This window comes from Micromonospora sp. H33, from assembly GCF_052068455.1.
Taxonomy (GTDB): domain Bacteria; phylum Actinomycetota; class Actinomycetes; order Mycobacteriales; family Micromonosporaceae; genus Micromonospora.
The window spans coordinates 847,620-960,094 of record NZ_JBQHDE010000001.1 but is presented as its reverse complement, the minus strand read 5'-3'; the positions used below and the strand labels follow the sequence as shown (position 1 = coordinate 960,094).

General features: G+C 72.8%; 102 protein-coding genes and 2 tRNA genes (2 of these 104 cut by a window edge). 64 read left to right on the top strand and 40 right to left on the bottom strand.

Going from position 1 to position 112,475, the window contains the following annotated elements; translation table 11 throughout:
• A protein-coding gene (locus tag ACTMS0_RS04560) for an MFS transporter (protein WP_441153789.1) crosses the window boundary here: on the bottom strand, positions 1 to 1,123 show its 5' portion. The gene continues 272 nt to the left of window position 1, outside the view; the window shows 1,123 of its 1,395 coding nt (coding positions 1–1,123); its start codon is at positions 1,121 to 1,123; its stop codon lies beyond the left edge, outside the window.
• 106 nt (positions 1,124 to 1,229) lie between these two features.
• Here ACTMS0_RS04560 and ACTMS0_RS04555 point away from each other — a divergent pair, with 106 nt between their 5' ends.
• The 6 genes from ACTMS0_RS04555 to ACTMS0_RS04530 all read left to right on the top strand — a co-directional run bounded on the left by ACTMS0_RS04555 (position 1,230) and on the right by ACTMS0_RS04530 (position 10,145).
• Positions 1,230 to 1,853, top strand: coding sequence for a TetR/AcrR family transcriptional regulator (locus tag ACTMS0_RS04555; protein ID WP_441153788.1), 624 nt, complete (start codon positions 1,230 to 1,232; stop codon positions 1,851 to 1,853).
• Positions 1,854 to 1,950: 97 nt separating this feature from the next.
• Positions 1,951 to 3,288 carry an acetyl-CoA carboxylase biotin carboxylase subunit gene (locus ACTMS0_RS04550; protein ID WP_441153787.1) on the top strand — a complete coding sequence of 446 codons (1,338 nt, stop codon included), beginning with the start codon at positions 1,951 to 1,953 and terminating at the stop codon, positions 3,286 to 3,288.
• Positions 3,289 to 3,472: 184 nt separating this feature from the next.
• Entirely contained in the window at positions 3,473 to 4,384 is a 912-nt protein-coding gene (locus tag ACTMS0_RS04545) for a hydroxymethylglutaryl-CoA lyase (RefSeq protein ID WP_441153786.1), read from the top strand.
• 226 nt (positions 4,385 to 4,610) lie between these two features.
• Entirely contained in the window at positions 4,611 to 6,143 is a 1,533-nt protein-coding gene (locus ACTMS0_RS04540; protein ID WP_441153785.1) for an acyl-CoA carboxylase subunit beta, read from the top strand.
• 68 nt (positions 6,144 to 6,211) lie between these two features.
• Positions 6,212 to 7,366, top strand: a complete 1,155-nt coding sequence (locus ACTMS0_RS04535; protein ID WP_441153784.1) for an acyl-CoA dehydrogenase family protein — start codon at positions 6,212 to 6,214, stop codon at positions 7,364 to 7,366.
• 139 nt (positions 7,367 to 7,505) lie between these two features.
• Positions 7,506 to 10,145 carry an ATP-binding protein gene (locus ACTMS0_RS04530; protein WP_441153783.1) on the top strand — a complete coding sequence of 880 codons (2,640 nt, stop codon included), beginning with the start codon at positions 7,506 to 7,508 and terminating at the stop codon, positions 10,143 to 10,145.
• Positions 10,146 to 10,411: 266 nt separating this feature from the next.
• Here the strand turns inward: ACTMS0_RS04530 and ACTMS0_RS04525 are convergent, their stop codons facing one another.
• Positions 10,412 to 10,924 carry a MarR family winged helix-turn-helix transcriptional regulator gene (locus tag ACTMS0_RS04525; protein WP_441153782.1) on the bottom strand — a complete coding sequence of 171 codons (513 nt, stop codon included), beginning with the start codon at positions 10,922 to 10,924 and terminating at the stop codon, positions 10,412 to 10,414.
• Positions 10,925 to 11,026: 102 nt separating this feature from the next.
• Here ACTMS0_RS04525 and ACTMS0_RS04520 point away from each other — a divergent pair, with 102 nt between their 5' ends.
• Together ACTMS0_RS04520 and ACTMS0_RS04515 are read left to right on the top strand one after the other, a co-directional pair.
• Complete coding sequence (locus tag ACTMS0_RS04520; RefSeq protein WP_441153781.1) at positions 11,027 to 11,608, top strand: YceI family protein; 582 nt, start codon at positions 11,027 to 11,029, stop codon at positions 11,606 to 11,608.
• Between the two features lie 283 nt (positions 11,609 to 11,891).
• Entirely contained in the window at positions 11,892 to 13,370 is a 1,479-nt protein-coding gene (locus ACTMS0_RS04515) for a glutamate--cysteine ligase (protein ID WP_441153780.1), read from the top strand.
• A gap of 28 nt (positions 13,371 to 13,398) precedes the next feature.
• Here ACTMS0_RS04515 and ACTMS0_RS04510 read toward each other — a convergent pair whose 3' ends face one another.
• Positions 13,399 to 14,949, bottom strand: a complete 1,551-nt coding sequence (locus tag ACTMS0_RS04510; RefSeq protein ID WP_441153779.1) for a hypothetical protein — start codon at positions 14,947 to 14,949, stop codon at positions 13,399 to 13,401.
• A 140-nt stretch (positions 14,950 to 15,089) separates the two neighbouring features.
• Here ACTMS0_RS04510 and ACTMS0_RS04505 point away from each other — a divergent pair, with 140 nt between their 5' ends.
• Positions 15,090 to 15,722: a PASTA domain-containing protein gene (locus ACTMS0_RS04505; RefSeq protein WP_441153778.1), complete on the top strand. Its 633-nt coding sequence runs from the start codon at positions 15,090 to 15,092 to the stop codon at positions 15,720 to 15,722.
• Positions 15,723 to 15,957: 235 nt separating this feature from the next.
• On the top strand, positions 15,958 to 16,581 hold the full coding sequence (locus ACTMS0_RS04500) for a PASTA domain-containing protein (RefSeq protein WP_441154006.1): 624 nt from the start codon (positions 15,958 to 15,960) through the stop codon (positions 16,579 to 16,581).
• An 11-nt stretch (positions 16,582 to 16,592) separates the two neighbouring features.
• Here ACTMS0_RS04500 and ACTMS0_RS04495 read toward each other — a convergent pair whose 3' ends face one another.
• Complete coding sequence (locus ACTMS0_RS04495) at positions 16,593 to 17,009, bottom strand: hypothetical protein (RefSeq protein WP_441153777.1); 417 nt, start codon at positions 17,007 to 17,009, stop codon at positions 16,593 to 16,595.
• A 101-nt stretch (positions 17,010 to 17,110) separates the two neighbouring features.
• Positions 17,111 to 17,398 (bottom strand): hypothetical protein, encoded by a 288-nt coding sequence (locus tag ACTMS0_RS04490; RefSeq protein WP_441153776.1) that lies wholly within the window; start codon positions 17,396 to 17,398, stop codon positions 17,111 to 17,113.
• Positions 17,399 to 18,104: 706 nt separating this feature from the next.
• Between ACTMS0_RS04490 and ACTMS0_RS04485 the strand changes: the two genes are divergently transcribed.
• The 3 genes from ACTMS0_RS04485 to ACTMS0_RS04475 all read left to right on the top strand — a co-directional run bounded on the left by ACTMS0_RS04485 (position 18,105) and on the right by ACTMS0_RS04475 (position 19,779).
• On the top strand, positions 18,105 to 18,986 hold the full coding sequence (locus tag ACTMS0_RS04485; RefSeq protein ID WP_441153775.1) for a helix-turn-helix domain-containing protein: 882 nt from the start codon (positions 18,105 to 18,107) through the stop codon (positions 18,984 to 18,986).
• Complete coding sequence (locus ACTMS0_RS04480) at positions 18,956 to 19,177, top strand: DUF397 domain-containing protein (RefSeq protein ID WP_441153774.1); 222 nt, start codon at positions 18,956 to 18,958, stop codon at positions 19,175 to 19,177. Before ACTMS0_RS04485 ends, ACTMS0_RS04480 begins: the two co-directional genes overlap by 31 nt.
• Positions 19,178 to 19,377: 200 nt before the next feature.
• The gene (locus tag ACTMS0_RS04475; RefSeq protein WP_441153773.1) at positions 19,378 to 19,779 is read left to right on the top strand and encodes a hypothetical protein; all 402 of its coding nucleotides are present in this window, start codon (positions 19,378 to 19,380) and stop codon (positions 19,777 to 19,779) included.
• Here the strand turns inward: ACTMS0_RS04475 and ACTMS0_RS04470 are convergent.
• On the bottom strand, positions 19,747 to 20,349 hold the full coding sequence (locus tag ACTMS0_RS04470; RefSeq protein WP_441153772.1) for a hypothetical protein: 603 nt from the start codon (positions 20,347 to 20,349) through the stop codon (positions 19,747 to 19,749). The genes ACTMS0_RS04475 and ACTMS0_RS04470 overlap by 33 nt on opposite strands.
• Positions 20,350 to 20,568: 219 nt before the next feature.
• Between ACTMS0_RS04470 and ACTMS0_RS04465 the strand changes: the two genes are divergently transcribed.
• A complete protein-coding gene (locus ACTMS0_RS04465) occupies positions 20,569 to 22,440 on the top strand; it encodes a S8 family peptidase (protein WP_441153771.1) in 1,872 nt (623 codons plus the stop codon).
• A 71-nt stretch (positions 22,441 to 22,511) separates the two neighbouring features.
• On the opposite strand, the gene ACTMS0_RS04460 is transcribed toward ACTMS0_RS04465, so the two are convergent.
• From ACTMS0_RS04460 to ACTMS0_RS04450, 3 genes are all read right to left on the bottom strand, one after another.
• Positions 22,512 to 23,318: a WecB/TagA/CpsF family glycosyltransferase gene (locus ACTMS0_RS04460; protein WP_441153770.1), complete on the bottom strand. Its 807-nt coding sequence runs from the start codon at positions 23,316 to 23,318 to the stop codon at positions 22,512 to 22,514.
• Positions 23,315 to 24,388 (bottom strand): NAD-dependent epimerase/dehydratase family protein, encoded by a 1,074-nt coding sequence (locus ACTMS0_RS04455; RefSeq protein ID WP_441153769.1) that lies wholly within the window; start codon positions 24,386 to 24,388, stop codon positions 23,315 to 23,317. The genes ACTMS0_RS04460 and ACTMS0_RS04455 overlap by 4 nt, the downstream gene beginning before the upstream one ends.
• A 105-nt stretch (positions 24,389 to 24,493) precedes the next feature.
• A tRNA-Leu gene (locus ACTMS0_RS04450) sits at positions 24,494 to 24,579 on the bottom strand.
• Positions 24,580 to 24,802: 223 nt separating this feature from the next.
• Here ACTMS0_RS04450 and ACTMS0_RS04445 point away from each other — a divergent pair.
• From ACTMS0_RS04445 to pknB, 7 genes are read left to right on the top strand one after another with little or no spacing between them, the layout of a single operon-like run.
• Positions 24,803 to 25,591 (top strand): FhaA domain-containing protein, encoded by a 789-nt coding sequence (locus ACTMS0_RS04445; protein ID WP_088996759.1) that lies wholly within the window; start codon positions 24,803 to 24,805, stop codon positions 25,589 to 25,591.
• 6 nt (positions 25,592 to 25,597) lie between these two features.
• A complete protein-coding gene (locus tag ACTMS0_RS04440) occupies positions 25,598 to 26,083 on the top strand; it encodes an FHA domain-containing protein FhaB/FipA (protein ID WP_111134465.1) in 486 nt (161 codons plus the stop codon).
• Entirely contained in the window at positions 26,080 to 27,516 is a 1,437-nt protein-coding gene (locus ACTMS0_RS04435; protein ID WP_441153768.1) for a PP2C family protein-serine/threonine phosphatase, read from the top strand. Before ACTMS0_RS04440 ends, ACTMS0_RS04435 begins: the two co-directional genes overlap by 4 nt.
• Positions 27,517 to 27,544: 28 nt before the next feature.
• Positions 27,545 to 29,035: an FtsW/RodA/SpoVE family cell cycle protein gene (locus ACTMS0_RS04430; RefSeq protein ID WP_441153767.1), complete on the top strand. Its 1,491-nt coding sequence runs from the start codon at positions 27,545 to 27,547 to the stop codon at positions 29,033 to 29,035.
• A complete protein-coding gene (locus tag ACTMS0_RS04425; RefSeq protein WP_441153766.1) occupies positions 29,032 to 30,537 on the top strand; it encodes a peptidoglycan D,D-transpeptidase FtsI family protein in 1,506 nt (501 codons plus the stop codon). The genes ACTMS0_RS04430 and ACTMS0_RS04425 overlap by 4 nt, the downstream gene beginning before the upstream one ends.
• A 1-nt stretch (position 30,538) precedes the next feature.
• Positions 30,539 to 31,918: a protein kinase domain-containing protein gene (locus ACTMS0_RS04420; protein WP_441153765.1), complete on the top strand. Its 1,380-nt coding sequence runs from the start codon at positions 30,539 to 30,541 to the stop codon at positions 31,916 to 31,918.
• The gene (pknB, locus tag ACTMS0_RS04415) at positions 31,915 to 33,723 is read left to right on the top strand and encodes a Stk1 family PASTA domain-containing Ser/Thr kinase (RefSeq protein WP_441153764.1); all 1,809 of its coding nucleotides are present in this window, start codon (positions 31,915 to 31,917) and stop codon (positions 33,721 to 33,723) included. Before ACTMS0_RS04420 ends, pknB begins: the two co-directional genes overlap by 4 nt.
• Positions 33,724 to 33,737: 14 nt before the next feature.
• Here the strand turns inward: pknB and ACTMS0_RS04410 are convergent, their stop codons facing one another.
• From ACTMS0_RS04410 to ACTMS0_RS04395, 4 genes are read right to left on the bottom strand one after another with little or no spacing between them, the layout of a single operon-like run.
• Positions 33,738 to 34,388 carry an aminodeoxychorismate/anthranilate synthase component II gene (locus tag ACTMS0_RS04410; protein WP_441153763.1) on the bottom strand — a complete coding sequence of 217 codons (651 nt, stop codon included), beginning with the start codon at positions 34,386 to 34,388 and terminating at the stop codon, positions 33,738 to 33,740.
• Between the two features lie 3 nt (positions 34,389 to 34,391).
• Complete coding sequence (locus tag ACTMS0_RS04405) at positions 34,392 to 34,667, bottom strand: hypothetical protein (protein WP_441153762.1); 276 nt, start codon at positions 34,665 to 34,667, stop codon at positions 34,392 to 34,394.
• A gap of 5 nt (positions 34,668 to 34,672) precedes the next feature.
• Positions 34,673 to 36,565 (bottom strand): class E sortase, encoded by a 1,893-nt coding sequence (locus tag ACTMS0_RS04400; RefSeq protein ID WP_441153761.1) that lies wholly within the window; start codon positions 36,563 to 36,565, stop codon positions 34,673 to 34,675.
• Positions 36,562 to 37,365 (bottom strand): DUF881 domain-containing protein, encoded by an 804-nt coding sequence (locus ACTMS0_RS04395; RefSeq protein ID WP_441153760.1) that lies wholly within the window; start codon positions 37,363 to 37,365, stop codon positions 36,562 to 36,564. Before ACTMS0_RS04395 ends, ACTMS0_RS04400 begins: the two co-directional genes overlap by 4 nt.
• Positions 37,366 to 37,590: 225 nt before the next feature.
• Here ACTMS0_RS04395 and ACTMS0_RS04390 point away from each other — a divergent pair, with 225 nt between their 5' ends.
• Positions 37,591 to 37,854 (top strand): cell division protein CrgA, encoded by a 264-nt coding sequence (locus ACTMS0_RS04390; RefSeq protein ID WP_441153759.1) that lies wholly within the window; start codon positions 37,591 to 37,593, stop codon positions 37,852 to 37,854.
• A gap of 298 nt (positions 37,855 to 38,152) precedes the next feature.
• The gene (locus ACTMS0_RS04385; protein ID WP_441153758.1) at positions 38,153 to 40,348 is read left to right on the top strand and encodes a (Fe-S)-binding protein; all 2,196 of its coding nucleotides are present in this window, start codon (positions 38,153 to 38,155) and stop codon (positions 40,346 to 40,348) included.
• A gap of 59 nt (positions 40,349 to 40,407) precedes the next feature.
• On the opposite strand, the gene ACTMS0_RS04380 is transcribed toward ACTMS0_RS04385, so the two are convergent.
• Positions 40,408 to 41,085: a GOLPH3/VPS74 family protein gene (locus ACTMS0_RS04380; protein ID WP_441153757.1), complete on the bottom strand. Its 678-nt coding sequence runs from the start codon at positions 41,083 to 41,085 to the stop codon at positions 40,408 to 40,410.
• Positions 41,086 to 41,313: 228 nt separating this feature from the next.
• Here ACTMS0_RS04380 and ACTMS0_RS04375 point away from each other — a divergent pair, with 228 nt between their 5' ends.
• Complete coding sequence (locus tag ACTMS0_RS04375; protein WP_441153756.1) at positions 41,314 to 42,327, top strand: C40 family peptidase; 1,014 nt, start codon at positions 41,314 to 41,316, stop codon at positions 42,325 to 42,327.
• Positions 42,328 to 42,396: 69 nt separating this feature from the next.
• Here the strand turns inward: ACTMS0_RS04375 and dcd are convergent, their stop codons facing one another.
• On the bottom strand, positions 42,397 to 42,975 hold the full coding sequence (dcd, locus tag ACTMS0_RS04370) for a dCTP deaminase (RefSeq protein ID WP_167999085.1): 579 nt from the start codon (positions 42,973 to 42,975) through the stop codon (positions 42,397 to 42,399).
• A 77-nt stretch (positions 42,976 to 43,052) separates the two neighbouring features.
• On the opposite strand from dcd, the gene ACTMS0_RS04365 reads away from it, so the two are divergent.
• Positions 43,053 to 43,556 (top strand): pyridoxamine 5'-phosphate oxidase family protein, encoded by a 504-nt coding sequence (locus tag ACTMS0_RS04365; RefSeq protein WP_441153755.1) that lies wholly within the window; start codon positions 43,053 to 43,055, stop codon positions 43,554 to 43,556.
• A gap of 78 nt (positions 43,557 to 43,634) precedes the next feature.
• Here the strand turns inward: ACTMS0_RS04365 and ACTMS0_RS04360 are convergent, their stop codons facing one another.
• Positions 43,635 to 44,636, bottom strand: a complete 1,002-nt coding sequence (locus tag ACTMS0_RS04360; RefSeq protein ID WP_441153754.1) for a zinc metalloprotease — start codon at positions 44,634 to 44,636, stop codon at positions 43,635 to 43,637.
• Between the two features lie 270 nt (positions 44,637 to 44,906).
• On the opposite strand from ACTMS0_RS04360, the gene ACTMS0_RS04355 reads away from it, so the two are divergent.
• Positions 44,907 to 44,980 (top strand) — tRNA-Gly (locus tag ACTMS0_RS04355).
• Positions 44,981 to 45,547: 567 nt separating this feature from the next.
• On the opposite strand, the gene ACTMS0_RS04350 is transcribed toward ACTMS0_RS04355, so the two are convergent.
• Positions 45,548 to 46,126, bottom strand: coding sequence for a hypothetical protein (locus ACTMS0_RS04350; protein WP_441153753.1), 579 nt, complete (start codon positions 46,124 to 46,126; stop codon positions 45,548 to 45,550).
• Between the two features lie 479 nt (positions 46,127 to 46,605).
• On the opposite strand from ACTMS0_RS04350, the gene ACTMS0_RS04345 reads away from it, so the two are divergent.
• A complete protein-coding gene (locus ACTMS0_RS04345) occupies positions 46,606 to 48,405 on the top strand; it encodes a cell wall-binding repeat-containing protein (protein ID WP_441153752.1) in 1,800 nt (599 codons plus the stop codon).
• Between the two features lie 141 nt (positions 48,406 to 48,546).
• Here ACTMS0_RS04345 and ACTMS0_RS04340 read toward each other — a convergent pair whose 3' ends face one another.
• Complete coding sequence (locus tag ACTMS0_RS04340) at positions 48,547 to 50,532, bottom strand: cell wall-binding repeat-containing protein (RefSeq protein WP_441153751.1); 1,986 nt, start codon at positions 50,530 to 50,532, stop codon at positions 48,547 to 48,549.
• 416 nt (positions 50,533 to 50,948) lie between these two features.
• Between ACTMS0_RS04340 and ACTMS0_RS04335 the strand changes: the two genes are divergently transcribed.
• From ACTMS0_RS04335 to ACTMS0_RS04325, 3 genes are all read left to right on the top strand, one after another.
• Positions 50,949 to 52,901: a cell wall-binding repeat-containing protein gene (locus ACTMS0_RS04335; protein ID WP_441153750.1), complete on the top strand. Its 1,953-nt coding sequence runs from the start codon at positions 50,949 to 50,951 to the stop codon at positions 52,899 to 52,901.
• 145 nt (positions 52,902 to 53,046) lie between these two features.
• Entirely contained in the window at positions 53,047 to 54,687 is a 1,641-nt protein-coding gene (locus tag ACTMS0_RS04330; protein ID WP_441153749.1) for a D-glucuronyl C5-epimerase family protein, read from the top strand.
• Between the two features lie 120 nt (positions 54,688 to 54,807).
• Positions 54,808 to 55,689 (top strand): LLM class flavin-dependent oxidoreductase, encoded by an 882-nt coding sequence (locus tag ACTMS0_RS04325; protein WP_441153748.1) that lies wholly within the window; start codon positions 54,808 to 54,810, stop codon positions 55,687 to 55,689.
• 15 nt (positions 55,690 to 55,704) lie between these two features.
• Here ACTMS0_RS04325 and ACTMS0_RS04320 read toward each other — a convergent pair whose 3' ends face one another.
• Together ACTMS0_RS04320 and ACTMS0_RS04315 are read right to left on the bottom strand one after the other, a co-directional pair.
• A complete protein-coding gene (locus ACTMS0_RS04320) occupies positions 55,705 to 56,136 on the bottom strand; it encodes an ASCH domain-containing protein (protein WP_441153747.1) in 432 nt (143 codons plus the stop codon).
• A gap of 70 nt (positions 56,137 to 56,206) precedes the next feature.
• Positions 56,207 to 56,758, bottom strand: coding sequence for a phosphoribosyltransferase family protein (locus ACTMS0_RS04315; RefSeq protein ID WP_441153746.1), 552 nt, complete (start codon positions 56,756 to 56,758; stop codon positions 56,207 to 56,209).
• A gap of 188 nt (positions 56,759 to 56,946) precedes the next feature.
• Here ACTMS0_RS04315 and ACTMS0_RS04310 point away from each other — a divergent pair, with 188 nt between their 5' ends.
• From ACTMS0_RS04310 to ACTMS0_RS04295, 4 genes are all read left to right on the top strand, one after another.
• A complete protein-coding gene (locus tag ACTMS0_RS04310; protein ID WP_441153745.1) occupies positions 56,947 to 57,564 on the top strand; it encodes a septal ring lytic transglycosylase RlpA family protein in 618 nt (205 codons plus the stop codon).
• 100 nt (positions 57,565 to 57,664) lie between these two features.
• Positions 57,665 to 58,792 carry a PP2C family protein-serine/threonine phosphatase gene (locus tag ACTMS0_RS04305; RefSeq protein ID WP_441153744.1) on the top strand — a complete coding sequence of 376 codons (1,128 nt, stop codon included), beginning with the start codon at positions 57,665 to 57,667 and terminating at the stop codon, positions 58,790 to 58,792.
• A 165-nt stretch (positions 58,793 to 58,957) separates the two neighbouring features.
• Positions 58,958 to 60,814, top strand: a complete 1,857-nt coding sequence (locus ACTMS0_RS04300) for an acyl-CoA dehydrogenase (RefSeq protein WP_441153743.1) — start codon at positions 58,958 to 58,960, stop codon at positions 60,812 to 60,814.
• A gap of 252 nt (positions 60,815 to 61,066) precedes the next feature.
• Positions 61,067 to 61,336, top strand: a complete 270-nt coding sequence (locus tag ACTMS0_RS04295) for a DUF6458 family protein (RefSeq protein ID WP_155329506.1) — start codon at positions 61,067 to 61,069, stop codon at positions 61,334 to 61,336.
• Between the two features lie 81 nt (positions 61,337 to 61,417).
• Here the strand turns inward: ACTMS0_RS04295 and ACTMS0_RS04290 are convergent, their stop codons facing one another.
• Positions 61,418 to 61,954, bottom strand: a complete 537-nt coding sequence (locus ACTMS0_RS04290) for a SixA phosphatase family protein (protein ID WP_441153742.1) — start codon at positions 61,952 to 61,954, stop codon at positions 61,418 to 61,420.
• A 114-nt stretch (positions 61,955 to 62,068) separates the two neighbouring features.
• Here ACTMS0_RS04290 and ACTMS0_RS04285 point away from each other — a divergent pair, with 114 nt between their 5' ends.
• Positions 62,069 to 62,353, top strand: a complete 285-nt coding sequence (locus tag ACTMS0_RS04285) for a DUF6458 family protein (protein WP_441153741.1) — start codon at positions 62,069 to 62,071, stop codon at positions 62,351 to 62,353.
• Positions 62,354 to 62,422: 69 nt separating this feature from the next.
• Here ACTMS0_RS04285 and trhA read toward each other — a convergent pair whose 3' ends face one another.
• Positions 62,423 to 63,100: a PAQR family membrane homeostasis protein TrhA gene (gene trhA / locus ACTMS0_RS04280; protein WP_441153740.1), complete on the bottom strand. Its 678-nt coding sequence runs from the start codon at positions 63,098 to 63,100 to the stop codon at positions 62,423 to 62,425.
• Positions 63,101 to 63,209: 109 nt separating this feature from the next.
• On the opposite strand from trhA, the gene ACTMS0_RS04275 reads away from it, so the two are divergent.
• Genes ACTMS0_RS04275 through ACTMS0_RS04265 form a run of 3 tightly spaced genes read left to right on the top strand, consistent with a single transcriptional unit; the run spans position 63,210 to position 65,504 of the window.
• Positions 63,210 to 63,896 carry a 5-oxoprolinase subunit B family protein gene (locus tag ACTMS0_RS04275; RefSeq protein WP_441153739.1) on the top strand — a complete coding sequence of 229 codons (687 nt, stop codon included), beginning with the start codon at positions 63,210 to 63,212 and terminating at the stop codon, positions 63,894 to 63,896.
• Positions 63,893 to 64,771, top strand: coding sequence for a biotin-dependent carboxyltransferase family protein (locus ACTMS0_RS04270; protein ID WP_441153738.1), 879 nt, complete (start codon positions 63,893 to 63,895; stop codon positions 64,769 to 64,771). Before ACTMS0_RS04275 ends, ACTMS0_RS04270 begins: the two co-directional genes overlap by 4 nt.
• Entirely contained in the window at positions 64,755 to 65,504 is a 750-nt protein-coding gene (locus tag ACTMS0_RS04265; RefSeq protein WP_441153737.1) for a LamB/YcsF family protein, read from the top strand. Before ACTMS0_RS04270 ends, ACTMS0_RS04265 begins: the two co-directional genes overlap by 17 nt.
• Before the next feature lie 56 nt (positions 65,505 to 65,560).
• Here the strand turns inward: ACTMS0_RS04265 and ACTMS0_RS04260 are convergent, their stop codons facing one another.
• The 6 genes from ACTMS0_RS04260 to pdhA all read right to left on the bottom strand — a co-directional run bounded on the left by ACTMS0_RS04260 (position 65,561) and on the right by pdhA (position 74,616).
• Positions 65,561 to 67,393 (bottom strand): NHL domain-containing thioredoxin family protein, encoded by a 1,833-nt coding sequence (locus ACTMS0_RS04260; protein WP_441153736.1) that lies wholly within the window; start codon positions 67,391 to 67,393, stop codon positions 65,561 to 65,563.
• A 160-nt stretch (positions 67,394 to 67,553) separates the two neighbouring features.
• Positions 67,554 to 70,238, bottom strand: a complete 2,685-nt coding sequence (locus ACTMS0_RS04255) for an LppU/SCO3897 family protein (protein WP_441153735.1) — start codon at positions 70,236 to 70,238, stop codon at positions 67,554 to 67,556.
• A gap of 364 nt (positions 70,239 to 70,602) precedes the next feature.
• Positions 70,603 to 70,740, bottom strand: a complete 138-nt coding sequence (locus tag ACTMS0_RS04250) for a hypothetical protein (RefSeq protein ID WP_167999123.1) — start codon at positions 70,738 to 70,740, stop codon at positions 70,603 to 70,605.
• Positions 70,741 to 70,964: 224 nt separating this feature from the next.
• Positions 70,965 to 72,455, bottom strand: a complete 1,491-nt coding sequence (locus tag ACTMS0_RS04245; protein WP_441153734.1) for a dihydrolipoamide acetyltransferase family protein — start codon at positions 72,453 to 72,455, stop codon at positions 70,965 to 70,967.
• Positions 72,452 to 73,441 carry an alpha-ketoacid dehydrogenase subunit beta gene (locus ACTMS0_RS04240; protein ID WP_441153733.1) on the bottom strand — a complete coding sequence of 330 codons (990 nt, stop codon included), beginning with the start codon at positions 73,439 to 73,441 and terminating at the stop codon, positions 72,452 to 72,454. The genes ACTMS0_RS04245 and ACTMS0_RS04240 overlap by 4 nt, the downstream gene beginning before the upstream one ends.
• Positions 73,441 to 74,616: a pyruvate dehydrogenase (acetyl-transferring) E1 component subunit alpha gene (pdhA, locus tag ACTMS0_RS04235; RefSeq protein ID WP_441153732.1), complete on the bottom strand. Its 1,176-nt coding sequence runs from the start codon at positions 74,614 to 74,616 to the stop codon at positions 73,441 to 73,443. Before pdhA ends, ACTMS0_RS04240 begins: the two co-directional genes overlap by 1 nt.
• Before the next feature lie 511 nt (positions 74,617 to 75,127).
• Between pdhA and ACTMS0_RS04230 the strand changes: the two genes are divergently transcribed.
• On the top strand, positions 75,128 to 76,009 hold the full coding sequence (locus ACTMS0_RS04230; RefSeq protein WP_441153731.1) for a hypothetical protein: 882 nt from the start codon (positions 75,128 to 75,130) through the stop codon (positions 76,007 to 76,009).
• A 101-nt stretch (positions 76,010 to 76,110) separates the two neighbouring features.
• Positions 76,111 to 76,677, top strand: a complete 567-nt coding sequence (locus ACTMS0_RS04225) for a phosphoesterase PA-phosphatase (protein WP_441154005.1) — start codon at positions 76,111 to 76,113, stop codon at positions 76,675 to 76,677.
• Positions 76,678 to 76,766: 89 nt separating this feature from the next.
• Here the strand turns inward: ACTMS0_RS04225 and ACTMS0_RS04220 are convergent, their stop codons facing one another.
• The 3 genes from ACTMS0_RS04220 to ACTMS0_RS04210 form a co-directional block, all read right to left on the bottom strand.
• Positions 76,767 to 77,987 (bottom strand): hypothetical protein, encoded by a 1,221-nt coding sequence (locus ACTMS0_RS04220; protein ID WP_441153730.1) that lies wholly within the window; start codon positions 77,985 to 77,987, stop codon positions 76,767 to 76,769.
• 151 nt (positions 77,988 to 78,138) lie between these two features.
• Positions 78,139 to 79,800 (bottom strand): GTPase, encoded by a 1,662-nt coding sequence (locus ACTMS0_RS04215; RefSeq protein ID WP_441154004.1) that lies wholly within the window; start codon positions 79,798 to 79,800, stop codon positions 78,139 to 78,141.
• 17 nt (positions 79,801 to 79,817) lie between these two features.
• A complete protein-coding gene (locus ACTMS0_RS04210) occupies positions 79,818 to 81,644 on the bottom strand; it encodes an ABC transporter (RefSeq protein WP_441153729.1) in 1,827 nt (608 codons plus the stop codon).
• A 196-nt stretch (positions 81,645 to 81,840) separates the two neighbouring features.
• Here ACTMS0_RS04210 and dnaK point away from each other — a divergent pair, with 196 nt between their 5' ends.
• From dnaK to ACTMS0_RS04185, 5 genes are all read left to right on the top strand, one after another.
• Positions 81,841 to 83,697 carry a molecular chaperone DnaK gene (gene dnaK / locus ACTMS0_RS04205; protein WP_441153728.1) on the top strand — a complete coding sequence of 619 codons (1,857 nt, stop codon included), beginning with the start codon at positions 81,841 to 81,843 and terminating at the stop codon, positions 83,695 to 83,697.
• Between the two features lie 47 nt (positions 83,698 to 83,744).
• On the top strand, positions 83,745 to 84,503 hold the full coding sequence (gene grpE / locus ACTMS0_RS04200; protein WP_441153727.1) for a nucleotide exchange factor GrpE: 759 nt from the start codon (positions 83,745 to 83,747) through the stop codon (positions 84,501 to 84,503).
• Between the two features lie 83 nt (positions 84,504 to 84,586).
• On the top strand, positions 84,587 to 85,762 hold the full coding sequence (dnaJ, locus tag ACTMS0_RS04195) for a molecular chaperone DnaJ (RefSeq protein ID WP_441153726.1): 1,176 nt from the start codon (positions 84,587 to 84,589) through the stop codon (positions 85,760 to 85,762).
• A 48-nt stretch (positions 85,763 to 85,810) separates the two neighbouring features.
• Entirely contained in the window at positions 85,811 to 86,251 is a 441-nt protein-coding gene (locus tag ACTMS0_RS04190; RefSeq protein WP_441153725.1) for a heat shock protein transcriptional repressor HspR, read from the top strand.
• 158 nt (positions 86,252 to 86,409) lie between these two features.
• Positions 86,410 to 86,607, top strand: coding sequence for a hypothetical protein (locus ACTMS0_RS04185; protein WP_441153724.1), 198 nt, complete (start codon positions 86,410 to 86,412; stop codon positions 86,605 to 86,607).
• Between the two features lie 158 nt (positions 86,608 to 86,765).
• Here ACTMS0_RS04185 and ACTMS0_RS04180 read toward each other — a convergent pair whose 3' ends face one another.
• The 3 genes from ACTMS0_RS04180 to ACTMS0_RS04170 form a co-directional block, all read right to left on the bottom strand.
• On the bottom strand, positions 86,766 to 87,197 hold the full coding sequence (locus tag ACTMS0_RS04180; RefSeq protein WP_441153723.1) for a hypothetical protein: 432 nt from the start codon (positions 87,195 to 87,197) through the stop codon (positions 86,766 to 86,768).
• 182 nt (positions 87,198 to 87,379) lie between these two features.
• Entirely contained in the window at positions 87,380 to 88,585 is a 1,206-nt protein-coding gene (locus ACTMS0_RS04175; RefSeq protein WP_441153722.1) for a cation:proton antiporter, read from the bottom strand.
• Between the two features lie 5 nt (positions 88,586 to 88,590).
• A complete protein-coding gene (locus ACTMS0_RS04170; RefSeq protein WP_441153721.1) occupies positions 88,591 to 89,091 on the bottom strand; it encodes a cation:proton antiporter regulatory subunit in 501 nt (166 codons plus the stop codon).
• A gap of 17 nt (positions 89,092 to 89,108) precedes the next feature.
• On the opposite strand from ACTMS0_RS04170, the gene ACTMS0_RS04165 reads away from it, so the two are divergent.
• Positions 89,109 to 90,230, top strand: a complete 1,122-nt coding sequence (locus ACTMS0_RS04165) for a hypothetical protein (RefSeq protein ID WP_441153720.1) — start codon at positions 89,109 to 89,111, stop codon at positions 90,228 to 90,230.
• A 112-nt stretch (positions 90,231 to 90,342) separates the two neighbouring features.
• Entirely contained in the window at positions 90,343 to 91,308 is a 966-nt protein-coding gene (locus ACTMS0_RS04160; protein ID WP_441153719.1) for a DUF559 domain-containing protein, read from the top strand.
• A gap of 56 nt (positions 91,309 to 91,364) precedes the next feature.
• On the opposite strand, the gene ACTMS0_RS04155 is transcribed toward ACTMS0_RS04160, so the two are convergent.
• Positions 91,365 to 91,613 (bottom strand): winged helix-turn-helix domain-containing protein, encoded by a 249-nt coding sequence (locus ACTMS0_RS04155; RefSeq protein ID WP_441153718.1) that lies wholly within the window; start codon positions 91,611 to 91,613, stop codon positions 91,365 to 91,367.
• A 334-nt stretch (positions 91,614 to 91,947) separates the two neighbouring features.
• Here ACTMS0_RS04155 and ACTMS0_RS04150 point away from each other — a divergent pair, with 334 nt between their 5' ends.
• The gene (locus tag ACTMS0_RS04150) at positions 91,948 to 92,199 is read left to right on the top strand and encodes a hypothetical protein (protein WP_441153717.1); all 252 of its coding nucleotides are present in this window, start codon (positions 91,948 to 91,950) and stop codon (positions 92,197 to 92,199) included.
• A gap of 43 nt (positions 92,200 to 92,242) precedes the next feature.
• On the opposite strand, the gene ACTMS0_RS04145 is transcribed toward ACTMS0_RS04150, so the two are convergent.
• Positions 92,243 to 92,770, bottom strand: a complete 528-nt coding sequence (locus ACTMS0_RS04145) for a hypothetical protein (protein ID WP_441153716.1) — start codon at positions 92,768 to 92,770, stop codon at positions 92,243 to 92,245.
• 88 nt (positions 92,771 to 92,858) lie between these two features.
• Here ACTMS0_RS04145 and ACTMS0_RS04140 point away from each other — a divergent pair, with 88 nt between their 5' ends.
• The 16 genes from ACTMS0_RS04140 (at position 92,859) to ACTMS0_RS04065 (ending at position 106,819) form a co-directional block, all read left to right on the top strand.
• Positions 92,859 to 93,491 (top strand): CGNR zinc finger domain-containing protein, encoded by a 633-nt coding sequence (locus ACTMS0_RS04140; RefSeq protein ID WP_441153715.1) that lies wholly within the window; start codon positions 92,859 to 92,861, stop codon positions 93,489 to 93,491.
• Positions 93,492 to 93,661: 170 nt separating this feature from the next.
• Entirely contained in the window at positions 93,662 to 94,750 is a 1,089-nt protein-coding gene (locus ACTMS0_RS04135; protein WP_441153714.1) for a hypothetical protein, read from the top strand.
• A gap of 86 nt (positions 94,751 to 94,836) precedes the next feature.
• Positions 94,837 to 97,428: an ATP-dependent chaperone ClpB gene (clpB, locus tag ACTMS0_RS04130; RefSeq protein ID WP_441153713.1), complete on the top strand. Its 2,592-nt coding sequence runs from the start codon at positions 94,837 to 94,839 to the stop codon at positions 97,426 to 97,428.
• Between the two features lie 122 nt (positions 97,429 to 97,550).
• On the top strand, positions 97,551 to 97,931 hold the full coding sequence (locus ACTMS0_RS04125) for a hypothetical protein (RefSeq protein ID WP_441153712.1): 381 nt from the start codon (positions 97,551 to 97,553) through the stop codon (positions 97,929 to 97,931).
• 69 nt (positions 97,932 to 98,000) lie between these two features.
• Positions 98,001 to 98,855, top strand: a complete 855-nt coding sequence (locus tag ACTMS0_RS04120; RefSeq protein WP_441153711.1) for a hypothetical protein — start codon at positions 98,001 to 98,003, stop codon at positions 98,853 to 98,855.
• Positions 98,856 to 98,991: 136 nt separating this feature from the next.
• Positions 98,992 to 99,615, top strand: coding sequence for a DUF4178 domain-containing protein (locus ACTMS0_RS04115; RefSeq protein ID WP_441153710.1), 624 nt, complete (start codon positions 98,992 to 98,994; stop codon positions 99,613 to 99,615).
• Positions 99,616 to 100,122 carry a DUF2617 family protein gene (locus ACTMS0_RS04110; RefSeq protein WP_441153709.1) on the top strand — a complete coding sequence of 169 codons (507 nt, stop codon included), beginning with the start codon at positions 99,616 to 99,618 and terminating at the stop codon, positions 100,120 to 100,122.
• A complete protein-coding gene (locus ACTMS0_RS04105) occupies positions 100,119 to 100,544 on the top strand; it encodes a DUF4247 domain-containing protein (RefSeq protein ID WP_441153708.1) in 426 nt (141 codons plus the stop codon). Before ACTMS0_RS04110 ends, ACTMS0_RS04105 begins: the two co-directional genes overlap by 4 nt.
• 41 nt (positions 100,545 to 100,585) lie before the next feature.
• Positions 100,586 to 101,008, top strand: coding sequence for a DUF350 domain-containing protein (locus ACTMS0_RS04100; protein ID WP_441153707.1), 423 nt, complete (start codon positions 100,586 to 100,588; stop codon positions 101,006 to 101,008).
• Positions 101,008 to 101,811, top strand: coding sequence for a hypothetical protein (locus ACTMS0_RS04095; protein WP_441153706.1), 804 nt, complete (start codon positions 101,008 to 101,010; stop codon positions 101,809 to 101,811). The genes ACTMS0_RS04100 and ACTMS0_RS04095 overlap by 1 nt, the downstream gene beginning before the upstream one ends.
• A complete protein-coding gene (locus ACTMS0_RS04090; protein WP_441153705.1) occupies positions 101,808 to 103,370 on the top strand; it encodes a polyamine aminopropyltransferase in 1,563 nt (520 codons plus the stop codon). Before ACTMS0_RS04095 ends, ACTMS0_RS04090 begins: the two co-directional genes overlap by 4 nt.
• Positions 103,371 to 103,440: 70 nt before the next feature.
• Positions 103,441 to 104,181 (top strand): hypothetical protein, encoded by a 741-nt coding sequence (locus ACTMS0_RS04085; protein ID WP_441153704.1) that lies wholly within the window; start codon positions 103,441 to 103,443, stop codon positions 104,179 to 104,181.
• A gap of 91 nt (positions 104,182 to 104,272) precedes the next feature.
• Positions 104,273 to 104,881, top strand: a complete 609-nt coding sequence (locus ACTMS0_RS04080) for a hypothetical protein (protein WP_441153703.1) — start codon at positions 104,273 to 104,275, stop codon at positions 104,879 to 104,881.
• Positions 104,882 to 104,890: 9 nt separating this feature from the next.
• Positions 104,891 to 105,700 (top strand): SDR family NAD(P)-dependent oxidoreductase, encoded by an 810-nt coding sequence (locus ACTMS0_RS04075; protein WP_441153702.1) that lies wholly within the window; start codon positions 104,891 to 104,893, stop codon positions 105,698 to 105,700.
• 144 nt (positions 105,701 to 105,844) lie between these two features.
• Entirely contained in the window at positions 105,845 to 106,384 is a 540-nt protein-coding gene (gene pyrE, locus ACTMS0_RS04070; protein WP_167999149.1) for an orotate phosphoribosyltransferase, read from the top strand.
• 57 nt (positions 106,385 to 106,441) lie between these two features.
• Positions 106,442 to 106,819, top strand: coding sequence for an ArsR/SmtB family transcription factor (locus ACTMS0_RS04065; RefSeq protein ID WP_007454255.1), 378 nt, complete (start codon positions 106,442 to 106,444; stop codon positions 106,817 to 106,819).
• Between the two features lie 144 nt (positions 106,820 to 106,963).
• Here the strand turns inward: ACTMS0_RS04065 and ACTMS0_RS04060 are convergent, their stop codons facing one another.
• The 4 genes from ACTMS0_RS04060 to ACTMS0_RS04045 all read right to left on the bottom strand — a co-directional run.
• Positions 106,964 to 107,677: a DedA family protein gene (locus ACTMS0_RS04060; protein WP_441153701.1), complete on the bottom strand. Its 714-nt coding sequence runs from the start codon at positions 107,675 to 107,677 to the stop codon at positions 106,964 to 106,966.
• 132 nt (positions 107,678 to 107,809) lie between these two features.
• Positions 107,810 to 110,329, bottom strand: coding sequence for a polynucleotide kinase-phosphatase (locus ACTMS0_RS04055; RefSeq protein ID WP_441153700.1), 2,520 nt, complete (start codon positions 110,327 to 110,329; stop codon positions 107,810 to 107,812).
• Positions 110,326 to 111,765, bottom strand: coding sequence for a 3' terminal RNA ribose 2'-O-methyltransferase Hen1 (locus ACTMS0_RS04050; protein ID WP_441153699.1), 1,440 nt, complete (start codon positions 111,763 to 111,765; stop codon positions 110,326 to 110,328). Before ACTMS0_RS04050 ends, ACTMS0_RS04055 begins: the two co-directional genes overlap by 4 nt.
• Before the next feature lie 114 nt (positions 111,766 to 111,879).
• Positions 111,880 to 112,475, bottom strand: the end of a protein-coding gene (locus ACTMS0_RS04045; RefSeq protein WP_441153698.1) for an LPXTG cell wall anchor domain-containing protein. 958 nt of this gene lie beyond the right edge of the window; 596 of the gene's 1,554 nt are visible here — the last part of the coding sequence; its start codon lies off the right edge, out of view — the gene reads right to left on this strand; its stop codon occupies positions 111,880 to 111,882.

Sequence of the window (112,475 nt, the reverse complement as noted above, 5' to 3'; positions counted from 1 at the left end):
CGTACGCCGCCCAGAGGCTGTTCCACACCGTCGTGCCGGCGGCGAAGACGGCCAGCGCGAGCCCAGCCGGAACCGGGTGCCGGGTCAACGCGAACGCGGCCAGTGCGACCGTCTGGGCGGCGAGCACGACCCGCAGCGCTGGTGCCGTGCCGAGCCGGGCGGCCAGCCGCCCCGCCCCCAGCGCGCCGGCCACCCCACCGAGGACCGCTGCCGCGGTGAACAGCCCGTACCCGGCGGGCGGCACCCGCAGCACGTCGAGTGCGTAGAGCACCAGCACCGCCATGAGGGCGCTGATCGCGAGGTTGGTCGCGGCGGTCAGCGTGGTGATCCGCCACATCGTGCGGTCGGCCCGCAGCCACCGGACGCCCTCCGCGGCCTCCCGCCACACCGATCTCCCGCGCCCGCGCCGGCTGGGCGGGCGCGGCGCCGACCGGTCCGGACGGGCACCGGCCGGTGACGCGGGTGGGGTGGCGCGCGTGGACGGGGTGCGCGTGGACGGGGTGGCTCGGGCGGGCGACCCGGCCGGACCGTTGCCGGACGGCCGCGTCGCCGGGGCGGGGCGGAGGGCGAGGGTGAGCAGGGCGGCCGCGACGAAGGTGAGGGCGTCAAGGGCGAACGGCAGCGGTGCGGCGACGGTGAACAGGACGCCGGCCGCGGGCGCGCCGAGGAAGCCACCGGCCACCGCCGCACCGGCCTGCAGGCGGCCGTTCGCCCGGGGCAGCGCGTCCGGCGGCACCAGCGCCGGGAGCAGCGCGAAGGCGACCGCGTCGGAGAGCGTGCCCAGCGTGGCGAGCAGGAACGCCGCCACCAGCAGCGTGGCGACCCCGGCCCGCCCGGTGGCGACCGCCACGGCGAGTGCACCTACCACGACGGCCCGCAGCCCGTCCGCCACCGCCATCGTCCGGCGCCGGTCCCACCGGTCCGCGTACACGCCGCCGAGCAGGCCGAACAGCAACGGCGGCAGTTGGGCGGCGACGGTCACCGCGGCGATCACGCGTGGGTCGCGGGTCAGCGTGGCGGCCAGCAGCGCCAGTGCGGGGATACGCAGGGTGTCGCCGAACCGGGAGGCGATGGCGGCGGACCAGAGCAGGCGGAAGTCACGGCCGAGCGGGGGTGCGGTCATGCCGCCGACCCTCGGCCCTCGAGCGGGTCGAGGGTCAAGCCGCGGTGAGTCAACTGGCCGGTAACCGAGCCTCCACGCGGTGCGGCGCGCGGTCTACGCTTGCCCGGTGACGGTGGAGCAGCAGGCGCGGGGCACGACGAACGGCGGCACGGGCCCGGGTCGGCGCCGGTCCCGCAAGGACGAGATCCTGGAGATCGCGGTCGGGCTCTTCGCCGCCCGTGGGTACCACGGCGTCTCCATGGACGACATCGGCGCGGCCGCCGGGGTCACCGGTCCGGCGCTCTACCACCACTTCGCCGGCAAGGAGGCGATGCTGGTCGCCGCGCTGATCCCGGTCAGCGAGGGGCTGCTCGCCGGCGGCCGGGAGCGCTCGGCCGGCCACCCGGACGACCCGCGCGCCGTGCTCGAGTCGCTGATCGACTTCCACGTCGACTTCGCGCTGGCCAACCCGGCCGTGATCGCCCTGCACCTGCACGAGCTGGACCGGCTGCCGGACGAGCCGCGCCGCCGGATCCGCCGGCTCCAGCGGCTGTACGTCGAGGAGTGGGTGACCGTGCTGACCGCGCTGCACCCGGGCATGCCCGACGGCGAGGCGCGGGTGCTCGCCCACGCGGCGTTCGGTCTGATGAACTCCACGCCGTTCCTCGGTGGCGAGGTGGACCGGCAGCGCCGGGCGGAGCTGCTGCGGGGCGCGACGCTGGCCGCCCTGCTCGCCCCCACCGAGTCCTGACCACGGGGTTCGCCCGCCGAGGGCGGCGGCCGACTCGTGAGTAACCGGGCCGGCATGATTCCCTAGCTGCGTTCGACCCCCGGACGCTGGAGGAAACATGATCGAGTCGCTGCTGGTCGCCAATCGGGGCGAGATCGCCCGCCGGATCATCCGTACCGCGAAGCGGCTCGGCGTCCGTGTGATCGCGGTGCACTCGGAGGCCGACGCCGGCCTGCCGTTCGTGACCGAGGCCGACGAGGCGGTCTGCGTGGGCCCCGCCAATCCGGCCCAGAGCTACCGCAACACCGAGGCGATCCTCGCCGCCGCCAAGTCCACCGGAGCGCAGGCGATCCACCCCGGCTACGGCTTCCTCTCCGAGAACGCCGACTTCGCCCGTACCGTCGAGGCGAGCGGCCTGATCTGGGTCGGGCCCGGCGCGGACGCGATCAGCGCGATGGGCGACAAGATCAACGCGCGGAACCTGATGGCGGCGGCCGGGGTGCCGGTCGCCCCGGGCACCACGGACCCGGCGGCCGACCTGGACGCGGCGGTCGTCGCGGCGGCGGAGATCGGCTACCCGGTGATGGTCAAGGCCGCGGCCGGCGGTGGTGGCATGGGCATGGGCGTGGCCGTCGACGAGTCCGCGTTGCGGACCGAGTACGACAAGGTGCGCTCGTTCGCCGAGCGGATGTTCGGCGACGGCTCGGTGCTGATCGAGCGGTACTTCCCCCGGGTGCGCCACGTGGAGGTGCAGATCCTCGGCCTGGCCGATGGCCGGGTGGTGGCCCTGGGCGAGCGCGAGTGCTCGGTGCAGCGGCGCAACCAGAAGCTGGTCGAGGAGTCGCCCTCGCCTGCGGTCTCCCCGGAGCTGCGCGAGCGCTTCCTGGCCGCCGCGGTGCGGGCCGGCGAGGCGGTCGGGTACCGCAACGCGGGCACGGTCGAGTGCCTGCTCGACCCCACCACCGGGGAGTTCTTCTTCCTGGAGATGAACACGCGCCTCCAGGTCGAGCACCCGGTGACCGAGCTGGTCTACGGCGTCGACCTGGTCGAGGAGCAGCTGCGGGTGGCGGCCGGCCTGGCGCCGACGTTCGACCCGGACGCGCTCACGCCGCGCGGCCACGCGATCGAGCTGCGGATCAACGCCGAGGACCCGAAGCGCTTCCTGCCCGGCCCGGGCGCGATCACGGCCTGGGTCGAGCCGACCGGCGAGGGGGTGCGGGTGGACTCGGGGTACGTCGACGGCAACACCGTCACCCCGTTCTACGACAGCCTGATGGCCAAGCTGATCGTGAGCGGGGCGACCCGCGCCGAGGCGATCGACCGCGCGAAGGCCGCGGTGGCGGCCTTCGAGCTGTCCGGCCCGAAGAACAACCTCCCCTTCTTCGCCGAGTTGCTGGAGAACCCGGAGTTCCTCTCCGGCGACTACGACACCGGCATCGTCAGCCGCATGCGCTAACCCCCCGGCTTCTCCCCACCCCACCCCCTTGTCCGCGTTGATCATGAGGTTAGCGGCACAAGACGCGGCTTTTGTCGCCGCTAACCTCATGATCAACAGGGTCGGTGTCCGGCCGGGCCGGTGAGGTGGCAGGGTGGGAGGTGTTCAGTAGCCGCGTCACAGTGAGGTGACCCTTATGGCGGGAATGTCGGACTTTGTGTCCATTCGGGAGGTCGGGCCGCGGGACGGGTTGCAGAACGAGGAGCCCATTCCGACCGACGCCAAGGTGCGGCTGCTCGACGCCCTCTCCCGGACCGGCGTGAAGCGGATCGAGGCCGTCTCGTTCGTGCATCCGAAGGCCATTCCGCAGATGGCCGACGCCGACGAGGTGTGGCAGCGGGCCAGGAAGGCCGACGGGGTGCGCTACTCGGCGCTGGTCCCGAACACGCGGGGCGCCCAGCGCGCCCTGGCCGCCGGCTTCACCGAGATCGAGGTGGTCGTCTCGGCGAGCGACACGCACAACCGGCGCAACGTCAACCGCACCACCGAGGAGTCCCTCGATGACATCGCGGAGCTGATCGACCTGCTGCACGGTGCCGGCGCGCGGGCCGAGGTCATCATCGCGACGAGCTTCGGCTGCCCGTACGAGGGGGACGTCGACCCGGCCCGGGTGGCGGGCATCGTGGACCGGGTGGTCCGCGACGGCGCCGACCGGGTGGCGTTCGGGGACACCACCGGCATGGGAACGCCGCGCCGGGTCCGCGAGCTGTTGACGGCGGTACGCGACCGCAACGCCCACATTCCGCTGCTGCTCCACTTCCACAACACCCGCGGCACCGCCCTGGCCAACCTGCTGACCGCTCTCGAACTGGGCGTCACCGAGTTCGACGCCAGCGTCGGCGGCCTGGGTGGCTGCCCGTACGCGCCGGGGGCCAGCGGCAACCTCGCCACCGAGGAGGCCGTGCACATGCTGCACGACATGGGCATCGACACCGGCATCGACCTGGACGCCCTCATCGAGGCCGCCGAGTTGGCCGAACACCTGACCGGGAAGCGTCTCCCCTCCGGCGTCCTCCGCGCCGGTCCCCGCACCCGCCTAACCCCCCTCCCGTCCTGACCCTCCCGCCCCTGCCCGGTCCTGACCCCGCCCCTTCTCCGCGATCTTGCAGTTTGTGCCCGGTCAAAAGTGGCTGAGCCGGGCATATGGGGGACCGAAAGTGCAAGATCGCGGAGGCGGGCGGTGGAGGCTCGTCGTTCCGCGCGCCCGTGCGCTAACCTAACGATCGTTCAGGTCGGTTGGCGCGCTCACGAGGCGCGGGTGGCGGCGGCAAGGGGGAGCGGGCGTGACGCTCGACGGTGAGGCACTGGAGCAGCTGCGCAAGCGCGCCAAGGCCGGCGGCGCGGACAAGTACCACGCGGCCAACGCGGCCAAGGGCAAGCTCTTCGCGCGCGAGCGGGTCGCGCTCCTGGTCGACGAGGGATCGTTCGTCGAGGACGGCCTCTACGCCAACGCGATGGCCGAGGGCCTGCCCGCCGACGGCGTGGTCACCGGCACCGCCACCATCGACGGTCGCCCGGTCTGCCTGATGGCCAACGACTCCACGGTCAAGGCCGGCAGCTGGGGCGCGCGGACCGTCGAGAAGATCATCCGGATCATCGAGCGGGCCTACACGACGGGCGTGCCGATGGTCTACCTGGTCGACTCGGCCGGCGCCCGGATCACGGACCAGGTCGAGCTGTTCCCCGGCCGGCGTGGCGCCGGGAAGATCTTCTGGAACCAGGTCCGCGCCTCCGGCTCGATCCCGCAGGTGTGCGCGCTGTTCGGGCCGAGCGCCGCGGGTGGGGCGTACATCCCGGCGTTCTGCGATGTGGTCGCCATGGTCGACGGCAACGCCAGCATGTACCTGGGCTCCGACCGGATGGTCGAGATGGTGACCGGCGAGAAGACCACCCTGGAGGCGATGGGCGGGGCCAAGGTGCACTGCGCCGAGTCCGGCGTCGGTCACTTCCTCTGCAAGAGCGAGACCGAGGCGCTCGACGTGGTCAAGCGCTACCTGTCGTACCTGCCGGCGAACTGGCAGCAGGCGCCGCCGGCCGTCGAGGCGGCGCCCGCGCCGGAGAAGACCGACCTGGCCGCGCTGGTGCCGGCCAGCGAGCGGCAGGCCTTCGACATGCGGCGGTACGCGAAGGGCCTGCTCGACGAGGGCAGCTTCTTCGAGATCCAGGCGCTGTGGGCCAAGGAGCTGACGATCGGCTTCGGTCGACTGAACGGCGAGGTCGTCGGCGTCGTCGGCAACAACTCGATGTTCAAGGGTGGGGTGCTCTTCGTCGACTCGGCCGACAAGGCGACCCGCTTCGTCCAGCTCTGTGACGCGTTCAACGTCCCGCTGCTGTTCCTCTCCGACGTGCCCGGGTTCATGGTCGGCAGCGCGGTGGAGAAGCAGGGCATCATCCGGCACGGCGCCAAGATGATCAGCGCGATCTCCGAGGCGACCGTACCCAAGATCTGCGTCGTGGTCCGCAAGGCGTACGGCGCGGGCCTCTACGCGATGGCCGGCCCCGGCTTCGAACCGGACGCCACGATCGCCCTGCCCACCGCGAAGATCGCGGTGATGGGCGCCGAGGCGGCCGTCAACGCCGTCTACGCCAACAAGATCGCGGCGATCGGGGACGAGGCCGAGCGGGCCGCGTTCGTCGCCGCGAAGCGCGAGGAGTACGAGCGGGACATCGACATCGTCCGGCTCGCCAGCGAGCTGGTGGTCGACGCGATCGTCGAGCCGCACGAACTGCGCGCCGAGCTGATCCGGCGCTTCGCCGCCGCGCGCGGCAAGGATCGGCACTTCTCGAAGCGCCGGCACGGCGTCACCCCGGTCTGAGCACCCCGCAGCACGATCCGCCCCGGCGTCACGAGCGCCCGGCGGCCCTTCCACACCAGGAGGAATCCATGGACTTCCGGCTCACCGAGGAGCACGAGGCGCTGCGGCAGAGCGTGCGGGAATTCGCCCGCGAGGTGGTCGCGCCGGTCATCGCCGAGCACTACGAGCAGCACACCTTCCCGTACGAGGTCATCCGCCAGATGGGGAAGATGGGCCTCTTCGGCCTGCCCTTCCCCGAGGAGTACGGCGGCATGGGCGGCGACTACTTCGCGCTCTGCCTGGCCTTGGAGGAGCTGGCGCGGGTCGACTCCAGCGTGGCGATCACACTGGAGGCGGCGGTGTCGCTCGGCGCGATGCCGATCCACCGCTTCGGCACCGAGGAGCAGAAGGCGCAGTGGCTGCCGAAGCTGTGCAGCGGCGAGGCGCTGGCCGCCTTCGGCCTGACCGAGCCGGGCTTCGGCTCGGACGCCGGCGGCACCCAGACGCGGGCCGTGCTCGACGAGACGACGAACGAGTGGGTGATCAACGGCTCGAAGGCGTTCATCACCAACTCCGGCACCGACATCACCGCGCTGGTCACCGTCACCGCGGTCACCGGCACGAACCCGGACGGCTCGAAGGAGCTGTCCACGATCATCGTGCCGTCCGGGACCCCCGGCTTCACGGTGGCACCCGGCTACTCGAAGGTCGGCTGGACCGCCTCGGACACCCACGAGCTCACGTTCGACGACTGCCGCGTGCCGGCGGCCAACCTGCTCGGTGAGCGCGGCCGTGGCTTCGCCCAGTTCCTGCGGATCCTCGACGAGGGCCGTATCGCGATCGCCGCGCTCGCCGTCGGTCTCGCCCAGGGCTGCGTCGACGAGTCGGTCAAGTACGCGAAGGAGCGCCACGCCTTCGGCCAGCCGATCGGCAACTACCAGGCGATCCAGTTCAAGATCGCCGACATGGAGATGAAGGCGCACACCGCCCGGCTGGCGTACTACGACGCCGCCGCCCGGATGCTCGCCGGCGAGCCGTTCAAGCGTCAGGCCGCGATCGCCAAGCTGCACGCCAGCACCATCGCGGTCGACAACGCCCGCGAGGCGACGCAGATCCACGGCGGCTACGGCTTCATGAACGAGTACCCGGTGGCCCGCTTCTGGCGGGACTCCAAGATCCTGGAGATCGGCGAGGGTACGTCCGAGGTGCAGCGCATGATCATCGCGCGCGACCTCGGTATGTGACGGACACCACGGGTCCCGACCTTTTTCTGTGGTCGGGCCACCTTGCCCGCCGGTGCTGCTGTCGGATATCCGCAGCGGGGCGTCGGCAGGACGACGATCCGCTGTCGGCGGTCGGAGGTCATCCGTACCCTTCCTGCCCATGACCCCGGATCATGATCGTTCACGGAGACCGGGCGGTCGTACCGAACTGCCCGACCTCCTCCGTGGACACCGGCTCGCCGCCGGCCTCACCCAGGCCGAGCTGGCGTCCCGGGCCGGCATCGGCGTACGGACCGTCCGTGAGCTGGAGCGCGGCCGTTCCCTGCGGCCGCAGCGCACCACGGTCGAGCTGCTCGCCACCGCGCTCGGGCTGGCCGAGCCGGTCCGCTCGGCGTTTCTCGCCGCGGCCCGCCCGGTGCCGGCTCCCCGGTCCACCCCGGCCGACCCGTCGCCGGCACGGTACGACGACGCCGGGACCGCCGCGCCGGTCGCGCTTCCACCCGCCGCCGAACTGATCGGCCGGGAACGCGACGTGGCCGAACTGGTCGGGATGCTCACCGACGAGCCGGCGCCCCGGCTGGTCAGCCTGGTCGGTCTGGCCGGGGTCGGCAAGACCGCACTGGCCCTGGCGGTGGCCCATGCGGTGGCCGGGCACCACCCGGGTGGCGTGGCCGGTGTGCTGATCGGCGAGGGCTCGGACGCCGCCGACGTGCTCGCCGCCTCGGTCGCGGTCTTCGAGGTGGCCCGCCTCCCCGACCTGGCCGTACGCCTCGCCGGCCGGCCCGCCCTGCTCATCATGGACGCGGTGGAGCGGGCCCCCGACCCGGTCGCGGAGGCGGTGCGCCGGCTCGCGGTCGCGGTGCCGTCGCTGCGGGTGCTGGTCACCGGCCGGCACCCGGTCGGGTTGCGCGGCGAACGGGTCCGTCCGGTCTCCCCGCTGGACGTCCCCCCGCCCGCCCAGGACCACGCCGGTCCCGACGCACTCGCCCGCTATCCGGCGGTGGCGCTGTTCGCCGCCCGCCTCGCCCAGGTGCGCCCCGACCCGCCGACCCCGGCCGAGCTGCCGGCGATGGCGCGGCTGGTCCGCCGCCTCGGCGGTCTGCCCCTGGCCATCGAGCTGATGGCGGCGCGGGGCCGCATCCTCGACCTCAACGAACTGCTCGACCGGTACGGCGACCGCGTCCTGGACCTGGCCACCTCCTCCGGGGCGGCCGAGCGGCCGGGCTGGGACGCCACCGACCCGGCCCGGGCCGCCGTGGCCGAGACGCTCCGGGACGCGGTGGCGACCAGCTACCTGCTCCTCGCGCCGGACGAGCAGACCGCCCTGCGGCGGCTCGCCGTCTTCGGCAACCGCTGGTCCATGGAGCTGGCGGAGGAGGTGCTCGCCGGTGACGGCGACCCGGCGGAGGAGGTGGTCCCGGATCCGGTGCCGCTGCTGGACCGGCTGCTCCAACTGGGGCTGCTGAGCGTACGCGGGAGCGGGCCGTTCCGGTTCCGTCTGCTCGACGCCGTGCGGGACTTCGCCGCCGAGCAGGCCGCCGGCGCCGGGGAACTCACCTGTGTGCGGCGGCGGCACGCCCGGGCGATGGCGCGGCTGGTGACCCGTGCGGCGCCGGAGTTGGTCGGCACCCACCTGACGGAGGCGGTGCACCGGTTGGACGAGGTGAGCGGCGACATCAGCTCCGCGCTGGCGCACGCCGCCGTCGACGACCCGGTGACCGCGTTGCGACTGGCCGCCGGGCTCTCCCGCTGGTGGCGCTTCCGCGGCCGGGACGTCGCCGGCCGCCGGTGGCTGCGGCGGCTGCTGGCGGATCCGCGTACCGCCGACGCCGATCCGGTGCTGCGGGCGTGGGCGTCGCTGGGGGTGGCCCGGCTGGCCGCCGAACACGGTGCCGGGGCCGAGGAGCTGCCGTCCGCCCGGGCGGCGCTGGCCGCGTTCCGCGAGGTGGGCGACGTGACCGGCGAGCTGGAAGCCCGGACGGTCCTGTGCGCACTGCTGATCGGGATCGGCGACCACGACGAGGCGCGGGAGCAGGCCGAGGCGGTGCTGGCGCTGGCCACCCGCCACGGGCGGACGCGGGACATGGCGGTGGCGCAGAACAACCTCGCCTGGCACGGCATCCGGCTGGGCGACCTGGTGGCCGCCCGGCGCCGGCTGGCGGCGGTCGAGCGGCTCGCCACCCAGGCCGGGGAGCAGCGGCTGCGGGTGCTCGCCCAGGCGAACCTCGCCGAGGTCGCCCGCTTGGAGGGCCGGTACGCCGACGCCGTCGACCGGGGGCGGCGGACGCTGTCGGCGTTGACCGGGCTGGGCGATCCGGGGCACCGCCGCCGGGTGCTGGGCACGGTCGGGCTGGCGCTGGCCCAGGACGGCCGGACGGCGGAGGCGGCGGCGGTGCTGGCCGAGCTACGGCCGACGGGAGCGCCGGGCGCGCGCGGCCGACCGGCGGGGAACGGGTGGGGCGCGGCGTCCGGGCCGTCCGGTGGGCCGGGGCGGGCGGCTGCGGGGTCCGACCCGGTCACCGGCCCGGCGGACGGCGTCTGCGCGCTGATCGAGGGCAACCTGGCGCTGCACCGGGGTGACCGGGAACTGGCCGCCGAGTGGTTCGCCGCCGCGGCCGAGGCTGCCGCCGACAGCCAGGACCGTCGTGACCTGGTGGAGGCGCTGGTGGGGCTGGCCGCCAGCACGGCGGACCCGGCCGTGCTGGACCGGTTGGACGAGGTCTGCCGCAGCAGCGGCATCCGGCTGCTGCCGCACGAGGAGCAGCTCCTGTACGCCCTCGCGGCGGCTCGCGGACGGTAGGGCCTCGTCTCACACGTGCTGGGCGGCCTGCGCCGGGCCCAGCCGCCGTCGGCGTTGCCGAGGCCGCCGGGAGGACGGGGACCGGGGTGGCGCGAGCGATACAGCCCCCTCTTGCCCCTTGCTCATCGCTCGCGCCGTTTCCCCCCGGTGCATCCCCGCTGCACGAAGACTAGCCACCGGAGGTGTACCGCCCTGCCCGGTTTGATCGCCTATCGCCCGGGTGCCCGGCAGTTCTGCCGCTCTTTCTGCCGGTGACCCGAGAGCGGTCAGGACCGGCTCGCGGGCGCCACGTGTTCGATCGGGAACGGGTCCGTGCTGCCGGCTGTGGCGCCCGGGTGGACGGCGTCCCGCACCCGGCGCAGGCCGTCGAGGAGTGCCGTGAGTGCTTCGGGCTCGAGCTGCCCGGTGAACCATTCCTCGATGATGCGCAGGTGGCCCGGGAGCACCTCGTCCAGTCGCTTCAGCCCGGAGGCGGTGACCACCGCGTACGAGCTGCGGCGGTCGGACGGGCAGGCGCGGCGGGTCAGCAGCCCGTCCCGTTCCATCCGGTCGACCACCCGGGTGACCCCGCTGGTGGACAGCGAGGTCTGCGCGGCGAGGTCGGTCATCCGTAGCTGGTTGCCCGGGGAGCGGGCGAGGCGGGTGAGCACCTCGAACTCGACCGAGGAGAGGCCGTGCTCCTCGAACTGGGCGGCGAACCGGGTCGACAGCCCGGCGGACACCTCGAAGAGCAGTCCGATGGCGGTGATCCGGGGGTCGTCGAACACGTTCTGGTTCACGCGCCCATCCTAACAGTCCTTGACACAGGGAATATTGCTGTCGCTATAGTTGCTCAGACAGTCGTTGGGCTACTCAACCATCTCCCCGGAGGGCAGTTACTCATGACCAGCAGCACCGAAGCGGTTACCCGCGACTGGGACGGCCTCACCATCCCCGCCGCCGGCACGTACGCGCTCGACGTGGCGCACAAGCGCGTCGGCTTCGTCGCCCGCCACATGATGGTGAGCAAGGTACGCGGTGAGTTCACCGACGCCACCGCGACCATCACCGTCGCCGAGGACCCGATGCAGTCCTCGGTCACCGCCACCATCCAGGCGGCCAGCATCGACACCGCTCAGGCCGACCGCGACGCGCACCTGCGCAGCGCGGAGTTCCTGGACGTCGAGCAGTTCCCGACGCTCGAGTTCCGCAGCACCGGCGTGAAGTCCCGGGACGGCAACGAGTTCGTCCTCTCCGGCGAGCTGACCATCCGGGGCGTGACCCGGCCGGTCGACCTGGAGGTCGAGTTCGAGGGTGTCGGCCGCAGCCCCTTCGGCCAGGACATCTTCGGCTTCTCCGCGAGCACCGAGATCGACCGCGAGGACTTCGGCCTGACCTGGAACGTCGCCCTGGAGACCGGCGGCGTGCTGGTCGGCAAGAAGATCAAGATCGAGATCGAGGGCGAGGCCGTCCGTCAGGCCTGATCGCCACCGACGTACCACGCGGGCCCGCGCCGGACTCCGGCGCGGGCCCGCGGCGTCGGGTGCGATTTGTCACCACATGTTCGTCGGCTGCGACGATGTTCGACCGCCGCCCCAGGGTAGGGATGCCTGGCAGGAGCACGTACGGCTCGCCGGCCGTGGCCCCGCGCGGCGCCCTGGACGCCGGCTCGACCACTGGCCCGGCCCGGTAAGCGCTCTTACCGTGGATGGTTCACAATGCGCTGCGGAACGACATCGTTCCGTCGCGCCGGCGCCGGGAGGGCACATGGGCAGGGACGTCGAGCAGGGCGCCTTCTCCCGGGAGGACCGGGTCCGCTACCGGCATAAGGTACGCCGCTGCCTGGACGTCTTCGCGCTGATGCTGGACGACTTCGGGTTCGACGCCGACCGGCCGATGACCGGCCTGGAGATCGAACTCAACCTGGTCGACTCCGCCGCCGAGCCGGCGATGCGCAACGACCAGATCCTCGCCGACATCGCCGACCCGCTCTTCCAGACCGAGCTGGGGCAGTTCAACCTGGAGCTGAACGCGCTGCCCCGGCTGATCGAGGGCACCGGGTTCGCCGACTACGAGCACGACCTGCGGAGCAGCCTCACCCGCGCCGACGAGCGGGCCGCCAAGTCGGACGCGAAGATCGTCCTGGTCGGCATCCTGCCCACGCTCACCGAGCGCCACCTCGTCGCCGACAACCTCTCCACCAACGAGCGCTACCGGGTGCTCAACGACCAGATCGTCGGGGCGCGTGGCGAGGACATCGAACTGGACATCCGGGGCGTCGAGCGGCTCCAGACCCACACCGACTCGATCGCCCCCGAGGCGGCCTGCACCAGCCTCCAGTTCCACCTCCAGGTCGCGCCGGACAGCTTCGCCGACTACTGGAACGCCTCCCAAGCGATCGCCGCCGCCCAGGTGGCGGTCGGGGCGAACTCCCCGTACCTGTACGGGCGGCAGCTCTGGGCGGAGACCCGGATCGCGCTGTTCCAGCAGGCCACCGACACCCGGCCGGACGAGCTGAAGGCCCAGGGCGTACGGCCCCGGGTGTGGTTCGGCGAGCGGTGGATCACCTCGATCTTCGACCTCTTCGAGGAGAACGTCCGCTACTTCCCGCCGCTGCTGCCGATCTGCGAGGACGAGGATCCGGTCGAGGTCCTGCACGCCGGGGGCGTCCCGCAACTCGGCGAGCTGCGCCTGCACAACGGGACCGTCTACCGCTGGAACCGGCCGGTGTACGACATCATGGGCGGTCGCCCCCACCTCCGGGTGGAGAACCGGGTGCTGCCGGCCGGCCCGACCGTGGTCGACATGCTGGCCAACGCCGCCTTCTACTTCGGCCTCGCGCGCGGGCTGGCCGAGGCGGACCGGCCGATCTGGAGCCAGCTCACGTTCAGCTCGGCCGAGGAGAACTTCCACGCCGCCGCCCGCCGGGGCATGGACGCCGTCCTGTACTGGCCCCGGCTCGGCGAGGTGCCGGTGACCAAGCTCGTCCTCGACGTCCTGCTGCCGACGGCGGCGACCGGGCTGGACCGGTTCGGAGTCTCCCCCGCGGAACGGGACCGCCTGCTCGGCGTCATCGAGCAGCGCTGCCGGACCGGCCGCAACGGTGCGGTCTGGCAGACGGAGACGGTGTGGGCGGCCGAGCGGCACCGGAACATGAACCGGGGCGCCGCCCTGCACCACATGGTCAAGCGGTACGCCGAGCTTCAGCGCAGCAACGAACCCGTCCACACCTGGCCGGTCGACTGACTGGCGCGGCGTCCGCGGCGCCCTGCTGTCAGTGGTCCCGTCGGGGAGGCCGGGCGCGCCGGCCGGCCGCCCGTGCCGACGCCTCGTCCGCCGTTCCAGGGGCGGCTTCCGCTCCGGTGGCGGGTGTCGGCTCGGAGACGTCCGCCTCGTCGGTGCGTTGGGCGGGCAGCCGGTCGGTGACCGTCGCCTTCTTCGCGCCGGCTCGGGCGGGCGTGGTCCGGCCCCGCCGGGCGTCACCCGTGGCGCCGCCGGTGGACGCCGACCCACCCGGGCCCGCGTCCGTAACGGTGTCCGCACCGCCCGCGCCGCCAGCCGCCGCACCGCCCGCGCCGCCAACCGCCCCGCCGCCCGCGGCTCCCGCCGCTCCCGCCGCCACGCTGCGCGACGAGCCGGCGGTGTCCCGGCCGCCCGAGCCGGCGGGGGCCGCGGTTCCGCCGGTCGCCCGGGTGATGTCGGACGCCGGCCGCCCGCCGGCCTCGTCCGGACCCGCGCCGGGCCCGGACGCGGTGCGCTGCCGGGGCACGCGGACGGCGGTACGGCGGCCGGCCCGCTGGCCGAGCGTGGCGACCAGGGCGGAGCCGCCGAGACCCACGATGACGGCGTACGGGGCGATCAGATGCGCCGACACCTGCTCCGGACCGATGGCGGTCAACCCCGGGACGGCGAGGAGGTAGGCGACCGCGACGAGCAGCGGGCCGGCGGCACCGGAGGCGGTCGCACCGACCCGGCGGTCGGCGTCCCGCGCCGCTCGGCGTGCGGCCAGGACGCCGATGACGAGCGCGGAGCCGAGCGACAGCAGCGCGCCCGGCCAGTAGAACCAGTCGCGGATCCAGAGCTCGTCGCCGCCCGCGCTGAGCTGCCAGATACCGAGCTGGGCGCTGGTGAGCCCGCGTCCCGCGAGGACCCCGTCGACCACGGCCACCACGGCGAGCAGCCAGAGCCAGCCGACGGTGGCGATCACGTTGCCGGCGGCGGCCCGGGAGTGCAACGCCCAGACGGCGATCGCGACCCCGACCAGCACGCCCAGGGCGGCGTACACCGCGGCGACGTCCCGGGGTGCGGAGATGTCCGGCACCACGGCGACCCGCGCCGGTACGGCGACCAGGAGCACCGTGATCAGGGCGCCGACCCCGGCGGCCACGGCCAGCGTGATCCAGCCCAGCGTCCCGCCGTCCACGCCCCGCCTGGCACGGACGTCAGGCGGGGCGGCGGTCGGGACCGTGCCGGCGGCGGACGACCCGGCCGGCGCGCCACCGACCACGCTGTCCACGCCGCCGGTCGGGGAGTCGCTCCCGGCGCCGGAGGAGGCGGGGGTCGGGCCCCCGGCAGCGTCGTCGGGCTCGGCCGGGCCGCGCGCCCGCAGGCGCTGCGCGCACACCGCGCCGAGCACGGTCGACGTGGCGGCGATCCAGGTGGCCCAGATCAGACTGGCCGTCCAGGCCGTCGCGGCGGCCGCCCCGTCGGGCGGCGGAGCCCAGTTGATGATGCCCAGCCCGTAGCCGAAGCCCAGCTGCGCGGCGCCCGCACCGGCCGCGACGCCGAGCGCGGTCGTGATCGATCCTCCCCAGCCCCTGGCCATGCCGGGGAGCGTAACGTCCCGTGGTCGGCGCGGCGAGTGCTGACGGCCGACCGTCACGCAGCGCGGTTGGCCGGGCCGAGTACGGTCGCCGATGACTGAGAGACCGCAGGTTTCCCGACGGTCTCGGGGAGCGGTGAGGAATGACGGACGGGAACCCGGCGCCCGGCACCGGGCACGACCGGTTGACGCTGGTGCTCGGCGCCGGGCTGGCGACCGTGCTGCTCGCCGCGATCGGCGCGACGACCGGCTGGATCCTGGCCGGCGAGGACGACCGGCGAGCCACGTCGACGGGGGGTGCGAGCGCGACGCCGACCGCCCGCCCGGTCACGGCCACGCCATCGCGGTCCACGCCGTCGGCCACGCCGTCCCGGCCGGCGGCCACCGGGCCCACCGTGCCGGACCTGGTCGGCCGCGACTTCGACGACGCGCGGGACGAACTGGAGGAGCGGGGGCTGCGGTGGCGCCTCGTCTTCCAGGGCGGCAGCGGACGGGCCGTGGAACGCACGTACCCGAAGGCCGGCACGGCCGTCACGCCGGGGCGGACGGTCACCCTGTACGTGAGCGGCCCGCCTCCGGTCGTACGGGTGCCGGACGTCGTGGACGACGACTGCGACGAGGCGGCCGAGGAACTCGCCAGGGAAGGGTTCCGCGTCGTGTACACGCTGCGCCGCAGTGGCAAGGTGCTCAAGCAGGAGCCGGGCGGGGGCAGCCAGGCTCCCTGGGGCGACCCGGTCGCCCTGTGGTGCGGCGAGCCCGCCGACGGCGCGCCGTAGCCGAACCGGTGACGCGCTGATCCCGGCTGATTCCGGTCCCTGCGGCTAGGTTGACGGTCAGGCCGTGAGCGGAGGACGTGCGATGAGCGACGATCGTCAGGAGCCACCCGCCGGAGAGCACGACGACCGGACCCGCCCGCTGCCCCCGACCGGCGCCGAGCCCGCCGACCGTACCCAGCGGTTGCCGCGACCGGAGGACCGGCCGGCGGGGACGTCCGACGACGAGACCCGGCCGATGCCGGCCGACCGCACCGCGCCGATGGACCGCACCGCGCCGATGCCGGCGGAGGCCCGCGGCCCGGCGGCGTGGTCGGGGCGGGCGGGGGTACCACCGCCGCGGCCCACCGAGTACCGGGAGACCACCGAGTGGTACGCCGAGGACCAGGGCGGCCGCCGCTGGTGGCTGCCGATCCTGTGGGGTGTGCTCATCCTGCTCCTGCTCGGCGCGCTCGGCGTCGGCCTGTGGCTGGCCCTGGCCGCGGACGACGACGAACCGACCGGACCTGAGCCCTCGCCCTCGGTGTCGGTGACCCGGGCCTCCCCCACGACGGCTGCGCCGACGACCACGGCCGCGCCGACGAGCGCCTCCCCGTCGCCGACCACGGCGGCGGGTGAGGTGCCCATGCCGCCGGTGGTCAACCTGCCGCTGGCGACCGCTCAGGCCATCCTTGACCGCGCCGGGCTGGACCACCGCATCGAGTACCGGACGTCCGACCGGCCCGCCGGGACCGTGCTGGACACCGAGCCGGAGGCGGGTGAGCTGGTTCCGGAGGACGAGGAGGTCACGCTGGTGGTGTCCCGGCCCGAGCCGTCACCGACCACGGCCACGCCGAGCCCGGATCCGACGCCCACCGCCTGAGCGGGCGCCGCTCACCACATCCGGCGTCTCGTGCCGATCAGGCCCAGCCCGGCGAGCGAGATGGCCAGCCCGAAGATCCCGGACCAGAACAGCGAGCGCCGGACGTCCTCCGGTGAGTGCGGGGCGGCCTGCGCGCCGCCCCCGCCGGCCACCGGCGCGTCGTCGGCGGGTGGAACCTCGCTGGATACGCCGAGATCCTCGTCGGCGGCGTAGGAATCCGGGTCGTCCCCGTATCCGAAGATCGGCTCCTCCTCGACCACGGTGATCTCCGGCGCGGGGACCGGCGTGGTCAGTCGGGTGGAGGAGAGAGCGGGGTCGCGGACCACGACCACGAGGGTGGTTGCGGCGCCGACGAGCGCCAGGAGTCCGAAGGCGTAGGCGATGCGGGAGCGGTGCCGCCGCGCGGCGGGCTGATTGACCATGGCCATCCCAGGTTCGGGGTCCTGGTCGCGCGGGGTGGAGCTGCCGGGGTGGGCGTACCGCTGATTCTATGGCGGCGGCACGCCCTCCGGCGGCGGATCGCGGGAGGTCAGCCCACCCGGACCGGCGTGCGTGCGACCGGCCGGCGCGCCGTCCGCACGGTGTGCGAGCGGTGCTGGGGCGCGGCCTGGACCTGCTGCAGGCCGTTCCGCTGGACGAAGATCGACCGACGGCTGACCGCGTCCCCCGATGCGTTCAACTCGTAGCCGTCGAGCCAGAGCCAACCGTCGTAGGTCGGCCAGTCGAGGACCCGGATCACCCGGAAGGTGATGGGCCGGAGGAACTGGACACTCGCCGCGCGAGTCACGTGCAGTACGTCACCGGAGCGGGGAAGCACATGGGCTCCTGGGAGGGAAGGCCGGCGGACGAGCCGGCGGGAGCTTGATCGGGGGACGTCTCTGGTCCGGCCTCGGGGTCGTGCCTCGTGGAACCGGTGGTGCTGGTGATGGTCGGGCCGTACCCGCTGGTGGCGCGCCGCCACCCGACCAACACCCGGCTGCTCCGGGTACCGCTCCCGCCGCCGCAGCCATCAGGCGTGCAGCGGTGGGGTCATCACCCCGGGGCAGGTCTGGTTGCCGTGGCCCGGGTGCGCCCACCGCCTCGCGTCCCACTGGTGGTGACTTCACCACGGCGGGGGAGTGGACGGAGACGGTGAGTGACCCGAGCCATACGGACAGAGTGCATCAGCGGCGTGCGACATGCAAGTTGCACGTCGACTTTTGCCGATACGCGAGCGGCTCGCGCAATCCAACGCTTGAAGCCGTTCGCATTCGGACGGCACACTGAGGACGGTTTCGCCCGTCGCGGCCGGTCGACGACCGGCACCACCCACCCGCCGCGAACGCCCGTCCATCGGCGCGCCTGCCGGCGCGGCGACACGGGCGGGCGGTGTGTCGAGGTGGAGGGGGACGGGGTTGGCCAGCAACCGGCGGTCCGACCAGCAGCCGAGGTGTCGCCGTGAGCGCGAGGAGTGAGCCGGGGTTCGCGGGACCCGCGGGCCCAGGTCGCGCCGTGCGCGCGCGGAGTGAGCCCGGGGTGGCGCGATGACTGAGCGGCGGAGCCCGACCATCCGCCGCCGGCGGCTGGGTGCGGAGCTGCGCCGGCAGCGCGAGGCGGCCGGCATCACCATCGAGGCGGTCGCGGAGCAGCTCGAGTGCTCGGCGTCCAAGATCTCGCGCATCGAGACCGGCCACACCACCGCGACGCCCCGCGACGTCCGGGACATGCTCCGGATCTACGGCGTGGTGGGCGTGGAGAGCGACGAGCTCGTGCAGATCGCCCGGGAGGCCCGGCAGAAGGGCTGGTGGCACCCGTACAGCACGGTGCTGGTCGGGGCGTACGTCGGGCTGGAAGCGGCCGCCAGCTCCATCCGGGCGTACGAGCAGCAGGTCGTGCCCGGGCTGCTGGAGACCGAGGAGTACGCGAGCGCGATGATCCGCGCCGCCCGACCAGACTTCACGCCGGAACAGGTCGCACAACGTGTCCGTGTCCGGCTGGGTCGACAGTCGTTGCTGACTCAGGATGATCCGGTCGATCTGTGGGTGGTGCTCGATGAGGCGGTGGTGAGCCGGCCGGTGGGCGGGGACACGGTGATGCGTGACCAGCTCAGGCGGCTGGTGGAAGTGGCCGAACTGCCGAACGTGACGTTGCAGATCCTGCCCTTCGAGGTGGGCGCGCACGCCGGCATGGACGGCACCTTCACCATCCTGAGCTTCCCCGAGCCCGGTGATCCGGATGTCGTGTACGCAGAGAACGCCACGGGTGGGCTCTTCCTCGAGAAGAGTGACGAACTACAGAAGTACAGCTTCATCTTCGATCACATCCGCGCAGCTGCCATTCGTCCCGAGGAGTCCATCGCACACATCGCGAAACTGGCAGAGGAGCCGCTGTGGAAATGGCGACCAAGGAGTTCCCCGTGGACCTGACGCAAGCCACCTGGTTCAAGAGCTCGAAGAGCGGGCCGAACTGCGACAACTGCGTGGAGGTGGCGTACGTGACGGGGGCGGTCGGCGTGCGGGACTCGAAGGACAAGTCGGGTCCGGCCCTGGCCTTCAGCCCGGGCGGGTGGCGTGCCTTCGTCACCGGTGCCCGGGGCGGCGCCTTCGGCCGGGACTGACCGACGACCGCGTGGTCCCCGTCCGGCCCGGCCGGACGGGGGCACCGGCGTGCCCGCACCACCCCACCGGTGCGGCGGCGCGGCGCACGACCGACGGTGTCCCCGTCGCCACAACGGTCCCGTCTCGTTGAACCGGTCGGTACGGCGTTGGTCGACAACCGCCGCACGGATCGGCAAACCGAGCGAGGCAGGCGAGACGGATGACGACGATCGGGTCAGAGAACCTCACCAACGGTCCGGGCAAGCCGGAACGGTTCGGGGGCAAGTACCGGGGGGCGCGCCGGGACACCGTGCTGACCGAGGTCGTGTCGTCGGACACCGAGGTCGGTGAGCGGGAGGCGCCCGCTCCGGAGCTGGCCGGCCCGCCGCTCACCCTGCCCTCGCTGGACCCGAACCCGCTGACCGAGCCGTCCTTCCCGTCCGGCGGCTGGCCGACGGAGCCGGCCGAGTCGCTGGTCGACCACCCACTGCTGCGCGGCCTGCTGATGGAGTTGCCGCCGAAGGGCAGCGTTCCCCCGCCGGGCTGGCTGGACCGCTGGTTCGAGGCGACCCGGGCCATCCTCGAACTGCTATACGTGCAGGGCTCCGGCCGGTCGCGCTGACGCCGCCGGGGCCGGGGGTGTCGCCCGCTCCACCAGGCGGTTGTGGCGCAGCGCGTGACGGACGCCGATCGCGACGACACCGAGCGCGCCGACGGTGATCGCGGGGCCGGTCGCGTCGGCGCCGGTGAGCAGGTCGGGTGCGAGCGTGGCGACCAGCGCCGGCAGGATCGCCAAGCCGGTGAGCTGCACCGGGAGCCCGATCAGCGGATGGGCCGCGGCGGCACGCAGGCCGTGCGGGGCGGGCGTACGCGGCGCCGCCGCGACGGCGCCGGCCCCCGCCCAGAGGCGACGGACCCGGCGTACGGTGCAGGCCGCGACCGCGAGTGCCGGGGGTACGGCGAGGCCCAGCCCGGCGGCGGCGCGGTCGGCCGGGGACGATCCGCCACCGGAGAGCCCGACGACCAGCACGGTCGCCGTGAGGACGAGGCCGATCACCGTCAGGGCGAGCACCCGGCCGACCTGCCGGCGCAGGCCGCGGGCGTGCTCCGCCCGGGGCAGCCGGTCCGCGAGCCAGCCGGCGGCCAACCACACCACGGCGAGCGGTAGCAGGACGACGAGCTGACTCTCCATGGTGTACAGCCTTGCCCGATCCGGCGTCGCGCGAATCCGGGCCGGCCCCCCGTTCGCCCCGTAACCCGGCCCCGTAAGGGTCCATCCCGCCGTGTTATGGGCAACTCGACATGTTCATTTCGCGGTTCACCGCGCTCTACCCTCAGCTAGATCGGCGGTCATCGATTCACTCGTCACGAACGGGTGGACGGTCGGCGGCCGTTCGGAGGGAGGTAGGAGATGGGTGTCCCACGCAGGTGCGTCCTGGTCGGGGTGGCCGCGCTGGCCATGGTGGCCGCCGCGACGCCGGCGCTCGCCGCCGAGCCGGTGGGTACGGTCCGCAGCGCCGGCGGTGCAACCGCCGTCCCGGACAGCTACATCGTGGTCTTCAAGGACAGCGCGGTCAGCCGTGCGGCCGTCGGGTCGTCGCTGAACCGGCTGGTCAGCAAGCACGGCGGCACCGTGGCCCGGACGTACAGCGCGGCCGTGCGCGGTGCCGAACTCCGGATGAGCGCGCAGGCGGCCGCCCGCATGGCCGCCGACCCCGCGGTGGCGTACGTCGAGCAGAACCACACCGTGTCGATCGCCGGCACCCAGACGAACCCCCCGTCCTGGGGCCTCGACCGGATCGACCAGCGGAACCTGCCCCTGAACAGCTCGTACACGTACCCGAACACGGCGGGCAACGTGACGTCGTACATCATCGACACCGGCATCCGGACGACGCACTCGGACTTCGGCGGCCGGGCGACGTGGGGCACCAACACCGCCGACAGCAACAACACCGACTGCAACGGCCACGGCACGCACGTCGCCGGCACCGTCGGCGGGACGGCGTACGGCGTCGCCAAGGCGACCCGCCTGGTGGCCGTGAAGGTGCTCAACTGCCAGGGCAGCGGCACCAATGCCGGGGTCATCGCCGGCATCGACTGGGTCACCGCGAACGCGGTCAAGCCCGCCGTCGTCAACATGAGCCTGGGCGGTGGGGCGAGCACGGCCACCGACGACGCCGTGATCAACTCGATCAACTCCGGCATCACGTACGCGGTCGCCGCCGGCAACGGCGACATCTTCGGCAACCGGCAGAACGCCTGCAACTACTCCCCGGCCCGGGCCGGTCCGGCGATCACCGTCGGTGCCACCCAGAACAACGACGCCGCCGCGAGCTTCTCCAACTTCGGCACCTGCGTGGACATCCTGGCACCGGGCGTGAACATCACGTCCGCCTGGCTCACCAATGACACCGCGACGAACACGATCAGCGGCACCTCGATGGCGTCGCCGCACGTCGCCGGGGCCGCGGCGTTGGTGCTCTCGGCCAACCCGTCGTGGAGCCCGCAGCAGGTCCGGGACTACCTGGTCAACAACGCGACCCCGAACGTGGTCACGAACGTGGGCACCGGCACCCCGAACCGGCTGCTCTACGTGGTCAACGGCGACACCCCGCCGCCGACCAACGACTTCTCGGTCTCGGTGTCGCCGACCTCCGGCTCCACCGCGCCCGGCGGCTCCGTCACCGCGACCGTGGCCACCGCCACCACCAACGGTTCCGCCCAGTCGGTGAGCCTGTCGGCCAGCGGCCTGCCGTCCGGCGCCACCGCCGCGTTCAACCCGGCCACGGTCACCTCGGGCGGGTCGTCGACGCTGACCATCAGCACCTCGGCCAGCACCCCGGCCGGCACGTACACCGTGACCGTGACCGGCACGGCGGCCTCCGGCACCCGGACCGCGACGTACTCGCTGACGGTCACCGGCACCGGCGGCGGATGCTCCGGGACGAACGGCAGCGACGTGGCGATCCCGGACACCGGCGCGACGGTGGCCAGCCCGATCACGATCTCGGGCTGCAACCGGAACGCGTCGGCGACCTCGAGCGTCGCGGTGAACATCGTCCACACCTGGCGCGGTGACCTGGTCATCGACCTGATCGCCCCGGACGGGTCGGCGTACCGGCTGAAGAACAGCAGCTACTGGGACAGTGCCGACAACGTCAACGCCACCTACACGGTGAACCTGTCCGGCGAGGCGGCGAACGGCACCTGGCGACTCCAGGTGCGGGACGTCTACGCCGGTGACACCGGCTACATCAACACCTGGACCCTGACCCTCTGAGACCTGGTTCCCACGGCCGGGGCCCCTTCCGGATCACCGGGAGGGGCCTCGTGCCGTCCGGGGACGGGTCGTCAGACCGCGAAGCCAGCGGGGCGCTCGGTGGCGGGGGCGGGTGGCTCCGCCTTCCACAGGCCGGTCCTCTGCGCGGCGAGCCGGGCGAGGTATGCGGGGTTGAGGATCACGTACCGCCGCCAGAGCCGCTTCGGCTCCAGGCCGAGCCGCCAGAACCATTCGAGGCCGGCCCGCTGCATCCACGGCGGCGGCTGCTTGAGCAGGCCGGCGTGGTAGTCGAAGGCCGCGCCGACCGCCATCAGCGGCATGTCCAGCAGCGGCCGCATGGCGTACGCGAAGACCTCCTGGCGGGGGCAGCCCAGCCCGACCAGGACGAGCCGGGCCCCGCTGGCCTTGATCCGATCGGCGATCTCGACGTCCTCGCCGGGCTGGACGGCACGGAACTTGGACGGCTCCACCCCGGCGATCTTCAGGGCCGGGAACATCCGCTCCAGCGCCGGGATCAACCGGGCGAGCGTCTCCTCGGTGGACCCGTACAGGTAGACCGGGAGCCCTTCCTCGGCGAAGCGGCGGAGCACGTGCAGGGTCAGCGTCGGACCGTAGACCCGGTCGGTCAGGCCGGCGCCGTGCAGCAGGTTGAGGGCCCAGCGCACCGGCTGCCCGTCCGGGGTGACCACGTCGAACGAATTGAGGCGGGCGTTGTGCGCGCGGTCGAGCACCCCGGTCATCACGCCGTGCACCGCCAGGGCCGTGAGGGCCAGCGGCCGCCGCTCGTGCGCCGCCGCCACGACCGCCTCGGTCGCCTCGGCGTAGTCGGTGGCGTCGACCAGGACGCCGAGGACGTTCCCCTTGCCCCGCCCGCTCATGCCTGGGGCACCCACTTGTCCACGTTGGCCTCGTGAATCTCGCGCATGATCATGGGTACGTCGTACACCTGCTTCCACTCCGGATAGTCGGACTGGAAGGCCTCGTTCGAACCGATCCACCACTTGTGGTCGCCGATCCGGTTGGCCTCGACGTACTCGGAGATCATCTCCTGGCCGGTAATCTGCTCGGCCAGGGCGAAGGCCTCCCGCATCGAGGTGTTGGAGTGCCGCCCGCCGCCGAGGTTGTAGACCGCGGCGGAGCGCGGGTTGCGGAAGAACGCCTCGAACGCGGAGACCACGTCCGAGCTGTGGATCGCGTCCCGGACCTGCTTGCCCTGGTACCCGTAGATCCGGTACTTCCGCCGCTCCATGTTGGCCCGCATCACGTAACCGAGGAAGCCGTGCAGTTCGGTGGCGGAGTGCGCCGGCCCGGTCAGCGTCCCGCCCCGGAAGCAGGCCGTCCGCATGTCGAAGTAGCGGCCGTACTCCTGCACCATCACGTCCGCGGCCACCTTGGAGGCGCCGAAGATCGAGTGCAGGCAGGCGTCGATCGACATGTCCTCCCGGATGCCCTGCTCGTACGGGTGGCCCGGCTCGATCTCCCAGCGGGTCTCCAGCTCCACAAAGGGCAGGCTGTTCGGTCGGTCGCCGTACACCTTGTTGGTGGAGCAGTGGATGACCGGCGCCTCGATGCAGTGCTCGCGGACGTTCTGCAGGACGTTGAGGGTGCCGGCGGCGTTCACGTCGAAGTCGGTGAACGGGTCGCGGACGGCCCAGTCGTGCGACGGCTGCGCCGCGGTGTGGATCACCACGGCGATGTCGGTGCCGTAGCGGCGGAAGAGCTTCGCGAGACCGTCCCGGTCCCGGATGTCGACGCTGTGGTGCGAGTAGGCCCGCCCCAGTTCGTCGTTCAACCGACGGACGTTCCAGGCGGTCGAGGCCTCCTCGCCGAAGAACTCCTGCCGCATGTCGTTGTCGATACCGACCACGTCGAGCCCGAGGCCGGCGAAGTGCCGGACCGCCTCGGAGCCGATCAGCCCGCCCGACCCGGTCACGAACGCGACACTCACACGACACCCCATCGTCCGTCGGTGGCAGAAACCATCGGAGCATAGCGTGACGGACGACATGCCCCGATACGCCACGAGGGCCCCGCTAGCGCGGAGCCCTCGTCGTGGTGGGGAAGGGGGGAGTTGAACCCCCACGCCCTTTCGGGCACACGGACCTGAACCGTGCGCGTCTGCCATTCCGCCACTTCCCCGTGGCTTCGACCCGGAACACTGTACTGTGTCCCGCCCCGCCGTCTCCAGCGGGCCCGGCCATCCTACGCGGCTCCCGGTCGTTGTCGCGAACGGTTACCCTGTGTGGCGGTTACCGTTCGTGGCGGACGAAAGATTAGCACGAGGAGATCGGCCCGGCCGAACGGGCCGTCACCAGACGGCCGAGCGGCGTGTGAGCTGCGCGCGCGCCGGGCGGATACCATCATGTCCTCGGGACCCGAGGAGGAGCCGGTGAGCGTGCTGCAACGCTTCGAGAAGCGTCTGGAAGGCCTGGTCGAAGGGGCCTTTGCCAAGGTCTTCAAAGGGGTGGTCCACCCCGTGGAGATCCTCAACGCCATGCAGCGGGAGGCCGAGGCGCACAAGGCGATCCTGGCCGGTGGGCGCACGTTGGTGCCCAACCGCTACGTGATCGATCTCTCGCCGTACGACCACAGCCGTCTGGCGCCGTACGCCGCCGCACTGGCCCAGGAGCTGGCCCAGTCGCAGGCGGAGTTCATCGGCGAGCAGGCGTGGACGGTCTACGGCGACGTGATCGTCGAGATCGAACGAGGTGAGGGCCTCGACACCGGCATGTTCCGGGTCACCGCCGAGGTCTACACAGGCGGCGAGGTCGCCCCGGTCTCCGCGCCGGGCTACGACGCCGGCCCGCCGGCGTACCCCGCGTACGACCAGGGGGGCGGCTACGGCCCGCCGCCCGGCCACGGCGGCGGCCGCAACGTACGGCTCGTCTCCGGTGACGGGCGCACCTACCCGCTCCAGATGGGCTCGACCGTCATCGGCCGTGGCGACCAGGCCAACCTGCGCCTGCCCGACGTCGGCATCTCCCGCCGGCACGCCCGGCTCGACTTCGACGGCGGCCAGGTCGTGCTGACCGACCTCGGGTCGACCAACGGCACGATGGTCAACGGCCAGCGGGTCTCCGCCGTCGCCCTCAACCCCGGTGACATGATCCAGCTCGGCACCACGACGCTGACCTTCCGCGTGGACGGCTGATCCGCCTTGCCGGAACTCGTCATCACCGTCGCCCGGTTCGGGTTCCTGATCCTGCTGTGGATCTTCGTGTTCACGGTGGTCGGAGTGATCCGCCGCGACCTCTTCGCGGGTGCCCGGTCGGGCCGGCTGGTGGCGGCGCCGCGCGCCGTCGGCGCCTCCCTCGGGCAGGCGGCGAAGCCGGCCAAGGCGAAGCGGGGACGGGCGGCGCACCAGTTGGTGGTGACCGCCGGTCAACTGGCGGGCACTCGCATCACGCTCGGTGAAGCGCAGATCACCATAGGTCGCGCCGAGGACTCCACCCTCGTGATCACCGACGACTACGCCTCCGCGCGACACGCCCGGCTCGTGCCGCGCGACGGGCAGTGGTTCGTCGAGGACCTCGGTTCGACTAACGGCACGTACCTGGATCGCGCTAAGGTCACCGGACCAACCCCCGTCCCCCTCGGCGTGCCGATCCGTATCGGCCGCACCTCACTCGAATTACGGCCATGACTCTGACCCTGCGCTATGCGGCCCACAGCGACCGCGGTCTGATCCGAGACGGTAACCAGGACTCCGTCTACGCCGGGCCGCGGCTACTCGCCGTCGCCGACGGCATGGGCGGCATGGCTGCCGGTGACGTCGCCAGCAACATCGTCATCGGTGCCATGGCGCCGCTCGACGAGGACGTCCCCGGTGACGCCCTCGTCGACGCGCTCCGCTCGGCCGTCAACAACGCCACCCAACAGCTCCGCGAGACCGTGGACGCCAACCCCGAGCTGGAGGGCATGGGCACCACGCTCACCGCGATCCTCTTCTCCGGCAGCAAGCTGGGCATGGTGCACATCGGTGACTCGCGGGCGTACCTGCTGCGCCACGGCGAGTTCGCCCAGATCACCAAGGACGACACGTACGTCCAGATGCTCGTCGACGAGGGCCGGATCAGCGCCGAGGAGGCGAGCAGCCACCCGCAGCGGTCGCTGCTGACCCGGGCGCTCGACGGCCGGGACATCGACGCGGAGTACTCGGTCCGTCAGGTGCTCCCCGGTGACCGGTACCTGATCTGCAGCGACGGTCTGTCCGGCGTGGTCAGCGCGGACACCATCGCGGAGACCCTGCGCGAGTACGTCGATCCGCAGCAGTGCGTCGAGCGGCTGGTGCAGCTCGCGTTGCGCGGCGGCGGCCCCGACAACATCACCGTGATCATCGCCGACGCGACCGACCAGGACATCGTCGAGGCGAGCCCGATCGTCGGCGGCGCCGCCTCCCGGGACCGGGGCATGGCCACCTCCGCCGACGTCTCCACGCCGGCGGCCCGCGCCTCGGCGCTCTCCGCGCCCCGACCGGCCGCGCCCGAGGAGCCGACGGCCGGCGCCGACGACGAGCCGGAGCGCCGCCGGCACCGCCCGGTGCGCGCCGCGGCGATGACGCTGGCGCTGCTCGTCCTGCTCGGCGGGGCGGTGTTCGGCGGGTGGAGCTACACGCAGCGGCAGTACTACGTGGGCGCCACCGAGGACGGCCAGGTCGCCGTCTTCCGGGGCATCCAGGGCCAGATCGCCGGCATGGATCTCTCCGCCGTGCACTCCACCAGCCCGGCCGAGCTGGACGACCTCACCCTCGCCGCGCAGGAGCAGGTCAAGCAGGGCATCCCGGCGAAGAGCGAGCCGGACGCGGAGCGCCGGCTGGCCGAGCTGACCGCCGACACGCCGACGAACCCCAACCTCAAGCCGACCTGCCCGCCGAGCCCGACGCCGAGCGCGGTCACCGTCACGGCCACGCCGACGCCGACCGTGGCGCCGGGGACGGCCGCGCCCACCGCCAGCGCGGCGCCGAGCACGCCGGCCGCGACCGGCGTGCCGGCCGCCCCGACCACCACGCCCGACGCCCTGCCCTCGGATCCGGTCACGCCGACCGTCGACCCGGCCGCCTGCCGGTCGCCCGAGTGAGCGTCGGCTCGACCCGTCAGGACGATCCGTGACCGCAGCGGCCACCCCGGCATCCCCGCCCGCCACCACGGGTGGGCAGCCCGGTGTGCGCCTGGCCCGGTCGCGGCGCAACGCCGAGCTGTCCCTGCTGCTGCTCGCGATGGTGCTGGTCGCCGCGTACGCGGCGATGGTCGAGGCGAACGTGCTCGAGACCGTCACCCCGGACTTCTGGGTTCCGGCCGCCGCGCTCAGCGCGGTCTTCCTCGGCCTGCACGTGGCGATCCGGTTCCTGGCCCCCTTCGCCGACCCCGCGCTGCTGCCGGCGGTCGCACTGCTCAACGGTCTCGGGGTCGGGTTCCTGCGCCGGCTCGACCTGGCCCGGGCCACCCCCGTCGAGCGGGCCGACCTGGCGATCTTCGCCGGTACCGGGGGCCGGCAGCTCGCCTGGACGCTGGCCTCGGTGGTCCTCGCCGCCGGGCTGCTCCTCCTGGTCCGCGACCACCGCTCGATCTCCCGGTACGCGTACACCCTGGGGCTCGCCGGCATCGTGCTGGTGATGATCCCGGCGGTGCTGCCGTCGAGCATTTCCGAGATCAACGGGGCGAAGCTCTGGGTCCGCGTCGGCGGCTTCTCCATCCAGCCCGGTGAGTTCGCCAAGCTGGCGCTGCTCGCGTTCTTCGCGTACTACCTGGTCCGCAAGCGGGAGGTGCTCTCGCTGGCCAGCCGACGGATCCTCGGCGTCGACTTCCCGCGCGGGCGGGACCTGGGTCCGGTCGTGGTGGTCTGGCTGATCAGCCTCCTGGTCCTCGTCTTCGAGAAGGACCTGGGCACCTCGCTGCTGTACTTCGGCATGTTCGTGGTGACGCTGTACATCGCGACCGAGCGGGTCAGCTGGCTGCTCATCGGTCTCGTGCTCTTCTTCGGCGGTGCCTACCTCGCGTACGTGCTGGGCAGCACGGTCGGCGGGCCGTTCGCCAACTTCTACCTGCGTGCCGAGATCTGGCTGGACCCGTTCGCCGACCCGTACGAGGACGGCTACCAACTGGTGCAGGGCCTGCTCGCCCTCGGCACCGGTGGCCTCTTCGGGGCCGGGCCCGGCGGCGGCCAGCCGCTCAAGCTGCCCGAGGTGCAGAACGACTTCATCTTCGCCGGCATCGGCGAGGAGATCGGGCTCTTCGGCCTCTCCGCCCTGCTGGTGATCTACCTGCTCATCGTCGAGCGGGGGCTGCGGGCCGCCCTGGCGGTGCGCGACTCGTTCGGCAAGCTGCTCGCCGGCGGCCTGGCGTTCACCCTCGGCCTTCAGGTCTTCGTGATCGTCGGCGGGATCAGCAAGCTGATCCCGCTCACCGGCCAGACCACCCCGTTCCTCTCCGCCGGTGGCTCCTCGCTGATGGCGAACTGGCTGCTCATCGCGGTCCTGCTCCGGGTCTCCGACGGTGCCCGCCGGCCGGTGACCGGCGGAGGCGGCGGGGTGGCCCGGCCGGCGGGCGGCCCGCCGGAGCAGCTGCACGGTGCCCCCACGGAGGTGATCAAGCCGTGAACGCACCCCTGCGCCGCGTCGGCGTCGTCGTGATCGTCCTGTTCGGGCTGCTCTTCGCGAACCTGAACTGGGTCCAGGGTTACAAGGCGGACGAGTACCGCAACAGCGACTACAACGGTCGCGTCCAGGTCGCCGAGTACAAGCGCAAGCGCGGCAACATCGAGGCCGGTGGCACGGCGTTCGCGGTGAGCAAGGAGACCGGCGGTGAGCTGACGTTCCTGCGCACCTACCCGGGCGGGGCGAAGTACGCCCACGTCCTCGGGTACAAGCCGGTCAACCTGGCCGAGACCGGCATCGAGAAGGCGGAGAACGACTTCCTCGCCGGCACCAGCGACCAGCTGATCGCCAACCGGGTCAAGGACCTGTTCACCGGTGACCAGACCGCCGGCGGCAACGTGCTCCTCACCATCTCCAAGCGGGCGCAGGACATGGCGTACGAGCAGCTGCGCGAGAACGAGAACGGCGTGGCCAAGGGCGCGGCCATCGCGATCGACCCGCGTACCGGTGCGGTGCAGGCCCTCGTCTCCATGCCGAGCTTCGACCCGAGCCCGCTGGCCAGCCACGACACCGACGAGGCCACCGCCGCGTACAACCAGCTCGAGCAGGACCCGAACCGCCCGCTGCGAAACCGGGCGCTCGGTGAGGTGCTGCCCCCGGGCTCGACCTTCAAGATCGTGGTGGCCGCCGCCGCCCTGGAGAACGGGATCACCCAGGAGACCCAGATCCCCGCCGGGTCCAGCTACACGCCCCCCACCTCCGGCTCGCCGATCCGCAACGCGGCCCGGTCGATCTGCCCGGAGTCCCAGGTCACGTTGCTGAACGCGGTGACCGAGTCGTGCAACACCGGCTTCGCCCAGCTCGGCGTCCGGCTCGGCGCGGACGCCATCAAGGAGAAGGCGCGGCAGTTCGGCTTCGAGCAGGACGACCTGACCGTCGGCCGGCTCGGCGAGGGCGGGCACAACGTGGCGGCCAGCCGGACCGGCAGCATGCAGAACGCCGACGGCGGCGACGACCCAGCGGCGCTCGCCCAGTCCTCGATCGGGCAGCGCGACGTCCGGATGACCCCGCTCCAGGGGGCCCTGATCGCGGCCACCGTGGCCAACGGCGGCGGCCAGATGCGGCCGTACCTGGTCCGCCAGCTCCTCGGCCCGGACCGCACCACCGACTACTACACCGCCCGTCCGCGCGAGCTGCGCCGGCCGGTCAGCGGCCAGGTGGCCACCGACCTGCGCGAGATGATGGTGAGCGTCGTCGAGAACGGCACCGGCCGGAGCGCGCGGATCAGCGGCTACACCGTCGGCGGCAAGACCGGCACCGCGCAGTCCGGCCCGAACACCCGCGACCACGGTTGGTTCATCGGCTTCGCCCTGGACAAGGACGGCAACCCCGTCTCGGCGGTCTGCGTCCTGTTGGAGGAGGCCGGTGACGGCGGCAGCGCCGAGGCGGCCCGGATCGGCGGCCAGATCATGCGGGCGGCGATCAACGACCCCGGGAGTCGCTGACATGCTCAGCCCCGGGGTGAAGCTCGGCAACCGGTACCGCCTCGACGAGCGGATCGCCAGCGGCGGCATGGGCGACGTCTGGCGCGGCACCGACCAGGTGCTCGGCCGGACGGTCGCCGTGAAGAGCCTGCTCCCGGCGCTGCTCGACGATCCGGATTTCGCCGAGCGGTTCCGCGGTGAGGCGCGCACGATGGCCACCATCAACCACCCCGGTGTGGTGGACGTCTACGACTTCGGCAGCGACCAGCAGATCGCCTACCTGGTGATGGAGTACGTGGAGGGCGACGCGCTCTCGGCGACCCTGAGCCGGGTCGGGCGGCTCACCCCGGCCCGCACGATGGCCCTGGTCGCCCAGGCCGCCGACGCGCTGCACGCCGCCCACGTGAAGGGCATCGTGCACCGGGACGTGAAGCCCGGGAACCTGCTCGTCCGGCCGAACGGCACCCTCGTGCTCACCGACTTCGGCATCGCCCGCTCCGACCTGGTGGCGCAGCTCACCGCCGCCGGGTCGGTGCTCGGTACCGCCTCGTACATCTCGCCCGAGCAGGCCACCGGCGGGGTCGCCACCTCCGCCTCGGACGTGTACGCGCTCGGCGTGGTCGCGTACCAGTGCCTCGCCGGCCGGCGGCCGTTCGAGGGGGACAATCCCCTCGAGATCGCCATGCGGCACGTCCAGGAGACGCCCCGGCAACTGCCCGCCGACATTCCGCCGCAGGTGCGCGCCGTGGTCGAGCGGGCCATGGCGAAGGACCCGGCGGCCCGCTGGCCGAGCGCGGCGGCGCTGGCCGGGGTGGCCCGCCAGTTGAAGGTCCAGCTCTCCCAGGCCGCCCGCGCGTCGGGCCGGGCCAATCCGGTCTCCCCCGCGTCGCCGGCCCCCGGCCGGGCCCAGGTGCCGCCGCCGTCGACGGCCCGCCCGCCGGTGGCCCACCGGCCGCCGGCCACCGCGCCCCAGGCGCCCCGCCCGCCGGCGTCGCCGCCCCGTCCACCGGTGGTGGCGCACGCCACGTCGGCCCCGCGGCCACCGGCGGGGCCGGGCTGGCCCCAGGGCGCGGCGGCCGTGCCGTCGGCGCCGACCCGACCGGGGTACGCTCCGAAGCCCGCTCCTCCGCCGCCGCCACCGCGCCGGTCCCGGCCCGGGATGGTGTTCCTCGCCATCCTCCTGGCCGTACTGGTACTGGTCTGCTCCGGCGTGATTTCCTACAACCTGCGGTCGTCGGCGCTGCCCGGGGAACCGGGCACGTCGGCACCGCGGACGGTGACGTCCGGCGCGCTGCGGCTCGACGGACGCGACGATCCGGCCGGAACGTCGTACCGTCGACAGCAACTGCCCCGGCCGGGCGGCGACGTGACGACGACGAGCGAAGGACGACAGACGCGATGACAGCGCAGGCCCGCCTGCTCGGTGGCAGGTACCAGGTCGGCGAGCTGCTCGGCTACGGCGGCATGGCCGAGGTGCACCGCGGTCGCGACCTGCGGCTCGGTCGGGACGTCGCGATCAAGATGCTCCGGACGGACCTGGCCCGGGACGCCACCTTCCAGATGCGGTTCCGCCGGGAGGCGCAGAACGCCGCGTCCCTCAACCACCCGGCCATCGTCGCCGTCTACGACACCGGCGAGGAGCAGGCGCCCACCGGCGAGACCCTGCCGTTCATCGTGATGGAGTTCGTCAACGGGCGCACCCTCAAGGAGGTGCTGGGCGCCGAGGGCCGGCTCCAGCCGCGCCGGGCGCTGGAGATCTGCGCCGACATGTGCGCGGCGCTGGAGTTCAGCCACCGGCACGGCATCATCCACCGGGACATCAAGCCCGGCAACGTGATGCTCACCCAGACCGGTCAGGTCAAGGTCATGGACTTCGGCATCGCGCGGGCCCTGGCCAGCGGTGCCACCACGATGACCCAGACCAGCGCCGTGATCGGCACCGCGCAGTACCTGTCGCCCGAGCAGGCCCGGGGCGAGGCGGTCGACGCCCGCTCCGACGTGTACGCCGCCGGCTGCGTGCTCTTCGAGCTGCTCTGCGGCCACCCGCCGTTCGTCGGGGACAGCCCGGTCAGCGTCGCGTACCAGCACGTACGGGAGGCGCCGCCGACGCCGAGCGACCTCAACCCGGAGGTCAGCCCGGCGGTCGACGCGATCGTGCTCAAGGCGCTGTCGAAGAACCCGCTGAACCGCTACCAGAGCGCCGGCGAGATGCGGGCCGACCTGCTCCGTGCCGCCGCCGGCCGTCCGGTGCTGGCCACCCCGGTCATGCGCGAGGAGGAGACGACCCAGCTCGCGCCGGCCGGCGCCGGCTATCCGCCCGCCGCGCCGGGTGGCCCGCGGACCCAGCAGATCCCGGCCCGGGTCGGCGACCCACGCCGCCGCAAGGCGTCGTCCTGGCTGATCGCCACCTTCGCCGCGCTCGGCGTGCTCGCGGTGATCGCGCTGGTGGCCGCGCTGCTGTTGAACCAACAGGGCGACCAGCGGGCCACGGTGCCCGACGTTGCCGGGATGACCCAGGAGCAGGCGTTCGCGGAGATCCGCGAGGCCAACCTGACGCCGGACACCGGCGAGCAGGTCTTCAACAGCACCTGCCAGAAGGATCGGGTGGTGGGCCAGGAGCCGGGCGCGAACGCCCGCCTGGAACCGTCCCAGGTCGTCACGATCCGAATCTGCGGCGGTCCGGCGACGAAGGTGATCCCGGACACCCTGGTCGGCTCGCCCTTCGAGAACGCGAAGCGGCAACTGGAAGTCCAGGGCTTCAGGGTCAAGCGCGCGGAGACCGACGGCGAGCAGGACAAGGACATCGTGGTCCGGGTGTCGCCGGATGAAGGAGCCCAGGCGGCCGAGGGCGCCGAGGTCACCCTGGTCGTCTCCAGGGGCAACATCGGCACCGTGCCGAACGTGGTGAACTCCTCCGTCGAGGACGCGCGGGATGAGTTGGTAAACGCCGGCTACAAGGTCGACGTCGAGGAGGGCCAGGCAGTGCCGGCGAGCGAGGCCGGCCGGGTGATCGCGCAGGATCCGGAGCCGCGGACCAAGCTCGCCAAGAACAAGACGGTGACGATCACCGTGACGGTCGAAGAGGAGCCGACCCAGTCGCCGACGACGACTCCGACTGCGACGCCGACGACCACGCCGACGGGTGGCGGCGGGGCTGGCCTGCCGCTGTTCCGGACCTCGCCGCCGGCCCGCCAGCCGACCGACTGACGGCGCTTTCCCGGTCAGCTCGCGCTGAAGGCGGCGCGGCGGCGGGCGTCGACCTCGGCGGCCAGTTCGGGCGCGCGCTCCAGCGCCTCGACGTACCCGCAGGACGCCACCCAGTTGGCCAGCATGAGGTGGCCGCCCTCGGTCAGCACCGACTCGGGGTGGAACTGGACGCCCTCGATCGGCAGCGTCCGATGCCGCATCGCCATCACCACGCCGGAGCCCGTCCAGCCGGTCACCTCCAGCTCGTCCGGCAGCGTCTCCGGCAGGACGGCGAGCGAGTGGTAGCGGGTCGCCGTGAACGGGTCGGGCAGGCCGGCCAGGACGCCGATGTCGTGGTGCCGCACCTCCGACGTCTTGCCGTGCAGCAGCTCGGGTGCCCGGGCGACGGTCGCGCCGAACGCCTCGCCGATCGCCTGGTGGCCGAGGCAGACGCCGAAGAGGGGCAGCGTGCCCGCGTACTCCCGGATGACGTCGAGGCAGATGCCGGCGCGGTCCGGGCTGCCCGGCCCGGGGGAGAGCAGGACGCCGTCCGCGCCGACCTTCCCGACGTCGGCGACGCTGATCTCGTCGTTGCGGCGTACCTCGCAGTCAACGCCGAGCTGGCCCAGGTACTGCACCAGGTTGAAGACGAACGAGTCGTAGTTGTCGATGACCAGAACGCGCACGGGTCACTCTTCCGGGGAGGGGGGCGGGCTGTTGTTCTCGTCGGTGTCGTACGGCAGGTCGTGCTCGTCGCCGGCGGGCGCCTCCCCGTCACCGGGCAGCGGATCACCGGGTACGCCGGAGTCCTGGGTGACCTGCACGTCGTCGAACGGCAGCAGCGGTTCCGCCCAGGGGAAGACCACGTACCAGAGCAGCGCCACCATGGCTGCGGCCAAGAGCAGGCTGCCGGTGAGCTTGCCGGGCAGACCGAACGGCAGTTTCCGCCAGATCCAGGCGTACATGGTCCTCAGTTCCCCAGCTCCGCCGGGCGACCCGCCGACTTGGCCTGCTTACGGGTCAGCTCCGCATGGATGATCAGGCGCTCGTAGTTGTCGAACTTGGGGTTGCAGGTCGTGAGGGTGAGCATCGCCGCGGTCGGCCGCGCGCCGGGCTTCCCCGGCACCGGGGCGACCACCTCCACCTGGGTCGGCTTGACGATGTGGTTGCGCGTCACCTGGTAGACGTACCAGTTGTCGCGGTCCTCCACCACGATCGTGTCGCCCTCGTCCAGCTCGTCCAGCCGCCAGAAGGTCGCCCGGTTGCGGTGCCCGGCGACGGAGAAGTTGCCCACCTGGCCGGGCATCGCACTCGTCGGGTAGTGACCCGGCGCGTACCGGATGTCCTTCTGGGTGACGCCCTCGACGACGACCCAGTTCTTGTCGAGCTTCGGGATGTAGAGCCCGGCGATCGGCTTGCCCTGCACCGGCGCCGGCGGCTTGGCGGACGCGGACGGGCCGGCGGACGGGGCGACGGTGGGGTCGCCGGTCGGGCCCCAGGCCTGGGCCAGTTGCTGGCTGAGGTCGTTCTGATGGGCGTCGACGATCGCCGACTTGCCCCAGACCTCGTACCCGGCGAACAGGAGCACCACCAGGCCGAAGGTGATGAGCAGCTCCCCGGTGACGCGGACGCCGGTGCGGAGGCGGGAGCCGAGCGTGGGACGGGTCAGCTCCGAGTAGACGCTCCGGTAGCCCTCGCCGGTCTGCTCCGGGCGCAGCTTGACGACCCGTTCGCCCCGGCGCGGCGGGGGCGGTTCCGGCGACCCGCCGTCACCGGCCGGCTCCTCGGTGCGGGGCGGGCGGGGGACGGCACCCATCAGGGCGGTCGAGTCGAGCGCGGGAACCGGCGGCGTACGGCCGGGCACCGGCGGGATCAGCGCGGTGGCGTTCGGGTCGGCGGGCCGGGCCGGGGAGACCGGAGCGGCGTCGGTGCGCGGGATCCCGCCACCCGCGGCCGGGCCGGCGTCCCGGCGCGACGTCGCCAGGGGCATGATCGCGGTCGGGGCGTCACCGACGCTGGTGGCCCGGTCGCGGGGCGGCGCGGGGGCCTCCCGGCCGGGGCCGGAGCCGGCGGTGACCGGCCGGGCGTCGTCGCGGTAGCGCGCCGGCCCGACCTCCCGGGCGGGCTCACCGGGGGCCGCGGGCTGCGGCGGGGCCGGCTGCGGTGTGGCGGACTGTACGGGGCCGGGCTGCGGCGGCGTTGTCGAACGGGTGGTGTCCGCGTCGACCGGTGGACGGTGCCCGAGCTGGTCCGGGTGTCGCGTGGTGTCCTGCGGCGGGGGAAGCGGTGCGGCCCCCGAGCCGGGCCACCGCGGCGGAGCGGCGCGATCGGGCCCGGGAACGCCTTCGGGGGCGGCTGGGCTCCCGACCGCGGGTGAGGTGGGCCAGGTCTGCTCCGAGGGAGCGGTCTCGTACCGGGTGAAATCCGGCCGGATGCCGCCGTGCGGCCCGCCAGCGGCCCTGGGGTCGTGCGGGGCGGCACCGGCCTTCAGGTCGTGGGGCGCGGCACCGGCTCGGGTGTCGTGCGGTGGAGTGCCGGTCCGCGGGTCGTGGGCGGAGCCGGGCCCAGCATGGAGCGGGGGTCGGGCATCATCGGCCGGGGCCGGGCGGTGCGGTGCGGGCGACCGGGGTGGCAGCATCGGCTCGGGCCAGCGTATGGCCGGCCGGTTCGCCGCGTACGGTGGTGCGCCGGACGGCTGCGGCGGCTGGTTCGGCGGGGGGCCCGGAGCCGCCGGTGGGTGCTCCGGAGGGTGGGGATCGCGGGCCGGACGGTCGACCTTGCGCAGGAACGCCGTGGGCTCGTCGCTCCGGTTTCGGTGCCGGCCGTCCCGGTCGTCCCACCAGTCGTCCGGTGCCCTGGTCACCTGGGCACCGTCGCCGAGCGCAGTGTCGTCGAGCCATCGAACGCCGGCACCGTGACGGTCGAGACGGTCTCCGAGTATCCGAGCTTGTAGGTGTCGACCAGATCCCTGAACAACCGGACTCCCTCAGACTCGGCGAGGGCCCGCGTGAGGGCGGCGGGATCACCGATCGCTACGATCTTGAACGGAGGGGAGTACACCCGGCCGTGCAGCAGCAGGGTGTTACCGACGCAGCGTACCGCGCTGGTGGCGAGCACGCGGACGTTCATGATTGACATGGCCTCCGCGCCGCCGGCCCAGAGCGCGTTCACCACGGCCTGCACGTCACCCTGGTGGACGACCAGGTCGTCGTTGGTCGCCCCGGCGGGCAGTGTGCCGTCCCCGCGGCGCGGGGCGTCGTTGAGTTCCACGATCACACCGGGCCCGGTGAGTTCGGTGAAGCCGGCCGCCTGGCGGCTGGCCGCCGCCCGGTCCTGCTGCTCCTTGATCGGCCCGTCCGACTCGGCGAGGGCGGTGGTGCGGCCCTCGACCTCCTCGCGGAGCGTGGCGGCCCGCTGCTCGCTCGCCGCCACCTCGTCCCGGCGGTCCTGGATGAGTTGGTTGAGCTGGGGGCGCCGGTCCTCGCGCAGGGTCGTCCCCCCGGCCGTGGTGGCGGTCGTGGTGAAGAGCAGCCCGGCCGCCGCCGCGATCAGCGGCACGCCGATCGACCATCCGGGGCGTCGCTGCTGGGGGCGTCGCAGCAGCGCCGCGCCGGCCCGCCGGAGGACCTTCTGCCAGGAGGCCGCGCCGGATGTGTACTCCACGGGGCGTTCCTCCCCCTCGTCACGTGCCAACCCGTCCCGGCGACGCCGCCGGCCGGCGACCCGTCCGGCCCCCGATCGGGGTGTCCGAGCACCGGAGAAGACCCTTTCGTGGCCTGGACGGGTCTTCGGGACTACGCTAGCTGTCGAACATTATTGGCCAAGGACCGTCGCCCTCGCGCCCGGTTGTCAGGCCGGACGAGGTCGTCACCCCCTCTGGAGAGCGTCGTGCCCAAGTCTCAGGTCCGCAAGAAGAAGGTGTACACCCCGCCGACGGACGTGCGTCCGACGGCGACGGCGGCGACGCGCAAGCCTAGCCCGGTCTGGCTGCCCATCACGGCGGTCGCGCTCATCGTCGCCGGCATCGGCTGGCTGGTGGTCTACTACCTCTCCGAGCAGCAGTACCCGGTCATGGCGTGGGGTTACTGGAACCTCGCGGTGGGCTTCGGCGCCATGGTCGCCTCCCTGATCCTGCTCTCGCGCTGGCGCTGAGCTCCTGACTCCCCTCCCGGCCGTCGCCGGGAGGGACCACGTCACTCGACACGGCCCCTGCCCGGCAGCGCCGGGCGGGGCACCCTATGGTGTGCGCAGGGCGGCGTGGCCGAGGTGCGAGAAGACTCACGTTACCGCTGGGTAACCTTGCGCGTAGGCTGCACTGCATGACCGAGCGGAGCGAGGTCATCGACCGGTCCGGTCGAGGGTGCGGCAGCGGCGACGCCGACCGTCCCCTGACCCGGGCACCGGTCGCCGAGCCGCTCGAGGCAGCAGCAGACCGGGGAGGGCCGACTCGATGGGCAGCGTCCAGATCGTCACCACGATCGTCGCGGCCGCCATCACCGCCGTGGCGGTGTGGCTCGCCGTACGCGCGGTCATGAAGATGGTGGCCGTGGTCCGGCTGGGCCAGCCGGATCCGTCGCGCTTCGGCGACAAGGCCACCCGGACGAAGACGATGCTGGCCGAGACCGCCGGCCACACCCGGATGCTCCGGTGGAGCGTCGTGGGCGCCGCGCACTGGTTCGTGATGGTCGGCTTCATCGTGCTGTCGCTGCTCGTGCTGGAGGCGTACTTCGAGGTCGTCTCCCCCACCGGCGGGCTGCCGCTGGTCGGCGGGTGGGCCCTCTACGGCCTGGTCACCGAGTGGCTCGGCATCCTCGGCATCGTCAGCATCCTGGTGCTGATCACGATCCGGCTCCGCAACCGGCCGACCCGGCCGGGCGGGCGCTCCCGGTTCACCGGCTCCACGATGTGGCAGGGCTACTTCGTGGAGGCCGTGATCCTCGCGGTGCTGATCATGGGCTTCCTGATCCGGGGCTTCAAGGTCGCCACCGACCACTTCGAGTACCCGGTCTGGGCGGCTCCGCTCAGCCACGCGGTCGGCGGCCTCCTGCCCAACTGGGAGGCGGGGGTCAGCCTCGCCGCCGTCGTCAAGATCATGATCTCGATGACGTGGCTCATCGTGATCTCGCTGAACGTCACCATGGGCGTCGCGTGGCACCGCTTCCTGGCGTTCCCCAACATCTTCTTCAAGCGGGACCCGGGCCGAAAGGGCTCCGGCCTCGGTGCGCTGAAGCCGATGACCAGCAACGGCAAGCCCCTCGACTTCGAGGAGGCCGACCCGGAGAAGGACCAGTTCGGCGTCGCCCAGGTCGAGCAGTTCACCTGGAAGGGCCTGCTGGACTTCAGCACCTGCACCGAGTGCGGTCGCTGCCAGTCGCAGTGCCCCGCGTGGAACACGGGCAAGCCGCTGTCGCCGAAGCTGCTGGTGCTCAGCCTGCGCGACCACGCGTACGCGAAGGCCCCCTACCTGCTGGCCGGCGGTGGCAAGGACCTGACCGGTGAGGAGAAGGCGACCGCCGCGCAGCTCGCCCACATGGACGTGCTGGCGCTCGCCGAGGCCGACAAGCCGCTCATCGGCACCGCCGAGGAGAACGGCGTCATCGACCCGGACGTGCTGTGGTCCTGCACCACCTGCGGCGCCTGCGTCGAGCAGTGCCCGGTCGACATCGAGCACGTCGACCACATCGTCGACATGCGCCGCTACCAGGTGCTCATCGAGTCGAGCTTCCCGTCCGAGGCCGGCGTGATGCTCCGCAACCTGGAGAACAAGGGCAACCCGTGGGGCGCCCCGCAGAACACCCGCGAGGACTGGACCAAGGGCCTGGACTTCGAGGTGCCACGGGTCGGCGAGGTCGACGACTTCGAGTACCTGTTCTGGGTCGGCTGCGCCGGCGCCTTCGAGGACCGGGCCAAGAAGACCACCCGGGCGGTCGCCACGCTGCTCAACGAGGCGGGCGTCAAGTTCGCGATCCTGGGCGAGGGCGAGACCTGCTCCGGCGACCCGGCCCGGCGCATCGGCAACGAGTTCGTCTTCCAGATGCTCGCCCAGCAGAACGTCGAGACCCTGAACGAGGCGTTCGACGGTCGCGAGAAGGGCAAGCGGAAGATCGTCGCGACCTGCCCGCACTGCTTCAACACCCTGGGCAACGAGTACGGCCAGCTCGGCGGCGAGTTCGAGGTCGTCCACCACACGCAGCTGCTGGCCCACCTGGTCGCCACCGGCAAGCTGACCCCGGTGCAGCCGGTCGACGGCGGCGTCACCTACCACGACCCCTGCTACCTGGGCCGGCACAACCGGGTCTTCGCCGCCCCGCGCGAGGTGCTGGGTGACGCCATCCAGGGCGAGATCACCGAGATGCCGCGTAACAGCGAGCGCTCCTTCTGCTGCGGTGCCGGCGGTGCCCGGATGTGGATGGAGGAGCGGATCGGCAAGCGCATCAACGTGGACCGGGTCGAGGAGGCCATGGCCACCGGTGCGAAGACGGTCGCGGTCGGCTGCCCGTTCTGCTCGACGATGCTGAACGACGGCGTGAACGGCAAGGGCGCCGGCGAGCAGGTCGAGGTGGTCGACGTGGCCAGCGTGCTGCTGCGCTCGGTCAAGCCCGAGCAGACGCAGGGCGAGAAGGAGAGCGAGCCGGTCGCCGGCTGACGCGTACGCCTGGACCTGCGACGGCGGCGGCACCCGATGGTGCCGCCGCCGTCGGTCGTTCAGCTGGTGGTGGTGACCATGATGGCCGCGGTGGCGGCCGACGTCGCCAGCAGGACCGCGGCCTGGGTCTCCGTGATCGCCGTCCGCGTTGCCGCCGACGCCCAGTCGCCGGCACCGATCTCGGCGAGCCGCCGCTTCACGTTGTCCTTCGGCAGCTCCCGGAACAGCGTGCGGTGCAGCCCCACGGCGTGGACCAGGCCGAGCAGCGCGGCCGTGCGCTGGTCCACCGGCCCGTCGCCGGCCACCGCCGCGGACATCAACCGCCGGGCCGCCGTCTCCGCCTCCGGCTCCCCGCCGGTCGACGACGGATAGCGGGTACGCGGAAACACCCAGAGGACGCGGTCCGACTCGCGGCGCAGCACGCCGGCCGTCACCAGCCCGTCCAGGATCTGCTCGGGCAGGTCCTTCGCGAGCTGGGTCACCCACTCCTTCGGCCGGCGCCGCTTCGGGTCCTCGCTGATCCGGTGCAGGGCCTCGTCGAGCTGGTGCTGACCGACCGGGCTGAGGTCCGTCACCACCAGGCGCTCGTCGGCGACCGCGACCCGGCCGGCGATCGCCAGCTCCACCAGCAGCGCACCGGCGAGCCCGTGGTCGAGCGCCGGCCGGCCGAGCCGGTTCACACCCTCGTCGTCGTAACTGAGCAGGGCCAGGTCGTGGGCGAGCGTGTGATGGGCCATGTCCTGACGGTAACCCGGCCGGGCCAGAAGCTGCCGTATCGACAACTGTCATCACCTCTGATTCCGTGCACCCATGGTGCACACGCGGTTGCACAGCAGTGACGGGAACGCCCGCTGCCTTGATTCCGCACCGGACCTTCCCTAATGTGGGGCGTCGGCCGCTGTGGATCGTCTGTCTCGCCCCCTTCCCCGTCGCGAGGCGCCCAGCGGTGGTTGCAAAAGGAGTCGGTGCCGGTGGCAACCACGCCCCCTCATCGTCCCGCCCTGGGACGGTCCCGCCGTCCGGGCGGCCTGCGCCGGGTCGTCCACCGTCTGCTCACCCTGGTCGCCGCCGTTGCGGTCGGCGCTGGCGCGCTCAGCGCGCCCGCGTACGCCGAACCGTCCGTGGACGAGATCGAGGCCGCGATCGACAAGCAGTGGCGCCAGTTGGAGCCCACGATCGAGCAGTACAACAAGGTCCGGGCGCAGCTCAAGGTCAACCGCAAGAAGTCGGCCGACCTCCAGAAGAAGATCACGCCGCTCGCCCTGGAGAGCGAGATGGCGATGAACCGGGTTGGCGACCTCGCCTCCCGGTACTACATGACCGGCCCGTCGCAGGAGATCAGCGCGCTGCTGGTCAACGCGGATCCGGAACTGCTCGGCGAGCAGCTCGCCCTGCTGGACCGGCTCGCGGCCCACGAGCGAAAGCAGCTCGAGGGTGTGCTGGCGATCCGCAAGAAGTACGACGACCAGAAGGCCGCGCTCGACAAGCTCATCGCCACCCAGGTCAAGCAGCAGCGGGAGCTGGAGGCGAAGAAGAAGCAGATCGACGCCGAGATCAAGCGCCTCGAGCGGTCGCTTCCGGTCACCACGGTGATGACCGAGAAGTGCCCGACCATCAGCGGGGTGGTCAGCGAGGCCGCCCGGATCGCCATCAGGACCGCCTGTGCTCAGGTCGGCAAGCCGTACGTCTGGGGTGCCGCCGGTCCGAGCGGCTTCGACTGCTCGGGCCTGACCCAGTACGCGTACAAGGCGGCCGGCATCTACCTGACCCACCACACGGGCGACCAGTGGAACGAGGGCAAGGCGATCTCGCGGTCCGACGCCCGCCCCGGTGACCTGATCTTCTTCTTCAGCGACCTGCACCACATGGGCCTGTACCTCGGCAACGACAAGATGGTTCACGCGCCCCGGACGGGCAAGCCGGTCCAGGTCTCCAGCATCAACACCATGCCGGTCGCCGGCTTCCGCCGACCTGGCTGATCCGCGCACATCGGACCGAGGGCCCCGGACGTGTCGTCCGGGGCCCTCGTCGTTCGTGCGGGCGGTGTGTCAGCGGGTCGGCCAGGTGCGCCAGTTCTGCCAGGAGCGGCTCGGCGTCGGCCCGCGCTGCCCCTGGTACCGCGACCCGTAGACGGCCGACCCGTACGGGTGCTCGGCCGGCGAGGAGAGGCGAAAGATGCAGAGCTGGCCGATCTTCATGCCGGGCCACAGGGTGATCGGCAGGTTCGCCACGTTCGACAGCTCCAGCGTCACGTGACCGGAGAAGCCCGGGTCGATGAAGCCGGCGGTCGAGTGGGTGAGGAGCCCGAGCCGGCCCAGCGAGCTCTTGCCCTCCAGACGCCCGGCGAGCTGGTCGCCGAGCGAGATCACCTCGAGCGTCGAGGCGAGTACGAACTCGCCGGGATGCAGCACGAACGGCTCGCCGTCGGGCACCTCGACCACGGAGGTCAGGTCGTCCTGCTGCCGGGACGGGTCGATGTGCGTGTAGAGGTGGTTGTTGAAGACCCGGAAGAGCTTGTCCAGCCGTACGTCGATGCTCGACGGCTGCACCAGCGTGGGGTCGAACGGCTCCAGCGCCAGCGTGCCGGCCTTGATCTCGGTGACCAGGTCGCGGTCGGAGAGCAGCATCGCACCACCATAGCGAGCGAGGCGGTCGAGTCCGGTGTCGGCGTGCTGTTCGTACAAATGTTCGATAGAATGCCACCATGGCTTCCTGGTCCGAATTCGCCGCCGACGAGCCCCGACTCGCCGACGGGATCAGTCGTCTCCTCCAGCAGTACGGGCCGGGCCTGGGCTACCTGGCCACGGTCCGCGCCGACGGCGGCCCACGGGTGCACCCGGTCTCTCCCGTGGTCACCGACGAGGGCCTCTTCTGCTTCGTGATCGACTCGCCGAAGCGGCGAGACCTGGAGCGCGACGGGCGCTATGCGCTCCACTCCTTCCCCGCGGAGGAGAGCGACGACGAGGCGTACGTCGCGGGCCACGCCCGCCCGGTGACCGATCCGGCCCGGGTGGCCCGCCTGGCCCACCTGCACCGCGCGACCGCCCAGGTGGACTGGCGGCTCTTCGAGTTCACCGTCGACGTCGCGATGCTGGCCCGCCACGACTCCGCCGGTGGGCTGGCGCGGCCGGCCGTCCAGGTCTGGCTGGATCCGGACGCCCGCCGCGCGCCGGACGCCCACGTCGCGCTCGCCCGTCCGGCCGCCTGAGGGCACGGGAAACGGGCCGAAAAGCGCCGGTGCCGGCTCCGAGGTTCGGAGCCGGCACCGGATCGGGTACGCCGGGAGCTACGCCGCCCGGTACGCGTTCCAGGCGGTCAACATGCGGCTGGCCTGGCCCGCGGTGAACTGGTACATGCAGTTGTCGTACGTGTAGTCCATGAAGTTGGTGATCGGGTCCAGACCCGGCGCGGTGCAGGTGTCTCGACCGGTCGGGCACTGGTACGCCGGGGAGGCCTCGGCCGGGGTGTCGCTGACGCTGTCACCCGAGCCGGCGCACCCACCCTGGAAGGTGTGGTACAGGTTCAGCCAGTGGCCGACCTCGTGGGTACCGGTGTCGCCGAGGTTGTAGTTGGTCTCGGTGCCGCCCGGGAGCGACTCGTTCAGCACGACAACGCCGTCCATCTTGTCCAACGACCGCTTCGGGAAGGTCGCCCAGCCGAGCAGGCCGGGATCCACGGCGCCGACGTAGAGGTTCAGCGTGCCCTTGCCGCCGGTGCGAAGCGACGTCTTCATCGCCCGCTCCGTCGAGGAGCCCTGGAGGATCGGGTACCAGTCCGTGTTGGTCACGCGGTTGATCTTTTGAAGCTGGAAGGTGAAGGCGGTGGAGGCCCCGCCGGTCGCTCCGCTGAAGGACTGGTTCAGCACGTTGATCTGCGAGGTGATCATCGAGTCCGGGATGTTGCCGCCGGCCCGCGTGGCGTTCTCCTGGATCACGTGAACGACGACCGGGATGGTGATCGAGGCGGCGGCAGCGGTCGACTGCGAGCGCAGACCCTTCCGCTTGGCGCGCTCCTGCACCAGGTCGGCCAGCTCGGCCTCCCGCGTGTGCACCTGGGCGAGGGTCAGCTGGTTCGGGTCGTGCTTGACGGCGCCACCGGGACGCGCCTTGGACTTCGCCAGAGCGCCGGCCGGCTCGCACACCTCGCTCGCCGCGGGGGCGGCGAGGGGGGTGCTGGCGGGGGCCGCGGTCGGCAGGAAGCCGACCGTGGCGGCACCGAGGAGCAGTGCGAACGACGTCGACGCGATGCCGGCGTTACGACGAGTCAGCAGGTTGGGACGAAGTCCCATGGGCCCACCTCTTTCTGGCGGCGCGGCAGGGGGTGTGGCGCGCCGGGACTGGAAACGTGTGGCAGACGTTACAACCCATAGACAGATTTGAGAACGACCATATGTTGCCGCTAGGAAACATTTTGCTGCCACGGGTGGACTCATGATCGATGTTGCGGGGGTCCCTGTCCACCCCGTCCCGACCCCCGGGCGGGCTGGTCACGGCGCTGGCCGTGTCGCCGGGTACCTGGGTGCACGGAGGGCGCGGCCTCAGGTACAGTGGTGCCGCCTGCGGGTGTAGTTCAATGGCAGAACATCAGCTTCCCAAGCTGACAGTGCGGGTTCGATTCCCGTCACCCGCTCCAGCGTGAGGCCCCAGCCCAGGACCGGTTTCCTGGCTGGGGCCTCGATCGTTCCCACCGCTTCTTACGCTGGCCGTGCCCGTTACGTGCCCGATCCCTGGTCTGCTTGATCTGTGAGCTGAGCCCGTCGGCGATGTGCTCGTAACAGCGTCCGCGCATGAGGTGGGCACGCAACAAGCGCAGCAACGACGCCACCGCCGTCTACGCGGCCTGAGCAGTAGCTATGCGGAACGGGCCGGCCGGCTACGCCCGCGTCGAACGTCACGGCGCGGGCGTGAGCCCGTCACCGCCGGCAGCCCGAACCCGGCATAGACGCCGGCCGTGATCTGGTAGGAGAGCTGCCCGTTCACCCAGGCCGTGCCCAGATCCTCTTCGCCTCCTAAGCTGAGGCTCACCGGCGACTACGCAGCGCTGTAGGCGTACAGGTTGGCGTACGCAGCCAGGTACGACTAGCGCACCCAGTCCGCTGTACCCGTCCACCCCCTCGGGACCGCGACGACGTCGTCGCAATTCTGTGACGGCGGCCTGCGGCCGCAGCCCGCGAGCGATCAGAGCGCGATTACCGGCCGGCTACGCGATTGCCCTTGAGCCAGTCGTGCCCGCCACCTGCCACCCGCTGTTCGTTCGATTTCGCACGACATAGGTGAGCCACGTAGCGCCATCGCATGCAGCGAAGCCGTTGATGCCGACCCGGACCTCATTGTCGTCGCCGTCCATGGTCCCGAGGGTCACTAAAATGCTGTCGCCTTTGACTTGCATGCAGCCGCCCCTCGTTTCGACCACGGTATCGCGATCGGCGATGAACGTGACCTTCGCCACCCCCGCTAAAGCGGCCGTCACTTGTTGCTGGGTATTCGGCGCGATTGCCGTTCCCTGCTCATGCTGTCCACGAGAGTCTCCCGCGTCTGCATAAGCCTGATCCAAGATATAGACCGTTTTAAAGCGCTGGGAGAAGGAGCTATCCGCAGGCGTGCTCAGGTATCGGCGCAGTACCTGCACGTAAACCTCGGCCTTGTCGACCGCGGTCCAGTCGCCAGCTGCCGCTGCTCCGCCTCGGGCGCCGCCCCCCGCATCGGTGTCGCGGGCGCATCCCGCAGTGCCGGCCACGACCGTCGCGAGCACGCCGGGAACAATCGCGACGACAAGCATTCGCCGCATGGTGCACCTCCGAGCCGTTACCTGGATTGCCGCTGGCACTAAGACGTGCCTCGTCTTGGCCCGGTTCCCCTCTGTGACCGACTGGTGCTGCCCGACTGGCAGGTCGAGTAGGCCCACCACTCCCGCATCCCTGATCGCTGGCGATCGAGCGCGGTCAGAGGACCGGCCAGGCCATCCGCGGGCCACATGGTGGTGTCGCCGGAGGCCAAGCCAGCCGGTCCGGGTCATCGTCAACGGTGGTGAGGCTGCCGGGGCACCACAGGGCCGGACCACGGCTATAGAGTCTCCGGGCGCGCTCCCCCTCGTCGACCAGCCGAGTGATGGCGGGGCGTGCTCCAGCGAGGAGTGTCTACTTGTCTCGATCTCCTTTTCGCCGGCCGCTTGCTGTCGCGACGGCCTTCGCGCTTGTCGCCAGCGTGTCGGTCGTCGCTGGTACGCCGGCTACGGCCAGCCTTCCTGGCTCGGGCAGCGTGCTGACCAGCAGCAACGGCCAGACCGCCGTCAAGATTCATGGGGATCCGTCCCGGACGTCACTGAGTTCGTCGGACACCATCCGGGACGCTGCCTGGTCCCCGGACGGCAGTCAGGCGGTCTACATCAACCAGAGTGGGGGGATCAGCAGGATCCGGTTCGACGACGGCGCGGCCCGCTACCCGCTGTCGTCACCACCGGATGACGGGGTGCTCCGCAGGAGCACGAGTTGGTGGGCGGACGGTAGCCGTGTCGCTTGGGCGGAGAAGGCATCGGCCACCGCCCCGTGGCGTGTTGCCTCGGAGGGCAGCGGAGGTGCCCTCCGTCAGGGGTGGATCTCGCCCAAGGATGGGAAGCACTATCTGAATCCGGATGGTGGGCCGGGTCTGCTGTTGGCCTTCCAGCGCCAGGACGACAACGGCTCGGGTCAGCCGTCCGGGCAGCCGGCGGTCATGGTGTACGACGGCTCGCGGGAATGGTACGAACGACTGGCGCTGGTTGACGACAACGGGGCGAATCCGTCGATTTCGCCTGATGGCTCGCGGGTGGCCTTCGTACGCGCCGGTCGCATCGTCGTGTCTGATCTCGCCGGCGAGAACGAGGTGACGGTCAGCCCTGCGGGTGTGCAGTACGACGATCCCACCTGGTCGCCGGACGGTAGGACGTTGGCGTTCAGCAAGGTCACGTCGACGGCTGCGCGGCCGGTGTACACGGCGTTGGCGGATGGTTCGGCCGCGCCGGCAGCGGTGCCGGGTCTGGACGGTGTGCCGGCCTATCAGCCGCATAGGAAGGAACGGGTCGCGCGGTTGTCCGGTGCCAACCGATTCGAAACCGCGGTGGCGGTGTCCCGGTCGCGTTGGGCCACGAGTGGGGCTACCGCCGTGGTTCTGACGCGGTCGGATACCTACGCTGACGCACTGAGCGGTGTGGCATTGGCGGCGAAGAAGGGTGGTCCGCTGTTGTTGACGCCTCCGGACAGGCTGGAGGAGGCGACGCGGGCGGAGATGCAGCGGGTCCTGCTTCCCGGGCACAGCACGGTCTATCTGTTGGGTAGTACCGGTGCGCTGTCGCAGGCCGTTGAGGATCAGGTCCGGGCGCTGGGCTACTTCGTGCAGCGCTTGGCCGGCCCGGATCGCTTTGCGACGTCGGTCGAGATCGCGAAGGCGATCGACCCGAATCCGCCACTTGTGTTGCTTGCCACCGGGATGAACTACCCGGACGCCCTGGCCGCCGGTGCCGCGGCTGCTGCTCAGAATGCCTCGGAGGAAGGCAACTACTCAGCGGTGGTGTTGCTTACCCGGGATGCGACGATTCCGTCAGTGACGAAGGCGTTCCTCGACTCGCGGCCGAAGGACTTGGGGATGCTGTACGGCATCGGAAGGCAGGCCGCGGCCGCCGCCTATTCGTATGATCCCGTCGGCCCCTACGTCCGTGGAGTGTGGGGCGCGGACCGCTACGAGACCGCCCACGACGTCGCCGTGGAGTTCTTCGAGGGTCAGAGGTATACCGGCTTCGCCACCGGGACCAACTGGCCGGACGCGCTGACCGGCGGCGCCCTGATGGGCGTCCTCGGTGGTCCGTTGATGCTCACACGGGGCACCGATGCCAGCCTCGGGATCCACGCGGTGTCGCTCCTCAAGGAGTCGAGCGGTTCGGTGCACACCGGGGTGGTCTTCGGCTCGTCCGCGGTGGTCAGCTCGTCCCAGCAGCCGCAGATCGGCACCTGGCTCGGGGGGCCGCTCGGCTCCAGCTCGGTGAGCAACCCGACCAACATTGCTCTGGGGATCGAGGCACCTTGATCCGGCTTCGCTCAGGATCGGGCTGAGGTCGCCCGGGTCGCCCCGGCGTGGCGTGAAGACCGGGGCCTGGCTCGGATCAGCATCTCCTTAACGTGACGGGGCCCGGCCGAATGGCCGGGCCCCGTCGACGTCAGGTCCGAACTACCGCTCGGCGAGCCGCTCCCGGCCCGCCTTGACGGCTGCGGCGACGTCGGCGCCGTCGCGCGGGGCGGCGGCCCGAGCCGTGGTGTCCGCGGTGCTTTCGGCCGTCCGCAGCACGTCGGTCGCGTTCGTCGCGGCGTTGTATCCGGCCGGACCGCTGATGTGGAAGCCCAGCCCGTTGCGTTGCACGTCGTTCATGACCGCGGCCGAGCCGAAGACCAGGCCCGTGTGCACCGAGCCCGCCATCTCTTCACCCAGGGCCCAGATCTCGTCCCCGACTGCGGCGGCGGTGCCGGGGGCGAGGATCAGCGGCGCGTCGAGCGACCCCATCAGGGCGCCGCCGGCGAGGGCATCCGGCCAGTTGGTCCCGGTGGCAACACCGATGTGCTGGTACCCACCGAAGAACGCCCAGGCGACCAACAGGGCCGTCTCGTAGCGGGTCGAGCCGGAGACCGGGATCCCGCCGTACGGCCCGGTGGCGATGTCGCCCCAGAGGCCGATGCCGTAGATCTCCGTGCTGGCGGGCAATGCGTCGAAGTAGCTCAGGGTGGCCGGGGTGAGGGTGCTGTCCTTGGTGAGGATCACGACGGCCGAGGTGCCCTTGCCAGGCAGGTTCTGGGCGCCGGCGGCCGCACCCGCGGCGAGGGCGTCCGGGAAGTTCGCGCCGGTGGCGGCGAGCACCATGTCCGGCGTCGAGTCGATGGCGTCGGCGATCGCGATCGAGGTGGCGTAGCGGTCGGTGCCGGCGAGCCGGACGGGCGTGAAGCCCAGCGAGCGCACCTGGTTCTCCACGGCCGTGGAGAGCGCACCGGCCGCGCTGCCGAGCAGGTAGACCGTGCTGCCCGGCTTGAGGACCCGGGTCAGCTCGGTGGCGACCGCCGGCGCGAGCGTGGTGGTCGGGGTCATCAGCAGCGGCCCGTTCTTCGCCGCGGCCAGGGCGGACCCGCCGAGCGCGTCGGCGAAGGTGTCGGACCGGGACAGGACCGCCACCGACGCCTTGGCGCGCCGGTCGGAGGCGTTGCTGTGGCTCGCCCAGTGTGACTGGGAGATGGCCGAGGCGGTGCCGAAGCGGTCGCTGCCGGCGAGCCGGACCACCCGGTCCTTCTTCGCGGGCCGGTAGTCCGGCACTCCGGCGAGATACGGAATGGTGGTCACCGCGGCGCCGGCGGTGGTGGGGGCGGTGCCGACGGTCGTGCCCTGCGCGAAGGCGACCGTGCCGCCGTCGGCCTTGAGCACCGGGTCTGCCTTGGCCGTGCCGCCGGTGGTGACCTGGACCTCGGCGGCACCCGCGGCGGTGCCCCGCACCCAGATCTGCCCGCCGCGGACGAAGGCGACCTTCGTGCCGTCGGCCGAGATGGTGGGGCTCGCGGCGTCCGTGGTGATGCGCGTGTACGTGCTGCCGTCGAGGAAGCCGATCTCCGGCGTGCCGGTGGGGCCGCCGGAGCTGTCGGAGGCCTGCCGCTGCACGACGAGGCGGGAGCTGCCGTTGGTGTCCGGCTCCGAGTAGTGGTTGCCGTCGTTCGGCGAGCGGCGCATTACGTCGAAGCCGACGGCGCTGACGGACCCCTCGATCCGCCACGGGCTGTCGGCCTCCTTGGCGGCCCAGACCACGGTCGACCCGGCGCCAACCCACTCGGGGGTGGCACGGGTGACGTCGGGGTGGGCCTCGGCGATCGGGTAGACCTCACCGCTGTTGCCGATGGTCGCGATGTCGCCGGTGTCGGCGACGAACACGGCCCGACTGCCGTCCGGCGACCAGGCGGCGTCAGTGATCGTGTAGTCCGACGACCTGAGGCCCTGCTCGTCGCCGGTCTTGGGGTCGGGCGCTCCGGTCACCAGAATGTTGGTGCCGTCGCTGGCGGTCAAGCCGCCGCTGGGGCCGTGGGTGGCGTGCGCGGTGCCCGCACCGCCGAAGAGGGTGGTCGCGCCGATGGCGAGCACGATGGCGCCCGCTCCCGTGCGGCGCCGCAGGGAAGGTCGAAGCAAGGAAGCTCCTCGGAAGACGATTGCGCCGGTTGCGGTGTCGGCGGCCGTGCCGGCCGGGGTGGCGCGGGCTTCACTGTAGAGGACGGCCGCGACCGGCGCAGTCCCGCAATGTGCCGGTGTGGACACACTCAGTGAACGATCGGGTCGGATCGTGCGGGGTGACCTCGGGGTCTGCGTCCACCCGTCACCTCATCCGTTCGGTCAGACCTTCGTGTTGACGGGGATCCGGGGCAGCGGGCCGGCAAAGGATCTCTTAAGGTTCTGCCATCTGCGCCGCCCCGTGCCGGATCAGCCGGCGGACGGGTGTCACTTCACGGCGCGTCTCATTTCAGCGGGGAGTCCCCTTGCCTCCATCTTCGCTTCGCAGGTCCGCGGCCGTCGCCTCGGCCCTCGCTCTCGGTTCCACCACCCTCGTCATGTCCGCGCCCGCCGCGCAGGCCAGCCTCGCCGGCTCCGGCAGCGTGCTGACGACGACCAACAGCGGTTCGACCGTCATGCAGGTGTACGGGGACGCGTCCCGTACGAAGATCCAGAACATCGAGAAGATGCGGGACGCGTCGTGGTCGCCGGACGGCAGCCGCTTCGCGTACATCGGCCCCGACGTGGACGGCAACGGCATCGTCTCGATGCGGTTCAACGCCGAGGCTCCGGACTGGTACATCGCGCTGCCCGACGAGAGCGTCACGCGTCGCGGCCTGTCCTGGCGGGGCGGCGGCAGCAGCGTCGTCTGGGGAGAGCAGCGGAAGGACCCGGGCTCCAAGTGGGTCATCCGCGTCGCCGCGAGCTCATCGGGCTGGGAGCCCGGGCAGCTCACGCCGAACGACGGCATGCACTACCAGAACCCGGACGGCGGGCCCAGCGGCAAGGTCGTGTTCCAGCGGATGGCCGACAACGCCGGGTCACCGACCGGCACGCCGGCCGTCGTGCTCTACGACCCGGCCAAGCCCGCCGACCAGCGGATCACCGTCGTCGACGCGGACGGCTCGAACCCGTCGATCTCGCCGGACGGCACGAAGGTGGCCTTCGTCCGCGGCGGCCAGATCATCGTGTCCGACCTCGCCGGCGAGAACGAGGTCGTGGTCGCGAACAACGCGGCCACGAACGACCACCCGACGTGGTCGCCCGACGGCACGCGCGTCGCCTTCACCCGGGGCACCACGGTGTCGAGCGCACCGTCGAACGAGTCCGCCGCGGCGAGCCCGACGAAGGTCTCCGACATCCTGGGCATCCCGGCGTACCAGCCGCGCAACAAGGACCGGGTGGTCCGGCTCTCCGGCCAGAACCGGTACACGACCGCCATCGCCGTCTCCCAGTCGCACTGGGCCAGCCACAACAACGGCACCGACAAGCGCGAGCGGGCCAACACGGTCGTGCTGTCCCGGTCGGACATGTTCGCCGACGCGCTCAGCGGCTCGGCGCTGGCGGCGGTCAAGGGCGGCCCGCTGCTGATGACCCCGCCCAACGGCCTGGACGCCAACACCGCCACGGAGATGCAGCGGGTCCTGGCCCCGGGCGGCACGGTCTACCTGCTGGGCAGCGAGGGCGCGCTCACGGCCGCCGTCGCCGACAAGGTCCGGGCACTGGGCTACACCGTCAAGCGGCTGGCCGGCAGCGACCGGTACGCCACCTCGGTGGAGATCGCCAAGGAGATCGACCCGACGCCGGACCTGGTCCTGCTGGCGACCGGCACCAACTTCCCGGACGCGCTCGCGGCCGGCGCCGCCGCCGGTTCGTACCAGGGCGCGGGCGTGCCGACCGCGGTCGTGCTGCTCACCAAGGACAGCGTGCTCCCGGCCGCCACCAAGTCGTTCCTCGACACCCTGCCGCGGGACCAGCGCGCCCTCTTCGGCGTCGGCCTCTTCGGGTTCCAGGCGGGCTACGCGTACGACCCGAGCACCGAGGACGTGTCGGGTACGAACCGGTACGAGACCGCGCTGATCACCGCGTGGACGTTCTTCGGCGGGCAGCGGTACGCGGGCGTCGCCACCGGTTACGACTGGCCGGACGCCCTCTCCGGTGGCGCCCTGATGGGTCGCCTCAACGGCCCGCTGCTGATCACCCCGGGCACCGGGGCCAGCCTCGCGTTCGAGACCCAGCTCCTGCTGGACGAGGCCAGCGGCTCCATCCACACCGGCCTGGTGTTCGGCTCGGCCGCGGTGGTCACCGACGCGCAGCGGAACCAGATCGGCACCTGGATCGGTGGCCCGCTCGGCTCCAGCCTGCTGAGCAACACCACCGACGTCGGGGTGGGCGCGCGCAGCCAGGCGACGCTGCGGACGCAGGCCGTCGACGGCGAGGGCGACATGCGGACGGTCGAGCAGGCCGTCGCCGCCGCCAAGCAGGCCCGCGAGCGTCTCGCCGGCCGCTGAGCAACAGATAACGGCGGGGGCCCGGTCGCAACCGACCGGGCCCCTCTGTCGTGTTTAGAGGACGCGCAAGCGCGTCCCGTCCCGCACGGGGGCACGTGACCGGCAGCCCGACAGGGCTGCCGGACGAGTGAGGGGAGAGAAGGACATGGCGGACAGACGCACAGGCACAAACCCGTCCTGGTCACGCCGGCAGGTGCTGACGGCGGTGGGGGTGGCCGGTGCCGCGCCGTTGGTGGCGCCGGGGGCGGCCGAGGCAGCGCCGGTGACACCCACGAGCGCCGGCCGCTGGGTCGGGCCCGGTGGCCCGGGGGTCGTCGACCCGGCGTACGAGATCAGCCCGCCGATGTCCGAGTCGGCGGTCGCGGAGGCTCCCCGGCTGTCCGCGAAGCAGTCCCGGCAGCTGGCCAGCGGCCCGTCGGACGCCGCCCGCACGCTCAGCAGCGACGCGGCCGCCGCCGACGTGCCGTTCACGTTCCGCTACGACCCGTTCGACATCCGGGACCTGCCCGAGACCCTGCGGCCGTACCACAGCAACGTCCGGATGCCGATCGTCGACGCGGGCCCGCACGACGAGCACGGCGTACGCATGGCGCTGCTCGGCGGGAAGCTCTACGACCACCCCGTCAACCAGGCCCAGTACGGCCTCAACCTGCTGGAGAGCTACCGCCTCACCGGCTACCAGGTGTATCTCCACCGGGCGATGGCGCAGGCGCAGCGCCTGATCGACCGGCGGGTCGTCCACGAGGGAGGCTGGTTCTACCCGTACCAGTTCCGGCACGCCCTGCACCGCTCCGCCGACATCCTCGAGCCGCCGTGGTACTCGATGATGGCCCAGGGCCAGGCGATGAGCCTCTTCGTCCGGTTGGCGCAGATCCTGGGCAAGGGCAGCCGCTGGCGCGAGGCGGCCGACGCGACCTTCGCGTCCTACCTCGTCCCCCCGGTCGCCGGGAAGCCGTGGGGGGTGTACGTCAAGGACGGGCTGCTCTGGCTCGAGGAGTACGCGCACCCCACGCAGGTCCGGGGCGACCTGACCTACAACGGGCACATCTTCTCGGCCTTCGGTCTCTGGGACTACTGGACGCTGAGCCGGGATGCCGGGGCCAAGCTGATGCTCCAGGGCGCGATCACCACCGCTCGCGACGTCCACCAGCTCATCCGCACCCGCCAGTGGCGGAGCAAGTACTGCCTCACCCACCAGAAGGACGCGGGCAACTACCACACCACGCACATCGGCCAGCACTCCGTGCTGCACGCCGTCACCGGCGACTCGACCTTCGCCCAGATCATGGACCTCTACTACTCCGACCACCCGCCGCGCGGCGTGTCCGGGACGATCATGCTCGCGGCGGGGGAGCACGTCGGCTACAAGTTCGACGCGGCCGGCACCATCGTGGCGACGAAGCGGCTCTCCCTGACCCGGCGCAGCAACGCGCCGTCCTCCGAGCGACTCAAGGTGCTGCGGCAGACCGGCATCTGGTACGCCATCAGCGGAGGCTCGTTGAACGGTTACCTGGTCAAGGAGATTCCCGGCAAGTCGTACCAGATCGGGAGAGCGGCAGCGATCGGCTACCGCATCCCACGGCCGGCCGTGGTCGCCGCCGCGCCCGTCAAGGCGTACACCATCGACGCGGCCGGGCAGATGACCTCGGTGGTCACCGACCTCGCGGTCGGCGCCAACGTGACCGTCGACCTGCGTGCCGCCCTCAACGGCGTGCAGCACTACCGCCTGGCCGCCGGCACGTACGCCGGCCGTTGGGTCGGCCTCACCACCCTGACCGGCAGGTGAGTGCGACTGCTGACGCCGGGGAGCGGGTCCGGATCGGGCCCGCTCCCCGGCGCGTCGACGCCACGGCACGGTAGGGCGGTACCCGGACCGGCGGGCCGGCTCGCCGATACGCTGGCGATCATGCGTATCGGCATCGTGATCCTCCCCGACCAGCGCTGGTCCGAGTCCCACCGGCGCTGGCGGCAAGCGGACGAGTGGGGCTTCGACCACGCGTGGACGTACGACCACCTCGGGTGGCGGGACCTGGTCGACGGGCCGTGGTTCGACTCGATGACCACCCTCACCGCTGCGGCGATCGTGACCCGCCGGATCCGCCTCGGCACCCTGGTCGCCTCGCCGAACTTCCGGCACCCGGCGGCGTTCGCCCGGCAGATCACCGCCCTCGACGACGTGTCCGACGGGCGGGTCCTGCTCGGCGTCGGCGCGGGCGGCATCGGGTTCGACTCCGCCGTGCTGGGCGGGGAGACCCTGCCGCCACGGCAGCGGGTGGACCGGTTCGCCGAGTTCGTCGAGCTGCTCGACCTGGTGCTGCGCGAGGACGGTACGACCTGGCACGGCGACTGGTTCACCGCCGTGGACGCGCGCAACAACCCGGGCTGCGTGCAGACCCCGCGGGTGCCGTTCGTGGTGGCCGCCAACGGGCCCCGCTCCATGCGACTCGTCGCGCGCTTCGGTCAGGGCTGGGTCACCACGGGCTCCGGCGGCGACGACCTGGAGGCCTGGTGGGACGGCGTCGCCGAGCTGGCGGCGCGGATGGACAAGACGCTCGCCGCCGAGGGGCGCGATCCGGCCTCGCTGGACCGGTACCTCTCGCTCGACTCCGCGCCGGTCTTCTCCCTCCGCAGCGCCGACTTCTTCGCCGAGCAGGTGGGGCGTGCCGCCACGCTCGGCTTCACCGACGTGGTCACCCACTGGCCCCGCGCCAGCAGCTGGTACGCGGGCGACGAGGAGGTCCTGGTGGACGTCGCCACCCGTCTCCTGCCCGAGCTGCGCCGGGCCTGAGCGGTTCCCCGTACCTCAGGTGCCGAGGTCGCCGGTGGTGATGCCGCCGTCGCCCGCCGAGACCAGCCGGAACCGGACGCACACGATCGGGGTGTCGTCCTCGACCGGCGTACCGGCCCGGGCCCAGAACGCGGCGTGGCCGTCCCGCCACTCCTCGATCGACCGGTCGCCCTCGCCCTCCGACCGGGCGAAGTCCCAGGAGACACCGGCGAAGGGGACGACCTCGACGCCGGTGACCTCCACGACGGCGACGAGCCCGTCGTGGTCGTCGACGAGCGCGAGCCGCTCACCCACGTGTTCCAGTTGCTCGCCCTCCCGGTCGTACTCGCTGAGCAGGCCGGCGGTCGCCTGCTTCACCCCGGCGAGCACGAGGGTGTTCAGGTTCGCCCGCATCTCCCCGGGCGTCCCGAGGTCGAGCGTGCGCAGTCCGCCGATCCGAGGCCACATCCTGCCGAGGCTACCGCCGCTTCGGCGGTCACGCGCCGGGGTCGCCGCCGTGAGCTGGGCCGCCGCGGCGTCAGGGCCCGAGGTCGGCGTCGGTGAGTAGGCTCCGGATGCGCAGTTCGGTCGCGACCTCCGGTGGGCAGTCGGCCACTACCGTGGCCGTGCCGACCGCCCGGGCGCCCCGCGCCGCGCAGATCTCGTAGAGGGCGCGTACCTGGGCTGCGGTGGCCACCCAGTCGTCCACCACCAGCACCCGGTCGCCCGGCCCGAGGTGCCGGTCGCGGACGGCGAGGTCCACGCGGCGGCCGCGGAAGTCCGGTGGGCTCTGCGCCCAGGTCAGGGCGCCGGCGGGCAGTCGCCCGTCGCCCGGCTTGTGCGCGGCGACGAAGCCGACGCCGAGCGCGGTGGCGGCGAGGGGACCGAGCAGGTATCCGGTGACGGCCGGGGAGACGACCACGGTCGGCCGGGCTGCCCGGAAGGGCTCCACCAGGGCCGGCCCGAGATCGGCCAGCACCGACGGGTCTCGCCACCAGCCGGACACGTCGCTGACCAGGTGGCTGGCACCGGGACCGGGATCGATCCAGCGGATCAGCTCGGTGAGGCGTCTGCTCAGCTCAGTGGGCATGCCGTCCATCCTGCGGCACCGGTCGCGCGCCCGCGGGCCGTGGGTCGGGCGGGCCACCTCGGCTCGGATGATCGGCTACACGTTTCGCCGCAATTCCGGCTATACCACCATGATCACATTGACTTCGGAAGTGCTTCGCTCGTTACGGTCCGACCCGGTTTGTTCAAGATGACGAAAGGACCGCGCCGGTGGCTGGCAGGCACTCGCGTACCCGTAGGTTCTCCTCCCCGAGCGGCATCGCGGCCACCGCGGCCCTTGCTGTGGTCCTCGCGGTGGGGGGCACCGTCGGCGCCGTGCAGCTGACCTCCGGCGTGGAGGCCGAGCGGCCGGCCGCCGTCGACCTGGCCCCCACCGGCCTGCCGACCAGCGCCACCCCCGGCTCGCCGACCGCGTCGCCGAGCACCAGCGCCTCCCCGAGCCCGAAGGCCACCCGCTCGACGCAGGCCCCGTCGCGGAGCAAGCCGCGCACCGCCACGCCGAAGCCGACCGCCACGAAGAAGACCAGCACCGCCCGTCCGGTCGTGGACACCGGTTCCTGCGGCGCCTCCTTCTACTCGGAGGGGCAGCTCACGGCCAACGGCGAGACGTTCGACCCGTCGGCGATGACCGCCGCCCACAAGACCCTGCCGTTCGACACGAAGGTGCGGGTCACCAACCCGGCGACCGGCAAGTCGGTGACCGTCCGGATCAACGATCGCGGCCCGTTCATCGAGGGGCGTTGCCTGGACCTGTCCCGCGCGGCGTTCGCGGCGATCGCCTCGCTGGACGCGGGCCACGTCGAGGTCCGGTACGAGGTCCTGGGCTGAGTTGATGCGGGACGGCGATCGGGTCGGCGGTGGCGACCGCGCGGCCAGATCCGCCTCGGACGTCGGGCCAGGTTCATTCACCGTTTCACGTCGATCAGGCATGCTGTCCCTCGTACGCACGCACGCTTTCCAGTCGGGCCGCGGCCCGCTGAGCCCCGGATCCCGCGCCGGCCTCGGCGCGGCCCTCGTCCTGCTCGCATTCGTGTCCGCAGTCGAGCTGGCGGACGGCCGGGGTGCCAACTACATCGCCCTCATGGTCGCCGCGCCCTTCCTGGCCGCCGCCCTGGCCTCGTGGCGGGTCGTGCTGGGCGTGGGCGCCGCCGCGACCGTCCTCGGCGCGAGCTTCGCGCTGGGCGAGCAGACCGTCTCGCTCTCCACCGCCGTCGCGGTCGCCGGCATCGCACTGGGCACGGCGCTCGCCGCGGCCACGGCGGCGGTACGCCAGCGGCAGGCCGAGCAGATCGCGGAACTGTCGAAGCTCGCCGCGGTGGCGCAGCAGGCGGTACTGCGCCCACTCGGCCCCCAGGTGGGATCCCTCGCGGTCGCCGCCCGCTACATCTCGTCCACCGCCACCGCGGAGATCGGCGGTGACCTGTACGAGGCGCTGGACACCCCGTACGGCGTACGCATGATCATCGGCGACGTCCGCGGCAAGGGCCTGGAGGCGGTCCGGCTGGCGAGCATCGTCCTGGGTTCGTACCGGCACGTGGCGTACGAGCGGGCCGACCTGCGGGCCGTCGTCGCCGACCTGGACCGGGCGGTGGCCCGCAGCGTGGGCGACGAGGACTTCGTGACCGCCGCCCTGGTCGAGGAGCGGGGCGGCACGCTGACGATCGTCAACTGCGGGCACCCGCCCCCGCTGCTGCTGCGCCACGGCGCGGTCATCCCCCTCGAACCGCCGGCCCCGGCGCCGCCGCTGGGGTTCATGCCGGTGGTCCGGCCGCGGGTCGAGCGGCTGGAGCCCGGTGACCGGCTGCTGCTGTTCACCGACGGGCTCGGCGAGGCCCGGCGGGACGGGGAGTTCTTCCCGACCGCCGACCGGGCCTGGCGGCTCCTCGGTCACGGGACGGTCGGCGACGGGCTGGCGTCCCTCGAGACCGCGCTGGTGGAGTGGGTCCACGGCCGGCTCGACGACGACATCGCGCTGGTCCTGATGGAGTACACGGGCGCCCGCAGCGGGGTCACCGCCGCCGTGCCGAGCTGGGAGGTCGGGGCGGCCGAGGGCTGAGGTGCCGGGCCGTTTCCACCCGGTTGCGGTCCGTGCCCGCGTACCTGAACGGGAAGTATGTAATGGTCGTCACTTCGGGGATCGGCTTGTCGCTGCCTACCCGTCAGTAATACAGTCGGGGTTACTGATCGGTAACACACCTGTCCGGAAGCGGGGCCAGCGAGCATGACCCACTACAAGAGCAACCTTCGGGACCTCGAGTTCAACCTGTTCGAGGTCTTCGGGGCGGACCGGACGTTCGGCCAGGCGCCGTACACGGAGCTGGACGTCGACACCGCCCGCAGCTTCCTCTCCGAGGTCGACCGCCTGGCCCGCGAGGACCTCGCGGCCAGCTACACGGACAGCGACCGCAACCCGCCGGTGTTCGACCCGGCGACGCACACCGCGCCGCTGCCGGAGTCGTTCAAGAAGTCGTACAAGGCCTTCATGGACTCCGAGTTCTGGCGGCTGGACCTCCCCGAGGCGCTGGACGGCTCCAACGCCCCGCGCGCCCTCTGGTGGTCCCTCGCCGAGCTGGTGCTGGGCGCCAACGCCCCGATCTGGATGTACGCGTCCGGCCCGTCCTTCGCGCACGTCCTGCACGTCGAGGGCACCGAGCAGCAGAAGACGTGGGCCAAGCTCTTCATCGACAAGCAGTGGGGCTCGACGATGGTGCTGACCGAGCCGGACGCCGGCTCGGACGTCGGCGCCGGTCGTACCCGCGCCATCCAGCAGCCGGACGGCTCGTGGCACATCGAGGGTGTGAAGCGCTTCATCACCTCGGGTGAGCACGACCTCTCCGACAACATCATCCACTACGTGCTGGCCCGCCCGGTCGGCGTCGAGGGCGTGGGCGGCCCGGGCACCAAGGGCCTCTCGCTCTTCGTCGTGCCGAAGTACCACTTCGACGAGGAGACCGGCGAGCTGGGCGAGCGCAACGGCGTCTTCGCCACCAACGTCGAGCACAAGATGGGCCTGAAGGTCTCGAACACCTGCGAGGTGACCTTCGGCGAGCACGGCGTGCCGGCCAAGGGCTGGCTGCTGGGTGAGAAGCACGACGGCATCCGGCAGATGTTCATGATCATCGAGTACGCCCGGATGATGGTCGGCACGAAGGCCATCGCCACGCTCTCGACCGGCTACCTGAACGCGCTCGAGTACGCCAAGAACCGGGTGCAGGGCGCCGACCTGATCCAGATGACCGACAAGACCGCGCCGCGGGTCACCATCACCCACCACCCGGACGTGCGCCGCTCGCTGCTGCTGCAGAAGTCGTACGCCGAGGGTCTGCGCGCTCTGGTCTGCTACACGGCCAGCTGGCAGGACAAGGTCGCCATCGCCGAGGCCGCCGGCGACGAGAAGGCCACCAAGCTGGCGAAGCGGGTCAACGACCTGCTCCTCCCGCTGGTCAAGGGCGTCGGCTCGGAGCGGGCGTACGAGCTGCTCGGCCACGAGTCGCTCCAGACCTTCGGCGGTTCCGGCTTCCTCCAGGACTACCCGCTGGAGCAGTACGTCCGGGACGCCAAGATCGACACCCTGTACGAGGGCACGACCGCGATCCAGAGCCTCGACCTGATCTTCCGGAAGATCGTCCGGGACAACGGCAAGGCCCTGATGGCGGTCGCCGGCGAGATCCAGGAGTTCATCGCCACCGAGGGCGGCAACGGCCAGCTCAAGGAGGAGCGGCAGGCGCTCGGCAAGGCGCTCGCCGAGATCCAGACGATCCTGGGTGTGATGACCGGCTGGCTCGGCGAGGCGCAGGGCGGCGACGCTCGGGCGCTGTACAAGGTCGGCCTGGGCAGCCGCCGGTTCCTGCTGGCGGTGGGCGACCTGGTCGTGGGCTGGCTGCTCCAGAAGCAGGCCGACGTCGCCCTGCAGGCCCTCGCCGGCGAGGTGTCCGCGTCCGACAAGGCGTTCTACACCGGCAAGGTGGCCGCTGCCCGGTTCTTCGCCCGCGAGGTGCTGCCGCGCATCGGCGCCGACCGGCGGATCATCGAGAACACCGACCTGGACGTCATGGACCTCCCGGAGGAGGCCTTCTAGGTCACGCCGTACCGCTGAGTGGTGTGGTGAGCCCGGGCCCGACCCGGGAATGAGCTGGTCACGACGGCCGGCGGGTTGCGACCCGCCGGCCGTCGTGCGTACCCGGGCCGCCGGCGCGGCCGGGGCCCAGTCCGGGCGGACGGCGGCCCATGATTTCGGGTGCGCTGCGGGTAGCCGCAGCGCACGACGGGTATCCATCGCGGACCACGTCAGGGCACGCCCAGAGCCACCGCACGGGGGAGTGCAGCGCACATGGGCATTGGTAGCGGCATCTTCCTGATCGCCGTCGGCGCGATCCTCACCTTCGCCATCCGGGCCAACGTCTGGTGGCTCGATCTACGCGCGGTCGGCTGGGTGTTCATCCTGGCCGGGCTCGCCGTTCTGCTCACCACGCTCTGGTTCTGGCAGGACCGTCGCAAGCGGGCACGAACGCTCATCGTGGAGGAGAACCGGCTGTCGCATCCCACCGCGATGATGCCGCCGCCTCCCGACCCACCGCCGCCCACCGCGCCACCGTCCTGACCCCACACCGACACACGCCCTGAGCCCGACGAGTGCACGGCTCAGGGCGTGTCGCTGCGTCGCGCCGGGCACCCGCCCGGTCTAACCGCGCGCCGTGTGCCGCGCGGTGATGACGCTTCCCGCCCGGCCGAGTTCCGCCCACTCGGCCGCCGTCCGGTGCACCGCGACGTCACTGGTGCGTAGCCCGTCCTGGTCCGCCCGCTCCGGGTCCAGCAGTGCCGACAGGAGCGAGATGCCGGGATTGTGAGCGATGAGCAGCACCGTCCGGGCGGCCGGATCGACCCGCCGCACCAACGCCAACAGGTCCTCCGGGTGCGCCTCGTACGCGTCCGCCGCATAGTGGACGGCGGGTGCCGGCCCGGCCGACCCACCCTCCGGCGGCGTCCCGGTCATGCCCAACGCCACGCCGTGCCAGGTCTCCCGGGTGCGCCGGGTCGCCGAGCAGATCACCACGTCGGGCAGTAACGCGTGCTTGGCGAGCCACGCGCCGGCCGCCGCCGCATCGGCCCGACCCCGCGCCGCCAGCGGGCGCTCCACGTCCGGTCCGTCGTCGGGTGGCTCCGCCTTGGAGTGCCGGAGCAACACCAGTGTGCGGGCCTGGGCGTACGGGTCCGTCATGTCCTCAGCTTGCCCGATTGGCGATCTCACCGCCTGGGTAAGTCGATGGCTGCCGCAACCTCACCGATGGCCGCGGCGACCGGAACGCCAGGTGACAGCCGAGGAGGCGACGAGATGGGCATTGGTGGCAGTATCTTCCTGATCGCGCTGGGCGCGATCTTCGCGTTCGCCGTGGAAGCGAACCTGGGGTGGCTCGACCTGGCCGTGGTCGGCTGGGTGCTGATGCTCGCCGGCGTGGCGGGCCTGCTCGTCACCCTCTACTTCTGGAACTCCCGCCGCCGTACGGTGGTCGCTCGCCCGGTTCGTGAGGAGCGGGTCGTGGCCGACCCCGTCGTGCCGGCGCAGGACCGGGTCGTGCAGGAGTACCGCGAGGTGCGCCGGCCGGGCCCGCCCGTCTGACCCACCGTCTTCCTCCGGGGGTTCCGCCGCATGGCGGGGCCCCCGGAATCGTGTGCGACGACGCGCATCTCAGGCGAAGAGGGCGAAGTAGATCGCGATGTGGTGGCAGATCGCGGCCACTAGCGTGCAGGCGTGGAAGAACTCGTGGTGACCGAAGACGGTCGGCCACGGGTTGGGCCGGCGCAGCGCGTAGAAGACCGCGCCGACGCTGTAGACGCCTCCGCCGACGGCCAGCAGGACCAGGGCGGTCACCCCGCCGACGCGGAGGATGTCCGGCAGCATCGCCACCGAGACCCAGCCGAGCGCGAGGTAGAGCGGCGCGGAGACCCAGCGCGGGGCGTGCGGCCAGACGAGCTTGAGCGCGACCCCGCCCAGTGCGCCACCCCACACCAGCGCCAGCATCACCGCCGCGGGCCGCGGGTCCAGCAGGAGGACGCAGAACGGCGTGTACGTCCCGGCGATGAACACGAAGATCATCGAGTGGTCCATCCGGCGCATGATCTGGTAGCCGCGCTCCGACCACACACGACGGTGGTACAGAGCGCTGGTGCCGAAGAGGCCGCAGACCGTGAAGCTGTAGACGAGGCAGCCGACCAGCGGCGACCAGCCGGGCCGGGTGGCGGCGATGGAGCAGAGCACGATGCCGCAGACGAGGGCGACGAAGAAGGCGTACGTGTGGAGCCAGCCGCGCATCCGCGGCTTGCCGATGTCGACCGGCTTGAGGCGAAGCGGTGCGGAGGTGGTCACGCCAACAGGTTACGACACCGTAGGTTACTTGCAAGTAGTGTGTCCGGTCACGCCCGATGAACACGCGCCGGGGATCCGGCGTCGCGGGTCCGTCCGGGAGGATGGCGGAATGCGGATCCGACCGGTCGGCGCCCACGCCCTGCTGCTCGACTGCGCCGCCGTCGATGCCGAGCGGGACGCCGCGGATGCCGGCGCCGGGGGCGACGTCACCGGGCCGGGCGGGGACGTCGCGGCACGGGTGGAGGCGTGGCGGGCCGAGCTGTGGCACCGCCGCCGGCAGGGCGAGCTGGACGCCGTGGAGATCGTGCCGGCCGCGACCACCGTGCTGCTCGACGGCGTACGCGACCCGGAGCGCACGGCCGCACTCGTCGCCGGTTGGACCCCGGCCCCGGCACCGGCCGCCACCGCCGCCCCGGTCGCCGCGGTCGAGGTGCCGGTGACGTACGACGGGGAGGACCTGCCCACCGTCGCCGGCCACTGGGGCGTCGACGTGCCGGCCGTCGTGCGGCGGCTGACCACCACGGAGTTCCGGGTGGCCTTCTGCGGCTTCGCGCCCGGGTTCGCGTACCTCACCGGGCTCCCCGCCGCGTTGGCCGTGCCCCGGCTGCCGAGTCCCCGCCCCCGGGTGCCCGCCGGCTCGGTCGCCCTGGCCGGCCCGTACGCCGGGATCTACCCGACCGCCTCCCCCGGCGGCTGGCTGCTCGTCGGGCGGACCGAGCTGCCCCTGTTCGACGTGCACGCCGACCCGCCGGCCCGGCTCGGCCCAGGCACCCGCGTCCGGCTGGTGCCCACGTGACCGCGCCGACCAGCGGCACGGCCGGCACGGTGGAGGTGCTACGGGCCGGCGCCCTCACCACCGTGCAGGACCTCGGGCGGCCCGGCTGGGCGCACCTCGGCGTGCCGCGCTCCGGCGCTCTGGACCCGGCCGCCCTCCGGCTGGCCAACCGCCTGGTCGGCAACCCCGAGTCCGCCGCCGGCCTGGAGATCACGCTGACCGGGTGCGCGCTGCGGTTCACCCGCGCCACCACCGTGGCGGTCACCGGGACGGACACCGACGTGCGGGTCGGCTCCCGCCCCGGTGACGTCGGACGGCCGCTCGCCGTACCGGCCGGCGCGGTCGTCCGGATCGGTCCACCCCGTACCGGCCTGCGGTCGTGGCTCGCCCTCGCCGGAGGGATCGCCGTCGAGCCGGTGCTCGGCAGCCGCGCCACGGACACGCTCTCCGGGCTCGGTCCGCCCCCGCTGCACGACGGCGACCGGCTCCCCCTGGGTACGCCGGCCGGCCCGCCCGCCCCGGTGGACGTCACCGTCTCCGCACCGCCTCCGGCCGAGCTGCGGCTGACGCTGCGCCTCGGCCCGCGCGACGACTGGTTCACGCCGCTCGCGCTCGACCGGCTGCTCGGCACCGCGTACACCGTCTCGCCGGTGAGCAACCGGGTCGGCGCGCGACTGACCGGCGCGGCGCTGCCCCGCGCGGTCGCCGGGGAACTGCCGAGCGAGGGCCTGGTGCTCGGCGCGGTGCAGGTGCCGGCGGACGGCCAGCCGCTGGTGTTCCTCGCCGACCACCCGACGACCGGCGGGTACCCGGTCGTCGGGGTGGTGGCCGACGTGACCCCGCTCGCGCAGGCCCGACCAGGGACTACGGTGACGTTCCATGGACCTCAACGCTGACCTCGGGGAGGGCTTCGGCATCTGGCGGCTCGGCGACGACGCGGCGCTGCTGGACCTCGTGACCTCGGCCAACGTGGCCTGCGGGTTCCACGCCGGGGACGCCTCCACCATGCGGCGGGTGTGCGCCGACGCGGTCGAGCGTGGGGTCGCGGTGGGTGCGCAGGTCGGCTACCGGGACCTCGCCGGCTTCGGGCGGCGGCACATCGCGTACGACTTCGCCGAGCTGCGGGACGAGGTCACCTACCAGCTCGGCGCCCTGGACGCGTTCTGCCGGATCGCCGGCGCCCGGGTCCGCTACCTCAAGCCGCACGGCGCCCTCTACCACGCCGCCGCCCGAGAGGAGTCGCAGGCGGCGGCGCTGGTCGCCGCGGTCGGCGAGTACGACGACCAGTTGCCGTTGCTCTGCCCGCCCGGCTCGGTGCTCGCCCAGCTCGCGACCGGTGCCGGGCTGCGGGTGGTCGCTGAGGGCTTCGCCGACCGGGGGTACCTGCCCAACGGGCTGCTGGTGCCCCGGGGCACCCCGAACGCCCTTGTCACCGACCCCGAGCAGATGGCGCAGCGGGCGGTGCGGATGGCCACCGAGCAGACGGTCGTCGCGGTGGACGGCAGCGTGATCCCCTGCCCGGTGGAGTCGATCTGCCTGCACGGCGACACCCCGGGCTCGGTGCGCTGCGCCGAGCTGGTCCGCGCCGCTCTCATCGACGCCGGGATCCCGCTCACTCCGTTCGCGTGAAAGGAGGGGCCCCTTCTTAACGCCTCGCGTCGTAGAAGGGGCCCCTGTTAACAGCGTCAGGCGTCCAGGCCGCGCAGCACCAGCGGGAGGCGGGTGACGGCGCCATCGACCACCCGGACCGGGACGCCCCAGTCCTGCCGGGTCAGGTGGCAGGCCGCGTGCTCCACGTCGGCGTCACAGGTCGCGGCCTGCGCGGTCACCTGGAGCACGCCCTCCGCCACCGCGCCGTTCACCACCAGCCGCCGGGACAGCTCGGTGCCGGCGCCGGCCCCCTCCAGCAGCAGCTCGGGCGGGGACGCCGAGACCACCACCCGGGTCGACGGCCCGTACGTCTCGTCGAGCTTCTGCCCGGGCGCCGGAGTGAAGATGACGTCCAGGGTGACCTCGCCGGCCGCCACATCGGTCGGCTTCCGCTCGGTGCGGTGCCGCGGACCGTCGACCGTGCTGGCCCCCGCCGCGGTGAGTGCGCCCGGCGCGAGCCGGGTCAGCCGGTGGGCGGCCGACTCCACGACCAGAACGCCGCCGTCGGGCGTGAGCACCACGTCGCTCGGTTCGGCGAGCCCGTCGGCGACCGTGCCGACCGCGTCGGTCTCCGGGTCGTAGCGGCGGACCGCGCCGTTGTACGTGTCGGCGATCAGCACCGAGCCGTCCGGCAGCGCGCACACCCCCAGCGGGTGCTGGAGCAGCGCCTCCGCCGCCGGCCCGTCGACGTGTCCGAAGTCGAAGAGCCCCTGGCCGACGGCGGTGCCCATGACCCCGTTCTCGACGTACCGGATGGCGCTGGTCTCGCTGTCGGCCACCCACAGCCGGGCGCCGTCGGCCGAGACCGACAGGCCGGAGGGCTGGGCCATCCACGCCTCGGGCAGCGGGCCGTCCTTCAGCGCCTCGACCGTGGTGCCCGCGTACATGCCCGCCGTGCGCTTCACCGGGTCGAACCACCAGAGCTGGTGGATGCCCGCCATCGTGATCACGACCTTGTCGTCGTACCAGGCCAGGTCCCACGGAGAGGACAGGTCGACGGAGAGCGCGTCGTGCGCGTGGTCGTCGACGGTGGAGCGCCACTGCCGGCCGGTGCCGGCGACGGTCACCACCTCGCCGGTCGCCAGGCGGACGCCGCGCAGCAGGTGGTTGACCGTGTCGGCGACCACCAGGTCGTAGCCGGCCACCTCGGCGACGTGCGCGGGCAGCAGGCAGAGCCCCTGCGGCTCGGAGAAGGTGGCCGAGCCGGCGGGCCCGTCCGCCCGGCCGCGCTCGCCGGTGCCGATCCGCCGGACCAGCGTCTCGCCGTCGGGTGCCAGCTCCGCGAGCGAGTGCCGGGCCGAGTCCGACACCAGCAGGTTCCCGTCGTCGAGTACGACGGCCTTGCCGGGGAAGCGCAGGGTGGTCTCCGGCTCGGCGGGCGGCACGTACGGGCCGTCGCCGCGGTGCAGCGTGCCCTTGGCCTCGTGGGTGGCGATCAGGTCGTCGATCAGCCGGGACAGCCCCTCGGCGTGGCCCTCACCGGCCATCGTGGCCACCACGTAGCCCTCCGGGTCGATGACCGCCAGGGTCGGCCAGGCGCGGGCGGCGTACTGCTGCCACATGTCGAGCTCGGGGTCGTCGAGCACCGGGTGGTGCACCCCGTACCGCTCCACCGCGGCGGCCAGGGCGTCTGGATCCTTCTCGTGCTCGAACTTCGGCGAGTGCACACCGATGACGACGAGCACGTCGCCGTATTTCTGCTCCAGCGGGCGCAGCTCGTCGAGCACGTGCAGGCAGTTGATACAGCAGAAGGTCCAAAAATCCGCAATCACGATCTTTCCGCGTAGATCGGACAGCGTCAGGTCCCGCCCGCCGGTGTTCAGCCAGCCGCGACCCCGCAGCTCCGGGGCTCGTACTCGTGCGCTCATGACCCCATCGTGCCTGACCTACGGCCGCCGACCGGCTCGAGGGGGCGGACAACGTGCGTGGCGCGCGTCATCCCGGTGCCCGTCGACTGCCCGTCGACCACGGCGGAAGACGGCGGCAGGGCCACGGATCGACCGTGGCCCTGCCGTTCGTCGCGTCGGGTCAGGCTGCCGGCTTGAGGCAGAGCACCCGGTTCGTGCCCTCGCCCGGCAGCACCACGTGCGGCTGCGCCGGGTCGGCGCACTTCGCCGGGGCGTCCACCTTCGACACGATGGTGAACGCACCCGCGTCGCCGCAGTCGGCGGCGGTCGCGCCGCCGCCGGCCTGCTTGACGCAGCTGCCCACCGGTGGGTCGAACGCCGGAGCCTCGTCGCCGCCGATCTTGCCGAGCAGCGCGAGCAGGCCCAGCGGAACGGCCAGGATCAGCACCGCGGCGACCAGCACGGCGGCCAGCACCCGCCCGTTGCGCACCTTCGGCGGGGGCGTGTCGGCGGCGGGCTCGGCGATCGGCTTGAACGAGTCGAAACGGCCCTGGTCCGCCTCGTGACCGGTCTGGCCTCCCTGGTCCCAGGACGGCGCGGCCTGCTGCGGAGCCGGCGGGAACGCCGGCGAGAAGGCCGGCTCGGGCGGGGGCGGGAAACCGGAACCGTTGACGCTGGCGGCGCCGGCGGCCGGAGCACCGAAGTGGTCCGCGGGCCGGTCCCCGCCGCCGTGCGGCCGGACGCCGTTCATCGGCCGGTCGTGGGCCGGAGCGTCGGCGAAGGTCGGCATGCCCGGCGGGAACGGCGGGAACGGCGGCGGCGGTGCCGGCGAGGCCGGCACGACCGGTGCGGCGCCCGCGAAGGCGGTCGGACCGGCCGGCCGGTCCCGGTCGTCGGCGCCGCGCCCGAAGCCGTTGTCCGGGCCGTAGCCGTTGTCCGGGCCGAAGTTCCTGTCCGGGCCGAAGCCGTTGTCCGGGCCGAAGTTCCTGTCCGGGCCGAAGCCGTTGTCCGGGCCGAAGCCGTTGTCGGCACCGAAACCGCCGTCCGGGCCGTGCTCGGGCCGGACCTCCGGCCCGAACCGGTGCGGCACCTGGTCCGCCTGGGGACCGTTCGCCGGCTCCGCGTCCTCGGTGGACTCCGGGCGGGCCGGACGGCCGTACACGCGGGGCTGCGGCGCGGGCGTCGTCGGATGCAGGGCCTGGTCGGCGGGGGGCATGACGCGGCTGGCCAGCGGCACCGAGGCGCTCCCCGAGACGGCACCGGAGGCGCCGCCGGACGGCACCGGGATCGAGGCCCGGCCCGCGGACTCCGGGGACGTACGCGGGGCGGGCACCACCGGGGCGGCCGAGGACTCGTCGTACCGGGCGGCCGGAGCCCACTCCTGCTGCTCGCCCTCGTACCCCGGTGCCCCGCCGTCGCGGGCGGGCTGCTCCGGGGCGAACTGGGCCGGCGGCGGGTAGTCGGCCGGCGGGACGGCGGCCAGGCTGGCGCCCGGCACGCGCTGCTCCTGCGGCGGCAGCGGCACCGCGTTCGCCGGCGAGATCCCCGGGGCGGGCGCGGGCTGGTAGGCCGGCATGTCGTCCGCCCGCTCCGGCTCCCGCGCGTCCGCGGACGCGGCCGACTCGGAGCGGCCCCAAGCCCCACCCGGCCCCCACGGCTCGGCCTCGGGAGCGGCGGGCCGCTGCGCGGGCACCCACGGCTGCGGCGCGCCGTCCGTGGGCACCGAGGCGCTGGCCCGCGCCGGGGGCGTCGAGGTCGGCTCGGCCGGTTGCCAGCCGGTGTCACCGGCGGTCGGTGCGGAGGCGCCGGCCGCCCACCCGCCGCCCGGCGACTGCTCGCCGTGACCCGCCCAGGCATCGGCCGGCCGCGTCTCACCCGAGACGCCCCGGTCACCGGAGGCCGGCCAGTCCGACTGCGGCCGCTCGTCCTGCCGGCCCGTGGCCCAGCCGCCGGACCGGGCGGGGTCGTCCTGGTGCCGCCGGTCGTCCGGCGTCGCCGCGTCGGCGGCCCAGCCGCCCGGCCGGGACGGGTCGTCCTGGTGGCGCCGGTCCTCCGCGGGCCCGGTGGCCCAGCCGCCGGAGGACGCGGCGTCCTGCTGAGCGGCCGGCCAGCCGGCCTGGTCCGCAGTGGACTGTCGGGTCGCGTCGGCCGGGCGGTCGGGCTCGGGCCACGCCTGCGGCGCGCCGGGCACCTGTGCCGCGCCGCGCGCTGCGGGCGCCCAGGCCGGTGCCGCCGCTTCCGCCGTCCAGGCGGGCTGCTCCGGCTGCCTGCCGGTGGATCCGGCGGCGTCGTCCTGCGGTGCACCCCAGTCGGGCTGCTGCGGCCGGTCGTCCTGGCGGGTGGCGGTGCCGGTCGCCCATCCGCCGGAGTGGGACTGGTCGGGCTGGGTGCCGGGGTTCCACCCGCCCGACCGGGCCGGGTCGGGGTGGGCCGAAGCGTCCTGGGCGGGCCAGGACTGCGGCACCTGCGCCGCGCCCCGGGGCGCCGGGCCGGGCTGCGCCCAGGCGGGAGCGGGCGGCTCGGCCTGGGCCCAGGCCGGCGCCTCGGGGGTTTCGGCCCGGGTGGGCTGGTCGGTCTGTGCGAGCCACGGGGGAGCACCGCTGTCGGGTGTCCACGCGCCCGGGGCGGGCGGTTCGGTCTGCTGCGGCACCTGGGCGGCACCCCAGGAGGGGGTCGGCGGTGCTTCGGTCGGCCAGGCGGGCGCCGCCGGGTTCGGCGGCGGGGGCGCCCAACCGAGGTCGGGGTTGCCGGCGGCGTACCCGTTGTCCTGCTGCGCCGGCCGGTCGCCGTACGGCGTCGGTCCACCAGCGCCCGGCGACGCCTCGTCCGGCTGCTGGCCGGGGTGGTGCGTGCCCTCGGACGTCATGCGTGCGCCTCCTCCATCACCTGTCGGCCGCCGGCGCCGCGTGCGCGGCACGGCGACCGGCGTCGCCGGTGGGTACCGGCCGTGCCGGCTCCCCGCACCGTATCCGGTCCCCGTTAAAGGGGCGTCGGGGAGCACTAGGTCGTCACTCCACGTCGCCGAACCGTGTCGATCGGCTTCTATCGGAACCGACCTGCCCGCGGGCGGGCGACGACCGGACCCACCGTACCGGGCGCCGGGGTGATGGGGGAATCCCGGTGCCAGCCGGTGTGCGGCGGCCGACCGGCGGGCCACCGTGAACGCCGACGGCCCGCCCGGATGAACCGGGTGGGCCGTCGGCTGAGGAGACGAGGAACGTCGTGGAGCGTCAGTGCATGTGACGCTGGGCGATGGCGAGGATCTCGTCGCGGACCGCGGGCGAGTTGGCGGAGCGCAGCGCGCGCTCGATGGCGCGGGCGCGGCGGTTGGCGTCGCGGCGGGTGCGGATTCGCTCGATCATGCTCATGGGTCTCTCCTCCTGGCTATTCGGTTGTTGGCCCCTGGTGAGTCCATTGAACCGCGTTCCGCCCGAGAAAGCCATCGATTATTAGGTGAGCTGAGACACCAGCCGAACATTCGAAGGTGGACCGGCCCGTGTGCTGATGTTCCGTCGCTCAACGGAAACGGCCGGTGTGCCGGGCGTTAACCCGTGGCACACCGGCCGTCCATCGGTCAGCCGAGACGGACCGGTCAGGTCCAGGCGAGCAGCGCCGCCTCCGGATCGGCGAGGAAGTCACCCACGTCCCGGAGGAACTTCGACCCGAGCTCCCCGTCGATGATCCGGTGGTCGAACGACAGGCCGAGCGTGGTCACCTGGCGCGGACGCACCTTGCCCTTGTGCACCCACGGCATCTCGCGCACCGCCCCGAACGCCAGGATCGCCGACTCGCCCGGCGGCAGGATCGGCGTACCGGTGTCCACCCCGAACACACCGACGTTGGTGATGGTCAGGGTGCCGCCGGACATGTCCGCCGGGGACGTCTTCCCGGCCTTGGCCGTCTGCACCAGGTCGGTCAGCGCGTCCGCCAGCTCGCGCAGGGTGAGCCGGCCGGCGTCCTTGATGTTCGGCACGATCAGGCCGCGCTCGGTGGCCGCCGCGATGCCCAGGTTGACGTACTCCTTGACCACGATCTCGTCGCCGGCCCAGGAGGAGTTGACCATCGGATGGCGCTTGACCGCCAGCAGCACCGCCTTGGCGACCAGCAGCAGCGGCGAGACGCGGACGTCGCGCCACTCCCGCCGGCTGCGGAGCCGGTCCAGGGCCTTCATCGCCCGGGTCACGTCGACGGTCAGGAACTCCGTCACGTGCGGGGCGGTGAACGCCGAGCGGGACATGTTCTCCGCGGTCAGCTTCCGGACCCCCTTGACCGGGATCCGCCGCTCGCGGTCGGCGCCGAAGCTCGCCGCCGCCGGCGAAGCCACCGTCAGCGGCTCGGCCGCCGTCGGGGCCCCGCTCGCCGCCCGCTGGACGTCCTCCCGGGTGATCGAGCCGAGCGGGCCCGAGCCGGTCAGGGTCGACAGGTCGACGCCGAGGTCCTTGGCGAGCTTGCGTACCGGGGGCTTGGCCAGCACGAGACCACCGCGGGTCGCGCCGCCGTGCCCGTTGCGGTCGCTCGCCGCCGGCGTGACCACCGGCGCGGGGGCCGGCCGGACCGGCTCCGGGGCCGGCTGGACCGGCGCGGGGGCCGCCTGCGCCTGCGGCGGGACGCCGCCCTTGCGGGGGCGGCGCTTCGCGGCGGTGGTACGCGGGCCGTAGCCCACCAGCACCGCCGTCCGGCCACCCGGGGCCGGCCCACCGATCAGGCCCGGCTCGACCGCGCCCTCGGTCGGCGCGACCTCGACCGCCGCCAGCGACGCCGCCGACGGGGTGGGCAGGTCACCGGCCGGTGCGCCGGTGGTGGACGGCGTGTCCACCGGGCCGGCGCCCGGGTCGGTGTCGATCGCGATGATCGGCGTACCGACCTCGACGGTCGTGCCCTCGCCGTGGAAGATCGCCTGCACCTTGCCGGCCCACTTCGCCGGGATCTCGACGGCCGCCTTGGCGGTCTCGACCTCGACGATCGGCTGGTTCAGCTCGATGGTGTCGCCCACCTTCACCAGCCAGGTGAGGATCTCGCCCTCGGTCAGGCCCTCGCCCAGGTCGGGAAGGTTGAACTCCTTGATCCGCGACATGCCGCTCACCAGCCGAAGGTGCGGTCGACGGCGTCGAGCACCCGGTCGAGGTCGGGCAGGTACTCCTCCTCCACCCGGGCGGCCGGGTAGGGGGTGTCGAAGCCGGTCACCCGCAGCACCGGGGACTCCAGGGAGTAGAAGCACTCCTCGGTGATCCGGGCCGCGAGCTCGGCACCCATGCCCAGGTTGCCCGGGGCCTCGTGCACCACCACGGCACGGCCGGTGCGACGCACCGACTCGTAGACCACGCCGAGGTCGAGCGGCGAGAGCGTACGCAGGTCGATGACCTCCAGCTCGCGGCCGTCCTCGGCGGCGGCGGTCGCCGCGTCCAGGCAGGTGCGCACCATCGGCCCGTACGCGAGCACGGTCGCGTCGGTGCCGGGCCGCGCGACCCGGGCGGCGTGCAGCGGGTACGCGTCGGCGAGCGGCGCGTCGACGTCGACCGAACCCTTCTCCCAGTAGCGACGCTTGGGCTCCAGGAACACGATCGGGTCGTCGGAGGCGATGGCCTGCTGGATCATCACGTACGCGTCCTGCGGGTTGGCGCAGGAGACGACCTTCAGACCGGCGGTGTGGGCGAAGTACGCCTCCGGCGACTCCGAGTGGTGCTCGACGGCGCCGATGCCGCCGCCGAACGGGATGCGGATCACCATGGGGATCCTCAGCTTGCCGCGCGAGCGGTAGTGCATCTTCGCCACCTGCGACACGATCTGGTCGTACGCGGGGTAGACGAAGCCGTCGAACTGGATCTCGCAGACCGGCCGGTAGCCGCGGATGGCCAGGCCGATCGCGGTGCCGATGATGCCGGACTCGGCGAGCGGGGTGTCGATCACCCGCTGGTCGCCGAAGTCCTTCTGCAGTCCGTCGGTGATCCGGAAGACGCCGCCGAGCTTGCCGACGTCCTCGCCCATGATGACGACCTTCGGGTCGTTCTCCAGGGCCTTGCGCAGGCCGACGTTGAGGGCCTTGCCGAGGGTGAGCGTCTCCGTGGCCATCAGTGCGCGCTCCCCTCGAACGACTCCAGGTACTTGCTGAACTGCTCCCGCTGCTGGTCGAGCAGGGGGGACCCGTTGGGGTAGACGTGGTCGAACAGGGTGGCCGGCTCCGGGTTCGGCATCGCGAGCACCCGCTCGCGCAGGTGCACCGACTCGCGGCGGGCCTGCTCGTCGACCTCGGCGAAGAAGTCCGCGTCGGCGATCTGCTGCTTGTCCAGGAAGGCCTTCATCCGGGCGATCGGGTCCTTGGCCTGCCACGCCTCGACCTCGCTGGCGATCCGGTAGCGGGTCGGGTCGTCGGAGGTGGTGTGTGCGCCCATCCGGTACGTGTACGCCTCGATGAGGCTCGGGCCCTGGCCGTGCCGGGCGTTGTCCAGCGCGTGCTGGGTCACCGCATACGTGGCCAGCACGTCGTTGCCGTCCACCCGGACACCCGGGAAGCCGAAGCCGGCGGCCCGCTGGTAGAGCGGGATGCGGGTCTGCCGCTCCAGCGGCTCGGAGATGGCGTACTGGTTGTTCTGGCAGAAGAAGACCAGCGGCGCGTTGAAGACGCCGGCCCAGACGAACGACTCGTTCACGTCGCCCTGGCTGGTGGCGCCGTCGCCGAAGTAGGCGATCACCGCCTCGCCGTCCTCGGTGCCGGTCCGGCCGTCCATGGCGACACCCATGGCGTACCCGGTCGCGTGCAGGGTCTGCGCCCCGATCACGATCGTGTACATGTTGAACTTGAACTCGTTCGGGTCCCAACCGCCCTGGTCGACACCGCGGAACAGGCCTAGCGGCATGATCGGGTCGATGCCCCGGCAGTAGAGGACGCCGTGCTCCCGGTAGGTCGGGAAGGCCATGTCCTGCGTACGCAGCGCCCGGCCGGACCCGACCTGGGCCGCCTCCTGGCCGAGCAGGCTCGCCCAGATGCCCAGCTCGCCCTGCCGCTGCAGGGCCGTCGCCTCGGCGTCCAGCTTCCGCACCAGCACCAGGTCGCGGTAGAGGCCGCGGTACTCCTCGTCGGTGAAGTCGACGCGGTACTCGGTGCCGTCCGGCCCGGTCACGCTGTCGATGCGCTCACCCTCGGGGGTGAGCAGCTGTACCAGCTCGGGGTCGCCGGTCGCGCCCTTCCTGGACCGGGGTGCGGCCCGCCGGCCGCCTCTGGTGACCCCGGGGTCGCCCTTTGCCATCCGTCTCTCCCTGTCGTGTCTGCGTCGGCACCGGGGGGTCACCCGGTAACACGCAACTCCTGCGCCTGTCCGGCTGGTGCCGGACCGGTTCCTGGCGGCCGCGCCTAGCCCCGGTGGGGGTTGCCACGCGGCGTGAGCCGGATCCAGGGGAGTGGATCCGGTTCGGGAGCGCCGGCGCCCAGCCGTGCCGTCCGCGGGGGTGCGCGGCGGCCCGGCTGCGTTGCCGTCGTGGTCCATAGTCGCATCACACGTGAGCGGGCCCACAGTCCGGCTGGCCCGCACCTCGCCGCCCGTCCGCTTCGTTACACGGATTGCCGAGTGTCTGTTCCATCGACGCGCCGCCTTTTCGGTGCTGGTTTGTCGCCGTTCAGGTACATACGCGTGTCGACACGCTGTATCGGGTTGGCTGACGCAGCGTGACTGAGCCAGGGTGAGGGCGCGGGACCGCCGCGCCGCTCCCGGGCCGGCCACGGTCGCCCGCCGGCTGAGGGGACGACGAGGAGGAAGTGCCGTGTCCGAGCCAGGTGACGCTCCACGACCGCTGATCTACGGCCAACATCGTTCGGGTACGGGCTACCGCCGGATCGTCGGCGCCCACCGGTCGCCCGGTGGCGGAGGGCCGTCCCGGGGCTACCTGTTCACCGTGGCACTCCTCGCCGGCGCCGCCTCCATGCCGATCCTCGCCGCGATCAGCACCGGCTCGGCCACCGTCGGCAGCACGGCCCTGCCCGACGCCGCCACCCCGTTCATCCCCACCCCGTCCGTGGGGCCGGTCGTGATCCCGCTGCCGGCGGCCAGTCAGCCCCGCGTCGTGCCACCACCCACGCCGACGCCCGTCGTGGACGTCCCGAACGCCCCGACCTGGCGCTCCGTCGTGCCGCCGGTGCGGCGTCCGGCCCGTCCCGCCCCGCGGCCGGCGCAGGGTGGCCTCGCCGGCCCCGCGCCGCCGCCTCCGCCGGGCACGACCCCGTCGCCGACCCCCACGCCGAGCCCGACGCCCGATCCGACGCAGAGCCCGACACCGACCGACGGTCCGACCGTGTCGCTGGAACCGTCGAGCAGCCGGCCGCCGCCGGAGTCGACGCCCACCGACGAACCGACCGGGCCCGTCGCGACCGGCGAGCCCCCGGAGCCCGAGCCGACGGGCGAGCCGTCCGGACCGGTGGCCAGCGGTGGGCCGGAGCCGACCGAAGGGGCGGACGTCCCGAGCCCGACCAGCGCTCCTCCGGCAGTTCCCGCCGGTACGTCGTCACCCACCACCGACCCGGCGCCGACGAGCGCACCACCACCGGTCCCGGTGGGCGCGACCCCACCGGCTGCCGGCTCCACGGCCGGGCCGGGCGGTTCGACGCGGTCGCCGGCCGTCACGACGGCCACCGTCGAGGACCGGTGAGCCCCGGCCGTCGACGTGCCGGCCGGCGGCGGGACGGCAGCGGTGCCGCGCCGGGCGGAGCGGACGGCACCGGCACGCCCGGGGCGGCCCGGGGGCTCCGGCTGGCGCGGACGGTCACCGAGCTGACCGCGCCCGCGGTCCTGGTCTCGGTCCTCACCGTCCTGGTCGCCTGGCACGGCGCCCGGGGCGGGGTCGACGGTCTGGCGTGGGGCCTGCTCGCCACGGTGTTCGTCAGCGGCATCCCGTTCGCGTACATCGTCGGCGGGGTCCGCCGGGGACGGCTCACCGACCATCACGTCGGGGTCCGGGAGCAGCGCCGGGTGCCGCTGCTGTTCGGGCTCGGCTCGGTGGCCGCGGGTCTCGCCCTGCTGGCGGTGCTCGGTGCGCCGCGCCCGGTGCTCGGCCTGGCCGCCGCCGGACTGGTCGGGCTGGTGGTCGCGGTAGCGGTCAGCCACTGGTGGAAGATGTCGATCCACTCGGCCGTCGCCGCCGGCACCGTGGTCGTCCTGGTGCTCACCTTCGGCGCGCGGATGCTGGTCACCGCGCCGTTGCTGGCCCTGGTCGGCTGGTCCCGGGTGCGGCTGCGGGACCACACCGTGCCACAGGTGGTCGCCGGCGGCGCGCTCGGCGCCCTGGTGGCGGGCCTGGTGTACGGCACCCTGGGCTGACCCGCGTTGAGCGCGGCCGAGGCACGACTCGGCGGGGCCGATCCGGTGGCGGCCGTCCGGGATGCGGTGCAGTAGCGGGGGGCCGAGACTCAGGCGCCGTCGTCGGTCAGGTGGTGGCGGTTGGCCTCGATCCAGGCGTCCAGAGCGGCCGGGTCGTCCGGGTCGACGCCGTCGGCCAGCAACTGGGCGACCGCCGCGGTCGCCGGGCTGCGCCGCTCGCCCGTGGTGTAGAGGCGGGCGAACTCCGGCACCATCTCCTCGATCGCGGCGTCCGTCCGGGCCGCCGCAGTCTCCGGCAGCCCCTTCTTGCGGGCGGCGTACGCGGCCCAACCGCGCAGCACCCGGGGCAGCAGCGCCGCGTCGTCCATGTCCAGCACGGCCCGCCGGTGCACCCAGTCCAGCAGGAACAGCCCGGCGACCGTCGGGCTCCACCGCAGCGGGTCGGGGTCGGTGAAGGTGGCCGCGTGGTCGAGCAGCAGGCCGAGGCAGAAGTGCAGGGAGGCGAGCTGCGAACCGTCGACGGTGTCCAGCCCGAACCGGGTGGCCTCCGGTGCGGCGAGGAACCGCCGGACGAGGTCCGTACGCTCCGCGGCGGTGAGCGGCTCCAGCACCCGGACGGGCGCCTCCCGGCCCACCGGCAGCAGGGCCAGCCGGGCCCCGACCAGCGCCCGGTCGGTGGCGAGCGATCCCTCGCCGGGCAGCTCGCTCAGGTCGTCGGTGACGGCCAGGTGCCGGGTCACCTCGGTGTGCATGCGCGCCGGCTCCTCGTCGCGGAACCAGGTCAGCTCGTCACCGGAGCACATCCGGCGGATCTGGTCGAGGACGCGGGCGGGCGGGCCGCCCACGAAGACGTCCTTGGTGATGCCGATGTTGTGGTCGACGAGCGCCACGAGCGCGTGCTCCGGCCCGCCCGCCGGGTCGTCGTACGCGAACGTCGCCAGGTACGACGTCTGGTCGCCGTACACGTCCCCGTACGACCAGCAGCCGGTCAGGTGGACCCGGCCGAGCTGCCCGGACCAGGCGGGGGCGGCGGCGCCGGGGCGGACCCGGTCGGCTCCCGTCGCGTCCGGCACCAGGGCGGCGAAGACCGATCGGATGGTGGTCGCCGCCGCCGCGCGCCGGCGGGAGGTGGCGGCGAGGAAGTGGCCGACGAACTCGCGGACGGCGTCGTCGCGCCGGGTCTCGGCGACCGCGTACACGCTGCCGAGCAACGCCGCGCCGAGCATCTCGGCGTCCAGGGCGTTGTCGAGCTTGGCCACGTCGCGGGCCGCGTGCAGCACCGCGTCGTAAGGGGTCTGCGGAGTTCCCATCCACCGACCCTACGCCGCGACCGGCTTTTAGGTCGCCCGGAGCGGCGTGGGCACCTCCGCGGGTGGGTCTGTGGCCGCACCCGGCGCGCCGGTCGGCGGCCTCTGCCAGAGCCCGGCGCCCGTCAGCGACCTCCTGCCCCAGCGCGTCCGGTCAGCGGCGGGCGGCTTCCGCCAGAGCCCGGCGCGCCTCGGCGTACGACGACAGCACGGCGCGCACCGGCGTGAGCACGTACGCCGCCCCGACGTCCGCCACCGCGGCGGTGAGCCGCTGCTCGGCCCGCCGCCGTGCCCGCCGCGCCGCCCAGCGCAGCGCCGGCCGGGTCAGCGCCGCCACCAGCAGCCCGGCGAGCAGGCCGCCGAGCAGCAGCAGGGTGGGCAGGGGCACCACGCCGACGGTCGGATTGTCCAGCTCGGGCAGCCCGAGGGCGCGCAGCGCGTACCCCAGGACGAGCCAGCCCAGCCCGACCACCGCCGCGGCCGTGACCAGCCACTGGAGGCCCCCGACGAGCCGCCACCACAGCGGCCGGCTCCCCATGCCGAGGTCGGTGCGGGCGATGGCGCCGTCCAGCGCGTCGGGCAGGTCGGTGAGCCGGGAGCGGGCAGCGGCGGTCACCGCGGCCGGCCAGGACGCCGGCAGGCCCGCGCCGGCCCGGTCGGCCACCGACCGGATGGCCAGCCCGAGCGCAGAGCGCTGCGCGGCGGTCGGGTCGGGCACCGAGGTCGCGGCGACCAGGCTCTCCGCCGGGTCCTTGCCGTCGCCGGGGGCGCCCGGCAGGTGCAGCCGGCGCAGCGGATCGGGCCGCAGCCGCCGCCAGCCCCGGACCAGCGGCCAGCCGGTCGCCGCCGCGCCCCGGTGCCGGTACGCCGCCTCGACCGCCTCCGCGACGGCGGCCACCCCGGCGGCGCCGGCGAGGGCCCGGTGCAGCCCGGCGACCGTCGAGTCGTTCAGCCCGGCCGGCTCGCCCGCGTCGACCAGCTCGGTCAGGTCGGCCACCACCGCGTCCAGGTCACCGCGCAGTCGCCGCAGCGCGGCCTGCCGCTCGGCGACCGCCCGCTCCAGCGGCTCCCGCAGCCCGGCGATGCCGTCCGGGTCGACGGCGGCGGTGGCCAGCAGCGGTACGCCGTCCAGGCCGTCCGCGTCGAGCAGTCGACGCAGGTCGGCGAGGACCCGGGGCAGCTCGGCCGGGGGCAGCCGGTCGGCCTGGTTGAGCACGACGAGGGTGACGTCCCGGTGCCGGTGGAACTCGCGCAGGTAGCTCGTGTGGATCACGCGGTCGGCGTACTTCTGCGGGTCGACCACCCAGACCACCAGGTCGACCAGGCCGAGCAGCCGGTCGACCTCGAGCTGGTGGGACCGCTGCACGGAGTCGAAGTCGGGCAGGTCGAGCAGGATGAGACCGTGCAGGGTCGACTCGTCGTCGCCGTCGAGCACGCTCTCCCGGACGAACCGGTGCCGGGGCAGCACGCCGACCCAGTCCAGCAGCCGGGTGGCGTCGTCCAGCGGCCCCCAGACGCAGGCGTGCGTGACGCCGGTGGTCGGGCGGCGCACCCCGACCGGCGACAGCTCCATCCGGGCGAGGGCGTTGAACAGGCTCGACTTGCCGCTGCCGGTGGCGCCAGCCAGGGCCACCACGGTGTGGTCGCGGGACAGCGCGAGCCGGGTGCCGGCCCGCTCGACCAGGGTGTGCGCGGCGACGAGCTGCTTGTCGGGCAGGTGGCCGTCGACCAGCCCGAGGAACCGGCTGACCGCCTCCAGCCGGGCGACGAGGGCGCCGGCGTCCACCCGCTGCTGACCGCGGAACGCCTCGCGCATCCGCCCGGCGATGTTGCTCACCGCGGCCCGTCCTCGTCGGCCGGCGCGTCGGCGGTGAGGCCGCTGCGACGCCGGGCCAGCTCCACGCGCTCGGCCGCCCGGCGCAGCGTCTCGGCGGTCTCCGGGGCGGGCCGCGCGGCCGCCGTCCGGGTGAGGTAGCGTGCGGTCTCCTCGTCCAGCAGCGTCCGCACCCGCGCCAGCAGGTCCGTCCGGGCCTTGTTGGCCAGCGTACGCACCGCCTGGTCGCCGAAGATCGCTTGGAGCACGGCCTGCCCGGCGACCGTCGTGCCGGCCCCGGTGGCGACCTCCAGCCCGGTCGGGATGAAGGCGGTCGAGGCGAACACGGCGATCATGACGGCGAGCCCGGTGGCGTTCACCGCGTACGCGGCCGTCCGGGCCACGAAGCGCTTGTCGCCCCCCTCGGCCCGCACCAGGTCGAGCACGCCGCGCTGCCACTCGCGGACCAGCCGTTCGGCGCGCTCGGGCAGGTCGGGTGACGGATGGGCGAGCTCCGGGTCGAGCAGCACCGCCCCGGCGGGATGGGCCCGCCACGCGGTGTGCGCGGTCTCCGCCGCCTCCGAGGCGACCCCGCGCAGCAGCGTGACCAGCTGGGACTCGATCGCGACCCGCAGCTCGGCGGCGGGGGCCGGACGGCCGGTCACCGCGGCGACGATGCGGTCCCGCAGGCGCCCGATGCGCGCCTCGAGCGTGCGGAACAGCTCGCCAGTGCCCACGAACTCCTGCCAGCGGGCCAGCACCTCGCCGCGCAGCAGCCGCCCGTCGGAGAGCCCCTGCTCGACGGTGCGGTGGGCGCTGCGGTACGAGGCGGCGACCCGCTCGTCGAGCGCGTCGGCGGTGGCCCACTGCTCCTCGGCGGCCGCGGCGAGCCCGTCGACGGTCGGCTGGAGTGTCGCGAGCGCCCCGTCGAGGGTCTGCCGGACGACGGCGGCCCGGGCGTCCGCGTCGGCGGCGAGCCGGGCGAACCAGTCGGCGAGCGGGGCGGTGACCTGCTCGGGGAGCAGACCCTGCCCGTCCACCCAGGTCTCGGGGAGCACGAACAGCGGCGCCGAGCCGAGGCCCTGGTCGGCGAGCATCTCCGACAGGTGGGCGGCGACCTCGTCGCCGGCCTCCGGCGGCACCCGGTCGAGCACCATGGCGATCACCGTGCCCCGGGCCTGGGCGGTGCGCAGCAGCTCCCAGGGGACGGCGTCGGCGTACCGGGCGGCGGTGGTGACGAAGAGCCAGAGGTCGGCGGCCGCGAGGAGCTGGCCGGCGAGGGCGCGGTTGGCGTCGACCACCGAGTCGATGTCGGGGGCGTCGAGGAAGGCAAGCCCGGGCGGGAGGGCCGGCGCGGTGACGAGGTGCAGGGTGCGCGGGTCCTCGCTGGGGGCGCCGGTGCGGGTCAGGCCGGGCAGCAGCTCGCCCTGGCGGAACCAGCTCGAGTCGGCCGGGTTGCACACCAGCACCGGGGAGCGGGTCGTGGGGCGGAGCACCCCGGCGGCGCTCACCCGGGCCTTGACCAGGCTGTTGACCAGGGTCGACTTGCCGGCGCCGGTGGACCCGCCGACCACCACGAGCAGGGGTGCGTCGAGCCGGCGGAGCCGGGGCAGCAGGTAGTCGTCGAGCTGGTCGGTGAGCGCCCGGCCGACCCGGGTGGCGGCCCCGGCGGAGGGCAGCGCGAGCGGGAAGCGCGCCGTACCGATCGCGGCGCGCAGGCCGGTCAGCGCGGCGGGCAGGGTGTCGTCCCCGGTGGTGGCCGGGGCCTCCCCGGCGTCGGTGGGGCCGGTGCGGGCAGCGACGGCGGGCGCGGCGGAGTGGGTGGCGGGATCGCCGTGCGTCGTCACCGCTAAAGCGTGCCCGACCGATGCAATGGAAAACAACCGGACAGTAATAACGGGTAGGTTGCGTCGGGTCGGCTCAACCCCGACTTGACGATCGCCCACGGCATGGCACTATTGAGTCAAGTTCACTCAACTTGTGGTGGGTGTGCTGCGGGCGGTGCCCGTCACCTGCTTAAACGAACGAAGCGAGGAAGCGAAGATGGCACGTGCGGTCGGTATCGACCTCGGCACGACGAACTCCTGCGTCAGCGTCCTGGAGGGCGGTGAGCCCACCGTCATCGCCAACGCGGAGGGCTCGCGGACGACCCCGTCGATCGTCGCGTTCGCCCGCAACGGCGAGGTGCTCGTCGGTGAGGTCGCCAAGCGCCAGGCGGTGACCAACCCGGACCGGACGATCCGCTCGGTCAAGCGGGAGATCGGCACCAACTGGTCCGTCGACATCGACGGCAAGAAGTACACGCCGCAGGAGATCTCGGCCCGCACGCTGATGAAGCTCAAGCGGGACGCCGAGGCGTACCTGGGCGAGCAGATCACCGACGCGGTGATCACCGTCCCGGCGTACTTCAACGACGGCCAGCGTCAGGCCACCAAGGAGGCCGGTGAGATCGCCGGCTTCAATGTGCTGCGGATCGTCAACGAGCCGACCGCGGCCGCCCTGGCGTACGGGCTGGACAAGGGCTCCAAGGAGCAGACCGTCCTGGTCTTCGACCTCGGCGGCGGCACCTTCGACGTGTCGCTGCTGGAGCTGGCCGAGGGCGTCATCGAGGTCAAGTCGACCAGCGGTGACAACCACCTCGGTGGCGACGACTGGGACCAGCGGATCATCGACCACCTGGTGAAGACCTTCCGGGGCGAGCACGGCATCGACCTGTCCCAGGACAAGATGGCGATGCAGCGCCTCAAGGAGGCGGCCGAGAAGGCGAAGATCGAGCTGTCCGCCGCCACCACCACCAACATCAACCTGCCGTACATCACCGCCGGTGCCGCCGGCCCGCTGCACCTCGACGTGACGCTCAGCCGGGCCGAGTTCCAGCGGATGACGCAGGATCTGCTGGACCGCTGCAAGGGCCCGTTCGAGCAGGCTGTGAAGGACGCCGGGATCAAGGTCTCCGACGTCGACCACGTCATCCTGGTCGGCGGCTCGACCCGTATGCCGGCCGTGACCGACCTGGTCAAGCAGCTCACCGGCAAGGAGCCCAACAAGGGCGTCAACCCGGACGAGGTCGTCGCCGTCGGCGCCGCCCTCCAGGCCGGTGTCCTCAAGGGTGAGGTCAAGGACGTCCTGCTGCTCGACGTGACCCCGCTGAGCCTGGGCATCGAGACCAAGGGCGGCATCTTCACCAAGCTGATCGAGCGCAACACCACCATCCCGACCAAGCGCTCCGAGGTCTTCACCACGGCGGACGACAACCAGCCGTCGGTGCTGATCCAGGTCTTCCAGGGCGAGCGCGAGATCGCGGCGTACAACAAGAAGCTGGGCACCTTCGAGCTGACCGGCCTCCCGCCGGCGCCGCGCGGCGTGCCGCAGATCGAGGTCACCTTCGACATCGACGCCAACGGCATCGTGAACGTCCACGCGAAGGACCTCGGCACCGGCAAGGAGCAGAAGATGACGATCACCGGCGGCTCCTCGCTGCCGAAGGACGACATCGAGCGGATGCGCCGGGACGCCGAGGAGCACGCCGAGGAGGACAAGCGGCGCCGCGACGAGGCCGAGACCCGCAACCTGGCCGAGGCGCTCCAGTGGCAGACCGAGAAGTTCCTCGCCGAGAGCGGCGACAAGCTGCCGACCGAGTCCCGGGACCAGATCAACGAGGCGCTGGGCGAGCTGCGCAGCGCGCTCGGCGGTCAGGACATCGAGAAGATCAAGTCAGCTCACGAGAAGCTGGCCCAGGTCTCCCAGCAGGCCGGCTCCCTGCTCTACAGCCAGCAGCAGGGCGAGGAGGCGGGCCAGGCGGGCGCCGGTGCGACCGGTGGTGCGCAGGCCGGCGGTGCGCAGGCCGGTGGCCCCGACGACGTGGTCGACGCGGAGATCGTGGACGAGGACAAGAAGTGACGGTCCTCCTCGGACACGCACTCCACGCACAGGGATGAGGTAGCCGCATGACGGACAAGCCACGAGCCGCCGACCCGGACACCACCGGGTCGGCGCCGGGTGGCTCCGCGTCCGCCGCTAAGGCCGGCGAGGAGCCGCGGGTCGTCATCCGTAACAAGCGCAAGATCAGCGAGACCGCGGGGTCGGACGCGGCCGCCGCCGACGCCGGGACCGACGTCCCGGCGGAGGGGTTGGTCGAGGAGGCCGAGGTCGTGGTCGACGAGATCCAGGTCGAGGGCGGCGAGGCGGACGGCGCCAAGGCGGGCAGCCCGCCGGTGGTGGACGCGCCGGCCGAGCCGGCCGAGCCGGTCGCCGCCGCCGCGACGTCGCTCGGCGCCGAGTTGGAGGCGCTGCGCGCCGAGCTCGAGGAGCGGACGCGGGACCTCCAGCGGGTGTCGGCGGAGTACGCCAACTACCGCAAGCGGGTCGACCGGGACCGGGGGCTGGTCACCGAGCAGGCGACCGGGGCGGTGCTCGCCGCGCTGCTGCCGATCCTCGACGACCTGGACCGGGCCCGTGAGCACGGCGACCTCGTCGGGCCGTTCGGCGCGGTGGCCGAGCAGCTCACCACCGCGCTCGGCAAGTTCGGGCTGACCCCGTTCGGGGAGAAGGGCGACCCGTTCGACCCGACCGTCCACGAGGCCGTGGCGCACCAGACCTCGGCCGACGTCACCGAGCCGACCTGCGTGCAGGTGATGCGACGGGGTTACCAGATCGGCGAGCGGCTGCTGCGGCCCGCGCTGGTCGCGGTGGCCGATCCCGAGTAAGTGGCGCGACACGATGACCGGTTCGTCCCGCCCGCCCGCACCGGGCGGGCGGGACGACCGCTCGCTGGGAAGGGGGTGGACCGGTGAGTTCCAAGGACTGGATCGAGAAGGACTTCTACGCCGTCCTGGGCGTGCAGAAGGCCGCCTCCGCTGACGAGATCAAGAAGGCGTACCGGAAGCTGGCGCGCGAGTCGCACCCGGATCACAACCCTGGCGACCCCAGGGCCGAGGAGCGTTTCAAGGCCGTCTCCGAGGCGTACGCGGTCCTCGGCGACGAGGCCAAGCGCCGCGAGTACGACGAGATGCGCTCGCTGTTCGGCTCGGGCGCGTTCCGCCGCAACGCCCGGGGCGCGGGGCAGCCCGGCGGCGTGCCGTTCGACGTCTCCGACCTCTTCGGCGGCGCGGCGGGCGGCGACCGGCGCTTCGGCGGCGCCGGCTTCCAGGACCTGTTCAGTTCGATCTTCTCGGGTGGGGGCGGCGGCGCCGCGCCCCGGGGTCCGGCCCGGGGACGGGACGTCGAGGCCGAGGTCGCGCTCGACTTCAACGACGCCGTACGCGGGGTGACCCTCCCGCTGACGCTGCGCGCCCCCGGTGTGTGCGACACCTGCCAGGGCAGCGGGGCGAAGCCCGGCACCCAGCCGCGCGCCTGCCCGGTCTGCCACGGTGCCGGCGTGACCACCCGCAATCAGGGGTCGTTCAGCTTCTCCGAGCCGTGCCGCAACTGCCAGGGGGTCGGCACGATCGTCGAGGAGAAGTGCCCGGAGTGCCAGGGCACCGGCGGGGTCACCAAGACCCGGACGCTCAACGTGCGGTTCCCGGCCGGCGTGGCCGACGGTCAGCGGATCCGGCTGGCCGGGCGGGGTGAGCCCGGTGAGCGCGGCGGCCCGGCGGGCGACCTGTACGTCCACGTCAAGGTGCGCCCGGACGACCTGTTCGGGCGGTCCGGTGACGACCTCACCCTGACCGTGCCGATCACCTTCGCCGAGGCCGTGCTCGGCACCGATCTGCGGGTACCCACGCTCGACGGCGCGGTGACCCTTCGGGTGCCGCCGGGTACGCCCAGCGGGCGGGTCCTGCGCGCGCGGGGCAAGGGGGTGGTCCGCAGGGACGGTCGGGCCGGGGACCTGCTGGTCACCCTGGACGTGGCGGTCCCGGCGAAGCTGTCGGACGAGGCGCGGGCGGCGTTGGAGACCTTCGCCGCGCAGACTCCGCCGGCCGCCCGGGAACATCTCGACGCGCGGGTGCGTCGAGTGAGTTGACGCGGTGTTTCAGTGGGCCTGATGCAGTACGTGCGGAGGTGAGCGGGGATGTCGGACGGATTCGTCGGCGCGGATGACCCTGCCTACGAGGCCAAGGTGCTGATGATCTCGGTGGCGGCGCGGATGGCGGGCATGCACCCGCAGACGCTCCGCCAGTACGACCGGCTCGGCCTCGTGCAGGCCGGCCGGGCGGCCGGGGGCGGTCGCCGGTACAGCGTCCGGGACGTGGTGCTGCTGCGCGAGGTGCAGCGGCTCAGTCAGGACGACGGCATCAACCTGGCCGGCGTCAAGCGGATCATCGGGCTGGAGCGGCTGCTGGAGCAGGCGCAGCAGCGGGTGGCCCGGCTGGAGGCGGAGCTGGACGCCGCGTACCGCCGGATCGCCGAGCTGGAGGCGTTGGCCCGCTTCCCGGGCAGCGACCTGGTGCCCGCCAACCGCACCTCCACCGCGCTGGTGGTCTGGCGTCCCCGCCGGAACCCCGAACGCTGAGCGGTCGCGTCCGCGCGGATCGCGCCGAACGGCGGTGTCCCCTGCCCGGGACACCGCCGTTCGGCGTATCCCGGGTTTCTCCGCACCAGGTTGGGTGGCCCGTTAGCCTCGAATCAGGTTCAACCAACTCAATCCGGACTCCGATGGCAGGGGGAGCCATGGCGGAATCGGCGAAGAAGGTTGCCCAGCAGACGGTAGACCGGCTCGAGCAGGTGGCCGAGAACGTCCGGAAGAGATTCGACAAGGTCACCGAGGGGACGTTCCGCGACAAGATCAAAGAGGGGCGGTTCGCCGACTCGGTCGATCACGGAATCGACCAGGGGCGCCGCGAGAGCCGCAGCCGGAAGGCGCGCTGACCACCGTCAGCGAGACGAACGGGCCGGGACCCACGGGGGGTCCCGGCCCGTTCGCATGCCCAACCATCGCCCCCGATGATCATGACGTTATAGCGGTCCGGCTCGGCGTGTCGCAGCTATAACTTCATGATCAATACGGGCGGTCGGAGCGGCGGCGCTCAGGCGAGGCGGCGGTTCTCCCGGACCAGGCCGCCCTCGCACCAGTCGCGGTAGACGAACAGGTCCGGACGGGCCAGCAGCACCCGGCTGTTGTGCGCCCACGTACGCATCAGCTCGTCGCCGTCCCGCTCGGCCTGCTCCACCAGCTTGCGGAAGCGGCGCTTGGGGTGGGCGCGGAAATTCGTCCGGATCCCGTCCGCGGCGTAGATGTAGAGGCAGTGCAGCGCGAAGCGGCGGGCCGGGCAGGCCGGGTCCATGGCCAGGTCGAAGAGGGTCAGCACCAGCCGGTCACCGGAGACCAGCAGGTCCCAGTCGGGCGGCATGGAGGTCAGCGGCACCGAGTCGGGGTGGTACGCCCACGCCCGCAACTCCGTCGGCGACGGGTCGACGGGGTTGGCGAAGCCGTGGAACGTCGATTCCTGCACGCTCACCGGCCAACCTTCCCGCTCTCCGGACGCGGGGCGACGCACACCCCGCGAACCCATGGCTGCTGGGGCGAAACGGTAACGCGGAGGGGCGACCAGCGGTAGACCCTCAGGGAAGCAATTCGGCAACCGTTGGCCGGGCCGGCCGGGACCGTACCGCCGAAACCGGCCGGCACGACCGAAACCCGTCAGTCGGCGACGGGCGCCGGCTGAACCCGCTGCGCCGCCGCCCGGCGCCGCAGCCAACCCTTGAACCAGCCGAAATCAGGTACCCGGGCCAACATCGGCCCGGTCACGACCGTGATCAACACGTACGCCGTGGCGAGCGCGGCCAACCGCGGCTCGACGCTCCCGGCCGCCACCGCCAGACCGGCGATGACGATGGAGAACTCCCCGCGCGGCACCAGGGCGAGGCCGGCGCGCCAGCGGCCGGGCTCGGCGATGCCGACCCGCCGGGCGGCGAGGTACCCGGTGAGCGTCTTCGTCCCCATCGTGATCACGGCCAGCGCGAGCGCCGGCAGCAGCACCGGCGGGATGTCCCGCGGGTCGGTGACCAGCCCGAAGAAGAGGAAGAACACCGCGGCGAACAGGTCGCGCAGCGGGGTCAGCAGCTCGGTGGCGTGGTGCGCGACCGGCCCGGAGAGGGCGATGCCGACCAGGAACGCGCCGACCGCAGCCGACACCTGGAGCTTCGCGGCTACACCGGCGACCAGCAGGGTCAGGCCGAGCACGCCCAGCAGGAGTGCCTCCGGGTCGCGTGCCGACATGACGTTCGAGATGACCCGGCCGTACCGGATCGCCACCATCAGCACGATCAGCACCGTGGCGACGGCGACGGCGAGCGCGATCCCGCCGCCGATCAGGCCGGTCCCGGCGAGGACGGCGGTGAGCAGCGGCAGGTACAGCGCCATCGCGAGGTCCTCGATGACCAGCACCGACAGCACCACCGGCGTCTCCCGGTTACCGAGCCGGCCCAGGTCGGCGAGCACCTTGGCGATGACGCCGGACGAGGAGACCCAGGTGATGCCGGCGAGCACGACGGCGGCCACCCAGTCCCAGCCGAGCAGCAGCGCGAAGGCGGCGCCGGGCAGCGCGTTCAGCACCCCGTCGATGAGCCCGGCCGGGGCGGCGGAGCGGAGGTTGCCGACCAACTCGCCGGCCGAGTACTCCAGGCCGAGCATGACCAGCAGCAGGATCACGCCGATCTCGGCGCCGACCGCGAAGAACTCCTCGCTGGCCTTGACCTCGAACACGCCGCCGTGCCCGACGGCCAGGCCGGCGAGGAGGTAGAGCGGGATGGGGGAGAGGCCGATCCGTCGGCTGAGCCGGCCGAGCAGGCCGAGCAGGAACAGCAGAGCGCCGACCTCGATGAGCAGTGTTGTGGTGTGGTGCATCCGCCTCAGCCGTCCGGGTCACTGTCGGCGAGAATGGCGGTCACGCCGTCGAGACCCTGCCGGGTCCCGACAACGACCACCACGTCGCCGGCCGCGAAGCGGAACGAGGGGTCCGGGGAGACGATCACCTCGCCGTGGCGCAGCACCGCCACGATCGAGGCGCCCGTGCGGGTACGCGCCTTGGTGTCACCCAGCTTCCGGCCCACGTACGAGGAGCCGGCCGGGATCGCGATCTGCTCGGTGAGCAGGCCGGCGGCCTGCTCCCGCAGACCGGACAGTTGGCCGAGCATCAGCGACGCGCCGAGGATGTCGGCCAGCGCCTCCGCCTCGTCGTCGGTCAGCGGGATGTCGGCCTGGCAGGAGTCGGGATCGTCCGGGTCGTACAGGACGAGGTCGCGACGCCCGTTCCGGTGGGTGACCACCCCCAGCCGGCGTCCGGATTCCGTCACCAGGTCGTGACGTACGCCGATCCCCGGTAGGGCAGTCTGTTCGACACGTACTCGCACCCGAGCAAGGCTACCGCGTGACGGAGGTCGTCATGATCGAGCGCCGGCTTCCCTGGCTGGCGGTGCTGGTGCCGCTCCTGGCCGCCTGCTCGGTCGGGGACATCCGCCGCGACCCGCCGCCCCGCCTCGCGCCCTCGTCCGCCGTGCCGTCCAGCGCGGCGTCGCAGCGCCCCGGGCCGCCGCCGTCCCCGGTCGCCGTCGCGGAGAACCGCCGCGTCCAGGTCGTGGTTCCCAAGGGGTACGACCGGCCGTACGTCGAGTTCGTCGACTCCTCGTACGGCTACGCCCTCTTCGCCTCCTGCGGCAATCGACCACCCGGCCGGGACTGCCCCGCACTGCTCTACGCGACGGTGGACGGTGGGGGTTCGTGGCGGAAGCTCCAGCACCCGCGACCGGTCGCCGAGGGCCAGCAGCTGTACACCGCCCCCGGCCTGCTCGTGCTGTTGAGCGAGCCGTACGGCTGGTGGACCTCCACCGACGGCGGCCGGACCTTCCGGCACACCCGCGGCGAGGCGGGGCCGGCCGAGTGGCGGGCCGCGCAGGGGCGCTTCCAGATCGTCGAGGCTGAGGGCGGCGTGGGGCGCTGGGACGGCCGCGGCCTGGACCGGCTGCCGGTGCAGCCGGAAGTGCCGGGGCTGAACACCGTCGGCGAGAGCAGAGGGTTGCTCTTCGCCGCCGGGGCGGCCGGCGGCCTTCCCTATGCGGCGGTCTCGACCGACGAGGGTCGGAGTTGGCGGACGACTGCCGTGCCGCCGCCCGACTCCGGCGACGTCGGCATCCTGCGGGTCGAGGTCGCGCCGGACGGGGAGCCGTGGCTGGTCGGCGAGCGGACGGACCGCACGGACTTCCCGGCGCTGTGGCGCTGGGCCGGCTCCTGGCAGCCCGTACGCGCCGAGGGGCATCCGGAGCAGGCGTCCCCGCCGGCACTGCTGGGCGGCGGGCGAGCGGCGGTAGTGAGCTCACGCGGGGCGGGCGTGTTGGCCGGCGGCCGTTATGCGGACGTGCCCTGGCCGGTGACCCCCGAGCACTACCTGCACATCCTCGACGACGGCACCCTGGCTGCCACCGCCCCCCACGAACTCCTGCTAGCCCGACCCCCCTTCACGGCTTGGACAAGAGTAGTACTCGAGGCGGCCTAGGTTTTTCGAGATCTTGGAAGATTTCGGCCCCTGGAGGGGCCATTTCCTTCCAAGATCTCGACGTTGTCCACAGGGGCAGCGCTGTGAGAGCTGCGCTTGGCAGGGTTCTCGTATGGGAGTCAGGGGTGGGCGGTCGCTCGCTGCGCTCGGGCGGGCATTGCCGGGTGACGACGCTGACGAGTTGAGCTGGCTGCTCTTCCACCAGGAGGACGTGCTGAGCCTCGGACAGGCGTTGCGACACCTGTCGCGCAAGGCGATCCGTCACCGGGTGGCGACCGGACGCTGGCGCCAGCCACACCGAGGGGTGTTCGTCACCCACAACGGGCCGGTCAGCGCAGCCCAACTGCGTTGGATCGCCGTGCTCGCCGCCGGGCCGGACGCGCTGCTCGGCGGGGTCACCGCCGCCCAGGCGCACGGACTGCGCCGGGTCGGTGGTCGGGCCATCCATCTGCTGCTCCCCGCCACCTGCCGGCGCGGCCCGCTCCCGCCGGGCGTGCTCGTACACCGGACGACCAGCCTCCCCGACGAGGATGTCCACGCCGTCGGGCAGCCGCGACGGACGATGCCGGCCCGGTCGATCGTTGACGCGGCGCAGTGGGCGGCGACCGACGACGAGGCTCGGGGAATCGTGGCGGCCGCCTTCCAGCAACGCCTCGTCGGCGGCGACGAGCTGCACCAGGTCGTCGCACGGCTGCCCCGGCTACGCCGCCGACGACTGATCCTGAGCACCGCGACCGACGCGGCCGGCGGCGCTCACGCCCTGAGCGAGCTCGACTTCCTCCGCCTGGTCCGCCGCGCCGGTCTCCCCGAACCCACCCGGCAGCAGGTCCGGCACGACTCGACCGGCCGGCGCCGCTACCTGGACGTGTACTTCGCACAGTGGGGAGTGCACGTCGAGATCGACGGTAGCTACCATCTTGACCCGCGCCAGGCCTGGGCGGACATGCGCCGGCAGAACGACCTCTGGGTCGAGGGTGACCGCGTGCTCCGCTTCCCCGCCTGGGTGGTGCGCACCCACCCGGAGGAGGTGCTCACCCAACTCCGCGCCGCCCTCCGCGCCGCCGGCTGGCCCGGCTAACGAGATCTTGGAAAGAAACGGCCCCTCCAGGGGCCGAAATCCTCCAAGATCTCGGGTTACGGCTCGCCGTCGCGACGTCTCGGGGCGGGACGGGGAGTGACATAGGTGCCCTTGCCCTGGTGGCCTTCGATCAGGCCCTCCGCATGGAGGATCAGCAGGGCTGACCGCACGGGCTCGGCGGAGACTCCGTAGAGGACGGTCATCTCACGCAGCGACGGCAGCTTGTCGCCGGGGGCGTATTCACCTGAGCTGATCTTGTCGCGGATGTCCTGCGCGATCCGCTGGCGGTCGGAAACTCGGGGCATGCGGCACTCCTGGTAGGCCCCAAGATCCTCCCATGATCGCGACCGATCGGCCAACACTTGGCGTGCTTAGCATGGTCACTTGTCGTGTTCGAATGCTTTGCATTGTATGTTGACCCGGACGGGCGGTCCGTGGCGGAAGTCCTGGTAGGCAACCGGCTCCTGGCGGTGCCCGTCCGTTGCCGAGGCGGGCATTCCCCGTGGCTCGTCTCGGCTGCGTACAGCCCTGTTGCCGTACTGCCAAGGGAGGCTGCGGTGGCAGGGCGGAGCGGCCCGGCCGACGGGACCTGGCCGGGCCGCTCCTTCCACTCCGCGGGCTGAGCGACGAGAGGGCGCGATGAGCGGGCGGTACGTCATCCACCTGCCGATCACGGCGTCGGACCTGGCGCGGGCCAAGATCCTGGCTCGGACGGCCGGCCGCTCGTTGGCGTTTCTCGCCTGCGTCGAAGCGGGCGGGATCACCGTGTCGACCGAGGACAACCAGGGTGTACGCCATTGGGTCTTCTGCGACCGCAGGCTCGACGGTGGCCGGCGGTGCGTGCTCCGGGCCGACCACCAGACGCCCTGCACCCCGCGCCTGCCCCGCTGACGGCACGCCGACGGACCGCCGTCGACGGACCGGTGACGAGCTATCAGTCCAGGTCCGTGCAGACGTTGTGCTCGGTGCCCGCGTCGACGCGGATCTCCCGCGTGCCGCCGCCCGGGCCGAAGTGCACCTCGTGGTAGCCGTCGAGGCGCCAGATCCCCTTCGGGTACTCGTCGGTGGCCCGGAAGCCCACGGCGACCGCGCCCAGGTAGCGGTGGGTCATGGACCCGTCGGTCGCGTACTCGATGAAGGCCGTGCCGTTCAGGTCGTGCTCGACGGTCGCGCCGGTGTCGAGGTTCGTGTACCGGACCCGGAGGTCGCCGGTGATGACCTGCTGGCGCGGGCTCCCGTCCGGGTAGGTGGCCACGGTCGCGATGCGCTCCTCGTCGACGATCGGTTCGGCGTGCACCCCGAAGGCGCACCGGTCGCCGGCGGCGACCGTGTACGGCTGCGACCGGTACGGCTCCCAGTCGAGCCCGGCCGCAACCGGCGCGGCATGGGCGGGGGTGGCGGCAGTCGCGGCGGCAACCGTGGCGGTGAGTAATCCGAGGGTGGTGGCGAGGGATCGCCGCATGCATTTCTCCTAACCAGTTATAGGCATGTGACAGGTTAGTCACAGGCAACCCTTCCTGGCTCGGCTTGTCAAGCGGCACAATCGATCGGTGCACTGGATCGAGGTTGACGGCTACCCCATGCCGAAGCTCTGGGGCGGGCACCACGCGCTGGATTTCTGCAACACGTGGTCGGGCTGGGACGCCGTCGTCCGAACGCCGTCCGGGGAGCCGGATCCGAAGCGCGAGTGGATCCCCACGTACGACCGGCTGGCGGTCTGGGCCGGCCATGCCGGCCTCCTCTCCACGAAGACGGTCGGCCGGTTGCGCGACGCCGCGAAGGGCGATCCGCGCTCCGCCGCGAGCGTGCTGCGGGCGGCGTACCGGTTCCGGAATGCGCTGTACCGGCTGCTGCGCGACCCGGCCGACGGGGCCGCGTTCGACGAGGTCGCGCGCGTGGCGCAGGCGGCCGTGCGGGCCACCGAGTTGGTCCCCGACGTCGAGGGGGGCGCGCGGCGGCAGCTCCCGGAGTCCACCGGACTCTCCTGGCCGCTGTACGCCGTCGCCCGCGCCGCCGAGGACCTGCTGACCGACGCGTCCCACCGGTCGGTCCGCGCCTGCCCCGGGACGGACTGCGGCTGGCTGTTCCTGGACGTACGGGGCCGGCGCCGCTGGTGCGACATGGCCAGCTGCGGGAACCGGGCCAAGGTGCGTGCCCACGCCGCTCGTCAGGCAGGTGAGTGACTCAGGTCACAGCGCCAAGGTTGAGCGGAATAGGCCCAACTCTGGGAATGATCATCCTCACGCGGCGTCCGGATTCCGTCACCAGGTCGTGAACGTAGGCCGATCCCCGGTAGGGCAGTCTGTTCGACACGTACTCGCACCTAGGCGAGGCCCCCTGTGCCGGAGGCCGGATGACCATGCGGCGATTCCATCCGCTGATCGCGTTGTTGCTGCTGCTGTTCTCCCTGGCGGCGTGCACGATCACCAGTCAGCCGTCACCGGAGCCGTCCTTTCCGACCGCGCCGCCCCGGATGCCGGACATCGTCGAACGCCGGGCCCCTGTCACCGTCCCGAATCGGTACGACCAGCCGTACGTGGAGTTCGGTGACCGCGACCACGGCTACGCCCTCTTCGCCTCCTGCGCTGGGAGACCTCCCGCGCCAGACTGCCCCGCGCTGCTCTTCGCCACCCTGGACGGCGGGCGGTCCTGGCGCCGGATCCCCCATCCCCGGCCATTGGCGGAGAAGCAACAGTTCCAGGTCGCGGTGAATGTGCCGGCCTTCTTCCTGGCGGGGGACGGCTGGTACCACTCCTTGGACTACGGACGCACCTTTCAGCACACACCAGGAGCGACCCCACCGTCGGTCGTACGGGCGCTGCATAGCTGGTTCCGGTTGGACGACCGGACAGGCCGCGTGATCCGGTGGGAGGCCGGGGTCTGGCGACCGCTGCCGGTGCAGCCGCCCCTGTCGCGTCCGCAAACCGTGTACGGCAGTGAAGGCCTGGTGGTGGCGGCCTCCGTCGCCAACGGCCGGCCGCTGATCGCCGTCTCGTTCGACTCGGGCCGTCACTGGCGCCGACCCCGGGTGCCGAACCCCGACGGCGAGATCGCGGCGATCCGGGTGGTGACGTCGGTCCGCTGCGACCTGTGGCTGATCGGGGACCGGCGAGATCCGGCCCGCTTCCCGGCCCTCTGGCACTATGACGGCGACTGGCGGCCTGTGCTGGTCGACCGGTATCCGGAGCCGTTCGTGTCGCTGGTGCCCTTCGGGGAGAGCCGACTGGCGGTGAGCGGCCCGGACGGCGGTGGGCTGGTCACCGACGGCGGTCACTACGTCGACAAATCGTGGCCGTTGCGAGCGGATCATCGGCTGACGCTTCTCTCCGACGGCACGTTGTTCGCGCGCGGACCGAATGACCTGCTGCTGGGCAGCGATGGAGGAGACCCGCACTGGGTGCGGGTGGTGCTGGAAAGGCGCTGGTTCCGGGCAGAGGAGTGACTCAGGTCACAGGGCTAGGGTTGAGCGGAATAGGCTCAACTCTGGTTGTGTCGCTACCAGTGGACAACGCCGATCCGGGGGAGCCCATGAACACCGAACGTCTCACCACCAAGAGCCGCGAGACCATCACCGGCGCCGTCGCGCTCGCCAACCAGCGCGGCCACGCCACCGTGGAGCCCTGGCACCTGCTGCTGTCCCTGCTGGACACCGAGGGGTCGACCGCGGCCGGCCTGCTGCGCGCCGTCGGGGCCGACCCCGCCGAGCTGCGCCGGGTCAGCCAGCGCGCGATCGACGCGCTGCCCGCCGCGCGCGGCTCCAGCATCGCCGAGCCGACCCTGGCGCGGGAGTTCGTCAACGCCATCGGCGCCGCCGAGCAGATCGCCCGGCCGCTCGGCGACGAGTACACCTCCACCGAGCACCTGCTCGCCGGCCTGGCCCGGGTGGGCGGCGCGGTGTCGACCGCGCTCAAGTCCGCCGGCGCCACCGAGGAGAACCTGGTCGCCGCGTTCCCGACCGTGCGTGGCGGCGACCGGCGGGTCACCACCGCCGACCCGGAGCAGACCTACCAGGCCCTCGCGAAGTACGGCGTGGACCTGACCGCCAGCGCGCGCGACGGCAAGATCGACCCGGTGATCGGCCGGGACGCCGAGATCCGCCGGGTGATCCAGGTGCTGTCGCGGCGTACGAAGAACAACCCCGTCCTGATCGGTGAGCCGGGCGTCGGCAAGACCGCCATCGTGGAGGGCCTGGCCCAGCGGATCGTCGCCGGTGACGTGCCGGAGTCGCTGCGGGACAAGAAGCTCGTCTCGCTCGACCTCGGCGCGATGGTGGCCGGTGCGTCGTACCGGGGGCAGTTCGAGGAGCGGCTGAAGTCCGTCCTGGAGGAGATCAAGAACTCCAACGGCCAGGTCATCACCTTCCTCGACGAGCTGCACACCGTGGTGGGCGCCGGCAAGGGCGAGGGCTCGATGGACGCCGGCAACATGCTCAAGCCGATGCTCGCCCGTGGTGAGCTGCGGATGGTCGGCGCGACGACGCTGGACGAGTACCGCGAGCACATCGAGAAGGACCCGGCCCTGGAGCGCCGCTTCCAGCCGGTGCTGGTCGGCGAGCCGAGCATCGAGGACACCATCGGCATCCTGCGTGGGCTCAAGGAGCGCTACGAGGTGCACCACGGCGTACGGATCACCGACGCCGCGCTGGTCGCCGCCGCCGCCCTGTCGGACCGCTACATCACCGACCGCTTCCTGCCGGACAAGGCGATCGACCTGGTCGACGAGTCGGCGTCCCGCCTGCGCATGGAGATCGACTCCCGGCCGGTCGAGGTGGACGAGATCGAGCGGGCGGTGCGCCGGCTCGAAATCGAGGAGATGGCGCTGGCCAAGGAGCCGGACGCCGCCTCCGCCGAGCGGCTGGAGCGGCTTCGCAAGGAGCTGGCCGACAAGCGCGAGCAGCTCACCGCCCTGTCCGAGCGCTGGCAGCTGGAGAAGAGCCACATCGCGAAGCTGTCCACCGCCAAGGAGGAGCTGGAGCGCCTGAGCGGCGAGGCCGAGCGGGCCGAGCGCGACGGCGAGCTGGAACGCGCCGCCGAGCTGCGGTACGGCCGCATCCCCGCGCTCAAGGCCGACCTGACCCGGGCCGAGGAGGAGCTGGCCCGGCTCCAGGCCGACGGCGCGATGCTCAAGGAGGAGGTCGGCGCGGACGACATCGCCGCCGTGGTCGCCTCGTGGACCGGCATCCCGGCCGGTCGCCTGCTCGAGGGCGAGACCGCCAAGCTGCTGCGGATGGAGGAGTCGCTGCGCGCCCGCGTGGTCGGCCAGTCCGAGGCCGTCGCCGCGGTCTCCGACGCGGTCCGCCGCGCCCGGGCCGGCGTCGCCGACCCGGACCGCCCGACCGGCAGCTTCCTCTTCCTCGGCCCCACCGGCGTCGGCAAGACCGAGCTGGCCAAGGCGCTCGCCGAGTTCCTCTTCGACGACGAGCGGGCCATGGTCCGCATCGACATGAGCGAGTACGGCGAGAAGCACTCCGTCGCCCGCCTGGTCGGCGCCCCGCCCGGTTACGTCGGGTACGAGGAGGGCGGCCAGCTCACCGAGGCGGTGCGCCGCCGGCCGTACTCGGTGATCCTGCTCGACGAGGTGGAGAAGGCCCACCCGGACGTCTTCGACATCCTGCTCCAGGTGCTCGACGACGGCCGGCTCACCGACGGCCAGGGTCGTACGGTGGACTTCCGCAACGCGATCCTGATCCTCACCTCCAACCTCGGGTCGTCGGTGATCAGCGACCTGACGCTGGCGGAGGAGCAGCGCCGTGAGGGCGTGCTGGCGGTGGTCCGGTCGCACTTCAAGCCGGAGTTCCTCAACCGCCTCGACGACATCGTGGTGTTCGCCGCCCTCCAGGGTGAGGACCTGCGGGCCATCGTGGACATCCAACTGGGCCGGATGCGCCGCCGGCTGGCCGACCGCCGCCTGAGCCTGGAGATCACCGACGCCGCCCGGGTGTGGCTGGCCGAGCACGGCTACGACCCGATCTACGGCGCCCGCCCGCTGCGCCGCCTGGTCCAGTCGGCCATCGGCGACCAGTTGGCCAAGGCCATCCTGTCCGGGACGATCCGCGACGGCGACACGGTCCGCGTGGACCTGTCGGACTCAAAGGACTCCCTGACCGTAACCGCCGCCTGACCCACCCCGAGTCGTGTCGATCATGAGGTTGACGGCGATGTCGATCTCCTCGACTGCCGCCAACCTCATGATCAACTTTGTGGGAGGGGTGGGGAGGGGGTGGTGGGGGTAGGAACAGGGGCGTGTTCGGGATCGGGAGGAAGAAGGGGCGGGAGGTTGCCGCCGCGTTCGAGGAGCTGCACCGCGCGGAGACCGTGGCGTTCGGGCCGGTGGGGATCGCCGGGTCGCTGCTGCCGGTGACCGAGGCGTACCGCCGGGTCGAGGCCGTGCTGGCCGACGACCCCGACGCGGTACGCGGGCAGCTCGACCGCCTGCTCGCCACCGGCTCGCCCGCCGGGCGCGTCTACGCCGCCGCACTGCTGGAGCGGCTCGACCCGGCGGCCGGACGGGCGGCCTGGGAGTGGCTGCGCGACGACCCCGCCGAGGTCGCCACGTTCACCGGCTGCGTCATGGACCGCACCGTCCTGGGGGAGTACGCCGGGGACCGCCTCGGCCAGCCGTGATCAACCGGCCGGGGCGAGCCGACCGAACGGCTCTGCCGCCGCTGGCGGCCGAGCCGTACCTTGCCAGCCATGACCGCGCCCACCGACGCCCCGGTACGCCCGCCCCGGCCGCGTACCGTGACCGTCGCCTTCTGGTTGCAGCTCACCGCCGTGCTGGTCCTGCTCGGCCTCCTGGGCCTGGTGATCGCGCAGGCGATCCAGTGGGACGGGCGCATCGACGACGCCGTGCGCGCCGTTCCCGATGCCGACCCCGATGAGGTACGCGCCGAGCGGTGGAGCAACGTCATCGGGACGCTTTTCATCGGTGTGCCGGTGCTGCTGCTCGCCGTCTGGTACGCGGCGACCGCCCGGCCGGTACACCGGGGCGGGAACACCGCCCGGATCCTGGTCTTCGTGGCCAGCGGCGCCCAGCTGCTCGTCTGCCTCGGGCAGGGCTGTCTCGGGGTTCTCTTCGTCCCGATGCTGTTCGCCGCCGGCGCTGGCGAGGAGGTGGTGTACCCCGACGAGGAGGGCATGCCGGAGGACTTCTGGGAGGAGAGCCCGTTCCTCGACGCCCTGTACGGCTCGACCGACCCGTTCGAGGCGGTGTTCTTCCCGCTGGCCATGCTCGGAGCGCTGTCGGTGTTCCTGCTGACCGTCACGGTCGTGCTGCTGCTGGCACTGCCACCGGCGCACCGCTGGTTCGTGCCCGCGAAGCCCACGCGACCCGCGCCGCCGATGCCGCCCTACCTCGGACCGGCCTACGGCTACGCCCCGCCGGGCTATGTCGCGCCGGGCTATGTCGCGCCGGGCTACCTCCCCGTACCGCCGGGGTACCTGCTCTGTCCGGACCCGTCGGTCCACCCGCAGCCACCCGGTACGCCGCCTGCCGGACCCGGGCGACCGGGCCCGGACGCGCCCGGCTCCACCACCGGCGGTGGCTGACCGGGAACGGCGTCGAGTGCGGACACCTGAGGCCGCAGGAAACCGTCGGTAGCCGGTCGATCACCGAGCTGGGAGAGGTTTCCCCAGGTGCGCGAGGTTGTTACCGTCTCCGCCGACGTACCTGGGGAGGTTGTCGGTGGACGGGTCGGTGGCGTACCTGGTGGCGGGGGCGGGCTGCCTGGTCGGGGTGGCCGGGGTGGTGATCGCCGTGCTGGCCCGGCGTCGTTCCCGCCCGCGCCCGTCCGGCGCCAGGGGCCCCGGTGATCCCCTTCGGGACCGGGACGCGGACGCGCTCCGTGGCGACCCGCGCCGGCTCAAGCCCGGCGACGTCGTGGAGGTGCGCGGCGTGACGTACGCGGTGCGCGGCTCGATCCGCCTGGTGGAGGGCGCGTGGAGCTGGGCGGAGCACCTGCTCGACGACGCGGGCGGGGTCCGCCGCTGGCTCTCCGTGGAGGAGGACCCGGAGCTGGAGCTGGTGCTCTGGGAGGCGGAGCCGGGCGCGACCGTCACCCCGGGTGCCCCGACCATCGACTTCGCCGGCCGCCGGTACAGCTGGGACGAGTCGGGCCAGGCCCGCTACACCGCGGTCGGCACCACCGGGCTCGACCCGAGCGGCACCATGCGCTACCACGACTACCAGGCGCCGGGCGGCGGGCGGCTGTCGTTCGAGGCGTACGGCGAGGCCGGTTGGGAGGTGGCCCGGGGCGAGAAGCTGCACCGGGCCGAGGTGATGATCTACCCCCAGGCCGAGGTGGACTGAGTGCTCGTCACGCTCCACGCCCCGTACGTCGACACCAGCGCCGCCGACCTCACCCTCGCCCTCGACGACGTCGAGCGCCCCGCGCTGCACGTGCTCGACCTCGACCTGCCTGACGGCGTCCACGTACGGCTGCGCCTGCTCGGCGCCTCGCACCAGGTGGTGCTGCGGGCGCCCGGCGCCGCGTTGACGGAGACGGTGGCCTGCCTGCCCGGCCGCCGCCCCGACCTGCCCGACACCCTGCACGACGAGCGCGCCGGCTACCGGTTCACCGCCACCGTGCTGCGCCCGGAGGGCAGCGGCCTGCGGGACCGGGTGGCCGCGCTCCGCGCCGACCTGGCCGACGACCCGTACGCGCTGGTCGGGGTCTTCCCCGGCGACGTCGACGCGGTCACCGCGCTGTCGGTGCGCCCCGACCCGCCGGACGGCGCCCTCGGCTGGCGCACCTGGCACGCGTACCCCCAGACCAACGAACTCGTCCTGACCGAAACGGTGGTGGCACTGCGATGACGTACCGACGCTGGTTCGTGGTGGGGGTGGCGTTCGCCGTCATCGGCGCGCTGGTCGCCGCCTTCGCCGTCCTCTACGGCAACTTCTCCCCGCGCGGCTTGGTGGAGGACCGGTACGACCGGGCCGCCGCCCGGGACATCGGCGGCGAGGCGATGGCCTACACGTCGTCCAGCCGGCCGAGCCAGGTGGCCAAGGAGATCACCGACGCCTGGAAGCCGGCCGACCAGTACGTCGACGGCAGCGGCGTCTACCTGCGCTACGACGACGACTCGGTGGTGATCCTGCCGGTCGCCGCCGGCTCGCTGATCCTCCTGGAGCAGCTGAGCACCGCGTACCCGCGCTACCACTCCACGGTCGGCAACCACTGGGGTTGGGGCCGGGGGAACACCGTCCGGGGCGGCGGTCCCGGCAGCGGCAAGTAGATCCGACCCCTCGAAGTCCGAACGATCCCTGGAGCACCCCTGTGCAGACCCTCGTCACCGACCTGCTGGTCACCCTCGCGTACGGGGTGGTCGGCGTCGTCCTCATGGGCATCGGCTACGTCCTGGTCGACGTGGCCACCCCGGGCAAGCTCAACGAGCTGATCTGGAACGAGCGCAACCGCAACGCCGCGCTGCTGCTCGCCTCGAACCTGGCCGGTGTCGGCGTCATCGTGGTCGCCGCGATCGTCGCCAGCGAGGACGACTTCGTCCTCGGGCTGGTCGGCGCGGCGTCGTACGGGATCCTCGGCCTGGTCATCATGGCCGCCGCGTTCCTGGTGCTCGACCTCGCCACCCCCGGCCGGCTCGGCGAGATCCTGGTCGACCCGGAGCCGCACCCGGCGGTCTGGGTGTCCGCCGTCGTCCACCTCGCCACCGGCGCGATCATCGCCGCCGCGATCAGCTGATGGCCGGCGGTAAGGCGCCCGGAAAGGCGGCGCCGAAGAAGAGCGGCCGGGCCGCGCTGGTCTGGGGGATCGTGGCCGCGGTGCTGGTCGGCTCCTGCGTCGTCGGCGTGGCCGCCGGTGGCGACGACGACAGCAACGTCGTGCCGCCGCCCACCGCCACCGAGCGGACCGACACCGTGCCGATCCTGCGCCAGGCCTTCGAGAGCCAGGGCATCTGCTACGGCTGGCGGCTCCAGGAGGGGTACGGCGACGACGTGGTGAGCGCCGGGTCCAACCTCGGCGACGGAATCCCGGTCGAGGACCACCCGCAGTGCCCGCGCTGGGTGCAGGTGGTCGCGGCCGTCACGTACACGTCCGAGAGCAGCGAACTCGAGGACTACACGTCCGTCACGGTCCAGGGCTCGTCCGACTTCACGCCCAGCGACCTGATCCTGATGAAGACCGCCCTGTCCCGCTTCGACCTGACCGACGACGCCTTCGTCGACGACCCCGGTTGGGCGGTCACCCGCGCCGCCGTCACCCTGCCGCTGCTCGTCGCCGAGCGCGGCGCGGCGAGCCCGGAGCCGGTCGACACCGCCGCCGCTGCCGCCGATCCCGCCCCGCTGAAGGACGCCGGCAGCGACCTGTGGCGGGACCGGTGGGGCTGGCTCATCGGCGCCGCCGGGCTACTGCTGATCACCGTCCTGCTGGTCACCGTCGGTCTGGTGCTGCGCCGCCGGCAGCGCCGCGAGGTCGACGCACCGGCGGTTCGGGGCCCGCGCAGCGGGGACAGGACCTCCCCGCGTACGCCGGAGACAGCGTGACGGTCGACGCGCCGGCGCGGTGGCGCCTCGCCCGCGCCGCCGTGCTGGCCGCGGTGTTCGTCTGCGCGGCGTGCGGCCTGGTCTACGAGCTGGCCCTGGTCGCCCTCGGCAGCTACCTGATCGGCGACACGGTCGGTCAGGCGTCGATCGTGCTCGGCGTGATGGTGTTCGCCATGGGCGTCGGCGCGCTCGCCGCGAAGCCGTTGCAGTCGCGGGCCGCCGCCGCTTTCGCCGCGATCGAGCTTGCGCTGGCCCTGCTCGGCGGCCTGTCCGTGCTCGGCCTCTACGCGGCGTTCGCCTGGCTGGACCTGTACGGGCCGGCCCTGGTCGGCACCGCCTTCGTGCTCGGTCTCCTGATCGGCGCGGAGATCCCGCTGCTGATGGTGCTGCTGCAACGGATCCGGGAACAGGCCGCCGGCAGCGCGGTGGCCGACCTGTTCGCCGCGGACTACGTCGGCGCGCTGCTCGGCGGCCTGGCGTTCCCCTTCCTGCTGCTGCCGCTCTTCGGCCAGCTCAAGGGCGCGCTGGTGGTGGGCGCGGTGAACGCGGTCGCCGGCCTGGCACTGGTCTTCACCGTCTTCCGGCGGGAGCTGAGCGGCCGGGCGCGCGCCGCGCTCACCGCCGGCTCCGTGGTGGTCGCCCTCTGCCTCGGGTACGCGTGGCTGACCGCCCGCGACTTCGAGGTGACCGCCCGGCAGCAGCTCTACCGGGACCCGGTCGTGCACGCCGAGCGCAGCCGCTACCAGGAGATCGTGCTGACCCGGTCGGTCGCCGAGCCCGGCCGCAGCGGCACCGACCTGCGGCTGTTCCTCAACGGTGACCTCCAGTTCAGCTCGGTCGACGAGTACCGCTACCACGAGGCGCTGGTGCACCCGGTGCTCGCCGGCCCGCGCGGCGAGGTGCTGGTGCTCGGCGCCGGGGACGGGCTCGCCGTCCGGGAACTGCTGCGTTACCCGGACGTCCGGCGGATCACCGTGGTCGACCTGGACCCGGCGGTGGTGGCGCTGGCCCGCGCCGAGCCGCAACTGCGCCGACTCAACGGGGGAGCCCTCGACGACCCTCGCGTACGCGTGGTGCACGCCGACGCGTTCGGGTGGCTGCGGACCGCCACCGAGCGGTTCGACGTGGTGGTCGCCGACCTGCCCGACCCGGACGAGACGGCCACCGCCAAGCTCTACACCGTCGAGTTCTACGCGCTGGTCCGCAACGTGCTCGCCGGGGGCGGGCGGCTCGTGGTGCAGGCCGGCTCGCCGTACTTCGCGCCCCGGTCGTACTGGTCGATCGAGGCGTCGCTGCGGGAGGCCGGCTTCGCCGTCACGCCGTACCACGTGGACGTACCCTCCTTCGGCGACTGGGGATTCCTGCTCGCCGCGCCCGGCGCGACCCCGCCCACCCTGGCCCTGCCGGCCGGTGTGCCGTCGCTGCGCTTCCTCGACGCGGCCACGCTGGCGGCCGCCGCGGCCTTCCCGCCGGACCGGCGCCGCGTCGACGTGCCGGCCTCCACGCTGCTGCAACCCCGCGTGCTGGAGTACGCGCGCGCCGAGTGGCGCGGGTACTGACCCGTCGCGCCGCCCCGCCCCGTTGGTCCGTACTCGGTACGGTGTGGGCGCGATCTAGGGAAGGAGAATCGTGGTCGATCCTCACCAGCACCCCGCCCGGGTACGCCCGAGCGTCGTGACCATTTCCAGCTACCTGCTCATCTTCTACGCCGCCCTCTCCGTACTCAGCCTGATCATCGGTCTGAGCGTGCTGGGCACCTACCAGGACGTCTACCGGGACGCCTTCGCCGGCACCGAGGCCGAGGGCAGCGAGGGCGTCATCGCCTTCGCGCTCGTCGGCGGCAGCATCGTCAGCCTGCTCTTCGCGGTCGGGCTCGTCGTCCTCGCCCTGCTGAACAACCGGGGGAAGAACGTCTCCCGGATCATCACCTGGGTGGTCGGCGGCATCGCGCTCTGCTGCTCGGGGCTGGCGCTGGCCGGCACCGCCGCCGGCAACGCGATGGGCGGCCAGACCAGCGGCGACGTGCCGAGCCAGGAGGAGATCAACCGCCGCCTCGACCAGGCGCTGCCGTCCTGGTACGAGCCGGTGACCCTGCTGCTCACCGTCCTCAGCATCATCGCCCTGCTGGTGGCCCTCATCCTGCTGGCGCTGCCGAAGGCCAACGAGTTCTTCCGTAAGCAGGAGCCGGCGTGGGAGCCGCCGGTCCCGGGTGCCGCTTACCCCGCGTACCCGTCGAGCCCCGGCCAGCCGGGCTACCCGCAGACCCCGGGTTACCCCTCGGCGCCGGGTCAGCCGGGCGGCCCGGAGCAGGGCGGTGAGGCGCACCCCGGCTCCGACCGTCCCGGTCCGACCCCGCCGCCGTTGAGTTGAGCGCCGGATAGCGGCGACGACGACGGTCCCTCCGGATAGGTTGCTAGGACCTATGTCGACCCCTGGCCGACGCCTACCGGAGGGACCAGTCGTGTCGTACCCCGATCGGGCCCGTCGCCCCGTGGTGGTGACGGCCGCCGCCGTGCTGCTGGCGGTGATGGCGGCCGTCGCCGTCGCGTACGCCGTCACGAGCCTGGTCGTCCTGGTCGGCACGGTCGACGCGTTCCGGCCGGCGGCGCGGGAGACCTCGGCCAGCGCCGAAGAGATCGACACGATGGTGTTCCTGGTCAGCGTCTGGATCGTGCTCGGCGCACTGGTGAGCCTGGTCGCCGGTCTGCTGCTCGCCGGTCTCGCCGTCGGCGTCCGCGCCGGCCGGGCCGGCGCCCGCGTCGGGACGTGGGTGGTCGCCGGGCTGGGCGTGCTCGCCGGCTGCTGCGGGCTGGTGGGGCTGGCCGTCCAGCGGGCCACCCCGCTGGAGCTCAATGAGAACGAGCGGGGTGTGGGCGAGCTGCTCGGCCGGCTCGACGAGGCGTACCCGGGCTGGTGGATCCCGCTCGGCGCAGGGCTTTCCGTCGGGCAGGTGCTCGGCTACCTTGTGGTGGCCGTGCTGCTGGCGCTCCCGGCGGCGTCCGCCTGGTTCCGCCGGCCGGCACCGGTGCCGTACGCCCCGGCGTACCCGCCCCCGTACCCCCCGAGGTGAGGACCGCCCGTGACGCTCGACCAGCCGACCACCGAGCGACGGGCCCTCATCACCGGCGCGACCGCAGGCATCGGCGCCGCCTTCGCTCGGCGTCTCGCCGTCGACGGCTGGCACCTGGTGCTGGTCGCCCGGGACGCGGCCCGGCTGGCGGAGTCCGCCACCGAGCTGACCGGCCGGCACGGCCACGAGGTCGAGACGATCTCCGCGGACCTGTCCACCGACGACGGTTGCGCGGCGGTGGAGCGGCGGATCGCCGACGGGTCGCCGATCGAGCTGCTGGTGAACAACGCGGGCATCAGTCTCAACACGCCGTTCCTGCGCTCGTCGGCCGAGGCGGAGGCCCGCCTGCTCCAGCTCAACGTGCATGCCGTCATGCGGCTGACCCTCGCCGCCCTGCGTCTGATGACCGAGCGGCGGCACGGGGCAGTGATAAATGTCTCTTCGGTCGCCGGGTTCGGGGCGGTCATGCCCGGATCGACGTATTCGGCCAGCAAGGCGTGGGTCACCAACTTCAGCGAGTCGGTCGGGCTGTCCGCCCGCCCGTTCGGCGTACGCGTGATGGCGCTCTGCCCCGGCTACACCCGCACCGAGTTCCACGGCCGGGCCGGCATCGACATGTCGAAGACGCCGGAGTGGATGTGGCTGCGCGCCGAGGACGTCGTCGACGAAGGCCTACGTGACCTGCGGAAAGGCAAGCTGGTCAGCGTGCCGGCGTGGAAGTACAAAGTGGCCGTGGCCGGGCTGCGGCACGCGCCCCGGCGGCTGCTGGAGGCCGTCTCCCGGGACACCCGCGGCCGGATCGGCCGCGACGGGCGCTGACCGGCGGATGGCACGGCCGGGCGGCCGGTCCGGTGGGCAGTCGCTCAGAGTAGCCGGACATCGCCAACCGTCTCATCGCCCGCAGGGTTGACCCCGGCGGACCCCACACGCGGCCCACAGCGTGGAGCAGTACCCTCTATCGCCATGGGGGACCACGACGACCTGCGTAAATTCATTACCGACCTGGCTGTGGTCCATGGACGGGTGGTGCTGTCCTCGGGCCGCGAAGCGGATTGGTACGTGGATCTGCGACGGGTCACGCTGCATCACGAGGCGGCCCCGTTGGTGGGCCGGGTGATGCGGGAGCTGACCGCCGACTGGGCGTACGACGCGGTGGGTGGGTTGACGCTCGGCGCCGACCCGATCGCCATGTCGATGCTGCACGCCGCAGCCGGCACCGACCGCCCGCTGGACGCCTTCGTCGTCCGGAAGGCGGGCAAGGCGCACGGCCTCCAGCGCCGGATCGAGGGGCCCGACGTGACCGGGCGCCGGGTGCTGGCGGTGGAGGACACGTCCACCACCGGTCAGAGCGTGTTGACCGCCGTCGAGGCCCTTCGCGAGGCCGGGGCCGAAGTGGCGGGCGTGGCGGTTATTGTTGATCGAGGCGCCGGCGACGCGGTGCGAGCCGCCGGACTGCCGTACCGGGCGGCCTATACGTTGGCTGACCTCGGCCTTGTGGCGTAAAAGTCTACCGATTCGGATCTGCTGATATGCAGGCGGATCGATGCTCCTGGTGGAAGGATGGAATACGTGGGAACTGCGTTGGCTGAAATGACCATGCCTCAGATCTCGCCGCTTGCCGGCGAGCCGATCGAACGTGCCGATGCCGAGCGGCTGGCGGGGGTCCTCAAGGCCCTCGCCGACCCCGCCCGGCTGCGGCTGCTCAGCCTGATCCAGTCGGCACCGGAGGGTGAGGCGTGCGTGTGCGACCTGACCGCGCCCCTCGGCCTCTCGCAGCCGACGGTCAGCCACCACCTGCGTATCCTCACCGAGGCCGGCTTGCTGGAGCGGGAGAAGCGCGGGGTCTGGGCGTACTACCGGCTGGTGCCGAGCGCGATCGCGACCATCGCCGATCTGCTGACGCCGCCGCGCAAGCGTGCCACCAAGAAGGCGCGCTGACCCGTACCGCTCGTCCGGTGCCCTCCCCGACGGGGATGGCACCGGACGGCCGGCCGGGGCTGCCCGGCGGCCGGTGCCGTCGCGATGAGCGCCGCCCGGTCAGCATCTGCTAAGCCAGCGCCTGCTCAGCCGGCGCCTGCTCGATCAGTGCTTGCCGTAGTGCTCCCGGGTCTCCCGGATCGCCTCCTCGGCGGCGGCCCGCTCCGCGGCGGTCGTGCCGCGCTTCGCCGCCATGGCCGCCCGCAGCAGCTCGACCGCGATCGGCACCACCGAGATCGCCACGATCGCGATCAGGATCAGCTCGATGTTCGCCTTGACGAACGGGATCTGGCCGAGGAAGTAGCCGAGCACGGTCACGCCGGTGCCCCAGAGGACGCCGCCGATCACGTTGTAGACGACGAACGTGCGGTAATTCATCCGGCTGACCCCGGCCACGATCGGCGTGAACGTCCGCACGATGGGCACGAAGCGGGCCAGCACGATCGAGCGCGCACCGTACTTCTCGAAGAAGTCGTGCGCCTTCAACAGGTTCTCCTGTTTGAACAGCTTCGAGTTCGGCCGGCGGAACAGCGCCGGACCCACCTTGCGGCCGAACGCGTACCCCACCTGGTCGCCGGCGATGGCCGACAGCGTGATGAGCAGGCAGACCAGCCAGAGCGGCCAGGTGATGTACTGCCCGTCGGCGGTGAGCAGGCCCGCCGTGAACAGCAGCGAGTCACCGGGCAGGAAGAACCCGATCAGCAGGCCCGACTCGGCGAAGACGATCACCAGGATGCCGAGCAGGCCGAACGTCGAGATCAGCACCTCGGGATCGAGCCAGTCCGGCCCCAGGGCCAGGGTGGTGGTGGGCGTCGACACGAGGTGACCTCCGAGGTCGGTCGGCAGGCGGCTGGTCGTCGCCCGGCGGCGACGGACGTCCGTAGTCTAGGGGGCTGCCGGATTCGGCCGGTGGGCGACGTCACACAGGCTCGGTGACGGCACTCCGGACGACTACAGGCGCGGGTCGACCGGCTCGGACTCGCAGGCGAGGATCGCGAACACCAGCTCGTGGCGACGCCACAGCGGCGCCCCGGTGACCAGCGCGTCCAGCGCGGCCAGCCCGAGGCCGTGCTCCCGCAGCGCGAGGCCACGCTTGCGGCCCAGCGCCCGGCGACGCAGCAGGGCCAGCTGGTCCGGCTCGGTGTAGCCCGGACCGTAGATGATCCGCAGGTACTCCCGGCCCCGGCACTTGACGCCCGGCTGGAGCAGCGACCCCCGCGCCGACCGCGCCGCGAGCCCGGCGTACGGCTTGACGACCATGCCCTCGCCGCCGGCCGCGGTGAGCGTGAGCCACCAGTCGGTGGCCTCCGCCTCGGCCGCCGGGTCGGACAGGTCGACCACCCGACGGCGGGTCGGGGTGACGAACTCCGGGTCGGCGGCGTGGAGCCGGTCGGCCAGGTCGAGGTGCCAGCCGTGGTCCCGATCGGCGTAGCTCGACTTCCCCCCGGCCAGCACCGCGAACGGTGCCAGGGTCACGCCGCGCAGGCCGTCGGTCGGCCCCACGTACGCCCGGTAGGCCGCCGAGTACGCGGTCACGTCGTCCCGGCGGCGGGCCAACCGGTCCCGCAACTCGCCCAGGTCGATCCCCCGGGCCGCGGCGGCGTCGAGCGCGCCCAGAGCCGCCGGCAGGGCGGCCCGACCGGCGGCGCCGACACTCGCGTACTGCTCGCGGATCAGCCCTCCCGCCTTCGCCGACCAGGGCAGCAGCTCGCAGTCGAGCAGCAGCCAGTCGGTGTCCAGCTCCTCCCAGAGCCCGGCGGCGCCGACCGCCGCCCGGACCCGGGCGAGCAGCTCGTCGTCCAGCGGCGCCCCGAAGAACGGCCGGCCGGTCCGCGTGTACACCGCGCCACCACGGAACGGCCCGAGCGCCGGCTCCCGGTCGACCAGCACCACGGCCCGCGAGCCCATGTGCTTCTCCTCGCAGACCACCCGGTCCACGCCCGCCGCCCGGTAGTCGGCGAACGCCTCGGCCGGGTGCTCCAGGAAGCCGTCGATCGTCGACGTCGAGCAGGGCGCCATCGTGGGCGGCAGCCACACCAGCCGGTGCGGGTCCACGGCGAAGCGGCTCATCACCTCCAGCGCCGCGGCGGCGTTCTCGGCCGGCACGGTCAGCGACCCGTACGCGTGCTCGACGTGCCGCCGGCCGGTCACGTCGGTCAGTTCCAGCACCTCGTCGGGGCGGGCCGGCGCGGCGGTCAGCGGGCGGGCCGGGGCGTACCACTCCCGCTCCGCCGGCACCGAGACCAGCTCCCGCTCCGGGTAGCGCAGCGCCGTGAGCCGACCGCCGAACACGCAGCCGGTGTCGATGCAGATCGTGTTGTTGACCCACTCCGGCTCCGGGGTGGGCGTGTGCCCGTACACGACCGTCGCCGAGCCCCGGTACTCCCGCGCCCACGGGTAGCGCACCGGCAGCCCGTACTCGTCGGTCTCGCCGGTGGTCTCCCCGAACAGCGCGAACGCGCGGACCCGGCCGGACGCGCGGCCCTGGTACTCCTCCTTCAGGCCGGCGTGCGCGACCACCAGCCGGCCGCCGTCCAGCACGTAGTGGCTGACCAGGCCGTCGACGAACGCCGCCACCTCGGCCGCGAACACCTCCGGCTCGGCGGCGAGCTGGGCCATGGTCTCCGCCAGGCCGTGCGTGAGCCGTACGTCCCGGCCGCGCAGCTTGCGCAGCAGCTTCTGCTCGTGGTTGCCGGGCACGCAGAGCGCGTGCCCGGCCGCGACCATGCCCATCACCAGGCGGAGCACGCCGGGGGAGTCCGGGCCGCGGTCCACCAGGTCACCGACGAAGACGGCGGTACGCCCCGACGGGTGCGTCGCGTCCACCGGCCGGCCGGCGTCGTCACGCACCAGCTCCCAGCCGAGCCGGACCAGCAGCGCCTCGAGCTCGGCGCGGCAGCCGTGCACGTCGCCGACGATGTCGAACGGGCCGGTCAGCTCCCGCCGGTCGTTGAAGAGCTTCTCGTACCGGATCTGCGCGGCCTCGATCTCCTCGACCCCGCGCAGCACGTGCACCTTCCGGAAGCCCTCGCGGGCGAGCTGCCCGTACGTGCGGCGCAGGTCCCGCTGCATGCGGGCGAGCACCGGCCGACCGAAGGTGCGGTCGGCGCGGGACTGCGTACGCTCCCACGCCAGCGCCTCGGGCACCTCCAGCACGATCGCCACCGGCAGCACGTCGTGCTCCCGGGCCACCCGGACCAGGGCCGCCCGCGCGTGCGGCTGGAGGTTCGTCGCGTCGACCACGGTGAGCCGGCCGGCCCGCAGCCGCGTGCCGGCGACGTAGTGCAGCACGTCGAACGCGTCGGCGGACGCCGACTGGTCGTTCTCGTCGTCGGCGACCATCCCGCGGAAGGCGTCCGACGAGAGCACCTGCGTCGGTGCGAAGTGCCGCCGGGCGAAGGTGGACTTGCCCGAACCGGAGATCCCGACCAGCGCGACCAGGGCCAGCTCGGGGATGTCGAGGACGGTCATCGGTCGGCCTCCGTCCGGGTGAACACGGCGAGCTGGGTCGGTGCGCCCACCTCGGGGTCGTCGTCACCGACACCCCGCAGGACGACGGTGTAGCCGTACGTGGAACCGACGCGGGCGGCCCAGTCGGCGAACTCGGCACGGGTCCACTCGAACCGGTGGTCGGCGTGCCGGAAGCGGCCCGCCGGCAGGCCCTCGTAGCGCACGTTGTGCTCCACGTTCGGGGTGGTCACCACGACCGTGTGCGGGCGGGCGTGGCCGAACACCGTGTCCTCCAGCGCGGGCAGCCGGGGCGGGTCGACGTGCTCGATCACCTCCATCAGCACCGCCGCGTCGTACCCGCGCAGCCGGTCGTCCCGGTACGTCAGCGCGGACTGCCAGAGCCGGATCCGGTCGCGCTGCCGCTCCGGCAGCCGCTCCAGCCGCAGCCGCCGCGCGGCGAGGGCCAGGGCCTGGGTGGAGACGTCGGTGCCGACGATCTCGGTGAACCGCCGGTCGCCCACCAGCGCCGCGAGCAGCGTCCCGCCACCGCAGCCCAGGTCCAGCACGCGGCTCGCGCCGGCCTCGGCCAGCGCCGCGAGGACGGCCTCCCGCCGGCGTACGGCGAGCGACGGCCGGGCCGACGTCACCTCTCCGGCGGCCTCGTCCACGGTGTCGCTGTCGGCGGCGGCCGGCTCGTCGGCGAGCCGCTCCTCGGCGAGGCGGGCCAGCGCCAGCCCGGCCAGCGCCCGCCGGTGCGCCAGGTATCGACGGGTGATCATGTCCCGCTCGGGGTGGTCGGCCAGCCAGCCCGCGCCGGCCCGGAGCAGCTTGTCCACCTCGTCCGGGGCCACCCAGTAGTGCTTCGCGTCGTCCAGGACGGGCAGCAGCACGTACAGGTGGTTGAGGGCGTCGGCGACCCGCAGCGTGCCGGTCAGCGTCAGGTCCACGTACCGGCTGTCGCCCCACTCGGGGTGCGTCTCGTCGAGGGGGATCGGGGTGGCGGTGACGGCCCAGCCGAGCGGGCCGAACATCCGTGCCGCGACGTCCGCGCCGCCCCGGCAGCGCAGCACCGGCACGCGGACCTCCAGGGGGATGGGCGTACGCGCCAGCTCCGGCCGGTCCCGCGACTCCCCCCGCAGTGCCGACCGGTACACCCGGGACAGGGCCGAGGAGAGCAGGCTGGACGCCGCGTACGGCCGGTCGTTGACGTACCGCCCCAGGGTGAAGCTGTCCGGGGTCGGTGCGCCCTGCCGGCCCTTGCCCCGCGGGCCGGCCAGGCGCAGCGGGTCGACGTCGAGCAGCAGGGCGGCGGTGCAGCGGTCCTCGCCGGCCTCCGGATAGAACACGTGCGCGGTGCCGACGGGTACGTCGAAGGAGTGCGCGCGGTCCGGGTGCTTCACCAGCAGGTGACCGAGGTCGGTCGCCGGCCGGTGGGTGGTGGAGAGGGTGAGCAGCACGCCGCCCATGGTGTCAGCCCGGTCGATCTTGTGTCGTCCCGTTTTGGCCGGCGGTGGACATGACGGTGCCCCGCCAACCGGACAGGTCGGCGGGGCACCGGGTGGTGGGAGGTGTCAGGCCACGAAACGGGTCCTACGACGGCGGGCCACCACGTAGCCGGCGGCGCCGGCGATGAGCAGCAGGCCGCCGACGACGGTCACCAGGGTGGTCGAGTCACCGGTGATCGGCAGGGTGGGGTCGTCCCCGTCACCGCTGCCACCGCCGTTGCCCGACGCGCCCTTGAGGGCGAACGGGGCGACGTCGTTCTTCGGGTTCAGGTCGACGGTGGTGCGGTCGTCGTCGCCCAGGTCGAAGTGCAGCAGCTTGACGGCGCCGGCGGCGCCGGACAGCTTGTCGATCCGCAGGCCGAACTCGAGGACGGCGGCGTCACCCTTGCGGAGCAGGTCGAACCACTCGCAGAAGTAGACGCGCCCGCCGGGCTCGCCGAACTCGCCGATGTCCTCGCCCTTGACCGGCGCGCACTGCTCCGGGGCGCCCACGACGGTCGCACCCGCGGGGATGGTGACCTCGGCGGCGGTGGTGAGCTCGCCCGGCATGTACGCGTTGATCATGGCGGGGCCGTTGTTGACGAAGCCGACCTTGGCGGTCACGGTCTTGCCGACCGAGCCGTCGACCATCGCGCCGGTCGCGGCGGCGTCGGCGCCCTGCT

What these genes read in the sequence shown, in the direction of transcription:
- ACTMS0_RS04550 (WP_441153787.1), top strand. Translation starts at nt 1,951, where the DNA reads ATGATCGAGTCGCTGCTGGTCGCCAATCGGGGCGAGATCGCCCGCCGG.
- ACTMS0_RS04545 (WP_441153786.1), top strand. Translation starts at nt 3,473, where the DNA reads ATGTCGGACTTTGTGTCCATTCGGGAGGTCGGGCCGCGGGACGGGTTG.
- ACTMS0_RS04535 (WP_441153784.1), top strand. Translation starts at nt 6,212, where the DNA reads ATGGACTTCCGGCTCACCGAGGAGCACGAGGCGCTGCGGCAGAGCGTG.
- ACTMS0_RS04530 (WP_441153783.1), top strand. Translation starts at nt 7,506, where the DNA reads ATGACCCCGGATCATGATCGTTCACGGAGACCGGGCGGTCGTACCGAA.
- ACTMS0_RS04520 (WP_441153781.1), top strand. Translation starts at nt 11,027, where the DNA reads ATGACCAGCAGCACCGAAGCGGTTACCCGCGACTGGGACGGCCTCACC.
- ACTMS0_RS04515 (WP_441153780.1), top strand. Translation starts at nt 11,892, where the DNA reads ATGGGCAGGGACGTCGAGCAGGGCGCCTTCTCCCGGGAGGACCGGGTC.
- ACTMS0_RS04510 (WP_441153779.1), bottom strand. Translation starts at nt 14,949, where the DNA reads ATGGCCAGGGGCTGGGGAGGATCGATCACGACCGCGCTCGGCGTCGCG.
- ACTMS0_RS04505 (WP_441153778.1), top strand. Translation starts at nt 15,090, where the DNA reads ATGACGGACGGGAACCCGGCGCCCGGCACCGGGCACGACCGGTTGACG.
- ACTMS0_RS04500 (WP_441154006.1), top strand. Translation starts at nt 15,958, where the DNA reads ATGCCGGCCGACCGCACCGCGCCGATGGACCGCACCGCGCCGATGCCG.
- ACTMS0_RS04495 (WP_441153777.1), bottom strand. Translation starts at nt 17,009, where the DNA reads ATGGCCATGGTCAATCAGCCCGCCGCGCGGCGGCACCGCTCCCGCATC.
- ACTMS0_RS04485 (WP_441153775.1), top strand. Translation starts at nt 18,105, where the DNA reads ATGACTGAGCGGCGGAGCCCGACCATCCGCCGCCGGCGGCTGGGTGCG.
- ACTMS0_RS04480 (WP_441153774.1), top strand. Translation starts at nt 18,956, where the DNA reads ATGGCGACCAAGGAGTTCCCCGTGGACCTGACGCAAGCCACCTGGTTC.
- ACTMS0_RS04475 (WP_441153773.1), top strand. Translation starts at nt 19,378, where the DNA reads ATGACGACGATCGGGTCAGAGAACCTCACCAACGGTCCGGGCAAGCCG.
- ACTMS0_RS04470 (WP_441153772.1), bottom strand. Translation starts at nt 20,349, where the DNA reads ATGGAGAGTCAGCTCGTCGTCCTGCTACCGCTCGCCGTGGTGTGGTTG.
- ACTMS0_RS04465 (WP_441153771.1), top strand. Translation starts at nt 20,569, where the DNA reads ATGGGTGTCCCACGCAGGTGCGTCCTGGTCGGGGTGGCCGCGCTGGCC.
- ACTMS0_RS04460 (WP_441153770.1), bottom strand. Translation starts at nt 23,318, where the DNA reads ATGAGCGGGCGGGGCAAGGGGAACGTCCTCGGCGTCCTGGTCGACGCC.
- ACTMS0_RS04445 (WP_088996759.1), top strand. Translation starts at nt 24,803, where the DNA reads ATGTCCTCGGGACCCGAGGAGGAGCCGGTGAGCGTGCTGCAACGCTTC.
- ACTMS0_RS04435 (WP_441153768.1), top strand. Translation starts at nt 26,080, where the DNA reads ATGACTCTGACCCTGCGCTATGCGGCCCACAGCGACCGCGGTCTGATC.
- ACTMS0_RS04420 (WP_441153765.1), top strand. Translation starts at nt 30,539, where the DNA reads ATGCTCAGCCCCGGGGTGAAGCTCGGCAACCGGTACCGCCTCGACGAG.
- pknB (WP_441153764.1), top strand. Translation starts at nt 31,915, where the DNA reads ATGACAGCGCAGGCCCGCCTGCTCGGTGGCAGGTACCAGGTCGGCGAG.
- ACTMS0_RS04405 (WP_441153762.1), bottom strand. Translation starts at nt 34,667, where the DNA reads ATGTACGCCTGGATCTGGCGGAAACTGCCGTTCGGTCTGCCCGGCAAG.
- ACTMS0_RS04385 (WP_441153758.1), top strand. Translation starts at nt 38,153, where the DNA reads ATGGGCAGCGTCCAGATCGTCACCACGATCGTCGCGGCCGCCATCACC.
- ACTMS0_RS04380 (WP_441153757.1), bottom strand. Translation starts at nt 41,085, where the DNA reads ATGGCCCATCACACGCTCGCCCACGACCTGGCCCTGCTCAGTTACGAC.
- dcd (WP_167999085.1), bottom strand. Translation starts at nt 42,975, where the DNA reads ATGCTGCTCTCCGACCGCGACCTGGTCACCGAGATCAAGGCCGGCACG.
- ACTMS0_RS04365 (WP_441153755.1), top strand. Translation starts at nt 43,053, where the DNA reads ATGGCTTCCTGGTCCGAATTCGCCGCCGACGAGCCCCGACTCGCCGAC.
- ACTMS0_RS04360 (WP_441153754.1), bottom strand. Translation starts at nt 44,636, where the DNA reads ATGGGACTTCGTCCCAACCTGCTGACTCGTCGTAACGCCGGCATCGCG.
- ACTMS0_RS04350 (WP_441153753.1), bottom strand. Translation starts at nt 46,126, where the DNA reads ATGCTTGTCGTCGCGATTGTTCCCGGCGTGCTCGCGACGGTCGTGGCC.
- ACTMS0_RS04335 (WP_441153750.1), top strand. Translation starts at nt 50,949, where the DNA reads ATGTCCGCGCCCGCCGCGCAGGCCAGCCTCGCCGGCTCCGGCAGCGTG.
- ACTMS0_RS04330 (WP_441153749.1), top strand. Translation starts at nt 53,047, where the DNA reads ATGGCGGACAGACGCACAGGCACAAACCCGTCCTGGTCACGCCGGCAG.
- ACTMS0_RS04325 (WP_441153748.1), top strand. Translation starts at nt 54,808, where the DNA reads ATGCGTATCGGCATCGTGATCCTCCCCGACCAGCGCTGGTCCGAGTCC.
- ACTMS0_RS04320 (WP_441153747.1), bottom strand. Translation starts at nt 56,136, where the DNA reads ATGTGGCCTCGGATCGGCGGACTGCGCACGCTCGACCTCGGGACGCCC.
- ACTMS0_RS04315 (WP_441153746.1), bottom strand. Translation starts at nt 56,758, where the DNA reads ATGCCCACTGAGCTGAGCAGACGCCTCACCGAGCTGATCCGCTGGATC.
- ACTMS0_RS04305 (WP_441153744.1), top strand. Translation starts at nt 57,665, where the DNA reads ATGCTGTCCCTCGTACGCACGCACGCTTTCCAGTCGGGCCGCGGCCCG.
- ACTMS0_RS04300 (WP_441153743.1), top strand. Translation starts at nt 58,958, where the DNA reads ATGACCCACTACAAGAGCAACCTTCGGGACCTCGAGTTCAACCTGTTC.
- ACTMS0_RS04295 (WP_155329506.1), top strand. Translation starts at nt 61,067, where the DNA reads ATGGGCATTGGTAGCGGCATCTTCCTGATCGCCGTCGGCGCGATCCTC.
- ACTMS0_RS04290 (WP_441153742.1), bottom strand. Translation starts at nt 61,954, where the DNA reads ATGACGGACCCGTACGCCCAGGCCCGCACACTGGTGTTGCTCCGGCAC.
- ACTMS0_RS04285 (WP_441153741.1), top strand. Translation starts at nt 62,069, where the DNA reads ATGGGCATTGGTGGCAGTATCTTCCTGATCGCGCTGGGCGCGATCTTC.
- ACTMS0_RS04275 (WP_441153739.1), top strand. Translation starts at nt 63,210, where the DNA reads ATGCGGATCCGACCGGTCGGCGCCCACGCCCTGCTGCTCGACTGCGCC.
- ACTMS0_RS04265 (WP_441153737.1), top strand. Translation starts at nt 64,755, where the DNA reads ATGGACCTCAACGCTGACCTCGGGGAGGGCTTCGGCATCTGGCGGCTC.
- ACTMS0_RS04260 (WP_441153736.1), bottom strand. Translation starts at nt 67,393, where the DNA reads ATGAGCGCACGAGTACGAGCCCCGGAGCTGCGGGGTCGCGGCTGGCTG.
- ACTMS0_RS04255 (WP_441153735.1), bottom strand. Translation starts at nt 70,238, where the DNA reads ATGACGTCCGAGGGCACGCACCACCCCGGCCAGCAGCCGGACGAGGCG.
- ACTMS0_RS04250 (WP_167999123.1), bottom strand. Translation starts at nt 70,740, where the DNA reads ATGAGCATGATCGAGCGAATCCGCACCCGCCGCGACGCCAACCGCCGC.
- ACTMS0_RS04240 (WP_441153733.1), bottom strand. Translation starts at nt 73,441, where the DNA reads ATGGCCACGGAGACGCTCACCCTCGGCAAGGCCCTCAACGTCGGCCTG.
- pdhA (WP_441153732.1), bottom strand. Translation starts at nt 74,616, where the DNA reads ATGGCAAAGGGCGACCCCGGGGTCACCAGAGGCGGCCGGCGGGCCGCA.
- ACTMS0_RS04220 (WP_441153730.1), bottom strand. Translation starts at nt 77,987, where the DNA reads ATGGGAACTCCGCAGACCCCTTACGACGCGGTGCTGCACGCGGCCCGC.
- ACTMS0_RS04215 (WP_441154004.1), bottom strand. Translation starts at nt 79,800, where the DNA reads ATGCGCGAGGCGTTCCGCGGTCAGCAGCGGGTGGACGCCGGCGCCCTC.
- dnaK (WP_441153728.1), top strand. Translation starts at nt 81,841, where the DNA reads ATGGCACGTGCGGTCGGTATCGACCTCGGCACGACGAACTCCTGCGTC.
- grpE (WP_441153727.1), top strand. Translation starts at nt 83,745, where the DNA reads ATGACGGACAAGCCACGAGCCGCCGACCCGGACACCACCGGGTCGGCG.
- ACTMS0_RS04190 (WP_441153725.1), top strand. Translation starts at nt 85,811, where the DNA reads ATGTCGGACGGATTCGTCGGCGCGGATGACCCTGCCTACGAGGCCAAG.
- ACTMS0_RS04185 (WP_441153724.1), top strand. Translation starts at nt 86,410, where the DNA reads ATGGCGGAATCGGCGAAGAAGGTTGCCCAGCAGACGGTAGACCGGCTC.
- ACTMS0_RS04175 (WP_441153722.1), bottom strand. Translation starts at nt 88,585, where the DNA reads ATGCACCACACCACAACACTGCTCATCGAGGTCGGCGCTCTGCTGTTC.
- ACTMS0_RS04160 (WP_441153719.1), top strand. Translation starts at nt 90,343, where the DNA reads ATGGGAGTCAGGGGTGGGCGGTCGCTCGCTGCGCTCGGGCGGGCATTG.
- ACTMS0_RS04155 (WP_441153718.1), bottom strand. Translation starts at nt 91,613, where the DNA reads ATGCCCCGAGTTTCCGACCGCCAGCGGATCGCGCAGGACATCCGCGAC.
- ACTMS0_RS04150 (WP_441153717.1), top strand. Translation starts at nt 91,948, where the DNA reads ATGAGCGGGCGGTACGTCATCCACCTGCCGATCACGGCGTCGGACCTG.
- ACTMS0_RS04145 (WP_441153716.1), bottom strand. Translation starts at nt 92,770, where the DNA reads ATGCGGCGATCCCTCGCCACCACCCTCGGATTACTCACCGCCACGGTT.
- ACTMS0_RS04135 (WP_441153714.1), top strand. Translation starts at nt 93,662, where the DNA reads ATGACCATGCGGCGATTCCATCCGCTGATCGCGTTGTTGCTGCTGCTG.
- clpB (WP_441153713.1), top strand. Translation starts at nt 94,837, where the DNA reads ATGAACACCGAACGTCTCACCACCAAGAGCCGCGAGACCATCACCGGC.
- ACTMS0_RS04120 (WP_441153711.1), top strand. Translation starts at nt 98,001, where the DNA reads ATGACCGCGCCCACCGACGCCCCGGTACGCCCGCCCCGGCCGCGTACC.
- ACTMS0_RS04105 (WP_441153708.1), top strand. Translation starts at nt 100,119, where the DNA reads ATGACGTACCGACGCTGGTTCGTGGTGGGGGTGGCGTTCGCCGTCATC.
- ACTMS0_RS04095 (WP_441153706.1), top strand. Translation starts at nt 101,008, where the DNA reads ATGGCCGGCGGTAAGGCGCCCGGAAAGGCGGCGCCGAAGAAGAGCGGC.
- pyrE (WP_167999149.1), top strand. Translation starts at nt 105,845, where the DNA reads ATGGGGGACCACGACGACCTGCGTAAATTCATTACCGACCTGGCTGTG.
- ACTMS0_RS04065 (WP_007454255.1), top strand. Translation starts at nt 106,442, where the DNA reads ATGGAATACGTGGGAACTGCGTTGGCTGAAATGACCATGCCTCAGATC.
- ACTMS0_RS04055 (WP_441153700.1), bottom strand. Translation starts at nt 110,329, where the DNA reads ATGACCGTCCTCGACATCCCCGAGCTGGCCCTGGTCGCGCTGGTCGGG.